This is a genomic window from Brucella sp. NBRC 14130 (genome assembly GCF_040371715.1).
In the GTDB taxonomy this organism is placed as follows: Bacteria; Pseudomonadota; Alphaproteobacteria; order Rhizobiales; family Rhizobiaceae; genus Brucella; species Brucella intermedia.
Genome location: NZ_BAABTE010000006.1, coordinates 54,884 through 169,727 on the forward strand (window position 1 = coordinate 54,884; position 114,844 = coordinate 169,727).

The following is a 114,844-nucleotide window of genomic DNA, read 5'->3' on the forward strand; positions in this document are numbered from 1 at the left end:
CTGATGGAGAGCCTGTTCGACTTCGACGCCATCCGCGCCATGATCAAGGGCGGGTTCCGCATGAAGTTCGACGCGATGCATGCGGTGACCGGCCCTTACGCCACGGAAATCTTCGAGAAGCGACTTGGCGCACCAAAGGGCAGCGTCGTCAATTTCGTGCCGCTGCCGGATTTCGGCGGCCATCATCCGGACCCGAATCTCGTCTACGCAAAGGATCTCTACGATCTTCTGATGTCCGATCACGCGCCGGATTTCGGCGCGGCTTCCGATGGCGACGGCGACCGCAATCTCATTATCGGGCGCGGCATCTTCGTGACCCCGTCCGATTCGCTTGCCATGCTCGCCGCCAATGCGCATCTGGCGCCCGGCTACAAGGACGGCATCAAGGGCATTGCCCGGTCCATGCCGACCAGCGCCGCCGCCGACCGCGTGGCGGAAAAGCTCGGGCTCGGCATGTTCGAAACGCCGACCGGCTGGAAGTTCTTCGGCAATCTGCTCGACAACGGCAAGGTGACGATCTGCGGCGAGGAAAGCTCCGGCACCGGCTCCGACCATGTGCGCGAGAAGGACGGCCTGTGGGCGGTGCTGCTGTGGCTCAACATTCTGGCGGTGCGCAAGCAGAGCGTGAAGGAAATCGTCGAGGAGCACTGGGCGCGTTTCGGACGCAATTATTACACCCGCCACGACTATGAAGCGGTCGATTCCGACATCGCCAGACAGTTGGTGGCCGACCTGCGCGGCAAGCTGGCCTCCCTGCCCGGCACGACGGTCAACGGCCTCACGATCGAGAAGGCCGACGACTTCGCCTATCGCGATCCGGTCGACGGCTCGATCAGCGAACATCAGGGCATCCGCATCTATTTCCCGGAAGGCGGCCGCGTGGTGCTGCGCCTGTCCGGCACCGGCACGTCGGGCGCCACCATCCGCATCTATGTCGAGCGCTATGAGGCCGACACCGCCCGGCACAATCTCGACACGCAGGAAACGCTGGCTCCCTACATCGAAGCGGCAGAACAGATCGCGGAAGTGAAGAAGCGCAGCGGACGGACGGAGCCGTCGGTGGTTACTTGAGTAGGGCAGTAGGGCAGTAGGGCAGTAGGGCAGTAGGGCAGTAGGGCAGTAGGGCAGTAGGGCAGTAGGGCAGTAGGGCAGTAGGGCAGTAGGGCAGTAGGGCAGTAGGGCAGAGAAGGATATGTGCGTTGCGGTCGTCCGCAACCAAAACATATTCCCCTACTCCCTTACTCCCCTATTCCCTTAACATACTGCCTTACTGCCCTACTGCCTTAATCCCTTAATCCCTTAATCCCTTAATCAAACACAATCGCCGGCGCTGGCTTTCCAGCCCCCTTGCCGCCCTTCATGTTGTCCCAGACCTTGGCTGCGATATCGCGATAGATTTTCGCGTGTTCGCTCTCCGGCTCCTTGACCGTGATCGGGGTTCCGGCGTCTGAATAGGCGCGCACGTCCATATGCAGCGGCACTTCGCCGAGGAACGGCACGTCGAGGCGTTCGGCCTCCCTGCGTGCGCCGCCATTGCCGAAAATATCGTAGCGCGCGCCGGTGTCGGGCGCGATGAAGTAGCTCATGTTCTCCACGATGCCGAGAAGCGGCACATCCACCTTGCGGAACATGTTCAGCCCCTTGCGCGCATCGATCAGCGCCAGGTCCTGCGGCGTCGAAACAACCACGGCACCCGCAAGCGGCACCTGCTGCGCCATGGTGAGCTGCGCGTCGCCAGTGCCGGGCGGCATGTCGACCACCAGCACATCAAGCTCGCCCCAGGCCACTTCGCGCAGCATCTGCGTCAGCGCCGACATGACCATCGGCCCGCGCCAGATCATCGGCGTTTCCTCATCGACCATGAAGCCCATGGACATGACCTTGATGCCGTAATTTTCCATCGGCTTCAGAATGCGGCCCTCCACCGTTTCCGGGCGACCGGAAAGGCCGAGCAGGCGCGGCATGGACGGCCCGTAAATATCGGCATCGAGAATGCCGACCTTCAGCCCGTTGGCGGCAAGGCCAAGCGCCAGATTGACCGCCGTGGTGGATTTGCCGACGCCGCCCTTGCCCGATGCAACCGCGATGATCGCGCCGACGCCCGGAATGCCCGGCTTCGTCGCCGCGCGCTGCGGCGGCGCGGGATGACGGTGCTGCGCCGGTGCGGCTGCTGGTCTAGCTTGGGGTTTGGGCGGTGGGGGTGCGTCGTCGCTGGTGCGTCCGCCCTTCTTTTCGGCGGTGAGCGTGACCAGCGCGCCGGTGACGCCCGGAATTTCCTTCACCGCCTTCTCGGCGGCAAGCCGCATCGGCTCCAGCGCGTCGGCGCGCTCGGCAGGAACCGTGATGGAGAAGAAGACCTTGCCGTCGGCAATAAAGATATCCGACACCAGACCGAGCGACACGACATCGCTTTCGAAATCCGGTCCCGTCACGGCCCGCAGCCGCTCCTGAACCTGTTCGCGTGTTACGCTTGCCATTTCGATTCCTTTAACGAAGGCAGTAAGGGAATAGGGGAGTAAGGAGTATGTTTGAGAACATATTGCCTTACTGCCTATTCCCATACTCCCCTACTCCCCTATTCCCATTTCACCAAGAGGCCAATATTCATTCAGGCCGCTTCCTCACAAACGGCCGCCTCGGGACGGTGGCCCATGAGATAAAGCGCGCAGGTCGTGCGCAGCATGGAGGCGAAGTTGGGGATCGCGCCATTGGCCTCCAGCGCTTCATCGTAAAGCGTCGATATGAAGCGGGGCGTGGTCAGGTTCTGGCTGGCCGCGATCTCGTCCAGCAGGCGCCAGAAGGTGGCCTCCAGCTGAATGCTGGTGGAATGGCCGCCTATGCGCACGGAGCGGTTGATCTGCCGGTAGCCTTCCGGGTCCTGCTCGGCGAAAACCTTGCACATGGGTTCCTCCATTCATTAAGAGCACGAAACTGGCTGTGGTAGCCGATTGCCACCACGCCGTGGTTTTTTCTTCCATAATCGACAACCAGCAACACAATCGCAAGCCGCATTTGACGAAGCGGCGAAAGAAACAGGAGTAGCATGTGGCCAAAGCCATTCATTCGATGATCCGTGTTCTCGACGAGGAAAAATCCGTTTCCTTCTACAAACAGGCTTTTGGCCTCGATATTGCCGAGCGCATCGATTTCGAAACCTTCACGCTGATCTATCTGCGCAATGCCGAAGCCGATTTCGAAGTCGAACTGACGGTCAACAAGGGCCGCACCGAGCCTTACAATCTGGGCGACGGCTATGGCCATCTCGCCGTCGTGGTCGATGATGTCGATGCCGAACATGCCCGCTTCAGCGAACTTGGCTTCAAGGTCGGCAAGCTCGTCGATTTCAAGAACAATGGCGTGCAGCTTGCCCGCTTCTTCTTCGCGGAAGACCCGGACGGCTACAAGATCGAAGTTCTGCAACGCGGGGGCCGTTACCAGTAGGCCCGCCCATCGTCCTTCATGGCCGGGAGGAGCGGCCCTGAAGGATGCGAATGCCAGCGCTCCCGGTGGTGGAAATCTCCGGGAATGCACAGCCAGCCCGCCCATTCCGGACGGGCAAGCAATGGAGGAGAACCGAATGACAACCGTTTTCGACGGTCTTTCCACCCGGGAGAAAAGGACGCTGTCGCGCCGCGACATTCTCAAGCGCGGCGCGGGCCTCAGCCTCGGCGCCATGCTGGTCATCAGCGGCAACGCCGTGATCTGCCCGCAATTCGCATGGGCGCTCGAGACCGCCACGCTCAAGCCCGAAACCATGGCGACCCTGATCCAGCTCGCACGCGACATCTACCCGCACGACAAGCTGCCCGACCGTTTCTACGCCATCGCCGTCAAGCCCTATGACGCGGATTCCGCCAAGGACGAGACGCTGAAGAAGCTGATCGAGGACGGTGTCGCCGATCTGGACAAGCGGGCCGGAGCCGGAGGCTATCTCGGTCTGGGCTGGGAGGAAGAGCGCGTCGCGATCCTGCGCGATATCGAGAAGAGCCCTTTCTTCCAGAAGGTGCGCAGCGGGCTTGTGACCGGCCTCTACAACCAGAAGGAAATCTGGCCGCTCTTCGGCTACGAGGGCGAGGCCTATTCCAAGGGCGGCTATATCCAGCGCGGCTTCGACGATATCGAATGGCTGTAAGCGCCCCGGCGCCGGAACACACCAATTTCAAAGCGGCATCCCCGTCCTGCAAGCGCCTTGCCTGCGGAAACGGGAGAGCATTGGGAGGAAACAATGGCTGCTCCATATGATCTCAAGAACGACAAGGTCGTCGTCATCATCGGCTCGGGCGCAGGCGGCGGCACGCTCGGCAACGAACTGGCCCAGAAAGGCATCGACGTCGTCATTCTGGAAGCGGGAAAACGCCACGAATTCGAAGACTTCATCAATGACGAATGGGACAGTTTCGACCAGCTCGCCTGGCTCGACAAGCGCACCACATCGGGCAGCTGGCGCGTGTCGCACGATTTCCCGAACCTGCCCGCATGGATCGTCAAGGCCGTCGGCGGCACCACCACGCACTGGGCGGGCGCATCGCTGCGCTTTCAGGATTACGAGTTCCAGACGCTTACCCATTACGGCAAGGTCGAAGGGGCGAACCTGCTCGACTGGCCGATCACGCTCGCCGAACTGGAGCCCTATTACGTCAAGGCCGAGGACAAGATGGGCGTCACCCGCACCAACGGGATCGAGGGCCTGCCGGGCAACAATAACTTCAAGGTTCTGAAGGCGGGCGCCGACAAGCTCGGCTACAAGGAATGCCATACGGGCCGCATGGCGATCAACTCCGCGCTGCGCGACGACCGCATGGGCTGCCAGCAGACCGGCTTCTGCTTCCAGGGCTGCAAATGGGGCGCGAAATGGTCGACGCTCTATACGGAAATCCGGAAGGGCGAGGAAACCGGCAGGCTGGAAGTTCGCCCGGAATGCACGGCGCTCAAGATCGAGCACAATGCGGCAGGCAAGGTGACGGGCGTGCTCTATGCCGACAAGGACGGCAAGCAGCATTTCCAGAAAGCGCGCGTCGTCTGCGTGGCCGGCAATTCGATCGAAAGCCCCCGCCTCCTGCTGAACTCGGCCTCATCGAAATTCCCGGACGGCCTTGCCAATTCCTCGGGACAGGTGGGGCGCAACTATATGCGGCACACCACCGGCTCGGTCTATGCCTCATTCGAAAAGCCGGTGCACATGTATCGCGGCACGACCATGGCGGGCATCATCCGCGACGAGGCCGCGCATAATCCGAAACGCGGGTTCGTCGGCGGCTATGAGATGGAAACCATCTCGCTCGGCCTGCCCTTCATGGCGGCCTTCCTCAATCCGGGCGGCTGGGGACGCGGCTTCACCTCGGCGCTCGACGATTATGTCAACATGGCGGGCCTGTGGATCGTCGGCGAAGACATGCCGCAGGAGAAAAACCGCATCACGCTCAGCAAGGATGTGAAGGACGAACACGGCCTGCCGGTTCCCGATGTCTATTATGACGACCATCCGAACGACATTGCCATGCGCAACCATGCCTATGCGCAGGGCAAGGCGCTTTACGAGGCCGTCGGCGCGATCCGCACCTTCCCGACGCCGCCCTATCCGTCAACGCATAATCTGGGCACCAACCGGATGAGCGAAAAGCCGCAGGATGGCGTGGTGAACAAGCACGGTCAGACGCATGACATCAAGAACCTGTTCGTTTCCGACGGCAGCCAGTTCACCACCGGCGGGGCGGAAAATCCGACCCTGACCATCGTGGCGCTCGCCATCCGTCAGGCGGATTATATTGCCGAACAGATGAAGAAGCGGGCGATCTGATCCAATCGGATCGAAACGCGCTCTAAAGGATGGCCCGGAACTGTCGAACACAAGGCTACTTGCTCTCTGTCAGGGGCGCGGTGCGTTAACATCCTAGCCGCCAGCCATAAGTTGTCGCCGGATAAAGAGTTCGGCGACAACTCGTAAACGGCCCCGGTCGCGCTTCTTGCTTTCCGGAAACACTCAGTTCTTTTCTGGGATTTCAGCTTTGCCGTTGGTCAAGCGCCCATTGATGAAGTGAGCGACAGCGCCGAAAGCAGCCGTGCTCAGCAGCAACGTCGCCAGCAGATTATTGTGAAACATACCAGCAATAAAGGCCAGCAGGACGAGAAGTACCAGCCCGGCAAAACCATAATTCATCCCGCGCCGCGCATCGTTTATTTGATGATCGACGATCTTTTCTTCCATCCGCCGGTTATGGTCCTGCGCTTTTTCGGCCATGCTTATTATGCGTTCAGCCGAACCCGGTACAATATCTTCATATTCGCGAAGATGCTTCGGGTGGGCGATTGGACCTGAAAACTGCTCGTTGGACATGACGGAGACTATTCTGGTCAGAACAGCCTCTCGTTGTTGCTGTGGCAGAAGCGGACCGATCTGCCTAAAAATTTCTTCAGCGAGCGTCGTTATTTCAGGCGGCGCTTTTGTGGCCACGCCTTTTTGTTCTTGCTTTTCTGGTTTCGGATTCAATTAGAGAGCCCTGTTTTTCAGTGGCTCGCGAAAGAAACATCCCTGCATCCGCCCAAGCCTTGTAAACATTGACGCTATACTGGCGTGGACGCTCTATTCGTGTTTTTGCAAAGAAGGAGAAGGGCGCTCCAAAACCGGACGCGAACCCTTCTTTGAAGGATTTCGAGAACATCGGATTAGTCCCTTTGCGTTTCTTTATCATCACTACCAATTATGCCCCCGCCATCGGCAATTCAATTCTTCAAATGTGAAATTTATGCAATCTTTTCGTATCCCCCGCCTGTTCTACCCCAAAAGTGAGCCTAATTGATCCTGACAGAAACAGCAAGGATCAGAGGCCATCTTATAGTACCTGCCCGCCTGCGGGATAATTTTAAGGCAAGTCTGGAGAAAACCGCTGGCGCGACCAATTCGCGCCGTTTCTGTTTGATGCTTGGCAAAGACGGCCTGCATGGGATACGTAATCTCGGCTTGCATGGAGAAGCTTTGAGTTGAAGACGAGCATCGGCCAATATCGGATGTCTCTGGCGATACGCATCCTCAGCGTATTCGCCCTGATGTTCGTCGCCTTTGCGCACAAGCCCGTCGACCTCAATGCGCCAGACAGCTACCTGCTGGCCCAATACCAGTTGCCGGATGGCAGCTATCCGGTGCTCTGCATCGGCGATCATGGCTCCGATCCGGACCAGAAGGGCCATGACAAGCACTTCAGCAACAATGGTTGCGAAGCCTGCCGGATTTCCTCCGCCTTCCTGTGCCCCGCGCCAGCCGGTTCCACCGGCGCCGCCCCGCACATTGCCATGGCCGACGGCATCGTGCCGCCGCAGCCCATCCTGCGGCACAGCACCTACCCGCCATCGGCACCGCCGCAAGCGCCGCCTCTCGCCTGAATATGATCTTTTGAACGAATGCCCCGCATTCGGAATGAACGCGCCCGAACCCTGTTTCGGCGTGCCTACCAATGATTATTCAGGTTTGAAACAATGAAGAACCATCGTCTTTTCGCCTCCGCAATCTCGCTTGCCGCGCTGTGCGCTTCCGCAGGTCTGGCACAGGCCCATTCCTCGCTCGACCAGGGCGAAGCCAAGGCGGGCAGCTTCTACAAGGCGACCTTCCGCGTGCCGCATGGCTGCGACGGCATGGCCACGACCGAAGTGAAGATCGAGCTTCCCGAGGGCTTCGTTTCCGCCCAGCCGCAGGCCAAGGCCGGCTGGAAGATCGAGACCGCCAAGGGCGACTATGCCCGGAGCTACAAGGTGCACGGCAAGGACGTGACCTCCGGCGTTCGCGAAGTGCGTTTCACCGATGGCAGCCTGCCAGGCGATTTCTATGACGAATTCACCGTCGTCGGCCAGCTCGCCAAGTTCGACAAGGACACCACCCTCTCCTTCCCCGTGACGCAGCTTTGCGGAAGCGCCGCATCGGTTGCCTGGACGGAAATTCCCAAGGAAGGCCAGAACCCGCACGATCTCGAACATCCCGCGCCGCAGCTTCTGGTGAAGGTCGCCGGCGCCGATGACGGACACGGCGAACATGGCGGCGGTCACGGCGATCATGGCCAGATGGGCAAGATGGACCATGCCTCCATGCAGGCGGCGGCCCCGACCAGGATCGGCGAACTGGAAATCACGGCTCCCTCGGTGCGGGCCATGGTTCCCGGCGCCAAGGTTGCTGGCGGTTTTCTCACCATCGCCAATGACGGCAAGGAGGCCGACAAGCTGGTTTCGGTGACCACCAAAGACGTCAAGCGCGTCGAAATCCACGAAATGTCGATGCAGAACGACGTGATGAAGATGCGCCAGCTTGAAGGCGGCCTGGAGATTCCGGCAGGCGGAAAGGTCGAGCTGAAATCCGGCGGTTACCACCTCATGTTCATCCAGCCGGAGAAGCCCTACAAGGAAGGCGAGACCGTTTCCGTCACGCTGGAATTCGAAAAGGCCGGCAAGGTGACGATCGACTTCCCCGTCACCGCGAAAAGCGGCCAGAAGGACGAAGACCATTCGGGTCACTAGAGCATGGTTCGACCCGAGTGCACCCGGCCGGCGCGTCTCCAGAGCGTAATCCGGCCGGAGTGAAACGAGGATCGATCAAGATCATGCTTGAAGAAGTCAGAGCGCCGGTCTGATCCATACAGGTCGAAAAGCTCTGATGCGCATCCCGACACCGTTTCAAGGTTCGGGATGCCCCCGGCACTGCGGTCGCATATTCGTCAGGCCGTGGCGGAAGAGTGATTTTCGCGTACCGCGCGGAGCGTATTTCCGGACATGATCCCGAAAGGCCGCAGGCTTTTCGCAAATGATCATGCGGCGGAGAAAGCGACGCGAGCAGGATGCGCAGACCGATTGCTCTTTGCAGCCCGGCGTCCCGGAGAATGCGACTGTGGTGAGCAAAGGGGCGGATGATCCGCGTCGTCTCTCCCTCGCGCATTATGCGCCCGTTTGCCGCAACCGCTGAACCCCCGCAGCGGTTGCGTTCCTTCCTGAATGCTGTAAACATGACTATTAGAGTCTAGAATAATTCCAAACAATTGAAATCCAACAAGATTTTAAACTTGAGTAATTGACTCCAGATGAATTTTCAGGCTTTTATGCATGGTGCAAATTCACAACCTTTGATGTCTGGGCCTTGAACCCTTTCGATTGGAGGACCCTATGATTGGTCTCGGCGAATGCCGGTCCGCAAATGTCGACGGACTGCCCTGGCAGCTTCGTCTCCTGCCGACCGGATATTGCAATGTGCGAGGGGAAACGGAACGTTTCCGGGCGGGCGGGCATGGCTCCGCATCCGCAGCCTCGTGTTCGTTCCGCTCCTTCTTCGGGAGGCGGACATGAATATGCGCATATCCCAACTGAACGGTGCCAACACCGCAGGCTATTTCGACCGCCTGCCGGAAAAGCTGGTGCTGGAAGGCTATCGCCGCTGGACCGCGGGTTTCGAGACGGGCTCGATCATCCCGTGGGAAATGACCTGGGGCCTCTATTCGGAAGTGCTTGGGGCCTCCGAGGCCAGGCGCGCGGTGGGCGAACTGTCGCATTTCATCCGCGTTCTGCGTCATTGCGCCAGCTGTCCGTTGCGGGCCTTCCCCTTCGATTCGCACCATGTCTGCCGCGAGGAATGCCTGACGCTGGGGCTGATTTCCGGCATCCAGAACCAGGACGCGCTGTTGCTCGATACCTGCCTTGAAGCCATTGCCTGTCATCGCCGCTGCGACGATGTGGCAGGGGCTGCGCGCAATTTTGCCGACACGCTGGCTGATTTCGGCCAGACTTTGTTGCCAATACCGATCCATGCCATCGACAGCGCCTTGAATTTTACGCCGCGCGCGACTTTTCACTAAACGGCCCCTGACGGGCTCCCGACTGAAAAGTCCCAGCGTCTGCGAATGAACGTGATTCGATATTTTAAGCCGCCGTCCATCGGCGCAAGGAGATAGAAATGCAGGCCAGAACCGAACGACGCCTCGGCATTGCCGCCGCCCTCGTCCTGACCGCAGGAGCGTTTGTCATGCCGGGCGTATCCACCCAGGTCGTGCAGAACCAGGTCGCGCCGCAGAGCCATATCCATATGGCTTCGGCGGAAAATCTGCGCGCCGAACTGCGCCATTTCGTCAAGCTTGGCGAAGCCCTGCCGAAGTCGGTGCGCTTCGAATAAGCTTTTCAAACTGAAATGAAAAAGGCCGCGCCTGATCTGGCGCGGCCTTTTTGTTTAACCCGAAACGGTCGGTTTCACTCCAGCGACATCCGGCCCTGGAGCATTTTCAGCAAAAGTGTGAAACGTCTGTGCAGGGAAATCAGTTCACTGGACTGATTTCTTATCCCGCTTCGAGGCGTTGGATAATGCGATAAAACAAATAGTTAGAGCGGTTCCGGCGATTCCGTTAGAACAGGAACCGCTCTAGCCGACGATGATCGGCGCCTTGCCCTGCACGCGATTATAGAGATCGATGATGTCCTGATTCATCAGGCGGATACAGCCCGAGGACATGGACTGGCCGATCGACCACCATTCCGGCGAACCGTGGATGCGATAGCCGGTGTCGCGGCCGTTCTGATAGATATAGAGCGCGCGGGCGCCGAGCGGGTTTTGCGGGCCGGGTTCCTGTCCGTTGCGGTACTTTTCCAGTTCCGGCTTGCGCTGGATCATTTCCGGCGGCGGCGTCCAGCGCGGCCATTGCTTCTTGTACTGGACATTGGCGGTGCCCTGCCACTCGAAACCGGCCTTGCCGATGCCGACGCCATAGCGCAGCGCCTCGCCGCCCGGCAGGACGTAGTAGAGATAGTGGTCCTTGAGGCTGACCACGATGGTGCCCGGCGCCTGCCCGGTCGGGTCCGGCACGATCTGGCGGCGGAACTGCTTCGGCACCTTGTCATAAGGAATGGCCGGGAGATCATAGGGGCCTTCCTTCACCGACGCATACATGACGTCCGGCGTGGTGATGGCCCTGTCGACGCTGATCTGCGGGCGCATCGGCGTGATCCCGCCCGTCGACATCGGATCGACATTCATCTGGAAGGCCGACATATCCATCGTCTGCGAACAGCCGGCAGCACCGGTGAGGAGGATGGCTCCGGTGCCGAAAAGGAAATGGCGGCGGCTTAGATCATCACGCGACTTCGACATGCAACTGACCCTGAAACAAGGGATGAAACGACGGTTGAAAAACAGCCGCAACGCGACCGCCATACTGAACAGCAATTTGCGTTCTTATGGTTGAAGAACGGTTAAACAACTCGCGCAAACGTGTCTGAAAATTGCAGTTTAAAGCTTAAATTGCAGCGATCACCGCCATTCAATCGATTTAAACATCAAGGCAAATACGGCGAAGGCGTGTCTGAAATGGTTTTTTGATGGCGAAATTATGGCTTTTTCGCCTTTTCGCTATTTACAGTTGTGTCCGGATGGCAAAAGGCCGGGTCGCAAAACCCGGCCCCATGTGACCATTGTCTGCGGCGATCAATAATCTTTTTCGTAGAAGATGCCGCCGCTGGAATCGCCTTCCGCACCCAGTGCGCCCTTGGCCTTGAGGTTGCGGGTGATGTCGAGATTGATCGTGCCCTTGGTCGAGCCGCCCGAGCCTGCTTCGACGCCGAGATAGATGTTGTCGCGGATATAACGTCCGGCGCGAACCGCCGTCTGGCCCTTCTCATCCGTCACCACGTCGAGATCGTCGAGACCTGTCCCGGCGCGCAGCTTGTTCATCAGCGAGTTGTTGGAACCGCCCGCAAGTTCGGCTGCGGCAGCGGCAAGCTGTGCGATCTGGAACGCCGACAATTCGCCGATGGAGCGCTTGAAGATCAGCTGCGCCAGCACTTCGTCCTGCGGCAGTTCCGGCGTGGAAGAGAACTTGATGTCGAGATTGTCGACAGTACCCGTCACCGTCACGATTGCCGTGATTTCATTGCCTTCCGAGCGGGCCACGAAGTTGAGCTGCGGATTGAGATCGCCCACCAGCGTGACATGGCCTTCGTCGAAGGTGATGCGCTGGCCGAGAATGCCGATGCGCCCACGGATCATGTCGAAGGAGCCGACCGGCTTGATATCGGTCACCGGCCCGGTCAGGCGAAGGCGTCCGCCCAGTTCCGTATCGAGACCGCGACCGCGCACGAAAATCTGGTTCGGCGCATTGATGAGAACGTCGAGGCGCGGCACGGTCGGGCGCGCTGTCGGGGTCGGCACCCGGCTGCGGCGCGTTTCGACCCGGGCGCGGTCGAGCGTCACCTGAACATTCTTCGGCGTGTTCTTGTGGCGGACCGGGACATAGGCCGCGCCGCCGCCGAGATTTTCCGGCACCGAGATTTCAGCCCTGTCGACGTCGATACGGCCTGAAATCAGCGGATCGCGCATCAGCGGCCCATTGATCGTAATCCCGCCATTGACGGTCGCCACGACCAGCTTGCCGTCGGCATAGCGGGCGCGATCGAGCTTGATCTCGATATTGGCCGGGAAGTTTGCTTCGGCATTGGTCGAGATCGTGCCGCTTGCGGAAACCGATCCGCCGCTGCCGAGCGCGGCATTGACCTGGCGCAGCGTGATGGTTTCGCCATCCATGCTGCCCATGACATTGATATTGTTGAGGCGGACATTGGTATCGGGATCGATGAACGTCGCGCCATTGGTGGAGAACATACCGCGCAATTGCGGACGGTTGAAGCCGCCCGAAACGCTGGCCGTCAGCGTCAGCGTCCCGTTTGCCTGTGCGCCGCGATCCGCGAGGAAGCGATTGGCAAGCGCCAGCGGAACGCTGCCATTGACATTGACGCCGAGCCCCTGCCCCGAGAACGGCACCTTGCCGCTGGCGGTGACATTGAGGCCGCGCGGACCGTCGACGGTGACCGACGAAAAGTCGATGGCCATGGCCGCATAGCTGCCCGCAGCCTGCAAGGTGAGCGGCGCAAGTCCGTTTTCGCGCAGCGGCCGGGCCGCAAGGCCGGTGCCGCGCAGGTTGAAGGTCGCGGCAGGGTTGGTGAGCGGGCCGGTGACCCGCGCCGTGCCGGTGACATTGCCCGCGAGATCCTGTCCCTTGACCGCACCGTTCAGCGCCGTCAGCGGAAGATTGGCGAGATTGACGTCGAGAGCGAGATCACCTTTTCCAAGCGGCACGCCGCCATTGGCGCGCACATCGATGCCGCCGCCTCCGGTGACATGCGCATCGACATTGAGCCGGTTATTGGCCGAGGTGCCCTTGGCGTCGGCATTGAGAGCAGCGATGCCCTGCTTTTTGAGTTCGGCTGCCGTCACGCCGCGTGCCGCCATGTCGAAGGCGACATTGGGCGCTTCCTTGGTACCGGTGATGCGGGCCGTGCCGTTGACCGTGCCGCCAAGCCCCAGTTCCGGCTTGAACGTATTGGCGAGCGCCAGCGGCAGATTGGAAAGCGCCACCGAAAGATCGAGACGGCCATCGACGACGCCGTTGACCTTGACCTGACCGGCGCTGGCATCCGCGCCCGTATTGATGACGATATCTCCGAAGGAGATTTCCTCGCCCTTCATGGAAATAGTGGCGGGCGCGGCCAGATTGGCGCTGAGCGTGCCCTGCTTCACATTGGCCGAGGCGAGCCCCAGTTCAAAACCGCCATCCTTCGGCTCAAGCGAACCGGCGGCGCTGGCAACCGTGCCGATCTTCAGTCTGGTATTGGCAGTGAAATCGGTTTTCGACCCGGTCGCATTGGCCTTGGCGTCAAAGCTGTCGATGCCGAAGGTGCCGACCATGATGTCGCGCGCCGCAGCATTGCCATCGACCACCGGTACACCGAACAGGTCCCGCGCCGTCAACGCAATATCAGCCGAGGTGATACGGTTGCCATTGACCTTGATGTCCTTGGCGTTTGCGGTGACGGATGCATTCTGGCGACCGTCACTGGCGTCCAGCGTAATGTCGGCATTGGCGGCGCCGGTCGCTTCGGCAAGCGCCAGGGCTGCGGCGGTGGAAATATCCGGGGCGTCGAGCTTCAGCGCGCCCGTCAGGAGACCTTTCGCGTTCTGGGTCACATTGCCGGAAAGATGCGCGCCGCCCGCGTTGAAGACGAGATCGGTCAGGCGCTTTTCGTCATTGACGATATCGATCAGCGTTCCCAGATCGACGCGCTGGCCGTTGAGGAAGGCGCTGCCCGCAAGCTTGCCGGACAAGGCGGCACCCGTCGTGGCGTTGCCGTCGAGCATGGCGTTGAAATCGAGGCCGCCTTCGGAAAGCTTGCGTCCGGCCAGAGTGCCTTGCGGCGCGTCGGCGCGCAATGCGAGCGCGATCAGCTTGTCGTCGCCGCGCGCGCTGCCCTTGACCGTCATCCGGCCCGATGCCTGATCGGAAAGAAGCTTGAGATCGGACAGCATGACGCCGAAATCGAAATTGGCCTTGTCGGAGGCAAAGGAGCCGTTGGCGGTAATTTCGCTCAACTCGTTGCCGATGCGGAAATCGCGCGCCGAAAAGCCTTCCGCGCTGCGGCCAAGAGCCCCGCCCAGCGTAACCGCGCCATCGAGAATGCGGTCGACGGCTTGCGTGCCGGTGCGCATGTTCTGCGCCGTGCCGTTGAGGTCGAGTTGGAAAGCGCCGCTGATCGGACGGACGATGCCCCTGGCGTTGACATCGATGCTGCCCGCAAGGTCACGATCGGCCAGAGCGCCGAAAGGCGCGAGGCTTGCCACCTTGGCGGCGATATCGCCATTGAAGGCGAAGTCGTCGATATTGCCCTTGAGATCAAGGCTGAGACCGTTGCCGGAGATGTTGGCCTGCGCCAGATCGACCGGGGAACCGGCGCGCCATGCGCCGTCGACGGCGAGCGCGATCCGGTTGCCGAGCGCCTCGGCAATTTCGGCGCGTTCCGCCGAAATGCCGTCCACCCCGCCATTGACCTTGAAGGTGATGTGGCGATTGGTGGCGTCATTCAGGTTTTCGGCAACACCGCCCATGTCGAGCGCGATGCTTTCAGCAGAAATCGTGGCGTTCCTGAGACCGGCAATGGCAAGCGTTCCCGTCCAGTCATTGGTCGGGCGATCCCCAAAGGCGACCTGGAATTTCGCATTGTCGATATAGGTTTCAGCGCCCTTGACCGGCAGGAGAACGCGGCCCTTGCCTTCATCGGCAATGGAAGCATCGATGTGCAGCTTGTTCAGGAAGCGGTCATTGCCGGTTTCGGCGGAAGCCTTCAGCTTCAGGGCCGCGCTGTTCAGCGCCAGATCGTCGAGACGGAAACCGCCTGCATCCTTGAGGAAGCCATCGGCGGAGAGCACCGTTTCGGCACCGAAGAAATCGCGGAATACCGGCGGCACCAGAACCGCGATCGGACCGTTGAAACGGGCGGAGAAAACCCGGCCGCCATCGGGCGCCTGACCTTGCCGGACGAGCGTGAACTGGCCCGTCAGCGTGCGGCTGCCATTGGTATCGAGCGCCAGATCGACCTTCAACCCGTCGAGCGGACCGGCGCCCGTCAAGGTGAGATCGACCGGGGGACGGCCATCGATGTTCAGCAGATTGGCGACGATGCCATTGGCCGGTTCCGAGACTTTCAGGTCGAGATCGACCTTCTGGTCGGCATTGGCATAGGCGGCGCGAAGAGCGAAAGTGCCGCCCGGGCCGTCGAGGCGCTTGATATCGAAACTGGAATCCAGCGAGCCATCGGCAAGCGACAGGCGGCCATTGGCCGAGACTTCCGATTCGAGACCGAAAATGTCGGGCCCGAAATGCAGGCGCGCAATGGCGAGCTGGTCGAGATTGATCGAGATCGGCAGTTCCGGCAGGCTGAAGCTGGAGGATTCCGGCGACGGCAGGCTGTTGTCCGGCAATGGCTTGCGGATGACGTCGATGCGTTCGGCGGCAAGCGACTGGATGCTGAGACGCCCGACCAGAAGCGCGGTGCGGCTCCAGTTCAGCTTGGCGTTCTCGATGCGCAGCCACACGCCTTCGCGGTCGGCGATGGTGATCGAGCCGACGGTGGCTTCCGAAGACAGAACGCCGCTGATGCCGGAAATGGAAATGCGGCGGTTGGGCGCGGAAAGCTGGCTTTCCACGAAGGACAGGAAATAGGATTTCTCTTCTTCTGCTGGTGCTTCTGCCTGTTCCTGTCCAGAACCCTGATCTTGAGCCTGAGCGGGAACCTGAGCTTGAGCCTGCGACTGCTTCTGCTGTTCCGGCCAGCCGAAGATGACTGCCGTGACGGCGAAGGCGATGAAGGCGATGATTGCGAGAAATCTGGTCAAAACGCCTGTCCTATACCTACGTACAAGCCATAGCTCGGATCGCCCGAGCGGCGGTTGAGCGGAACGGCGACATCAAGGCGGATCGGCCCGAGGCCGGTCAGGTAGCGCAGACCGCCACCGACGCCGACACGCATCTGTTCCGAGAAATCGGGGAACGACTTTTCGCCGACATAGCCGGCATCGACGAATGCCACCGCCCCGATCGAATCGGTGATGCGGGCGCGCACTTCGCCATTGGCCTCGACGAGTGAACGCCCGCCGACGATCTCGCCATTGCCTGCGCTGACGCCGATATTGCGATAGCCGTAACCGCGCACCGAGCCGCCGCCGCCCGCCAGGAAGAGCTGGCTTGGCGGCAGGTCCGCAGCGGATGCGCCGACTATCGAACCGACCTTCAGGCGACCCGCCAGAATCACCCGGTCCTTCGCGCCGAAACCGTAATAGGTGCGGCCTTCGGCGGTGAAGCGGGTGGCGAAATTGCCATACTGGAATTCATAGAAAGGCTGGATATTGCCTTCCAGATAGAAGCCCGAACTCGGGTCCGGCTTGTTGTTGCGGCTGTCATAGAGGAGATTGCCCTCCAGACCCGCCGTCGTGAAGGTGCGGTCGCCATACACATCGTCGTTGAAGCGGCCATGGCTCGCCTTGGCATAGAGCGCGCCCGACAGTTCATCGCTGAATATCTGCGTGAAACCGGTCTTCGCATTGACCGAGGTTTCGGTATAGGCGTCCAGCACTTCGCGCTTGGCGTCGAGCGATGCGACGAAATCCGTGTCCGGCGTATAGACGCCCGGTTTGGTAAAAGTTGTCCCCAGAAGATAGGTGAAGTTCTTCGGGTCGAAGGAATTGTCCTGCGTGCCGCCAATGCCGCTGACCTTGGCGTCGAAGCGCAGGCGCTCGCCGCGCCCGAACAGGTTGCGGTGCATCCAGTATCCGGTGAGGCCGAAGCCGTCGATGGTCGAATATTCGGCACCGAAGCCGAAGCGGCGCGGCTTGCGCTCCTGCACGTTGAGCGTCATCGGCAGGCTGCCGTCCGGCTCGATCTTTTCGGCTTCCTCGAAGCTCATGGCGCGGAAGACTTCCATGCGGCCGAGACGCTTTTTGGCTTTCTCGATATCGTCGGGATCGTATTCCTGGCCTTCTTTCAGCCCCGTCATCCAGGCGACGAATTGCGGGTCCATGCGCGCCGTTCCGACAACGCTGACCGGCCCGTAATGCGCCTTCTGGCCCGGATCGAGCGAAATATCGGCGGAAACCCGGTTGTCAGCATGATCGGCCACGATGTCCTGATCGGTAACCCGCGCCTTGGCGTAGCCCTGCTGGCGCCATGCCTCGACGGCGAGACGCTCGGCCCGGATGACCGTGCCCGAACGGGCCACCTGTCCCGGTGCAAAACCGGCCTCTTCGGGCGATTGCACGTGATCGCGCTTGTCGACCGGCGGCGGCGCTATGTTGGAGATCGCGGTGCGCGCGAACAGGAATTGCGGGCCGGGATCGACGGTGATCGCGATCTTCGGATCGTTTGGAATATCCGCATCGGGCGGAATTTCGTTCGCCTCGCGGCCATCGACAAGGATGGAAATGGTGCCGCCATAGCGGCCCTCGCCATAGAGCGCGGCCAGGATGCGGCGATAGTCGCCGCGCGCCTTGGCGAGCAGTCCGGCGGAACCCGAAGCGGGTCGCTCCGCATCCGCGACGAGGCCCGACGCGCCTTCGATGATGGATTTCAGATCGGCTTCAGTGCCGTCCGCATTCTTGCGGTCGCCCGTGGTCGTGACCTCGACCGTATAGGTCTTCGGGTCGATGATATCCGGGTCTTCCTTCTTGTCCTCGCCCCACAGGCGGATTCCGAACAGCTCGAATGCCAGCGCAGGCGACACCGTGAGCGAGGAAAAATGCGCCGCCAGCAAAAGCATGGCGATGCTCTTTCCCTGTATCGTCCTGTTACTCCAAGTCATACGCGTTACTGTCCGGTTCCTGTCTATGCGGTCGCCTGGCAGCGTCCCGTTCACACCCCCAGCCCAGGACGTTTCAGGGATTACCATGGGGAGAACAGAACTCCAAGCGACAACGCTAGATATGGACCATTTCAGTCAACGGAGTATTAACGTTACCACACCCCTGCAACCGCTCGCGCAGGTTGAGCGGACAGCGCCGCGCATTCGCCGGTGATTATCGAAAATTCCCAAAAAGCGCGGCCCGCCGGCGGGGTGTCGGCGGGCCGCCCATCAGGTCACGGGAGGAGGGAGGAGGATGACCTGACAGAGCCGATTCGATTAGGGGTTGCGATCAGCGGCCAGCATGCATCGGGCGCACATTGCCGAAATGACCGCCGCCGAATCCGCCGAAGCCGTGATTGAATGCGGGCCTGTTGAAACCGGGGCGATTGAAGCCGCCGGCGTTGAAGCGCGGCCTTACCGGACCCGGGCCCCAGTAATGGCCAGCCTGCCGGGTCCGCCATGCGGGGCCGACGCCCCAGCGCGGATCCCAGCGATTATGCCCGCCGCGCCAGGACTGGCAGTTACGGCCAATGCAGCCATTGTAGTAGTTCGGGCCGCCGCGCCAGCCTCGTCCCCAATAGCCGGGGCCCCAATAGCCGCCGGTGGCCCAGCCGACACCGAGGCCAGCGCCGAAGCCCGGCGCCCAGCTGTCATAATAGCCATTATCGACGACCACGGTCGTCGTGGACGGCGCGGCATAGGCCTGGCCTCCATAGGAACCGAAGCGGATATAACGCGCCGACACCCAGCCGGTGCCGTTACCGTTATAAACCTGGCACCAGCCGTTGCGGCAGGAACCGGCATTGACGGCGGCACCGGCGGGAAGCGCCGCCAGCCGGGCATAGTTGGCGCCCGGCCCGGAGCGTATATTGACCGCCGCCGAGACATAGGCCGTCGCCGCGAAAGCAACGGCGGGTGTGATCAGAACAACAGCCGCAACGGCGGCGCCGATAACATGATTTTTATTAAGCACTCTCTTAAATAATGACATCGCATATACTCCAGATTTGCGAGTACGCAGAGACGCAATAAAGTATCAAACAAAATCGATACTAGGCCAATATTGGCACAAATGCAAATATCCGACTCAATAATGGTAAATCAATGCCGTATATTATACTTTTCTACACTTGGATAATTCAGCCATAGACTTTGATTTACCGACAACATAGACAATTTTACATAAATTTTACATAAATTTTACTTTAGTTTTAACCATGCGGCCTTGGCTGTCGATCGCGCAAAAGAAAGGCGCCCCGGAATGAACCGGGGCGCCACGCGGCTTTGGGGGGAGAGAGGGAGGATAAAGCCGCGATCACGGGCCGTCAGGCCAGTTGTTTCGCGAGGTTCGCAGAAGCATTCCCCGCAAGCATTGCCATGCAGGGAATGCCCTTGGCGAAGCTTATGGCAGGTTGCGCACGTCTTCCGGCGACATGTACATCGGCATCATATTGGTATCGAGGTGGTGCATGACCCAGATGGAGCCAGCAAGCACGATGGCCAGAATGATGACCGTGAAGATGAGCGCCAGAATGTTCCAGCCGCCTTCCGACTTCGGATCGAGGTGCAGGAAATAAACCAGATGCACCAGGATCTGCACGACGGCGAGACCGAGCACGATGGCGGCGGTGGTCGCGGGCGTGAAGTAGCCGTTCATGGCCAGCATGAAGGGAACGACGGTGAGGACGACCGCCAGCACGAAGCCGATCAGATAGGACTTCAGGCTGCCGTGAGCGGCGTGGTCATGTGTTTCGTGTGCAGAGCTCATCACAGTACACCCAGCAGGTAGACAAGGGTAAAGACGCCGATCCAGATGATGTCCAGGAAGTGCCAGAAGAGGCTGAGGCACATCACGCGCGTCTGGTTCTTTTCGGTCAGGCCGTCACGCAGGAGCTGGGCGGAAAGCACCAGAATCCAGATCAGGCCGGAGGTGATGTGAAGACCGTGGGTTCCCACCAGCGCGAAGAAGGCGGACAGGAAGGCGCTGCGGCCCGGACCTGCACCTTCATGGATCAGGTGATTGAACTCATAGACTTCCATCGCGAGGAAGGCTGCGCCCAGCAGGAAGGTGATGCCCAGCCAGAACAGAAGGCCGGCACGGTTCTTCTTGAACATCGAAAGCGTTGCCAGACCATAGGTCAGCGACGACACCAGCAGGAGCATGGTTTCGATCAGGACGAAGTTCAGGTCGAACAATTCACGGCCGGTCGGACCGCCCGCGAACTGGTGCGCCAGAACGGCGTAGGTTGCAAAGAGCCCCGAGAACAGGACGCAGTCGCTCATCAGGTAGATCCAGAAGCCGACCAGCGTGGTCGACCCTGCATCATGATGATCCTCGTGGGCGGGGTGCTCGTTTCCGCCCAGGAACGGAGCGGCGGTTGAAATGCTTGCGCTCATCGGAATCAGGCCTCCTGAGCAGTCAGTTGCCGGGTACGGAGGTCTTCGACTTCCTGCACCTCATCGGCCGAGACGTAGAAGTCTCTGTCATTATTGAAGGAGTGAGCGATGGCAACGGCCAGCACAGCGAGGGCGGAGGCGATCACCAGCCACCAGATGTGCCATACCAGGGCAAAGCCGAGCGGAATGTTCAGCATGCCGATGATGAAGCCGGTGCCGGTGTTCTTCGGCATGTGGATGCGCGCGAATTTTTCGGTGCGGCGCACATAGCCGTTCTGCTTCATGTCCCACCAGCCGTCATGATCGCGCACATGCGGAACTTCGGCGAAGTTGTAGAAGGCAGGCGGCGAAGCCAGCGACCATTCGAGCGTGCGGCCCGTACCCCAGCTGTCGCCATTGTTGTCGCGCAGCTTTTCGCGGTCGCGGATCGAAACAGCGATCTGCAGAACCTGGAACACGATGCCGCAAAGGATGATCGCAACGCCGATGGCGGCAACGATGAGATAGATGTGCCATGCCGGGTTTTCGGTATGGTTCAGACGACGGGTCATGCCCATCAGGCCGAGCACGTAGAGCGGCATGAAGGCGAGGATGAAGCCGACGAGCCAGCACCAGAAGGCGTTCTTGCCCAGACGTTCGTTCAGCTTGAAGCCGAAAGCCTTCGGCCACCAGTAGACGAGACCGGCAAAGCAGCCGAACAGAACGCCCGAAATGATCACATTGTGGAAGTGGGCGATCAGGAACACCGAGTTGTGCAGCACGAAGTCCGCCGGTGGAACCGCGAGCAGAACGCCCGTCATGCCGCCGACGACGAAGGTGCACATGAAGCCGATGGTCCACATGATCGGCGTTTCCATGCGCACGCGGCCCTTGTACATGGTGAAGAGCCAGTTGAAGACCTTCGCCCCTGTCGGGATGGAGATGATCATGGTCGCCACGCCGAAGAAGGCGTTGACGTTGGCGCCGCCGCCCATGGTGAAGAAGTGGTGGACCCAGACGAGGAACGACAGGATGGTGATGGCGACGGTGGCGTAAACCATCGACTTGTAGCCGAACAGGCGCTTGCCGGAGAAGGTGGCCACGATTTCCGAGAAGATGCCGAAGCACGGCAGGACCAGAATGTAGACTTCCGGGTGACCCCAGATCCAGATGAGGTTCACATACATCATCGGATTGCCACCGGCATCATTGGTGAAGAAGTGGAAATCCAGATAGCGGTCGAGCGACAGGAGCGCCAGCGTGACGGTGAGGATCGGGAAGGCCGCGACGATCAGCACGTTGGAGCAGAGCGCGGTCCAGGTGAAGACCGGAACCTGCATCATGCCCATGCCGGGCGCACGCATCTTGATGATGGTGGTGATGAGGTTGACGCCGGAAAGCAGCGTGCCCATGCCGGAAATCTGCAAGGCCCAGATATAATAATCCACCCCGACATCCGGACTGAACTCCTTGCCGGAAAGCGGCGGATAGGCCAGCCAGCCGGTCTTGGCGAATTCGCCGACGCCAAGCGAGATGTTGACGAGGATCGCACCGGCAACCGTGAGCCAGAAGCTGAGCGAGTTGAGGTAGGGGAAAGCCACGTCGCGCGCGCCGATCTGAAGCGGCACGGCGAAGTTCATCAGGCCGACGATGAAGGGCATCGCCACGAAGAAGATCATGATCACGCCATGGGCGGTGAAGACCTGATCGTAGTGGTGCGGCGGCAGGAAGCCTTCATTGGCCCCGGAAGCGAGCGCCTGCTGGGCGCGCATCATCACGGCATCCGAGAAGCCGCGGAACAGCATCACGAGTGCGAGGATGATATACATCACGCCAATGCGCTTGTGGTCGACCGACGTCAGCCAGTCGTTCCAGAGCGGCGCCCATTTGCGGTAGTAGGTTATGGCTGCCAGAATAGCGAGCGCCCCGCCAGCCACCGCGGCCAAAGTGACCATGATGATTGGCTCGTGAAAGGGTATCGCTTCGAGCGTAAGTTTTCCGAACATTTTTATCACGCTTCGATTGGAGCAATTCCGGGACGGCGCATGAAGGCCATCGTTCCGGAACCGCGTGAAACAAGGGATTGAATGCGGATGGCCGCGACCTCTTGCGAGGTCACGGGCCTATCGGCACATCAGTTTTCGAGCTGCGAGAGGCGCTGCGGCTGGACTGCACAGATGATGTCGCTCGCCCACTGGCTGAAATCGACGGGCGAAGACTTGCGCAGGTTGGCGCGTGCTTCGCGGATCATCTGTTGACGATGCATCTCATCGTCGAGGCAGACGGACTTGCCGTCCCAGCAGCGGTTCACGATGTTGTGGAACAGCGCCTGGTCACTATAGGTGAAGAACTGCGGCGGAACCTTCTCGCTCGGCTGGACCAGCGAGGCGTAACGGTCGCGGCTCAGCTCTTCGCCATTCGCCTTGGCCTTCACATCGGCCACCCACTTGTCGAAGTCGGCCTGGTTGTAGGCATGCGCCTTGAAGCGCATCTGGGCGAAGCCCTGACCGCTATAGTTGGCGGAGATACCGTCGAACTCACCTGCATGATTGGCAACCAGATGCAGCTTCGTCTGCATGCTTGGCATGGTGTAGACCTGACTGCCGAGCTGCGGGATGAAGAAGGAGTTCATGATGTTGCTGGAGGTCAGCTTGAAATTGACCGGCACATCGACCGGCATTGCCATTTCGTTGACGGTGGCGATGCCCTGGTCGGGATAGATGAAAAGCCATTTCCAGTCGAGCGCGACGACTTCGACATTGATCGGCTTCGCGTTCGATTCCAGCGGACGATACGGGTCGAGCTTGTGGGTGCTGATCCAGGTGACCGTACCCAGAACCACAATGATCGCCATCGGGATGAGCCAGACGGCAAGCTCGATCTTGGTCGAGTGGTGCCAGTCGGGCTGGTAGTCCGCCTTCTCGTTCGAGGCGCGATACTTCCAGGCGAAGTAGAGCGTCATGAAGATGACGGGAAGCACGACAAGCAGCATGATGCCGGTCGCAAAGAAGATAAGATCGCGTTCTGCCATGCCGACTTCCCCTTTCGGGGACAGAAGGACCTGGTTCTCGCAGCCGGCGAGAAACGCCGTGAGGGCCATGACGGCGAACGAAACGATCGTCCGGGGGGTGCCGTGTTTCATTTGTCTTTCCATCCTGCGCGCAGAGTGTCACCTCCGGTGCATGCGTCATTTCCTAGTTTTCGGTAAATTCTGAAATTTCCAAAAGTACCGTTATAACGAATAGTCGCGTTTGTCACGTGTCTGACGAAAATTGTGCTGGATCGTAATGTCGCGCCCAAAAGCGGCCTTTTGCCGGAACAATCCGGCCCGGTGCCGATGCGGCGCTGTCTTGGAGCGGCCAAGGGCCGCCAGCCATCAGGATGCGGCGCAGCGAATAGGCCCAAAGCGCGGGGTTTGCAAGATGAAAACCACCGTTTTTCGCACGAATGAACGGGATCGTGATGGGATTTTACCGAATCCCCCGTGAACCGAATGCCTCGTGTTTCTCACTGGATTCACGAAAATGCCCAATCGCCACGCGGGTTTAGAGCTTAATGCGACCGGAGTGAAACGAGGATCGATAAGATTATGCTCGAAACAGAATAACCTAGAGCGCCGATCTGATCCAATCAGGTCGAAACGCGCTCTAACGGGGCCTCCCAATGCATAATCCCGATCCTCCGGGTTTCACTCCGGTTGGATTATGTTTTATTGGAATTTCACGTGGGAAGCGGGGGAATTGGGGGTAGAGATGATATTTGCCGAAATGCCGCTCGATGAGGCCGAAGGCGCGATCCTCGGCTATGCGACGACTGCCGGTGCGCTCACCTTGCGCAAAGGCACGGTTCTCGATGCGCTCAACCTCGCCCTGCTGCGGGAGGCGGGCGTAGGCTCGGTGCTGGCCGCGCGTCTGGAACAGGGCGACATCGGCGAGGACGAGGCGGCACTTGCCATCGCGCGCCTAATTGCTTCCGCCGATGTGGAAACCGGCAACGCCACGACCGGGCGCGTCAACCTGCATGCCCGGAAGAACGGCATATTTTTGGCAGATGCAGACCGCATCGATGCCATCAACGCACATGATGCGCGCATTTCCATCGCGACGCTGCGCAACCATGTGCGGGTGGAAGCCGGTCAGATGATCGCCACTGTCAAGATCATTCCTTTTGCCGTGCCGGAGACGCTCCTGCGTGAGATAAGCCTCGATGCGCGGCCCGCGCTGCATGTCTGCGCCTTCAATGGTGCGCGGATCGGCCTGATCCAGTCGCGCCTTCCTTCCATACGCGAGACGGTTCTGGAGAAGACCCGCGAGCTGATGGAAAAGCGTGCGGTCCGCAATGGCGGGACGCTTGTTTGCGAAAAGCGCGTCGCGCACGATCAGGCGGCGCTGGCTGCGGCCATCACGGACGTGGGCAGGGCCTGCGACATCATCGTGATTTTCAGCGCTTCGGCGGTTGCCGACGAGGCGGATATCGTGCCGCAATCGATCCGCATGTCAGGCGGCGAAATCCTGCGCATCGGCATGCCGGTCGATCCCGGCAATCTGCTGGTTCTGGGCCGTCACGACGGAAAATATGTCGTCGCCGCGCCCGGATCGGCGCGCAGCGCCCGCGAAAACAGTCTCGACCGGGTACTGGATCGCCTGATGGCGGGGATTGCGCTTACCGCCGACGACCTGTCCTGCATGGGCGTGGGCGGGCTGGTGCTTTAGCCTTGTTCTTGTTCTGACAGAATCGTCAGAACCGTTTTCGCTATTGGCTTTACCGGGCGCAAAACCGCTTCGCGCTTTTGCTGGAATGCTTTTTGTATTCCGCATTTCCGGACGCAAAACCGCTTCGCGCTTTTGCTGGAAATGCTGGGCGCCGTCCGTGCCACGCCGCGTGGCTCGGCAAAACTCAGATCGCGTAGTCGAACACCAATATGCCTTCGATGCCGCCCTCGGCTGCTTCGACCAGGCTTTTGCCGACCTTCGCGTGCTCGGGATGCGGAAGATAGGCATCACGCGCCGCGCCATCCGCGAAATCCACGACGAAGCCGTGGCGAAATCCCTTTTCGAGATTTTCAGGACTGTTGTTTTCGCCAGCCGTGACCGACAGGATGCCGCCGATCTTGTCCTTGAGCGCGACGACCGACTGCAACCTCTCTTCGATCTGCGCGGCTTCGAGTTCGGGCCTGAATTTGATGAGGACGATATGGCGTATCATGAACCGCTTTCCTGACTGAAGAAGATCGCGCCGCCTCCGGAAATGGCGGCAGGCAATGTCTTTCATAAAGCATTTTCAGCAAAAATCCGAAGGCAGCTCCCGCTTGCAGGAGACATGCGCTCGACGCGAAAAAGGCCGGGCTGAACCCGACCTTCCGCTTTCACCTGAGTTGCGCCAGTACATCCGTGGTCACGATCCCAAGTGAATTCCCGATACGCATATGGATATAACCCGTCTGCGTTTCAGGAATATGACATTGCGGGCAGTGGCCAGATTGCTCCAAAACCGGTCCAACCCGGCCCTGCCCCGACAGTTTCGGCCCCAAACCGTGCCGGCAACTGCCGTATTCCCGTGCGAGCGCCGCATCGCGCCCAATTCCGTCGGCATCCATCCCGCTTCGCGGTCCGATGCCTGTCCCGCAGAACTTGCCGTCAGGCCGCCATCGGCGCTTCAGCCAGTTCGGGATGATTGTAGTTCCATACCTCGATCAGGCATTGCCGCATCAAATCGAGATCGACCGGACCGATCCGGCTCAATACGAGATCGAGTTCGTCGGGCTCAACGCCCCGGTTGAGTAACTCAACAATTGCCTCGATCAGAATTCTTTTATCGTCAAATCTGTAGCGCTGCATAAACCTGCTCCGCTAACTGCCCCATCCATGGTCGCAGATTAAACAGACATGGTTAACCGAAGCTTAAGCCACGAAAAACCGCCCGTTCAACCGACACCCCACACCGGCCTACGCTTGTTCCAACAAATTTCCCGCACGAAACTGCGGGACCCTAATTAAAAAATAACTTAAACATAAACATCAAACTCTTGCCTCCAAGGACAAGATTAGGTCAAATTTTTAGTATATTTTCCGCGAAAACCAAAAAGAAAATTTCTACGCGGTTTATTTTATTATATTCTTTCATTCGGATGAGGCCATTATGTCGTTCTTTCGCAGATATATCGATTGGTCCTTTACTTACGTCCGGCTGGCCGGGCTTGGGCTGCTCATCGGCGGAAGCGTCATGGGTGGTTATCTCTATACGCTGCAATATAAGGGCAATATCCACGCCATCGTCGTCGGGCAGGCCTATCGCTCCAACCAGCCCGACCCCGCGCGCATCGCGTCAATGCAGAAGCTTTACGGCATAAAGACGATCATCAATCTGCGCGGGGCCGAACCCGGATCGAAATGGTACGATGAGGAGATCGCCGCCGCGAAGACGCTCGGCATCAGCCACACCGATTTCGCAATGTCATCCAGCAAGCAACTCAATCCTGCACAGACCAGACAGTTGATCGCGCTGATGCAGAATGCGGAAAAGCCGGTGCTCATCCATTGCAAATCAGGCTCCGACCGCACGGGGCTTGCTGCCGCGCTCTATGTGGCGGCAATCGCCAAGGGCAGCGAGAGCAAGGCCGAACGGCAATTGTCCATCGCCTACGGGCATTTCGGTTTTCCGCTGAGCCCAACCTATGCGATGGAAAAGACATTCGAGGCTATCGAAGCCGAACTCGGTTATACCGGCTCCTGACCCTGCCGCTCCACAAACGCAAAACGCCGGGGCGAAACCCCGGCGTTTTCTGTTTATTTGAGCCGCGCATCTTATCCGAAAACCGTTTCACACTTTTCGGGATGCGCTCTCTTTCAGGCAATGACCTTATTCGAGGCCGACGATCTTGCCGCCATCCCACTTGAAGATGTCGAAGCTCGGCGAGCTGAGGTCGCCGCTGGCGCCGTAGGTCAGCGTGCCGATAGCCGTTTCGATCGGCTTGCCGTCATGCAGAGCCTTGGCGACGGCAGCCGAGTCATCGGCGGAGCCGGCGCGTTCGATGCCAGCCTTGATGACTTCCACGGCGGCATAGGCGTTCATGGTGAAGGCTTCAGCCGGGATGTTCTTGGCCTTCAGGGCCTCGATGGCATCCTTGGAGGCCGGGTTCTTGGTGGCGTCCTTGGCGTTGGTGAAGAGCGTGCCCTGTGCGTTGGTGCCGCCGATTGCCCAATATTCGGTGTTGGACAGGCCTTCGCCGCCGAGAACCAGGGCCTGGAGACCGGCGTCGTGCAGCTGGCGCGACAGGAGACCGCCTTCGGCATGGTAGCCGCCGAAATAGACCACTTCGGCACCGGCAGACTTCAGCTTGGTGACGAGCGCGGAGAAATCCTTGTCGCCCGGCGTGACGGAATCATAATGCACTTCCGTGACGCCGCCCTTGTTGATCGCCGCCTTGAAAGCGTCGGCCAGACCCTTGCCATAGGCGCCCTTGTCGTGAATCACGGCGACCTTCTTGTCCTTCAGGTTCTTCAGGACGTAATCAGCCATGACTTCGGCCTGCTGGTCGTCCCGGCCGCAGGTGCGGAACACGTTTTCCAGATTGCGCGCGGTCAGGTCCGGACCGGTGGCGGTCGGGGTGACCATCAGGACGTTGTTTTCCGCGAAAACGTCGGAAACCGGAATGGCGACGCCGGTCGTGACCGGGCCGACAACGAACTTGATGCCGTCGCCGACGATCTGGTTGGCGGCGGAAACACCCTGCTTCGGTTCACCGGCATCGTCGGCAAACTTCAGAACGACTTTCTCGCCCTTGATGCCGCCAGCCTTGTTGATGACTTCGACGGCGGTTTCCGCGCCCTTCTTCACCTGGTCGCCGAAAGCGGCGACAGGACCCGTCAGCGGTGCAACGACGCCGATGGTGATGTCTGCATAGGCGGCGCTGGCAAAGCCGAGTGTAGCTGCGAAAGCCACGCTGGACAGAAGTTTCAGGTTCATTCTTTTTCTCCTTTGGTGGGGCGGCGTCCTCCGACGGCCCCGAGACAACCCTTGCCGGTCAAATCTCAGCGCATCCGCGCTGCCGAATTGCCGGGCCCTCCCTTTTGTTCATCGCATGATCTCAAAGGGGTGATTCAGAGCGCCAGACGCTCCAAATCATATGCATCAACGCGCATCTTGCCCGAAAACCGTTTCACACTTTTCGGGATGCGCTTCAAAAGCACGCCGCACCGCCGCCTCGAAGAGGCCGGAGCCATAATATTATCCGAAACAGCATCCGCCCTTTCGGAATCATGCTCCGGAACGGGAGCGAGCTTTCATGATGTAATAAGAATGCATTTCCGGCTTCCGATTGCAAGGGGCCAAGTACCCGCAAATACAACGAAAAACCGCCTCCTCCTAACTGGCTCCTCCCTCCTTCTTCCATGATGGTGATCTCTTCGCAAAAAAGGCCGCGATCCCTTCCGCGGCCTCCGGTGTCTCCCATGTGTCGGCAAGGCGGGTGAGCGTCATGTCGATCACCGCTTCGTCGATCGGCGCGCCCAGCGCATGGACCAGCCGCTTGGATGCGGCAACGGCTGCGGGCGCGGTGGCGAAATAGGGTTTGATCTCCGCCTCCACCGCCGCATCAAGACGCTCCGCCTCGACCACATCGTGCAACAGCCCGATGCGCCGCCCCTCCTCGGCATCGAACAGCCGCGCCGAGGTGAATGTGCGCAGCGCATTGGCCTGGCCGATACGCGCCACCACATAGGGGCTGATGGTGGCCGGTATCAGGCCAAGCTTCGTTTCCGTCAGCCCGAAGCGCGCGCCGGAAATACTGATTGCCGCATCGCACACGCTGATGAGGCCGACGCCGCCGCCATAGGCCTGCCCGTTGATGCGACCGATCAAGGGCTTCGGCAGGTCGCGCAGCGCTTTCAGCATGAGGGCAAGCTTGCGCGCCTCCTCGGTGCGCTGCGTGCGCGTCGCCTTCACCTGCTCCTGCATCCAGCCAAGGTCGCCGCCCGCGCAAAAGCTCGTGCCCGCGCCGGTCAGGATCACGATGCGCAGGGCTTCATTATCCGCCAGATGAAGCGCTGCCGTCGTCAGCTCATCGATCATAAGGCCGGACAAGGCATTATGCTGGTCGGGCCGGTTGAGCGTCAGCGTCGCGACGCCGCGCTGATCGACAGCGATTTGAAGCGTCTCGAATTCCTTCATGCGGCTCTATCCTGACGCAGGCTTTGCGCGAACAAGGAAGCCTGCTTCAGCTTGTCCAGATCAAGGCCGGTTTCAAACCCTGATCCATGCAGCATTGCGACCACGGCAACCGTATCGACATTGCCCCTGGCGCCCGGCGCAAAGGGACAGCCGCCAAGACCGCCAACCGATGCATCGAACACGCGCAGGCCTTTTTCCAGGCTGACGCGGATATTGTCGAGCGCCTGCCCGCCAGTGTCGTGATAATGACCGGCAAGGCTGTGCGCCGGTGCGATGGCCAGCACCGCATCGAGCATGGCGGCAACCCTGTCCGGCGTGCCGCGCCCGATGGTGTCACCAAGGCTCACCTCGTGACAGCCGAGCGAAAAGAGCTGCTCGGTCACATCGGCAACCGCCTGCGGGGCCACCGGTCCGTCATAGGGGCATTCGACCACGCAACTCACATAGCCACGAATGGCCAGACCGTCATTGATGGCGGCACCGATCACCGGAGACAGGCGCTCGATGCTTTCAGCGATTGAGCAGTTGATATTGGCCTTTGAAAAACCTTCCGAGGCGGAAATGAAAACCGCAATCTCGTCGACATTGGCGGCAGCAGCACCCTCATAGCCCTTCATGTTGGGCACCAGCGCCGAATAACGCACGCTGTCGGCGCGCCTGATCCCGGCCATCACTTCCGTGCTGTCGGCCAGTTGCGGCACCCATTTGGGGCTGACGAAGCTCGTCGCCTCTATGCGCGAATAGCCGCAATCGGACAGGCGGTCGATCAGCGCGATCTTGTCGGCTGTCGGCACAAACCGCTTCTCATTCTGCAGGCCATCACGCGCAGCCATTTCAACGATTTCCACGTGTTCAGCCATGTTGCTCCTCCAACTCGACCAGCAATGCACCTTCACTGACCTGATCGCCCGCCACAACGGTTACGGATGCAATCTTGCCGTCTCGCGGCGCGGTCAGTGACAGTTCCATCTTCATCGCCTCCATCGTCACCAGCGGATCGCCCTTGGCGACGCTTGCACCTTCCACGACGGAAACCAGCGCTACCCGCCCCGGCATCGGCGACAGGATGCGGCTTTCGCTCGAAGCATCCTCTTCCGCGCCTATCGACTGCACATGATGAAATATGGTGTCCCGGCCCTCGAATTGCACCGTCACATCATGCCTGATGCGCGAGACTGAGGCCTCCCTCATGCGGCCATCGACAGCAAAACGAACCAGCCCGTTTTCATGGGCGCGGATTTCCAGTTCGCCGAAGGCAAAGCCAAAATGCCCGCCGCCTCTGGCCGTAAAGCTGACCATGCGGCGCTCGCCGTGATGATCGAGCAGAACCGAGCGCGATGCCTCGCCCCAAAGCCGGAACCCGCGCAGGCTAACCCATGGATCGCCTTCGGGATCGCCGATCACTGGCGCATCCAGAAGGTCGAGCGCACCAAGCGCGGCCAGCCCAAAGGCAATATCCGAAGGCGGCTCAGCGGTGAAAAGCGCCGCCGCCTCGCGCCCGATCAGGCCCGTATCGACATCGCCGGTGCGGAAAGCTTCGAGCTTGCAAAGCGCCGAGAGGAACTGGCGATTGGTGACGAGGCCCGCAATCCGGGTCTTGTTTAGTGCCGCATCAAGCCGGTTGAGTGCCTCATCACGCGTTGCGCCATGGGCGATGATCTTTGCGATCATCGGATCATAGAACGGCGTGATCGTATCGCCGGTTCGCACACCCGAATCGACCCGCGCATTTTCTGGCGGTGCGAACAGAGCGAGCTTGCCGGTGGCAGGCAGAAAATCACGCGCCGGGTCTTCCGCATAAAGCCGCGCTTCGAAGGCCCAGCCGTTTATGGAAAGTTCGTCCTGACGTTTCGGCAGCGCCTCGCCGGAAGCCACACGCAATTGCCATTCGACCAGATCAAGCCCGGTGATGGCTTCCGTCACCGGATGCTCCACTTGCAGGCGCGTGTTCATTTCCATGAAGAAGAAGCGGTCCGGTCGCAGCCCTTCCGATACATCGGCGATGAACTCCACCGTGCCCGCACCGCAATAACCGATGGCGAGCGCGGCCTTCACCGCCGCCTCGCCCATGGCGGCGCGCATTTCCGGCGTCATGCCGGGGGCAGGCGCTTCCTCGATCACCTTTTGATGGCGGCGTTGCAGCGAGCAATCGCGCTCGAACAGATGCACGGCATTGCCGTGGCTGTCGCCAAAGACCTGCACCTCGATATGGCGCGGCTTCGCCATGTATTTTTCGACCAGCACGGCACTGTCGCCAAACGAGGCTTCCGCCTCGCGCCGCGCACTGTCGAGTGCTGCCGCGAAATCGTCTGGCTGATCGACACGGCGCATGCCCTTGCCGCCGCCGCCCGCGCGCGCCTTGATGAGCACCGGATAGGTGATGCGGTCGGCCTCGCTTTTGAGGAAGGCGCCATCCTGATTGTCGCCGTGATAGCCCGGAACGACCGGCACGCCTGCCTTTTCCATCAGCGCCTTGGCGGCATCCTTCAGCCCCATGGCGCGAATGGCCCTGGCCGAAGGGCCGATGAAAGTGAGGCCCGCCGCCTCGGCCGCATCCACGAAGCCGGCATTTTCGGAAAGAAACCCATAGCCCGGATGGATGGCCTCGGCGCCGGTTTGCCTTGCGGCCTTGATGATCGCCTCGACATTCAGATAGCTCTGCGCGGAAATGGCAGGGCCGACCCGCACCGCCTCGTCGGCCATCTCGACATGCAGTGCACCGGCATCCGCATCGGAATAGATCGCGACCGTTGCAATGCCCAGTTTGCGCGCCGTGCGGATGACCCGACAGGCAATTTCTCCGCGATTGGCAATCAGTATCTTTTTGAACATCACTCTTGCCCTCGCGGAATGCGGGCGGAAAACCGCTTTACACTTTTCCTCATCCCGCGCCTCCTCACATTCTAAACAAGCCGAAACGCGTCGGCTCTACCGGCGCGTTCAGCGTGGCGGAAAGCGACAGGCCCAGCACTTCGCGGCTCTTGCGCGGATCGATAATGCCGTCATCCCAAAGCCGCGCCGAGGCATAGAGCGGGTGGCTCTGGCGCTCGAACATCTCCAGCGTCGGGCGCTTGAATTCCGCTTCCTCCTCCGCCGACCATGTGCCGCCGGTGCGCTCGATCCCGTCGCGCCTGACGGTTGCCAGCACGCCAGCCGCCTGTTCGCCGCCCATCACCGCGATACGGCTGTTCGGCCATGTCCACAGGAAGCGCGGCGAATAGGCCCGCCCCGCCATGCCGTAATTGCCAGCGCCATAGGATGCGCCGATCAGCATGGTGATCTTCGGCACATTGGCGGTTGCCACCGCCGTCACCAGCTTGGCGCCATTCTTCGCGATGCCTTCGGCCTCATATTTGCGCCCGACCATGAAGCCGGTAATGTTCTGCAAGAACATCAGCGGAATATTGCGCTGGCAGCAAAGTTCGATGAAATGCGCGCCCTTCAGCGCTGCTTCCGAAAACAGCACGCCATTATTGGCGATGATACCGACCGGCATGCCGTAGACGCTGGCAAAACCGCACACCAGAGTGGTGCCGTAACGCGCCTTGAACTCATCGAAATCCGAACCGTCGACCAGCCGCGCAATCACCTCGCGCACATCATAGGGAATGCGCGTATCGGCGGAAACGACTCCCAGAAGCTCCTCCGGGTCGTAAAGCGGGGCAGCGCCATCGCCACGCGAAATGAAGCCGCGCTTCTCGCTGTTGAGATTGGCGGCAATGGCGCGCGCGATCTGCAAGGCATGGGCGTCATCATTGGCCAGATGATCGGCGACACCGGAAAGCCGCGTGTGCACATCGCCGCCGCCGAGATCTTCCGCGCTCACCACCTCGCCGGTTGCAGCCTTGACCAGTGGGGGGCCTGCCAGAAAGATCGTGCCCTGACCCCGCACGATCACCGTTTCGTCGCTCATGGCGGGCACGTAGGCACCGCCTGCCGTGCATGAACCCATGACGACAGCGACCTGCGGAATGCCTGCCGCCGACATCTGCGCCTGATTATAGAAGATGCGCCCGAAATGGTCGCGATCCGGGAAAACCTCGTCCTGATTGGGCAGGTTGGCCCCGCCGGAATCGACCAGATAAATGCAGGGCAGGCGGTTTTCGCCCGCGATCTCCTGCGCACGCAGATGCTTTTTCACCGTCACCGGATAATAGGTGCCGCCCTTCACCGTCGCATCGTTGCAGACGATCATGCAGTCCCGGCCCGAGACGCGCCCGATGCCGGTGATGATGCCAGCCGAAGGAGCCGCCCCGTCATACATGCCGTGCGCCGCCGTCAGTCCCACTTCGAGAAAGGGAGAACCCGGATCGAGCAATTGCGCCACGCGCTCACGCGGCAGCAGTTTTCCGCGCGAAACATGGCGTTCGCGGGCTTTCTCGCCGCCGCCGTCGATCGCAATGCGCGAGGCTTCCGCCACCACATCGATTGCCGCAAGCATCGCCTTGCGGTTGGCCTCGAAGCTGGCGCTTCGGGTGGAAATTTCGGATTTGAGAACCGCCATCAACGGGTTTCCTGAAAGAGTTCCCGCCCGATCAGCATGCGCCGGATTTCGGATGTGCCTGCGCCGATTTCATAAAGCTTGGCATCGCGCAGCAGGCGTCCGGTCGGATAATCGTTGATATAGCCATTGCCGCCCAGCGCCTGGATCGCCTGCAATGCCATCTGCGTGGCGTTTTCAGCCGTATAGAGGATACAGCCCGCCGCATCCTTGCGCGAGGTCTCGCCCCGGTCGCAGGCAGCCGCGACCGCATAGGTATAGGCGCGCGAGGCATTGAAGGTCACATACATGTCGGCAAGCTTGCCCTGCATGAGCTGGAATTCGCCGATTGGCTGGTCGAACTGCTTGCGCTCATGCACATAGGGCACCACGACATCGAGACACGCCGCCATGATGCCGAGCGGTCCGCCCGCCAGCACCACGCGCTCATAATCAAGGCCCGACATCAGCACATTGACGCCCTTGCCTTCGGTCCCGAGCAGGTTTTCGGCAGGCACTTCGCAATCCTCGAACACCAGTTCGCAGGTGTTGGAGCCGCGCATGCCGAGCTTGTCGAGCTTTTGCGCGGTCGAAAAGCCCTTGAAGGTTTTTTCGACGATGAAGGCGCTGATCCCGCGCGGGCCTGCCGACGGGTCGGTCTTGGCATAGACCACCAGCACATCGGCATCGGGGCCGTTGGTGATCCACATCTTGTTGCCGTTGAGAATATAGCGCTCGCCCCGCTTTTCGGCGTGAAGCTTCATCGAAACGACGTCGGAACCGGCTCCCGGTTCGGACATGGCCAGCGCGCCGACATGCTCGCCGGAAATGAGCTTCGGCAGATATTTCTCGCGCTGTTCGGGCAAACCGTTGCGGGTGATCTGGTTGACGCAGAGATTGGAATGCGCGCCGTAGCTGAGGCCGATGGAAGCGGAAGCACGGCTGATTTCTTCCATCGCGATGCAATGGGCAACATAGCCCATGCCGGCGCCGCCATAGTCTTCAGGCGCGGTGATGCCAAGCACGCCAAGCTCGCCCAGTTCACGCCACAGATGCATGGGAAATTGATTGTTGCGGTCGGTTTCAGCGGCCAGCGGCGCAATGCGGCTTTCCGCAAAACGGCGCACCGTATCGCGAAGGGCTTCGATCTCCTCGCCAAGACCGAAATTCATGCCCCCCCAATTTTGGCCCGATGCAAACATACTCGTCCTCCACAAGTTCTGCCCGGCGGCCATCCTCTGCAGGATGGCTTATGTTGAAGGCAGAGTGTCCCGTGGCGGTCAAATAGGCAATGGCCTTGCGTGGCGTTCTGTGGCTATTTATTGCCGGATAACGAAATTTTGTTGCGCTCGCTACCCGGCAATTCCAAACAGTTGCAGGATGATCAAATCAGTCCTCATGAAGCTCGGCAATGTCCCGATAGAGCTCCAGGGCTTCCGGATTGGCCAGCGCCTCGCGGTTCTTCACCTCGCGTCCATGCACGATGTCGCGCACGGCCAGTTCCACGATCTTTCCCGACTTGGTGCGCGGAATATCGCGGACGGCGACGATTTTCGCCGGGACATGGCGCGGCGTGGCGCCGGTACGGATTTTCGCCTTGATGCGGGCCTTGAGATCGTCGTCCAGCGCGACACCCCCGGCAAGCCGCACGAACAGCACCACCCGCACATCCTTGTCCCAGTCCTGCCCGATGCAGAGCGCCTCCGCGACTTCCGGCATCTGCTCGACCTGATTGTAGATTTCCGCCGTACCGATGCGCACGCCGCCGGGATTGAGCGTCGCATCCGAACGGCCATGAATGACGATACCGTTATGCGCTGTCCATTCGGCAAAATCGCCGTGGCACCAGATATTGTCGAAACGCTCGAAATAGGCGGCCTGATATTTCGCGCCTTCCGGATCGTTCCAGAATTCCAGCGGCATGCAGGGAAAAGCTTTCGTGCAAACCAGTTCGCCCTTCTCGCCCCGCACCGGCTTGCCATCGTCGTTCCAGACATCGACCGCCATGCCAAGGCCCGGGCCCTGGATTTCGCCGAGCCACACCGGTTCCGTCGGGACGCCGAGCACGAAGCAGGACACGATATCCGTGCCGCCCGAAATGGAGGCAAGATGCACCTCGCTCTTGATCGCGTCATAGACGAAGGCAAAGCCTTCCGGCGACAGTGGCGAACCGGTGGACGAAATGGTGCGCAGCGCCGACAGATCATGCGTCTCACCGGGCTTCAGCCCGGCTTTCAGCACGGCATCGATGAATTTCGCCGACGTGCCGAAATAGGTCATGCCCTCGGCGGCGGCATAATCGAACAGCACATTGCCGTCGGGATAGAAGGGCGAACCGTCATAGAGCAGCAGCGTTGCGCCGGAGGCGATGCCCGAAGCCAGCCAGTTCCACATCATCCAGCCGCAGGTGGTGAAGTAGAAGAAGCGGTCATCCTCGCGCAAATCCGCATGAAGGCGGTGTTCCTTCAGATGCTGCAACAGCACGCCGCCCGCCCGATGCACGATGCATTTCGGAATGCCCGTCGTGCCGGACGAAAACAGGATATAAAGCGGATGATCGAAGGGCAGCCGGGTGAACTCCACGGCCCTGGCCCGGAATGGCTCCAAGGCCGCATCAAGCGCAATACCCTTTTCCGCCTTGTCTGCCACGGCTTCCGCTTCGCCCAGATAGGTGACGATGACGGCCCGCTTCAGCCCCGGCAGTTTTGCTGTTACTTCGGCAATCTTGCCGGCCACGTCGATGCGCTTGCCGTTATACCAGTAGCCGTCGCAAGCGAAGAAAAGCTTCGGCTCGATCTGGCCGAAACGGTCGAGCACGCCCTGCACGCCGAAATCCGGCGAACAGGAAGACCAGACCGCGCCGATGGACGAAGCGGCCAGCATGAGGGCAACCGCCTCCGGCATGTTGGGCATCATGCCCGCCACGCGGTCGCCGGGCTCAACGCCTTCCGCCAGCATGAACTGCTGCAATCTCGACACCAGCGCATGGAGATCGTCCCAGCTCAGGCGCCGTTCGACCTTGTCCTCACCGCGAAAGACGATGGCTTCTCCGTCGCCATCATGGCGCAACAGGTTTTCCGCGAAATTGAGCCGCGCCTGCGGAAAGAACCTTGCCTCGCGCATATGGCCCTTGTCGACAAGGGCCGTATTGCCGCGCTCGCCGACGACCTCGCAGAAATCCCACACAAGCTGCCAGAAACCGGCGCGATCCTCGACAGACCAGCGATGCAGCGCGGCATAATCCGGCAGGCTCTGGCCCGTGCGCTGTTCGGCGCGAATGCGGAACTGCTCCAGATTGCTGGCGGCGATGCGCCCCGCATCCGGCTGCCACAGGGGGCGGTCATGCGAAAGCTGCGTGGGGACTGCGTTGGTGCTCATCATTCCTCCCAGAACCATGCGGAGCAGATCCTCTCCCGATCAACTCCGTCACGGATTTCTAGAAGAGAGTTTCCGATCCGTCCATGCTTTTCCCATGGGCTGGTGGTCAAGGGCGCAAGAAGAGGCATCAGCAACGCATCATTGCCGCATGAGCAGCGACTGTCTTGCCATGCAAAAAAGCGTGGCCTATTTAAAGCCAGCACCGGAGTGCAGTTCCTGCCTTCGGCGCAAGAAAGATATCCAGTTCTCAGGGCGGGGTGAAACTCCCCACCGGCGGTAACGGGTCAAGGACCCGAAGCCCGCGAGCGCCTGTCACGGCAAATGTGTCAGGGTCAGCAGATTCGGTGCAATTCCGAAGCCGACGGTCATAGTCCGGATGAAAGAGAACGAGGTTGGAAGCATGCGCGTGCCGGACGGCTTGCCGTCTTCATTGTGTTGTTTTTCTTCCCGTACCCTGAGGTGACAGGCTTGCCAGGGCAAGTTCCGGCGAAAGCGGAACGCGCCCTATCGTTTTGCCGCATCTTTGCGTCGCCAGATGTTTTCATCTGGCTGCAAAATGCTCCGAAGGAAGAAACCGTTGAGCCAACTTGCCTCTGCCCCAACTTTGAAACCGACCGTGCGCGGCGCAGCGCTGATGGTCGCGGCCTGTTCGGCCTATGCCGCAGTCAACGTCGCCACCCAATGGGCGGGAACGCGTACCGGCATTCCATCCGTCATCATCGCCTTCTGGCAATATGTGATCGCGCTGGTGCTGACACTGCCCATGCTCATTCGCGATGGCGCGGGAGCCCTGCGCACCAGCCGCTTCGGCCTTCATGTCATGCGCGTCGCGCTGGCTGCCGCTGGCGTGCAGGTGTGGATTTACGCGCTGACCCATGTGCCGATCTGGCAGGTGGTCGCCCTGTCCATGACCTCGCCGTTCTTCGTCATCCTTTGCGCACGGCTGTTTCTGCGGGAAAAGGTCACGCCGGCGCGGCTGCTCACCACATTCGCCGGCTTTGTCGGCGCGCTGGTCATCATCGCGCCCTGGTCGGACTCCTATACGGTCTATTCGCTGCTGCCGGTCCTCGCCGCCGCACTGTGGGCGGGCTATTCGGTGATGACCAAATATCTGACCCGTTTTGAAAGGCCCGCCAGCATTTCGGCCTATATGCTGGTGCTGCTCACCCCCATCAATGCAGCGCTTTGGCTGGCATCGGGCCTCAGCATGACGGCAATCGCCGCGCCGAGCGTCGAGATCTGGTCGATATTGATCGTCATCGGGGCCTTCACTGCCCTGGCGCAATATTTCCAGATTGCAGCCTATTCGATCGCGGATGCGGTTTATCTGCAGCCGTTTGACGATCTGAGACTGCCGATCAATGTGATTTTCGGCTGGATCGTTTTTGCCGCCGCGCCGGGCATCAACTTCTGGCCGGGGGCCGCGCTGATCGTCGGCGCATCGCTCTATCTGATGCGGCAGGACAGCGGCACGACGCGCACAGCCTGACCGATCGGGTGGCCCGCCTGCCTATCGGACGACAGGCAGGCAGCCCTGCGTGGCTTCGGCAGAGCCGCGCTCATATACGCCGACCCAAACATCGAGCCTTTTCACCAGCCAGCGGTGGAGCGGATTCTCGAACAGGTGATAGGCAGCAGCAGCCGTCAACACGCTGGCGACAGCAGCCCCACAGATGACCAGAACCGCGCCCGCCGTCGTCTCGCTCCATCGCTCCGGCGCCATTCGGAAAAACATCATCCCGACCAGCGGATGCAGGATGAAGATGCCAAAGCTGTAACGGGAGAGGCTTGCCAGCCGGCGCCATTGCAGCGGCGTAGAAATGCCCTGACTGGATGCGAGATAGAGCACATAGACGCCCGTATAAATGAATGCCAGCCGCAAGGGACCTTCCAGCGTGTGGGGTTCGCCCGGGCCGTTTTCGGGGTGGCAGAACAGAAAGACGGCGAGGCAGGCGGCAAGCAGGCTTTTGACGACCGCCCCCGGCATGGCCGGATGTTCCCTGCGGGCAAGCCACATCCCGAAGAGAAAGGAAGGCAAGGCCCGGAAGACGCCCACATTTGACAGCTGAATGCGGGTAAGCGACAGGACGCCGAGCTTTTGCGCCAGATATTCGCCTGCCACAGTCGCAACAATGACGCCGACAAGCACCCAGCTCCCGAAACGGCGGCACACCATGTCGAACAGCGGGAAAGCCAGATACATGGCCAGAAGCGCGCTCAGCGACCAGCTGACATAATTGTAGGAGGAGGTGTGGCCCAATCCCCAATTGTGGACCAGCAGCAACTGGGCCAGCCCGTCGCGCCAGTTTGTACTGTGCTCGCCCAGAGGGTGCAGGATTCCCGCCGCCGCGAGGGCGGATAGCAGCGCGAAACAGGAAAAGGCAACCACGTGCAGCGGATAAATCCGCGCCAGCCGCTTGCCGACGAAAGCCACATAACGGGGCCAGCTCCAAAGATAATTCCGCCGCCGCGCCAGAAAGAGTCCAGAGACGATAAAGAAGACATCGGTAAAATAAGAAAAGGCTAATATAAATTCATTCAATGTTTCATTCTTCACCGGAATTCGGAAGGAAAAATGAAAGACGGCGATTCCTATACATAATAGAAACCGCAAACCATCGAAATCGGGAAGCCTGTTCATTCACAAAAGCCATGCAAAATTACTTTTACGAAACTCTACTTACCAACTTTTTGGGAGTTGTCGAGCATGGCCGTCCGGGAAATCCGGTCGAATGTCGCGGGGTTTTCCAGCGCGCAGCATTGCTCGTTCGATGACAGCTGTCGCGATGATCGAACTGGTATGTGACTGGCTTGTCGGGAAGGAAAATTTGGTGGAGCCAAGCGGGATCGAACCGCTGACCTCCTGCATGCCATGCAGGCGCTCTCCCAGCTGAGCTATGGCCCCATCAGACCTCTTTCGAGGTGGGCCAGGCAGGACTTGCTGCCCGGTGTGGCGGCTTATTAAATGGCGTTCGCGAGAAGATCAAGAGCTAAATCGCAACTCTTTTCACATCTGCCAAAAATAATTCACAGATCGCGGCGGTCTTCCATGCAAGAGGCGCCCAAACGCAACGAGGCGACCCGATGGCCGCCTCGCAAATGCATCATGTCCGGACCGGCTGAACAGATCAGCCTTCTTCGTCGTCGCCGCCGACGCCGCCACCGAGAATGCCCGACATGTCGTCGTCCTCGTCTTCCTCTTCTTCGAGGAAGGTGTCGTCATCGTCATCGCCCAGATCGACATCGTCGTCGTCGATATCCGGCAGATCGTCGCCGCCGCCCTTGGTTTCGTCGTCGGCATCCTCGAGCGAGACGAAATCCGGCTTTTCCAGTGCCGTATCCAGTTCTTCCTCTTCGGTTTCCTCTTCAACGACACGGCTTTCAAGCGTGGAGTCGAAATAGGACCGCGGATAGGAAATGCCGGTGTAAGGCGAAACGATCGGATCACGATTGAGATCGTAAAATTTCTTGCCCGTTTCCGGGTCGATACGCTTGGTACCAAGTTCAGCTTTTGCCACGTCTAGCCTCGTTAATTTGCACGGGGACACAAATTCATATTATCGCGCCGGGATGCCTGCCTCGAAGCATACAGCCCATCACCATGCTGCTCACTGAACCATATGGCAAGGGGCAAGTCTCAAGCGCGTTTACAGTGTTGTCCGGTGCATAAACGCAATTTGGCGCGTTTGTCAAAGCCAAACGCACGCGCATATGCAGACTCTTCCGCCTCCGTGTCGCCTGCGCCGCGTATTCGCGGATGACCACACAATATTACTATGCTAGGGAAGCCCCGCTTATCTCTCAATCCCGGCGCGAGATCGCGCCAAAATGTGACTGTGAAAAATCCATGTCCCATTCTGCATCCCCGAAACCAGCAACCGCCCGCCGCTCGGAGGCACTCACGGGCGAAATCCGCATTCCGGGCGACAAGTCCATCTCGCATCGCTCCTTCATGTTTGGCGGTCTCGCATCGGGGGAAACCCGCATCACCGGCCTTCTGGAAGGCGAGGACGTCATCAATACAGGCCGCGCCATGCAGGCCATGGGCGCGAAAATCCGTAAGGATGGCGATGTCTGGATCATCAACGGCGTCGGCAATGGCTGCCTGTTGCAGCCCGAAGCAGCGCTCGATTTCGGCAATGCCGGAACCGGCGCGCGCCTCACCATGGGCCTTGTCGGCACCTATGACATGAAAACCTCCTTTATCGGCGACGCCTCGCTGTCGAAGCGCCCGATGGGCCGCGTGCTGAACCCGTTGCGAGAAATGGGCGTTCAGGTGGAAGCAGCCGATGGCGACCGCATGCCGCTGACGCTTATCGGCCCGAAGACGGCCAATCCGATCACCTATCGCGTGCCGATGGCATCCGCGCAGGTAAAATCCGCCGTGCTGCTCGCCGGTCTCAATACGCCGGGCGTCACCACCGTCATCGAGCCGGTCATGACCCGCGACCACACCGAAAAGATGCTGCAGGGCTTTGGCGCCGACCTCGCGGTCGAGACCGACAAGGATGGCGTGCGCCATATCCGTATCACCGGCCAGGGCAAGCTTGTCGGCCAGACCATCGACGTGCCGGGCGATCCGTCATCGACCGCCTTCCCGCTCGTTGCCGCCCTTCTGGTGGAAGGTTCCGACGTCACCATCCGCAACGTGCTGATGAACCCGACCCGTACCGGCCTCATCCTCACCTTGCAGGAAATGGGCGCCGATATCGAAGTGCTCAATGCCCGTCTTGCAGGCGGCGAAGACGTCGCCGATCTGCGCGTCAGGGCTTCGAAGCTCAAGGGCGTCGTCGTTCCGCCGGAACGTGCGCCGTCTATGATCGACGAATATCCGGTCCTGGCGATTGCCGCCTCCTTCGCGGAAGGCGAAACCGTGATGGACGGGCTCGACGAACTGCGCGTCAAGGAATCGGATCGTCTGGCAGCGGTCGCACGCGGCCTTGAAGCCAATGGCGTCGATTGCACCGAAGGCGAGATGTCGCTGACGGTTCGCGGCCGTCCCGACGGCAAGGGGCTGGGCGGCGGCACGGTTGCAACCCATCTCGATCACCGCATCGCGATGAGCTTTCTCGTGATGGGCCTTGCGGCGGAAAAGCCGGTGACGGTTGACGACAGCAACATGATCGCCACGTCCTTCCCCGAATTCATGGACATGATGCCGGGACTGGGCGCGAAGATCGAGCTGAGCAACGCGCAATGACGCCGTTTATCGTCGCTATCGACGGACCGGCCGCTTCGGGCAAGGGAACCCTTGCCCGGCGCATCGCCATTCACTACGGCATGCCGCATCTGGATACGGGGCTGACCTATCGCGCCGTCGCCAAGGCGCTTCTCGACAAGGGCCTGCCGCTCGACGACGAGGCGGTGGCGGCTGAGGCAGCACGCGATCTCGACCTGCGCGAGATGGACAAGGCCGTCCTTTCCGCCCACACCATCGGCGAGGCGGCTTCCAAGGTCGCCGTCATGCCGAAGGTCAGGCGGGCGCTCGTCGAGGCGCAGCGCAATTTCGCCAATGCCCTGCCCTCGAGCGTGCTTGACGGGCGCGACATCGGCACCGTCGTCTGTCCCGATGCGGCAATAAAGCTCTTCGTCACGGCGTCGCCCGAAGTGCGTGCCGAGCGCCGCCATGAGGAAATCGTGGCGCGCGGCGAGAAGGCCGATCTTGCGGAAATCCTCGCCGATCTCAGGAAGCGCGACGAGCGTGACACGAACCGGATCGATTCTCCCTTGAAGCCGGCGGAAGACGCGCACTTGCTTGATACGAGCGAAATGAGTATAGAAGCGGCATTTCTGGCCGCAAAAAAGCTGATTGATCACGCTTTGGCGCAGCATCGGGGATGAAATCCGGCAGGTTTTAAGGCCTTTCGGATATCATTGTGCCTCGAAACGCTGGATTATCCTGAGTTCGGACCTATATAGGCTGCACTCATACTGAAAAGCCTGACTTCGCGTTCCACGCGCCGGTTGTCTGCAAAGACGGGGCCGAGGTCGGGCATAACGCAACACTAACCCCCGGCGCTGCATCCGATGAATTTTCCGGATGCACCAGGAGTATTCATGTCAGAATTCAATCCATCCCTCGCAGACTTCGAGTCGCTGCTGGCGGAATCCTTTGCCACGAACGACCTTGCTGAAGGTTACGTCGTCAAGGGCCGCATCGTGGCCATTGAAAAGGACATGGCGATCATCGACGCCGGTCTGAAGGTCGAAGGCCGCGTGCCGCTGAAGGAATTCGGCGCAAAGGGCAAAGACGGCTCGCTGAAGCCGGGCGACGAAGTGGAAGTCTACGTCGAGCGCATCGAAAACGCTCTGGGCGAAGCTGTCCTGTCGCGCGAAAAGGCACGCCGTGAAGAAAGCTGGGTCAAGCTCGAGCAGAAATTCGCCAATGGCGAGCGCGTCGATGGCGTGATCTTCAATCAGGTCAAGGGTGGTTTCACCGTCGACCTCGACGGCGCTGTTGCCTTCCTGCCGCGTTCGCAGGTCGACATCCGTCCGATCCGCGACGTCACCCCGCTCATGCACGTCCCGCAACCGTTCGAAATCCTCAAGATGGACAAGCGCCGCGGCAACATCGTTGTCTCGCGCCGTACCGTTCTTGAAGAAAGCCGTGCGGAACAGCGTTCGGAAATCGTCCAGAACCTTGAAGAAGGTCAGGTCGTTGAAGGCGTCGTCAAGAACATCACCGATTACGGTGCGTTCGTCGACCTCGGCGGCATCGACGGTCTGCTGCACGTGACCGACATGGCATGGCGCCGCGTCAACCATCCGTCGGAAATCCTCACCATCGGCCAGACGGTCAAGGTGCAGATCATCCGCATCAACCAGGAAACCCATCGTATCTCGCTCGGCATGAAGCAGCTCGAGAACGATCCCTGGGATGGCATCGGCGCGAAGTACCCGATCGGCAAGAAGATCACCGGCACCGTCACGAACATCACCGACTACGGTGCGTTCGTCGAAATCGAGCCGGGCATCGAAGGCCTCATCCACGTTTCCGAAATGTCGTGGACCAAGAAGAATGTCCATCCGGGCAAGATTCTTTCCACCACGCAGGAAGTCGAAGTCGTTGTGCTCGAAGTTGATCCGGTCAAGCGCCGTATCTCGCTCGGCCTCAAGCAGACCCTCGACAATCCGTGGACGACCTTTGCCCAGAAGTACCCTGTCGGCACCGTTGTTGAAGGCGAAGTCAAGAACAAGACCGAATTCGGCCTGTTCATCGGCCTCGACGGCGACGTTGACGGCATGGTTCACCTCTCTGACCTCGACTGGAACCGTCCGGGCGAACAGGTCATCGAAGAGTACAACAAGGGTGAAGTCGTCAAGGCTGTCGTTCTCGACGTTGACGTCGAGAAGGAACGCATCTCGCTCGGCATCAAGCAGCTTTCCGGCGACAAGGTCGGCGAAGCAGCAGCTTCGGGCGAACTGCGCAAGAACGCCGTTGTGACCTGCGAAGTGACCGCCGTTACCGACGGTGGCCTCGAAGTCCGTCTCGTTGACCACGATCTGGAAAGCTTCATCAAGCGTTCAGATCTGTCGCGTGACCGCGACGAACAGCGTCCGGAACGCTTCACGGTCGGTCAGAAGGTTGACGCCCGCGTCATCGCCTTCGACAAGAAGACCCGCAAGCTGCAGGTCTCGATCAAGGCGCTCGAAATCGCCGAAGAAAAGGAAGCTGTCGCTCAGTACGGTTCGTCCGACTCCGGCGCTTCGCTCGGCGACATCCTCGGTGCCGCTCTGAAGAAGCAGGAAAAGAACTAATCTTTTCCTCTTTGACCGAACATGGAAAAGCCCGCCTTACGGCGGGCTTTTTCGTTTGAACGATATGAGCAATCCTGATGTCGTCAAGACTGTTTGCTATCCCTCCAGTAGCAGCAAAGCCGCTTGATGACGGAATCGGCCGGAATTCTGTTGTCAAAACTCTTTGATGCTATTACGTTCACATCAAACTTGTTTGATGTGAGAATAGCCCTCAAAATGATCATCAACCGGTTATGACCTGTCGGGCGCTGCTTATTACCATACCGGCGAATTTCCTCCGGCACGTCTTGATTACGAACGTCTGCTTGGCCCTCTCGAAGAGGCAGCGGCGGCGCTGGCGCGTTATGACGCCAAAAGTCTGGATTGGTGACAGCGAATTATTCCTTGCCCCGCTTCGCCGCCAGGATGCTGTGAGTTCATCGAGAATGGAAGGCACGATTTCGACCATCGAGGAGCTCTATCGGCTTGAAGCCGAGGAAGATGCAGGGGCAGGCGATTATTATCGCGAAGCGCGCAACGACGATATTGAAACCTTCCTGTACGCCCGTGCCTTAAGCAACGCGCAGCAGGCATTGGCCGATGGCGCCCCCTGAATGAACACCTGATACGCACAGCGCATCAACAATTGCTGTTCATCGGACGAGGCGCTCAAAAACGTCCCGGCACTTACAAGACCGAGCAGAACTACATTGGCGACGAGCGTCGGGGCAAAATATACTACGTTCCGATATCGCCCGAGCAATTGGGGCCGGCTATGGCCGCACTGGTTCGCTTCATAAACGAAAATCAAATGCGTCCCCTCATTCGCACAGCGCTGGCCCATGTCGAGTTCGAGGCTCTTCATCCCTTTGAAGATGGCAATGGCAGAATCGGACGCATGCTCATCACCCTGATGCTCTGGAAGCTGGGTATCATCAGTCAGCCAAACTTCTTTGTCTCCGGTTATTTTGAAGAGCATAAGAACGAATATATCGAGAAGATGAGAGGGGTGTCTGCCAGCGGGGACTGGACGGGTTGGCTGGTGTTCTTTCTCCAGGCCATGCGCGAGCAAGCCACGGTGAATATTCGAACTGCGGACAGTATCTTTGCCTTGTATAACGATATGCGGGAACGGTTCCGCGAAGTCCTGAACTCACAATTCCATGACCAAGTGCTTGATTATGTCTTCGCGAGTCCGGTCTTCCGAAATGACCGCTTTGTCGGGCGGTCCGGCATTCCGGCGGCATCAGCACGTGCCCTGTCGCGCCGACTTGTCGAGGCTGGCCTGCTCCGCACGGTCGAACCGGCGGCGGGACGCCGAGCGGCGCTCTACTCCTTTGATCCATTATTGGATCTGCTCAAAATCTGAACTGCTCATGCAACACTGAGCATATGGATCAGGCCAAGGCTGATGGCGCCGAGAGCCACCAGCGAAAGCACTGCCGTCAGCGTGACGCGGCCACCGGCGGAAGCCACCGAACGGATATCCACGCCGAGGCCAAGGGCCGCCATGGAAACGATGGTGAGGATAGTCGAAGCAGACTGGATACCAGGCAGGATCGATTCCGGTATCAGGTGCAGCGAATGCAGCGCCATCATGCCGAGGAAGCCGAGGATGAACCATGGCACAAGCTGGAAGAAGCCAGGCTTGGCATTCGCGTCCTTGTTTCCGGCAAGTAGCGCCAGAGCCAGAATGACCGGTCCCAGCATCAGCACGCGCACGAGCTTCACCAGCGTGCCAAGCTGCACGCTGATCGTGGCGACCGGGGCGGTGGCGGCCAGCACTTGCGGCACGGCATAGACGGTAAGCCCCGCCAGCACGCCATATTGCGTGTGCGACAGCCCCAGCAGCGGCACCAGCAGCGGCAGAAGCAGCACGACCGCCACGCCGAGAATTGCAGTGAAGGCGATGGAAGCCGCCACGTCCTCGCTTTCCGCACCGATGACCGGTGCGGTTGCGGCGATGGCGGAATTGCCGCAAATGGAATTGCCGCAGGCGACCAGCAGGGCCATGCGGTGCGGAAGCTTCAGCAGGCGTCCGATCCCGTAGCTGAGCGTAATCGCCAGCACCACGACGCCGGCAATGCCGAAAATGAGCCCTGACCCCGCGGCCACGACAGCGCTGGCGCTGATGGACGCGCCGAGCATCACCACGGCGATCTCCAGAAGCAGCTTGGCCGAAAAGCCGATACCCTTGTTGAACTGCGGGCCCGGACGCAGGAAGGTCCGCACGAGCGTGCCGAGGAGAATCGCTATCACCAGCGCTTCGAGCCAGGCGCGACCCGCATAATGTTCCTCGACCCTCTCAATTCCGATCGCCGCGATTGCAACCGCGACGCTCAGGCCAAGTCCCGGGAGGATGTTCTGGATCTTTGAGTAGGTCATTTTCTGAATACTGCACTGAAAAGAAATATTTTCCGATCAGATGCCCGATTTTACCTGTTCAATCCATTTCATTATATGTCATATTTCATTCGGAAAAACCGAACGATCATTGCTATGACACTGGAACAACTGCGAATTTTCATTGAAGTTGCCGAGCGCGAACACCTGACGCGAGCCTCGGAAGCCCTGCATCTCACCCCATCGGCGGTCAGTTCGGCCATCCGGACCATGGAGGATCGCTACGGCGCAACGCTTTTCAACCGGATCGGGCGGCGGATCGAACTGACCGGCGACGGACGCCTGTTTCTGGACGAGGCCCGCGCGACGCTGGCCCGCGCCCGTTCCGCCGAGCGGATGCTTTCCGAACTTGGCGGCGGCAAGCGCGGCATTCTTGCCATCCATGCCAGCCAGACCATTGCCAGCTACTGGCTGCCGTCTTTTCTGGCACGGTTTCACAGCGAGTTTCCGCTGATCGATGTGCGGCTGACGCTCGGAAACACGGAAAGTGTGACCCAGGCGACAGAGGAAGGCGTTGCCGATATCGGCCTTGTGGAAGGGGCGGTGCAGGCTCCGTCGCTGTCGATCACCAAGGTTGCAAGCGACCAGCTTATTCTGGTGGCGCGTCCCGACCATGACTGGGCTGCGGGTGGGAAACTGACCTGGGACCGGCTTTTCGAGGGGAAATGGATATTGCGAGAGCAGGGATCGGGAACGCGCAGCGTTTTCGAAGATGCCATGCGCGCTTCCGGCTACAATCCGGCGCGGCTGCATGTGGCGCTGGAACTGCCCTCGAACGAGGCCATCTGTTCGGCGGTGCGCTCCGGCGATTATGTAACCGCCATATCGGAACTTGTCGCCGCCCCGCATCTGAAAGCCGGAACGCTGGTGAAGGCAGACTTTGCCCTGCCGCAACGCCAGTTTCTCATGCTGCAGCACAATGACCGCTACAGGACGAAAGCGCTGCAGTCTTTCGCCAATTTGCTAAGCGGCGGAGATCAGCGGATCTGACGCAACAATTCCGGCTGCGGGAAGCAGGTGGAAGCCATGCCGTTCTTCGCCTGCCACAGGCCAATGGAGCGGCGGGTCTTGAAGCCGGGCAGGCCATCCGGCTTGCCGACATCATAGCCCAGCGCCTGCATGCGCTTCTGCATCGCGCCGATATCGGAGCGATACATGGAGCCGACATCGCCCCATGCGCGACTGAAATCGCCCGCGCCATAGGCGATGCGATCACCGACATGGCCGATGAAGAGCGCATAGAGATCGCTCATATTATAGTCCTTGAGCACGTAGAAGTTCGGGCTCATCACGAAGGCCGGGCCATAGCGACCGGCGGGCATGAGCAGGAAGCCCTCGCCCTTCATTTCATTGGCCGGAAATGGTTTGCCATTCACGCGCGTAATGCCGAGCTTTGCCCATTCGGCAATCGTCTTGCCCTGATCCGGTCCTTCCAGCGAACAGGACACGTTCTGCGGAACGCTGACCTCAAAGCCCCAGTCGCGCCCCTTCTGCCAGCCATGCAGTTTCAGATAATTGGCGATGGAGGCGAGCGTATCGGGGACCGAATTCCAGATGTCGCGCTTGCCGTCGCCGTCGAAATCGACGGCGTGCTTCAGATAGGAAGTTGGCATGAATTGCGGTTGGCCGAGCGCGCCCGCCCATGAGCTTTTCATGGCGCTTTCATCGATATAGCCCCTGGAAGCGATTTCGAGCGCGGCAATCAGTTCCTTGCGGAACATGTCCTTGCGGGTCGCCATAAACGCCTTGGTGCCGAGAACCTCATAGGCATTGTAGGGAATCTTGACCGTGCCGAAGCCGGATTCGCGGCCCCAGACGGCAAGCAGGATCGGTCCCGGAACGCCGTATTTCTGTTCGATGCGCTTCAGGAGGCTGGCATATTGGCCATAGCGCGCCTGTCCGCCGCTTGTGACGGCGCTCATCGTCCTGGCATTGAAATATTTGCCGGGCGCACCGAATTCAGCCTGTTTCTGCTCTTTCGGCGTCGAGGGCTTTTCGCCGGGAATGACGAGATCGGGCAGTTTCCAGTTGATCGAGACACCGGCGAAGGCCTGATCGAACACAGCGCGGGATACGCCTGCCGCCTTCGCTTCCGGCCAGAGATCCCTTTCCAGCCAATTACGATACTGGTTTTCAACCTGCGCTTTGGACGGCGCGGCGATGGCGGGAGAAACGGCAAGGCTGGCAACCAGTGCAAGACCAATCTTCAGGCTATGCTTCCAATTTCCCGCTGCCATGCCTTCTCCATTAGTTCTAAAGGGTGGTTCTTGCCCGCAAGGCGGCAGCAAGCGTGCCTTCATCCAGATAATCGAGTTCGCCGCCGACCGGAACGCCGTGGGCGAGCCGTGTCACGCGCACGTCGAAGCTCGAAAGCTGGTCGGTGATGTAATGCGCGGTGGTCTGGCCTTCGACGGTGGCGTTGACTGCCAGTATCACTTCCCTGATTTCACCGGCGGCGACGCGCTCCACCAGTCCCTTGATGTTGAGATCGTCCGGGCCGATGCCATCAAGCGGCGACAGGCGACCGCCCAGAACATGATAGCGCACATTCATCGTACCGGCGCGCTCCAATGCCCAGAGATCGGACACGTCTTCCACCACGATGAGGGTCGCCGGATCGCGGCGCTCATCGGTGCAGATCGTGCACGGATCGCTTGTGTCGACATTGCCGCAGCACGAACAGATGCGCACCTTTTCGGCGGCCTCCTGCATGGCGCCGCCAAGCGGCACCAGAAGCGCTTCCTTCTTCTTGATGAGATGCAGCGCCGCGCGACGGGCCGAACGCGGCCCAAGCCCCGGCACACGGGCCAGGAGCTGGATGAGACGTTCGATTTCTGGACCGGCTATTCGTTTGGACATTGGCTTAAGGGAGTAAGGGAATAGGGGAATAAGGGAGTAGGGAACGGGATCAAGGGGAGATGCGGCATGGCGGCAGTCAGCCCACCAAAACATACTCCCCTATTCCCTTATTCCCCTACTGCCTTAAAACGGCAGCTTAAACCCCGGAGGGATCGGCAGACCGGCGGTGAGCGACTGCGTCTTTTCGGCCATGGCCGTTTCCAGCTTGGCCTTGGCGTCGTTATGCGCCGCGATGATCAGGTCTTCGAGGATTTCCACCTCTTCTTCCTTCATCAAAGTCGGGTCGATCTTCAGCGCCGACAGGGTGCCCTTGCCGGACAGGGTGATCGTCACCAGCCCGCCGCCGGAAGAGGCCGAGGCCTCCAGATTGGCGATCTCGTCCTGCATGGCCTTCATCTTGGCCTGCAATTCCTTCGCCTGCTTCATCATGCCCATCATGTCACGCATGGGTTTACTCCATCATTCCGTAATTCAGTCGTCTTCAGACAGCGCACCGGGTGTTTCCGGTATTGCATCGAGGTCAATGTCCTCGTCGTCATTCTGTTCCGGCACGGCGATGCGCACGTCGGTGATCTTCGCGCCCGGAAAGGCCGCGAGAATGGCGGCAACATCGGGATCGGCGCGGGCGTCGGTCACCAGATTGTCGCGGCGCTCGGTCTCCGCCTCCGAAATGGTCTGCCCCGCCACGTCGCGGGCGACGGTAACGATCCAGCGAATGCCGGTCCAATTCAGGAGGCGCTGTGAAATGTCGCTCGGCAGCGATTTTGGCGCGTCGTCGGTCAAGCCGATTTCGAGCCGTCCAGGTGCAATGGATGCAAGGCGCACACAGCTCTTGACCAGAATCTTGAACTGCATGTCGCGGTGCTTGTCGGCAAGCGCGACGACATCGTGCAGGCTGTTGACCGGAACGGAGGGTTGCGGCGTCGGCTCCACGAATTGCTGCGGCACGACCGATGGCTCAACCGGCTGCGGCGGCGTTTCCACGATACGCATGGCCGTGGCCGGACCGCCGGAGGCGGGAGCCATCGAGGACGAGCCAACCGCATCGGCGGCAAAGCGCGCTTCAGGCTGACCGCCGCCGCCATTCGGGCGCGGGCTGCCCGGCTGCGGGCGCGGCGCTGCAACCGAACCATTGTCGAGACCGCGGATCGCTTCGTCCAGCGTCGGCAGATCGGCTGCATGAGCAAGCCGGATCAAGAGCATTTCGGCAGCCTGTACCGGCCTCGTCGCCGTGTCGACTTCCGCAATGCCCTTGAGCAGCATCTGCCAGGTGCGCGACAGCACGCGGACGGAAAGCTTCTGCGCGAATTCGCGGCCGCGCACACGCTCGTCTTCCGACAGCGACACGTCTTCCGCCACATCCGGCGTAAAGCGCAGGCGCGTCACCAGATGGTTGAAATCGGCAAGATCGGTCAGCACGACCGACGGATCGGCGCCCACATCATATTGCGCGCGAAACTCGGTCAGCGCGCCAGCGACATCGCCGCGCATCAGCATCTCGAAAAGGTCGATGATACGGGCGCGGTCGGCAAGGCCCAGCATGGAGCGCACGGCTTCCGCTGTGACGGCGCCAGCGCCATGCGCAATGGCCTGATCGAAGATCGACAGCGAATCGCGGGCCGAGCCTTCGCCTGCGCGGGCGATCATGGCGAGCGACGCGTCGTCCACCGCGATCTCTTCCGCTTCCGCGATGCGACGCAGATGTGCGGCTAGCGTGCCCGATTCGATGCGGCGCAGGTCGAAGCGCTGGCAGCGCGACAGGACCGTGATCGGCACTTTTCGGATTTCCGTGGTGGCGAAGATGAACTTGACGTGCGGGGGCGGCTCTTCCAGCGTCTTCAACAAGCCGTTGAAGGCGGCAGTGGAAAGCATGTGCACTTCGTCGATGATATAGACCTTGTAGCGCGCGGAGACCGGGCGGTAACGCACCTGCTCGATGATCTCGCGAATGTCGTCGATGCCGGTATGCGAGGCGGCGTCCATCTCGATCACGTCGACATGGCGGCCTTCCATGATCGCCTGGCAGTTTTCGCCCGGCACGGAAAGGTCGATGGTCGGCTGGTCGATCGTATCGGTCTTGTAGTTGAGCGCGCGCGCCAGAATGCGCGCCGTCGTGGTCTTGCCGACCCCGCGAACGCCGGTGAGCATCCAGGCCTGCGCGATGCGGCCTGTCTCGAACGCGTTCTTGAGCGTGCGGACCATCGGCTCCTGGCCGATGAGATCGTTGAAATTCTGGGGGCGATATTTGCGGGCGAGAACGCGATAGGCCCCATCGGCAGCAAAGCCGGCGGATTTTGTGTCCATGAGCTGCCCTTCCGTTCTTCCTGTTCCGCTTTTTCCCAGTCGCCAGTTTGGACCGGACGCATGAGCGACGTCAACCAAAGAGGCTGCCCATCAACAGTCGTCGGCGTCGTGAGAAAGGGTGGGAGGCTGGCACGATGACCCGTGCCGTGGCTCGTTAGGGCTGCTTCCTTCCGGACCTGACCCGGTTGGCGAGTGGCTCGTCCACCACCAACCTCCCGGCTTGCATATCGTCAATTGTGAAGCAAAATGCAAGAAGGGCACCGTGCAAAAAGCAAGCGCCGGGCGAAAAAAACTGATAGAAACCGCTTATGGAACAATTCGAACTCGATAAGCGGCTCAATGCCGACACGTTTTTTGTCGCCAAGCTAGGCCTGTGCGAGCTTCGGCTGATGAACGACCGGCGCTGGCCGTGGCTGATCCTGGTGCCGCGCCGCCCTGACCTCACTGAAATTCACGACATGACGCCGCTGGACCAGACCATGCTGACCTTCGAGACCGGCATAGTGGCGCAGGCGCTCAAGACCGTGACGGCGTGCCACAAGATCAATACCGGCGCGCTCGGCAATATCGTGCGCCAGCTGCATCTGCATGTGATCGCCCGCAGCGAGGGCGATGCGGGCTGGCCTGGCCCCGTCTGGGGCTACGGCACCCGCGAGACCTATGACGAAAAGGACGCCCACCGGCTGATCGCCGATATTCTCGCGGCGCTGTAGATCTGGTTGAACACGCCGCTGTCCCGAACACCATTCACAGTTTCGGGACAGGCTTCTGATCCCCCTGAACAATATTCGAGAGCACCATGGCTTTCCGTCTCTACGACCTGCCGGAAATAGAACCGAGTCGATCTGTCGGGTTTTCCGGCAACCGGATCGACCGCCAGTCCGAAAAGCGGCAGGATGATTCTGCCTTCACGGCCCTGGAACTTCCAGAAACGCGAATCATGCTGCTGGGCGGCAACAGGCTGCTTCTCGACTATGCCGATGAGCGCGCGCCGCGCGCGCTGTTCCGTCTCGGCGAGGCGAAGGAATTTGCGGCCGATCTTCAAGAGCCTATCCTGCTCGGCCTTCAGGACGGCATGCCCATCGTGGCTCTGACGACCCCGCTTGATCCGGAGACGATGGAAGCGCCGTTCCGGCTGCAGGATTATCGCAGCATCTATACGGAAGGGCTGGTTTCAGCCGACCTGCTGGGCGCGCTGGCGCAGGCGGCGGCGCTCACCGCGTGGCACACCAATCATCGATACTGCGGGCGCTGCGGCACGAAAACCGACATGCGAGGCGGCGGGGCCAAGCGGCAATGCCCGAACTGTGGCGCCGAACATTTTCCACGCACCGATCCGGTGGCAATCATGCTGCCGGTGCGCGGCGAAAAATGCATTCTGGCGCGTGGGCCGCATTTCGCGCCCGGCTCCTATTCCTGTCTTGCAGGCTTTATCGAGCATGGCGAAACGATCGAGGCCGCCGTGCGCCGCGAAAGTGTGGAGGAAATGGGGCTCTCCATCGGCCGCGTCGCCTATCATGCGAGCCAGCCCTGGCCGTTTCCCTATTCGCTGATGATCGGCTGTCATGCCGAGGTATTGAGCGACGATTTCACCATCGACCGCTCGGAGCTGGAAGACGGCCGCTGGTTCTCCAGGGCCGAAGTGCGCACCATGCTGGCGGGTACACATGATAACGGGTTGCGGGTGCCGCCATCCGGCGCCATCGCAACCCATCTGATAAAAGCCTGGGCGGAAAACTGATCCCGCCCGATATTCTCTGAATTACTCGGCGGCGAGCAACTGCGTGCCGCGAATATCGCTGCCCTGATAGACGCCGAGAATGCGTACTTCCTTGGTGAAGAAGCGCAGTTCCTCCAGCGCAAGCTGGAGATTGTGGTCTTCCGGGTGCCCCTCGACATCGGCATAGAACTGCGTGGCGATGAAACGCCCGCCGATCTGGTAGCTTTCGAGCTTGGTCATGTTGATGCCATTGGTGGCAAAGCCGCCCAGCGCCTTATAGAGCGCCGCCGGGACGTTGCGCACGCGGAAGACAAAAGTCGTCACGATGCGCTCGCCGTTTTCCGGACGCGGCGCCCATTGCTTGTTCTTGGACAGGACCACGAAGCGGGTCACATTGTCTTCCGAATCCTCGACATTTTCTTCCAGAATATCGAGGCCGTAGAGATCGGCAGCGAGGCTTGGCGCAAGCGCCGCCATCGAACGGTCCTTCATGTCGGCGACGAGACGCGCGGCCCCTGCCGTATCGCCCGCGATGACGCCCTTCCAGCCATTCTGGCGGATGACGTTGCGGCATTGGCCGAGCGCATGGACGTGGCTGTGAACGGTCTTGATTTCCTCGCGCTTGACGCCCGGAAGCACCATCAGCTGGAAATGGATCGGCAGGAAATATTCGCCAATGATGTGCATGTCGGCAAGCGGCAGCAGATAATGAATATCCGCGACGCGACCGGCCAGCGTGTTCTCGATGGGGATCATCGCAAGGTCGGCGGCGCCGGTTTCAACCGCGTTGAAGGCATCCTCGAAAGTCGGGCACGGCAAAGGCTCCATGTCGGGAAACATGTTGCGGCACGCCGTATCGGAATTTGCGCCCGCTTCACCCTGGAAGGAAATCCTGTTGGTCTTCATCGTGTCCATGCTTTCTCAATTGCCGCTCGACGGCGGTCGTCAGATACCCTTTGCGACAAGAAGGCGCGCTCGGTCAAGATCAGCCTGCGTGTCCACGCCGAGCGGCACGGTCTTCACCAGTTCGACATCGATGCGCATTCCGGCTTCGAGAGCCCGCAATTGTTCCAGTTTCTCCCGCTTTTCCAAAGGCGACGGCCCAAGCTTCACAAAGCGTTCGAGCGCCGGGCGGCGATAGGCGTAAAGGCCGATATGATGATAGAGCGGACCTTCGCCATAGGGCGCGGTTGCGCGGGTGAAATAGAGCGCGCGCAGGCGGCTGTTGCCTGCCAGCGGCGAGCCCACGATCTTCACCACGCTCGGATTGGTCTTTTCCGATTCTTCCTCGATCTCGACGCCAAGCGTCGCAATGTCGGCAGGTCCGTCTTCCAGCGGCAGAAGCGCGCGGCGGATGATGTCCGGATCGATGGTCGGCAGGTCGCCCTGAACATTGACCACCGCATCGACCTCGCCCGCGGGATCGACTTTCAAAAGCGCTTCATAGATGCGGTCGGAACCGGATTCGTGATCCTCGCGCGTCATGATCGCTTCGTGGCCATGCGCGGTCACGACCGAAAAAATCTCCTCGCTGTCGGTAGCAACCACCGTCCGGCCCAGCTTCGCAGCCGCCGCGCGATCGGCCACATGGACGATCATCGGCTTGCCGCAAATATCGGCAAGCGGCTTGTTCGGCAGGCGCGTGGAGGCCATCCGTGCGGGAATCAGCGTGAGGGTCTTTAAGGTCTGCAGCATGATCGCCTCTTGAGAATAATAAGGTCGCGAACGCCTTGTAACGCGCTTCGCCGGTGCTGGAAATGCATCAAAAGTGTCAAAAAGTCACGGGTCCGGTCACCCTTATAGGTGTTGCATCGCCCTGGCAAAAGACCTAGTTTCCGCCCGATGCCGGGGAGAGAATTGTGACCTTTATTAAAGGTTTGCATGCCGGCTAGGAGAGCGTTCTCGGGGAGAGCGTTTTGGTAGAGGGAGCGCTGACCGGCGATGAATTCAACCCGGACTAACAAGTTTATCATGGCTTTTCTGGCAACGGTTTTCGTTGTCATGACGACGGGCATCCTGTCCGATTCGCTGTTTCACTCGCCTGCGCCTGAAAAGCCGGGCTTTGCCATCGAAGCGGCGGAAGCCTCGACCGGCGAAGGGGGAGCTGCACCGGCCAAGGAAGAAGTTTCGATTGCGACCTTGCTGCAGTCTGCCGATCCGGCGCGCGGTGAAACCGTCTTCAAGCGTTGCGCTGCATGCCATACCGGTGAAAAGGGTGGCGCCAACAAGGTGGGTCCGCATCTGTGGGATGTCGTGAACCGTCCGGCTGCCTCCGTTGAAGGTTTCGGCTATTCGGCTGCGATGAAGGAATTCGGCGCTGCGGGCAACAAGTGGGACTTTGAACATCTCAACAAGTTCCTGACCTCGCCGAAGGGCTTCATCAAGGGCACGGCCATGGGCTTTGCTGGCGACAAGAAGGACAATGAACGCGCCGACCTGATCGCTTATCTGCGCACGCTGTCCGACAACCCTGCCCCGCTGCCGACCGCCGATGCCGCACCTGCCGCTGGCGGCGATGCCAAGCCGGCCGAAGGCGAAAAGCCAGCCGAAGGCAGCGCACCGTCTGGCGCACCTTCTGGCGCACCGGCAGGCGGCGAACAGAAGCCTGCGGAACCGGCACCGGCGAATTAAGCCAACGAGACAAAATGATCAAAGCCCGGCTCGCCGGGCTTTTTTCTTGCCCGCATCAAATTTCTTGCCCGCATGCCTTTCTTCCTCCGCAAAATCCCATAAGACTTCTCCTAATATATCCGAAACAGGAACGGAGAGGCTGGATGAGAGCTTTTTGGGCGGGTGCGTTCGCGGTAGCCATGCTTGCGAGCACGGTTTCTATGGTTCACGCAAATGACGCGGAACCCCAATGGCGCTATTCCTCCAGCCTGCTTGGCGAGCCCAAATATCCAGCCAATTTCAAGCATTACGACTATGTGAACCCGGATGCGCCGAAGGGCGGCACGCTCAACATGGTTGCCGTCGGCACCTTCGACAGTCTCAATCCGTTCGTGGTGCAAGGAGTTCCTGCCGCGGGCCTGTCGGACTTCGGCGGCGGCATGCTTTACGATACGCTGATGACGGATTCGGCCGATCAGGCCTCGACCCAATATCCCGTGATCGCCGAAGCCCTGCAATATCCCAACGACTTTTCATGGGTGAAGTTCAAGCTCAATCCCAAGGCGAAATGGCATGACGGCCAGCCGATCACGGTCGATGACGTGATCTGGTCGTTCGATGTGCTGAAGAAGCAGTCGCCGATGTACAACAAATATTATGGCGACGTGGAGAAGGCTGAAAAGTCCGGCGAACATGAGGTGAAATTCACCTTCAGCCAGAAGGGCAACCGCGAATTGCCGCAGATCATGGGGCAGCTTGCCGTTCTGCCCAAGCACTGGTGGGAGGGCAAGGACGCGCAGGGCAAGCAGCGCGACATCACCCGCCCGACGCTCGAAATCCCGCTCGGCTCCGCCGCCTACAAGATCGAGAGCATGACGCCGGGACGCTCCATCACCTGGGCGCGCGTCGACGACTATTGGGGGAAGGATCTGGCCGTCAATGTCGGGCGCAACAATTTCGACCGGCTGCGCTACGAATATTATTTCAACGAGGACGCGACCTGGGAAGCCTTCAAGAAGGGTGGCCAATACGATTATCGCAACGAGAATCGCGCCCAGCGCTGGGCCGAGCAGTATAATTTCCCGGCAGTACAGCGCGGCGATGTCGTGAAGGCCTCTTTCCCCTACCATGCCGTCGGGCGCATGCAGGGCTATTTCCTCAATATGCGCCGCGACAAGTTCAAGGACCCGAAGGTGCGTCAGGCCCTGACCTATGCCTTCGATTTCGAATCGATGAACCGCCTGCTGTTCTTCAACCAGTACCAGCGCATCAACAGCTATTTCGCGGGCAATGAACTGGAACTGAGCGGCCCGCCGACGCCGGCAGAGCAGGCGATACTGGAAACGGTGAAGGATTCGCTTCCCGCCGAGGCGCTGACCAAGGAATTCAAGCTGCCGGTCTATGACACGCCGCAGGCAACGCGCGATAACCTGCGCACCGCCCTGAAACTCTTTTCGGAAGCAGGCTGGACATTGCAGGGCAACAAGCTCGTCGATGCCAAGGGCAATCCGTTCACCATCGAATTTCTCGGCAAGGACCCGACCGACGAGCGCATCTACAACCCGTTCGCCGCAAGCCTGCGCAAGATCGGCATCAACGCGACGGTGCGCATCGTCGATACGGCGCAATTTCAGGCCCGCGTCAACGACTTCGACTATGATGTCATCACATCCGTCATCCCGCAAACCGCCTCGCCCGGCAATGAACAGCGCGACATGTGGGGCTCCAAAGCTGCCGACTTCAAAGGCAGCCGCAATTATGCAGGCATCAAGAATCCGGCGATCGACAAGCTGATCGACCGCGTCATCTATGCCAAGGACCGTGACGAACTCGTCGCCTCGACCCACGCGCTCGACCGGGCTTTGCTGTGGAACTATTACGTCATTCCGCAATGGTATTCCGACAAGATCAAAGTGGCCTATTGGAACAAGTTCGGAATGCCTGAAAAGCAGCCCGATTATATGGGGATTGACCCGTTCTCCTGGTGGATTGACCCTGCGAAGGAAGCCAAGCTCAAGACCGGCAGTGAATGAGGGCCGACGAGAATGACAATCCTTCGCATGAATCGCCGCCATTTTCTGGGGCTTTCGGGAAGTGCCGCTTTTGCGGCGTTCCTGCCACCAAGGGCCTTTGCCGACATACCGACGGGAAAGGCCCTGCACGGACTTTCGGCTTTCGGCGACCTGAAATACGGTCCTGATTTCACCCATTTCGACTATGCCAGCCCCGAAGCGCCGAAGGGCGGCACCTTCAATTTCGCGCCGTCATACTGGGTCTGGAACCAGAACACCGACACGTTCAACACGCTCAACACCTTCACGTTCAAGGGCGATGCGCCGCCGCGCATGGAACTGACCTTCGATACGCTGATGGCTTCGGCGCTGGATGAGCCGGATTCTGTCTATGGCCTCATCGCGGAAAGTGCGACGCTTTCGAAAGACCGCCGCAGTTGCACTTTCAAGCTTCGCAAGGAAGCGCGCTTTCACGATGGCTCGCCGATCACGGCGAAGGACGTGCTGTTCACCTATAAGACTATCAAGCAGAAAGGCCATCCGACGGTGCGCCAGTCTCTGGCCGGCGTGGAAAAGGTGGAGGCAACCGGCAATCGGGAAGTGCGCATGCGCTTCGTCGAAGGGCGCGGACCGAATGCCATCCTCGACGCCGTGACCGTGCCGATCCTGTCGGAAAGCTGGTTCAAGGATCGCGACTTTGAAGCCACGACCATGGAGCCGGTGCTGGGTTCCGGTGCATACAAGGTCGGGAATTTCGCCGCCGGCCAGTTCATCGAATATGAGCGCGTCGAGGATTACTGGGCGAAGGACCTGCCGGTGCAGAAGGGCTTCAACCATTTCGACCGTATTCGCATCGAGTTTTTCCGCGACCGCCAGCCGCAATTCGAAGCCTTCAAGAAAGGCAGCATCGAGTATCGCGAGGAAACCGTCTCCAAGAACTGGGCGACGGCCTATGATTTCCCGGCCATCCAGCAGGGAAAGGTCGTCAAGCGCACCTTTCCGCCGGAAAAGCGCCCGCTTATGCAGGCCTGGGCGCTGAACCAGCGCCGCGAACGCTTCCGCGATCCGCGCGTGCGTGAAGCAATCGCGCTCTGCTTCGACTTCGAATGGACCAACGAGCATCTTTTCTACAATGTCTATGCCCGCTCGCAATCCTGCTTCAACGGATCGGATTTTCAGGCAAGCGGCCTGCCGACGCCCGATGAGGTGAAGGTGCTTGAACGCTATCGCGGCAAACTGCCGGACGCGGTTTTCGGGGAGGCCGTGCTGATGCCGGTTTCCGACGGAACAGGACGGGACCGGAAACAGTTCGCGCAGGCCATCAAGTTGCTGGAGGAAGCCGGTTTCGAGCGCAGGAACGGCCAGTTCCATGACAAGGACGGATCGAAGTTCGCGCTGGAAATCCTGAGTAATTCGGAGGGGTTTTCTCGCGTATACAATCCCTATGTGCAGAAATTGCGCGCCATCGGCATCGATGCAAGCAACCGGCTTGTCGATGCAAGCCAGTATCAAGCGCGGATGCAGAACTTCCAGTTCGACATGGTGGGCATGGCGTTGCAGTTCAGCCCCACGCCGACACAGGAATCGCTTGCCGGCATATTCGGCTCCGAATCGGCCAAGGTGCCGGGCAGCTATAATCTTCCCGGCACGGAAGATCCGTTGATCGATGCGCTGATTGCGGATATCGGCAAGGTTTCGACGCGTGAAGAACTCGTCGCGACGATACGGGTGCTCGATCGGTACTTGCGTATCCGGCGCGACTGGATTCCAAATTGGACGACAGCGAATCATCTCGTGGCCTATTGGGACCGGTTCGGTTTCAAGGAGCCGAAGCCCGATTACGGCTTTCCCGTCGAGACGCTGTGGTGGATAAAGCAATGATTGTGAATGACGAAAAGGCAGAAGCTGTTGGCAAGCCACAAGACTGAATCGAACCTGCGGAGAAAAACGGGCTGATGGGCGCTTACATTCTCCGCCGTCTGCTTCTGATGATCCCGACGATTTTCGGCATCATGGCCATTTCCTTCGCCGTCGTTCAGTTCGCCCCCGGCGGTCCTGTCGAGCGGGTGATCGCGCAGCTTTCCGGACAGGGCGGCGACGCTCTCGACCGCCTTTCGGGCGGTGGCGGCGATTTCGGGCAAAGCGCTGTCGACAGCGGCTCGGTCAATTCCAAATATCGCGGCGCGCAGGGGCTGGACCCGCAATTCATCGCCGATCTGGAAAAGCAGTTCGGTTTCGACAAGCCGCCGCTGGAACGTTTCGGCCAGATGCTGTGGAACTATCTGCGATTCGATTTCGGTCGCAGCTATTTCCGCGATATCAGCGTGATCGACCTCATCAAGGAGAAGATGCCGGTTTCGATCTCGCTCGGCCTGTGGCTGACCTTTCTGTCCTACATGATTTCGATTCCGCTTGGCATCCGCAAGGCGATCAAGGACGGATCGCGCTTCGACACCTGGACAAGCGCCGCCATCATCGTCGGTTATGCAATCCCGAGCTTCCTTTTCGCCATCCTGCTGATCGTGCTTTTTGCGGGCGGCTCTTTCTTCGACTGGTTCCCGCTGCGCGGCCTTACCTCACCGGATTTCGCGCAGATGTCGTTCTGGGGCAAGATCGGCGACTATCTGTGGCACATGGTGCTGCCGGTGACCGCACTCGTGCTTTCCGCCTTCGCCACCACCACGCTTTTGACCAAGAACTCGTTTCTGGAAGAAATCCGCAAGCAATACGTGACCACGGCACGCGCCAAGGGGCTGACCGAGAATCAGGTTCTCTATCGTCACGTCTTCCGCAATGCGATGCTGATCGTGATTGCCGGTTTTCCGGGCGCATTCATATCGGCCTTCTTTACCGGCTCGCTTCTGATCGAAACGATCTTCTCGCTCGACGGCCTTGGTCTGCTTGGCTACCAGTCGGTCATCAACCGCGATTATCCGGTGGTGTTCGCCAATCTCTTCATCTTCTCGCTGATCGGCCTTCTGGTCGGCCTCCTGTCCGACCTCACCTATACGTGGATCGATCCGCGCATCGACTTTGACCGGAGGGACGTCTGATGACCGACACCCCCTTGTCGCCCGCCGTTCCCGTGAAACGCCCGTTTCTGTCGCCGCTCAACAAGCGCCGCTGGCAAAATTTCAAGGCGAACAAGCGCGGTTACTGGTCACTTTGGATATTCCTGTTCCTGCTCATCGCAGCGCTTTGTTCCGAGTTCATCGCCAATGACCGGCCCATCCTCGTTTCCTACAAGGGCGAGCTGCTGATGCCGGTTTTCGTCGATTATCCGGAAGAAAGATTCGGCGGCTTTTACGCCGTCACCGATTATCGAGACCCGGTGATACAGGACGAGATCAACGCCCATGGCTGGGCCATCTGGCCACCAATCCGCTACTCCTACAACACAGTGAACAACGAAATACCGGAAGCGGCTCCGTCAAGGCCGTTCTGGCTCTATTCGGCGGAAGAGCGCTGCCAGCGTTACCCGCAGGGCGTGGAAGACCCGAATTGCCGCTTCGGCAATTTCAACCTGCTCGGCACCGACGATCAGGCGCGTGACGTCTTTGCGCGCGCGCTCTACGGCTTCCGCATTTCCGTGCTTTTCGGCCTGATCCTCACCTTCTTCTCCGCCATTATCGGCGTGACGGCAGGTGCGGTTCAGGGCTATTTCGGCGGCTGGGTCGATCTTCTGTTCCAGCGCTTCATTGAAATCTGGTCCTCGATCCCGGTTCTCTACCTGTTGCTGATCATCGCGGCGATATTGCCGCCCGGCTTCTGGGTGCTGCTCGGCATCATGCTCCTGTTCTCATGGGTCGCCTTCGTCGGCGTGGTGCGCGCGGAATTCCTGCGGGCGCGAAATTTTGAATATGTGAATGCGGCGCGCGCGCTCGGCGTGAAGAACGGCACGATCATGTGGCGGCATCTCCTACCCAACGCCATGGTGGCGACACTGACCTTCCTGCCCTTCATCCTGAACGGCTCGATCACCACGCTCACCTCGCTCGACTTCCTCGGCTTCGGCCTTCCGCCCGGCTCGGCTTCGCTCGGCGAGCTCCTCGCTCAGGGCAAGAACAATCTCCAGGCCCCCTGGCTCGGCATTACCGGCTTCGTGGTCATCTCGCTGATGCTGTCGCTCCTGATCTTCATCGGTGAAGCAACACGCGACGCCTTCGATCCGCGAAAGGCATTTCAATGAGCGAGCCGATGAGCGGATCAATGAACGATTCTGGAAATAAAACGCTGCTGTCCGTCCGCGATCTGTCCGTCGCATTCCGCCAGAATGGCGAGGAACGCATTTCTGTCGACCGGGTATCCTTCGACATTGCCGAAGGCGAAACGGTAGCGCTGGTGGGAGAATCGGGATCGGGCAAGTCCGTCTCGGCCCTGTCGATCCTGAAATTGCTGCCCTATCCGTCCGCGAGCCATCCTTCCGGGGAAATTCTCTTCAACGGTCGGGACCTGATGAAGGCCTCGGAGCCGGAACTGCGCCGTGTGCGCGGCAACGACATCACGATGATCTTTCAGGAGCCTATGACCTCGCTCAATCCGCTGCACAGCGTGGAGCGTCAGATCGGCGAAATCCTGAAAATGCATCAGGGCATGGGTGTCGAGGCAGCGCGGGCGCGAACGCTGGAACTTCTGCACGAAGTCGGCATTCGCGAACCGGAGAAGCGTCTGTCCGCTTTCCCGCACCAGCTTTCCGGCGGGCAGCGCCAGCGCGTCATGATCGCAATGGCGCTTGCCAACAAGCCGAAGCTGCTGATCGCCGACGAGCCCACCACCGCGCTCGATGTTACCGTGCAGGCGCAGATATTGAAGCTGCTTGCCGAACTGAAAGCCGCACAGGGCATGTCGATGCTCTTCATCACCCACGATCTCGGCATCGTTCGCAAGATCGCCGACAGGGTCTGCGTGATGAGCAAAGGCAAGATCGTCGAGACCGGGCCGACCCGGGATATTTTCGAGAACCCGCAGCATCCTTACACCAGGCACCTGCTGGCCGCAGAACCGAAGGGCGAACCGCCCGCCGCCGATCCTGCTGCCAGAACGGTGATGGAAGGCAAGGATATTCGCGTCTGGTTCCCGATCAAGAAGGGGTTTTTGCGCAAGACCGTCGACCATGTGAAAGCGGTGGACGGCATCGACGTGAACCTGCGCGCCGGCCAGACGCTCGGCGTCGTTGGCGAATCGGGTTCCGGCAAGACGACGCTTGGCCTCGCGCTTTCGCGCATGATCTCATCCAGGGGCGAGATCAATTTCGACGGGCGCGACATCGCGAAGTTCAGCTTCAAGGACATGCGCCCGCTGCGCCGCGAAATGCAGATCGTGTTTCAGGACCCGTTCGGGTCGCTGTCTCCGCGCATGACCATCGCCGACATCATCGCCGAAGGGCTTCTGGTGCACGAGCCGAAGCTTTCAGCGGACGACCGCGATGCGCGCGTGGTTGCCGCGCTTAACGAGGTGAACCTCGACCCGGAAACACGCTTCCGCTACCCGCACGAATTTTCCGGCGGACAGCGCCAGCGCATCGCCATTGCACGCGCCATGGTGCTGAACCCGAAATTCGTCATGCTGGACGAACCGACCTCGGCGCTCGATATGAGTGTGCAGGCGCAGGTGGTTGATCTGCTGCGCGCATTGCAGAAGAAACATGATCTCGCCTATCTTTTCATAAGCCACGACCTGAAAGTGGTGCGGGCGCTGGCAAATGACGTGCTGGTGATGCGCAATGGCAAGGCGGTGGAATATGGCGCGGCGAAAGATGTGTTTGCCAATCCGCAGACCGAGTACACCAAGACACTGATGGCAGCAGCTTTCCATATGGAGGCGACCGAAGGGGGAGTGAGGCAATGACCGATACCAAAGGCAATATCCTTCTGGCGATCACAGACTGGGACCCGGAAATCTGGCTGAAGACGTTTCGCGATCACGCGCCGGACCGTCCGGTGGTGACGGATCGTGCGGAAAACGATCCCTCCATCAAATATGCGCTCGTGTGGAAGCAGAAGCCCGGCTCGCTTGCCAACCTGCCCAATCTGAAGGTCATCTTCTCGCTGGGTGCAGGCGTCGATCATGTCTTCCGCGATGACCGGATTCCCGATGTGCCGCTGGTGCGCATCATCTCCGACGATCTCACCATGCGCATGACGGAATATGTCGTCTGGCAGGTGCTGGATCATCATCGTCTCGGACAACGCTATCGCAAGCAGCAGCAGAATCATGTCTGGCACGAAGATCGCCGCCAGCCAGCCGCGCATGAGGTGACGGTCGGAATCATGGGCCTTGGCGTGCTAGGCCGCGATGCGGCTGAAAAGCTCAAAACCCTTGGCTTCAATGTCACCGGCTGGAGCCGCCGTCCGCAGGAAATCGACGGCGTTCAGACCTATCATGGCAAGGACGGCTTTGCGAAATTCCTCAAGACGGCCGACATCTTCGTCTGCCTGCTGCCGCTGACGCCCGACACGAAGGGCATCCTCTCCATGTCGATGTTCGCGCAACTGAAGAGCGACGGGCCGCTCGGCGCTCCGGTGCTGATCAATGCCGGACGCGGCGGATTGCAGAACGAGGCGGATATTCTGGCAGCACTTGATCGCGGACTTCTTTCGGCAGCTTCCCTCGACGTGTTCACGCAGGAACCGTTGCCGGCCAGCAGCCCGCTCTGGGACCATCCGCGCGTGACGATCACCCCGCATGCGGCGGCAAGCTCATCCGCCACCGCCCTTGTGCCGCAGATCATCCGGCAGATCGAAGCCTTCGAGCGCGACGGGACGCTGGAGCACGTCGTGGACCGCAACACGCAATATTAGAGCGGTTCCTGTTCTGACAGAATCGCCGGAACCGCTCTAACTATTTGTCTTATCGCATTATCCAACGCATCGAAACGGGATAGGAAATCAGTCCAGTGAACTGATTTCCCCGCGTAAACGTTTCACACTTTTGCTGGAAATGCTCTAGAGCCGCCTTTGTAGTCTCTTTTCCCTCATCCTGAGGAGCCTCGTGAGCCTGTCGAAGGAGGCGTCTCGAAGGGCTGAGGGAAAACGCACAACGCCTGCCGTCAGCCCTTCGACAGGCTCAGGGTCACGGCGAAAAAAGACGCATAAGCCCTATCTAGTTAAGCAGTAATCCCAATCGTTCCGTCCTCGCCGACCGTCACCCGATGGCCGGCGAGTTGCTTTTGCGCCTCGCGATCGAGTTCAACGGCGACGGGCACGTCATGGCCCATTTCACGGGCAACGATGAGGCCAAGCAGCAGGATTGCATCAGGCTCGTGCAGGACAATGGCTGCGGGCGCGTGGCCGCTATGGACCAGTTCCAGCAGAACGGCAGCGGCTGACGACGAACCGATGGTTCCCGGGAGGCACAGCACGCGCCCGGCGATGCTTTGCCCATGTTCCGGATGGCGCACATCGGCAATCCGCCCGCTTTTCGGATCGACGCCGCCCCAGAAGCTGATCGGCGCGGAGAGAACCAGCGCCTCGGCATCAGCGGCCTTGCCAGTAACGAGTATAGAAGTTTTCCCAATACTCATGCTGCCTGTCTCCCGAAAACCGGCCTGCCAGCGACAGCGCTTTCCACGCATTCCTCCAGCGAACCGTAAAGCACGCCATAGCCGGTATTGCCGGGGGCATAATGGGCGAACTTGCCGGAATTGGTCATCAGGATGGCGTCATCCTTAGCTGGCAAAATAGGTGTGACGACGACGCAAGTATCGGCGACGATGACGACGCCTGCCCTTTCCAGCGCCTGCCTGCGCCCATCCTTCTCCAGCTCGGCCAGCGCATGGCGGCCCGTACAGGCATAGAGCGGGACAGCGAGCTTGCGTTGCGCTATGGCGCGCTCCAGACGGTCGAATTCCGTTATCGAAAGATGCGGACTGCCAATGGCGACCGCATCGATATGATCCACGCGCTCGACAGTCGAAAGCCGCTTGCGCGTCGCCTCGACCATGTCTCGCGTGACGCGGATGACGCCCTCCGGTTCCTGATGCTGCAAGGCCGTTTCAAGGTCGGGGGCTTCCGGCGTCACGCCCGCAATATGGAACAATCCGACCGCGCCCACCGATGCCGAGGCCGCACCAAAAGCCTTGAGATCATCTTCATCGGGGTGGACGGGACTGCCCGCGACGACACCGATATTCGTTCCCACGCTGCGACCGAACAGATTGCCGAGAATCGGCCAGGCCACCTCCGAAAACAGGAAGGCAGGATCGAGCGCCGAAATATCGATCACCACCGTAGCGCGGCGGTTTTCGGTGCGATGAAGACCATAATCGGGGGCGCGTCCTGCAATGGCGCAGGCGATATCCAGAAAATCGCCATAGCGATTGGTGCGCGCGCCCAGAACCGAATTGCAGAACACGACCGCATTGGATTCGCCCCATGCGACATCGGTTCCCTGTGCTGGCCTGTGGCCTGCCTGATAAGGCGCGCAGGTCCATGTCGGCTCGCAGCCGAGCTTGATGTAGGCGCGCATCATGCGCCTGGCCATATCCGCCTCGTGAGCTGGCAAAAGATTATGCGAACAGCCGGTCAGATCGATGGAACCGACATTGAGTGTGGCGCGCACCCTGACCTTCGCGCCGCCCTCTACAAGCTTCTCTGCAAAAAGCGTTCCGCTATCGCCGTGATAGAGCGCACCGTCGATATGCGCTGATGCGACAGGGATAAGACGCGGCGCACCCATCAGCCGCGCAGTTTCGGCCACGATGCGCATCGCCATCGCAGCGCCTTCCCCCTGATCGCCTGCGGCTATCGACCGCTCTTCATCGGTTAATGTCAGTGCCACACGTGATCTCCTTGCGCATGGTTATGGATGTGGGGCGGCTATAGCCCGGATGCGCGGTTTCCGCGATCTTGCGATATCCGAGCTTCTCAAACACCGCCCGATTGCGCGCAAGCTCGATACGCACCTGCAACTCAATCGAGGGCTTGCCTTTTGCAACCGCAACATCTGCCGCCTTTTGCATCAGCAATCGCCCAATGCCTCTTCCCTCAAAAGCGGATGCGACGGCAAGCTTGCCGAGATAAAAGCCCTCGGCCTTTTCCCGTATGAAGACACAGCCGACAAGTCTGCCATCAAGGAAGGCTGCAAAGCCGGTTTCTTCCTCGGCCTTCTGCCGCAAATTTTCTGCCGTCAGCAAACCTGCTGATGAGGCCGGATCGATCACGCCGTCCATATAGGCGAAGCTGTCGCGGATTATGCCAAGCAATTCTTCCCACTGCCCGAAATTCCCGCCAATAACTTCGACACGCAGAGCCGTCATTTCGGTTTGCGCGCCTTGTAGCGGATGGTTTCGAAGCGGACATTCAGCGCATTATAGAGCAGCAGCCGACCGACCAGCGGCTCGCCGATGCCCGTGATGAGCTTGATGACTTCCATTGCCTGCAGGCTGCCGATCACACCCGGCAGGACGCCCAGCACTCCGGCTTCGGCACAGGTCGGCACCGTTCCGGGCGGCGGCGCTTCCGGGAAAAGATCACGATAGGACGGGTTGGGCATGCCATCGGGGCTGTTTGCGTATGGCATCAGCACCGTGACCGTGCCGTCGAAACGGCCCATGGCGCCGGTCACCAGCGGGCGACCGACTTTGGCAGCGGCATCGGCCAGAATATAACGCGTGGTGAAATTGTCCGAACCATCCACCACAATATCGTAATTGCCGATCAGGGCTTCGGCATTGTCCGCATCGAGGCGGAGCTGATGCCCTTCTACCCTCACATGCGGGTTGATGCGGGCAATGGTGGCGAGCGCGCTTTCCACCTTCGGCTGGCCGACGCTTTGCGTATCGTGGATGACCTGCCGCTGCAGGTTGGACAGCGAAACCGTGTCATCGTCGATGATGCCGAGCGTGCCGACACCCGCCGCTGCCAGATATTGCAGCACAGGCGCGCCAAGACCGCCTGCGCCGACGATCAATATGCGGGCGGCCTTCAGCTTCTGCTGGCCCGGCCCGCCGATTTCCGGCAGCACGATATGGCGCGCGTAGCGTTCGAGTTCTTCGGATGAAAAGGGCTTCGATGGTGCGTTCATGGTCGGCAAACATATGCCTCTGCCGACCCGCTGTCAGCGGATATTTTGCCTCAGAGCGGGGTAAGCGTGCCAGCCGCCACATTGAAAAATTGCGCTTCCCCTTCAAGCGCCTCAAAAAGCGCCCGATCCGTGCCGGTCATGAAGGCTTGCCCGCCAAGCTCATTAAGGATGCCGAAGAGTGCGGCGCGGCGTCCCGTATCGAGATGCGCGGCGATTTCATCGAGCAGGAGTATGGGGGCCATGCCGGAAAGCTCCGCCGTCAGCCGCGCATGAGCAAGCACCAGACCGATCAGCAGGGCTTTCTGCTCACCGGTGGAACAAAGTGCGGCAGGCATCGCCTTGGGGCGATGCTGGACGATCAGATCGGTGCGATGCGGACCTTCCAGCGTGCGGCCTGCCGCCCGGTCGCGTGCGCGGCCATCGCGCAGGGTGCGTCGGAAATCCTCTTCAAGATCAAGCGCCGCCTCGACACTGATTCTCTGCTCAAGCGTTCCTTCCAGAAAGCAGTCAGCCTTGGGAAACGGTCCTTCGGCTGGCAGCCGCTCGATCATCGCCGCGATCAGGCGCATGGCTTCGGCACGGGCGGCTGCGATGGCCGTGCCAAGTTCAGCCATCTGGCTTTCTATCGCATCCAGCCATTGGTCGTCACCGTTGCCGTCGCTCAGCAACCGGTTGCGGCTGCGCATTGCCCGTTCATAATCGAGCACGCGCTTGCCGTGCGCGGTATCGATGGCGAGCACCATGCGGTCCAGAAAACGCCGCCGGTCGGAAGCGCCTCCGGTGAACAGCCCATCCATCGACGGCACCACCCAGAGAATGCGCGCATAATCGAGCAGATCGTCGCCGGAAGCGGCAATACCGTTGATGCGGACCTTGCGGCCACCCTCGCCGCCGCCAGCGGTGCCGGTGCCGATCTCGGCCTCGCCATAGATCATGCAATCAAGCGCGGCATGGATGGCAAAGCCATCGAGCGAACTGGTGCGTGCGACATCGTCATAAGCAGCGCGGCGCAGGCCGCGCCCCGGTGACAGAAAGGAAACCGCTTCGATCAGATTGGTCTTGCCGGAGCCGTTTTCGCCGGTCAGCACCACGTGGCCGGGGCCAAGCGGCAACGACAATTCCGCATAGTTGCGGAAATTGACAAGCTTAAGCCGCCGGATCGAAACGCGATCCGGGCGGCTTTGATCAGGCTCGGGCCTATTCACTTTTCTGTTCTTTAAACACGCATAGGCATGAGAACGTACAGCACATCTTCATCGCCCGTATCGCGCACCAGTGTCGGTGAACCGGCATCGGCCAGCATGAAGACCGCATCGGAACCCGAAAGCTGGCTGGTGATATCGAGCAGGTATTTCGAGTTGAAACCGATATCGAGCGGATCGGCATCGTAATCGGCAGCAAGCTCGTCGGTTGCGCTGCCGGAATCGGGATTGTTGACGGTGAGTGTCAACTGACCATCGGCGATGGAGAGCTTCACCGCGCGGCCACGTTCGCTGGAAATGGTCGAGACGCGGTCGACGGAGGCCGCGAATTCCTGGCGGCCAATGGTGAGCTTCTTGTCGTTGCCGGACGGAATCACGCGCTGGTAATCCGGGAAGGTGCCGTCGATCAGTTTCGAGGTGAGCACCACCGAGCCGACCGTGAAGCGGATCTTGGCGTCCGACAGTTCAACCGTAACGACCACTTCCGGCACGTCGACCAGCTTCTGCAGTTCGGCGACCGTCTTGCGCGGAATGATGATGCCGGGCATGCCTTCGGTGCCGGACGGCGCTTCCAGCTCGGCGCGCGCCAGCCGGTGGCCGTCGGTCGCGACAGCACGGAGCTTCAGCGCGCCATCGCTTTCGATGGCGTGGAAGAAAATGCCGTTGAGGTAATAGCGGGTTTCTTCCGTCGAAATCGCAAACTGCGTGCGGTCGATGAGGCGTTTCAGCGCCTGCGCCTCGATCAGGAAGGAGTGGGTGAAGGCGCCAGCGGTCAGTTCCGGGAAATCGGACTGCGGCAGGCACTGCAGACGGAAGGACGACTTGCCGGATATGACCGACATGGAACCGCCATCCGGGTTGGTCGAGAGCATGACTTCGGCGCCATCGGGCAACTTGCGGACGATATCGTAGAGGAGATGCGCCGGAACCGTCGTGGCGCCAGCCTGCTCCACCATGGCGGCCGTCGCTTCATTGACCTCAAGATCAAGATCGGTCGCCTTGAGCGCGAGGCTTGCGCCCTCAGCCTGCAAAAGCACGTTCGACAGAATCGGTATCGTGTTGCGGCGTTCCACGACGCGGTGGACGTGATTGAGAGATTTGAGAAGGTTCGATCGCTCTAGGGTAACACGCATGTTCAAACGCACTCGCTCGCTGGGACAGGGCAACTGCATCTGACGGGCAGGCAGGCGGCCCCTGTCGATAAGGCGCCCCGGGGCGCCAGAAGGTCCGTTAAAGTGGCAGATTTTTAAGGAGAAAAGCAAGCCCGCGCCGTGTCGGAAAGCGACAGGGCCCGGGCTTTTTGTTGATAACCGCCATTGATAGCGGGGAAGGTCGGATCGCCGCATCGACCTTTCCGAAAATCGATTCCGATTTTCGGGTCGATGCCGGGATACATACTAGAGCCGATGCTGAGCCCGTCAGGCTGCCTGATCGTTGATAAGGCGCTTGAGAAGCTCCAGTTCCTGGGCGAGCTTGGTATCGGCGCCGACCAGATCCTCGATCTTGCGCACGGCGTGCAGGACCGTGGTGTGATCGCGACCGCCGAAGCGGCGACCGATTTCCGGCAGGGAACGCGGCGTCATCATCTTGGCAAGATACATTGCCACCTGACGCGGCTTGACGATGGTGCGCGTGCGGCGGTTCGACAGCAGGTCCTGCTTCGAGACATTGTAATGCCGCGCGACGATGCGCTGGATTTCCTCGATGCGGATACGCTTCGGTTCGCCGACGCGGGTCAGGTGACCGAGCAGTTCATCGACGCGGTCGATGGAGATGTTCGGCTCGAAGGACTGGCGGAACAGAAGCTGGTTGAAAGCGCCTTCCAGTTCACGGCCCGATCCGGTGACGGTGCGGGCCACATGGGAGAGAATCTCTTCGCCAATCGTGAGGCTCGGATCTTCCGCCTGCGCTGCGGCCAGTCGGCGGCGCAGCATTTCGACGCGCATTTCATAGTCGGGCGCGGCCACTTCAAGCGCAACGCCGCCCTGAAGACGCGAACGGACACGCACATCAAGCGATTCCAGTTCGGAAGGCGCACGGTCGGCGGCGACAACGACCTGCTTTGCGCTGTCGAGCAACGTGTTCAGGAGATGGCAGAACTCGTGCTGGATCGACTTGCCCTGCAGGAACTGCATGTCGTCGATCACGAGAAGGTCGATATCGCGAAGCTGTTCCTTGAAGGACAGCGCATTGTTGTCGCGGATGGCGGTGGCGAAGCGCCACATGAAATATTCTGCCGTCAGATAGACGACGCGGGCCTTTTCCTGGCGCTGGAGCGCCGCGGCGGCGATCGCCTGCAGAAGGTGAGTCTTGCCGAGACCGACGGAAGCATGGATGAAAAGCGGATTGAAGCGAACGGCGCTGGAACCGGCTTCCGCAATGGTGCGGGCAGCGGCGAGCGCGACGCGATTCGATGCGCCATCGACGAAGCTGTCGAACGTATAGCGGGGATCGAGCGGCGAGCCGAGCACGGCACCCGAAGCCGCCGCCGATTCTGCGACGACGGCGGAACCGCGCTTGTCGCCCACCGGCTGGCCGCCAAAGGACTGGCCGAGCGGGAACACCATCTTTTCGCGCGGGGCGACGACCGGCTTGTTCTCGGAAGCTTCGCAGGCTTCGACCGGAGCGGCGCTGCGCACCACGCGGCTTACGCCACGTACCACGACTTCAACCTTCAGAATCTGCGGGTTTTCTTCCTGCCACAGCTCGGTCAGCAGTTCGGAATAGTGATTGTTGATCCAAGAGCGCAGGAAGGCCGTCGGAACCGACAGGCGGACAATGCTCTTGGAGATGTCGTCGAGCTTCAGACGACCGAACCAGCTGGAATAAATCTCGGTGCCGACGCGGGCTTTCAGCTTTGCCGTAAGGCGCTCGAAAACCTCATCACCAGCGTTGCCGCTCAACTCGACCAGGCTCTTGTCATTTCCGGTAGCAGAAGATCCGTGGATACGGTTCGCATGTGCATCATCACCCATCGTTGCCGTCGATTTGCCGGTCATCATTGCCATCGTCTCGCCTGCCTTCACATTCGTACGCGCCGTTTTCTGGCGCTTGTCATTTTTTCCTGTCCGCGCCGCGGATTATCATCCGTCTGGCCAGCAGGTACTCACTCACAAAGCCCGGCTCGAAAGCTCTGGGCCAAACACAAACTCAAACGGTCCCATCAGGACCAACACCCGGATACTCCTTCCCGGCGACCTTTTTACGACTCACAACACTTTTATCGGAGGCTGATTGCCCGGAAAGAAATCCGCCACAACCATTCAATTGTCGGGGACATGCCTAAAACGGCATTCCGGTTAATGAATGGTAAGCAATCAACCATGAGGATCAGGACCTTACGACCAGAATATAACACCCGCGGGCTGTGACACCCACGCCGACAAACTCGTTATTTGATGCTAACTCCGGGCCGATGGCCCACCCCTCTTATGTCCTGACTTTAGCGAAGCCTCGCAGCAAAGGGCAAGCCTCAGAAAACCACATTTTTTTACTGAAAGCTCTTGCAGGGCCTCCCCACAACAGGGGGGAATCGGATGCCAGCGAAATAACACCTTTGGATTCAATGCGTTTTCATAGGACAATTTTTAGGTGGTCCTGATATGTTCCGTCCGAAAAATAAATTTAAAAAAAATTCTTGACTCAAACCCACTTCCGAGTCCCTAAACCCGCCTGTGGATAACAGTGGATAAGAATCTGCAACCATTTGAAAATACTAATCAAATCAACACTCACAGGATTGACGCCCCTCTCAAAAATTCCAGCTAGTCATTGAAATATCTCTTCAATTGGAGATGGAAAGAAAGAACGCAGGTTGTCCAAAAAACGCTCAAAAAAGAAAACCCGGCTAACAATGAGCCGGGTTTCGAAACTGATCCATAAGAATGGATGAATATTAGGCGTTGAGAGCCTTAACGCGATGGGCAAGGCGCGAGACCTTACGCGAAGCGGTATTCTTGTGCATCACGCCCTTGGAAGCTGCGCGCATCAGCTCAGGCTCAGCAGCCTTGAATGCGAGTTCTGCAGCCTGCTTGTCGCCGCTCAGGAGAGCGTCTTCGAGCTTACGCACAAAGGTGCGAACGCGCGAACGGCGGGACTTGTTGATTTCGGTGCGGGCAGCGATCTTGCGCACTGCCTTCTTGGCCGAAGGAGTATTGGCCATAAATGCCTCTCTTTTTTCTGTCAGCTAGCCAGGGGCAAAAACCGCCGGGCACAAAACCTCTAGGGCAGCCGAGAAAAATCCTTTGGGCCGCCGATCCGTGGGCGGGCTTATAGATCAGCTTTGGGGCGGCGTCAACGTGGATTCTGCCCCAAAGGTCGATCACAGAGCCGCAAATCCGGCCCAAAAGCCCAATAAAAGCCCAATAAAAGCTCAGCGGAAGCAGCCGGAAGACTTCCACGACGCCCTTGTCGGGGCAGCCTGTTGGCCGCCAAACCGATCAATCAGCGATTCTTGAACGATGGCGTGCGCTTGTCGATGAAGGCCGCCATGCCCTCCTTCTGGTCTTCCGTCGCAAACAGGGAGTGGAACTGGCGACGCTCGAAACGAAGCCCTTCGCTCAGCGTCATTTCATAGGTGCGGTTGACCGCTTCCTTGACCATCAGCACGGAGGGACGCGAGAAGGATGCAATGCGTTCGGCAGCCTTCAAAGCCTCTTCCAGAAGTTCTTCCGGCGCGACCACCCGCGAGACCAGGCCGCTGCGTTCGGCTTCCGCCGCATCCATCATGCGTCCGGTCAGGCACATATCCATTGCCTTGGACTTGCCCACATAGCGGGTGAGACGCTGCGAGCCGCCCATGCCGGGCATGACGCCGAGGGTGATTTCGGGCTGGCCAAACTTGGCGTTGCTGCCGGCAATGATGAAATCGCACATCATGGCAAGTTCACAGCCGCCACCGAGCGCATAGCCCGAAACCGCCGCGATGATCGGCTTGCGGACACGGTCCACCTTCTGCCAGTCGGCGAACATGTCCTGAAGATAGGCGTCCACGAAATCGATAGGCTGCATTTCCTTGATGTCGGCACCTGCGGCAAAAGCCTTTTCGGAGCCGGTGAGGACGATTGCGCCGATCTTGCCGTCCGCATCGAAAGCGCCGAGAGCTTCCGTCAATTCCTCAAGCACCTTGCGGTTCAGCGCATTGAGCGCCTGCGGACGATTGAGACGAATGAGGCCCACGCTGCCGCGCGTCTCAACGATGATCGTATCATAGGCCATGAATTTGAACTCCTCCATCAACGGCTGGCTGGTTGGCGGGCAAAGTGGACTGGCAGGACTTCTTTTTCAAGCATTCATTGCTGGCAGGAGGCACAGAAAAAAGTCGAACGTCCCGACTGTACCGCCCGTTCCACAAAGCCGTTGCAGGCGGGATTTCGGCAAGGCTCGCCCTCGCGACCATAGACGGAGAAGGAGTGCTGGAAATAGCCGAGCGCGCCATCTGCCTGAATATAGTCCTTGAGGGTTGAGCCGCCTGCGGCAATGGCTTCCGCAATCACCGTTCGAATGTCGGAAGCAAGCCGCTCCATGGTTTCTGGGTCCTGTGCGACAGAACCGGCGGCACGCATCGGCGACAGGTGGCTGCGCCAGAGTGCCTCGCAGACATAGATATTACCGAGACCAGCTATCAGCCGCTGGTCGAGCAGCGCGGCCTTGAGGGGTGCCTTGCGGCCCGCGAAGAGTTCCGACAGGACAGTGCCCGAAAGCAGATTGCCCGTCGGCTCTATGCCAAGGCCCGCAAGCAGCGGATGACTGTCGAGCGTGCCTTCTTCGGCAAAGAGCATGAAACCGAACCGTCGCGGATCGTTATAGACCACGCGGGCAGCGCCGCCATCGGCACGCTGAAGGTGAAACACCACATGATCATGCGCACTCAGCTTGGAACGCTCGTGATGGAACTGGCCGGGCGTATCGCCACCCTCATCCGTCTCGATGCGAAACGACCCCGACATGCCCAGATGGCTGATGACGGAAAGGCCGTCATCAAGATGGATCGTGAGATATTTTGCGCGGCGCCCGAGCGCCGAAATGCGCCGGCCCGAAAGACGTTGGGCAAAACGGTCTGGAAAGGGAAAGCGCAGGTCCGGGCGGCGCTGTTCGACCTGGCTGACGGTCGCGCCTTCCATGACGGGCTGCAGACCACGGCGAACCGTCTCGACCTCTGGTAATTCGGGCATTGAAAACTGATCCTGAACAAGAGCCGTGCATCGGCTTTGCCCTTATATGTTGAGTTTTGCCCGCAATGCCAAGATGCTCAGCAATTGGTGCAGGGGATCGTGTTCGTATAGCGCGGCGCCAGATAATAGGTTTCGCTCATCGGAATGCTCGTGGAAATCCATGAATTGAGCGGCTTGTAGTCAAGTTCGACATCGACCTTGATGAAATAAGAACCTTCACTCACGAGCGTGGAGGGAATAGTACCGGTGCTACCCTTCTTGACGGCAAAATCCGCCGCATTGGCGTAGGACCAGTCGACTTTCGGCGTCAGGTTGTTGGCGGCGCCATAGATCCTGATCGCGGTGATCCTTATCTTCGGGCTGGTCCGCCCATAGGGCAGAAGCGAAGCCCGGCTGATATTGAACATGTCGTCCAGATCATTCTTCGTGACCGACAACTGGCGGGCGACCAGATCGGCAAGGGCACTCGCCGAGCGCGACACTTTCTTGTTCGTATCCACCCCATCGGCAAGGTCGACGGAACCCAGGTAAATCAGAAGCAGGAGCGGCGCGATGAGCGCGAATTCAACCGCTCCCAGGCCGCGCCGGTCACTCAGAAAATTCCGAAGATAGTTACGCATGACAATGATCGCTCCGGTGATCGCTCTGAGGATCCCTCTGGAATGCATCCCGAAAAGTTTGAACCGGTTTCGGGGCGCGTTGGTTATCTCAGTTCGGGAAAGGCTCGTTCTGCCAGGTAAGCGTTGCAAAAAGCGGCATCGTGCCGCCTGCAGCATGGGGACTTTGCATCAGATAGAGGATGTTCGTCAGCACCGGCCATGCGTAAACAACGTTGAGCTGGTTGATGGTGGAGGTTCCGCTCGTCCCGGTAATGCCCGTCCGCGTGAGCTTGCCCTCTTCATCGAGAATCGTGTCCGTCGGAACCTGGCCGAACCCTTCATAGGTTCCAAGATTGAACGAAAGATTGGGACAGCCGGACGCGACCATGAACTGCATCTGCTGACAAAGTTCATTGCGCAGGGCGTCCACGCTGATCGGTGCGTCTTTGATCTGGATGCCTCCGATCCTGCCCGACGTCTGCAACTTGCGAGCCACGGTCTCCGTCGCATTGGCTATGACCTGGCGTGCCGCAAAACTCACGCCGATCTCGATCGTCGCGAAGACGATGAGGAGGAACGGAACGATGAGCAGCACGAATTCCACCGCTGCCACGCCATTTTGCGCACGAGGGAAACGGCGCAGGCATACGCCCACCCGCGCAAGGCGACGCGCCAAGATCTCCAATGTCATAACCCCACCCAATTCTGCCTGAACTCGATCAAGAATTCGATTGGGCGTATGGTTACAACAGGACAACCTGAAAGAGTATTAACGCAAGCGCGGCCTCACGCACGAATATCGCTATTTGTCGTCGAAGCCGTTCTTCGTTGAGGCTTTTTCGCAATAGGGTGTGCAGGAAAGCGTTTGCACTTCGGCCTGCCGATAAATCCGCGTCGTTCCGCGTGTGTTGCGGGAGACGACCAGTTCACGGTCGAGGATCGGTTCGCCCTGCTTGTCCATGACGACGATATTGGTGACGCCGAAATCCTTGCCGGTCAGGACGATGGTTTGTGCGTCCTGAACGACTGCATCGGCGATCGACGGATTGCCGATCACGACGCTGTCGGCGGGACGCGCCAGCCGCAAAATACGCGCCTGGCTGGTTTCAAGGGCGATATAGTCTTCCGCGGATGCCGGTGCGACCGCAATCACGGCCATGAAAGCCGCGCCCATGGCAGGCACCACGCCGAAGCCACCCAAAGAAAACAAACGACGCCCCACGCGACATTCCCCCGCTGATATAATGGGCCAAGCTCATGAAGCCCCATCAATATAATGAGCAAAGAATGAACGGGATTGGTGAAGGAAGAATTAAGTCGCCACCCATCAGTGCAGACCGTGCCCGCAATTCGCCAAAGATTAACCAATCGCGCGATTGGCGCCGTCTCGCGAGCGCTGCAGCACTTCGTTAACCATACCTGTTAAGAGGGCCACAATTCCTCTCTCCTATGCTTCAGCACATCCGAAATTAAAGCGCACTCCCAAAAACCAGCGCGTTCGGGACAGCGAGGAGCATGCGATGCCGACATTGATGACGCGTTTCATGAAGAACAGGGCCGGTTCGACAGCGATCGAATATGCGCTGATCGGCACGCTCGTTTCCATTGCGATCATAAGCGGCGTCGCGCTCATGGCCGGCAGTGTCGGCGACAAATTCAACGAAACGGCGAGACAGTTCGAACAGGCGACGAACCGCTAGGCATAAGGACAATTCCGTGCAGACGGTGGGGTGACAGTTGACGCGGGGGCGGCAATGACAGCAATGGCCATGACGGCAACAGTTATGACGGCAATCTTCGCTCTGGCAATGGTGACGGCCATCGTCACCGACCTGACGTCGATGACGATCCGCAACCGTGTTTCCATCGGGCTGACGCTCGGTTTTCTCCTGCTCGCGCCACTTTGCGGCAATTCCCTTTCCGATTTCGGCTGGCATCTGGCGGTTGGCGGCATCGCGCTCATCATCACCTTTGCACTCTTCTGCCTTCGCGCCATGGGTGGCGGTGACGCCAAGCTGATCGCGGCGACGGCCTTGTGGTACGGCCCCGATCCCAGCCTCATGGATTATCTCGTGATGGTTTCGATCCTCGGCGGTGTTCTCACGCTCACGATCATCCTCTACCGGATGGTTCCGCGCCCGCTTCTGGCTGACCGCTTTGCATTCATGGGCACGCTCGCCCGCAAGGATGTAGGCATTCCCTACGGCGTTGCGCTTGGCGCTGCCGGTCTCTGGACATTTCCGCTGACGCCGGTCGGAGAATCGATGAAAGCCTTTATGGTTGGAATCTTTTGAACGCTTTGGCGCACAACGCCTACGTGTAATTTCAATCTTTCTTTATGCGAATAAGATTATATTAACCATAATTACACGATTGCCAGTGCAATTTTGGAACACGTCATCAAGGCGTGGGGATTTGCGCGGGGCATATCATGAAATCAGCTCGACTGCTCATTTTAGGAGTAGCCGTTCTTGCGGCTGGTGGCGCTGGCTATATTGCCATGAACCTTGCCACGCCGCCGCCTGCGCCCGTCGTCGCCGCCCCTGAAGCACCGCAGATCAAACTGGAGGACGTGCTCGTCGCCACCGAAAATCTTGGTGTCGGCGCGGAGCTCACATCGCAGATGCGCTGGCAGCCCTGGCCGGCCGAGGCTATCAGCGAAGGCTATATCACACGCGCGAGCGAACCCGATGCCATCAATCAACTGAGCGGCGCCACGGTCCGGCTGCAGTTCTTCACGGGCGAGCCGATCCGCAAGGCCAAGCTCATCGGTCCGGGACAGAGCTTCATGTCGTCGATCCTGCCGCCCGGCATGCGCGCCGTCGCGACGCAGATCAATGCCGAAAGTTCGGCGGGCGGCTTCATTCTTCCCAATGATTTCGTCGATGTCATCATGACCCGCCGCAAGCCGGACAATGGCGACAAGTCGCTCACACCCTTCACCACCGAAACCGTGCTGCAGAATGTGCGGGTTCTGGCAATCGACCAGGCGATCCAGGAAGACGAGCAGGGCCGCAAGGTCATGGTTGGCCAGACCGCGACGCTGGAAGTGACGCCGGAACAGGCCGAAATCATCACCGTTGCCCAGCAGATGGCAGACCGCCTGACATTGGCGCTTCGCTCGACACAGGATGTCGAGGACAGGGACATCAAGCAGGCGGACTATCTGGTTTCTTCGCCCACCCGCAGCGGGACGGTCAAGGTCATCAAATCCGGCAGCGTTACAGAAATAGGACCGCGCTCATGAGAAAGACAAACCGCGTGCGCCCATATTCCGCAAGGATCGCGCTGTTGGCCGGCGCGCTTGCAACCGTTTCCCTGCCTCTCGCCGACATGACCGCAATGGCGGCGGCAGGCATCGTCAAGGTTGGCAGCCAGCAGCGTCCGCAGACGATCAAGCTCGGCCTCAACAAATCGGTTGTCCTCGATCTCCCGCAGGACGCCTATGACGTTCTCGTCTCCAATCCGACGATAGCCGATGCTGTGACGCGCACGTCGCGGCGCATCTATCTTTTCGGCAAGCAGGTCGGACAGACCAATATCTTTGTCTTCGGACAGAATGGCGAGCAGGTCGCATCGATCGATGTCGAGATCGAGCGGGACGTGAGCGGGCTTTCGTCCCAGCTCAAGCGCCTCATCCCGGGTTCCGATATTCGCGTCGAACTCATCAACGACAATGTGGTGCTGACCGGAACCGTGCAGACCCCGCAGGATTCGGCGCAGGCCGCAAAGCTTGCCGGTCTTTTCGTTTCCGGTGGCGAAGCAACAACCGGTCAATATTCAACCACGGCCTCCGCCCCGACCGATGGCGGCGGTGTCGCCATCAACAATCCCGACTGGGGGCGTCGGCAGAGCGCAATCGTCAATATGCTCACCATCGTCGGCGAGGATCAGGTGACGCTGAAAGTCACCGTCGCCGAGGTCAGCCGCTCCGTCATGAAGCAGCTTGGCGTCAACATGACGGGCAGCGGCGTATCAAACGGTATTTCCTACGGCGGGATTTCCGAGAATATCGCAGGCGCCATCGGCAACAACCTTTCCGATACCGGGTTCGGCCTCGCGACGAGCAACTTTTCCGCCTATCTGCGGGCGATGGAATCGGCAGGCGTGATGAAGACCCTCGCCGAACCTACCTTGACCGCAATCTCCGGTGAAAAGGCGGCTTTCAATGTCGGCGGCGAATATAATGTCATCAACAGCGTGACCTATGACGACGACGGAAAACGCACCAATCAGCTGGCCAAGATCAATTATGGCATCGGTCTGGAATTCATGCCGACCGTGCTGGGGCCGGGACGCATCAGCCTGAAAATCAGAACCTCCGTCTCGGAGCCGACAACTGAAGGCGCTGGCACGACAAACAAGATGGAAGGCGTTGGCGCGAGCGTCCTGTCGCTGCGAAAGCGCGTTGCCGACACGACTGTGGAACTGCCGTCCGGCGGTTCCATGATGATCGGCGGCCTGATCCGCGATGAAGTGCGCCAGTCGGTTTCCGGCTTTCCGGGCCTCACCAAGATTCCAGTCCTCGGCGCGCTATTCCGCAGCAAGGATTTCATTCGCAACGAATCCGAACTGGTGGTGATCGTCACGCCTTATCTGGCGCGACCGGTCGCCCGCCAGCAGCTTGCGCGCCCTGACGACAATCTCAACCCGGCCAGCGATGGCGCGGGATACATCCTCGGCAAGGTCAATCGCGTTTACGGCACGATGGAAACCAAATTGCCGCCCGGTCGCTACAACGGCGTCGTCGGTTATATCTACAAGTGAGCGGGGACAGATCATGACCTATTCAGTCAGAGGCTTTTGCAGGATTTCCGCCCGACCAGCGCTCATTGCCCTGTCGCTGGCCCTTCTTGCGGGTTGCGCGAACCGCCAGCACGTCACCGTGGGCGCGCTACCGGACGATTATCGCACCAATCACCCGATCACGATTGCCGAGCGGGAACAGGTTACCGATATTCCGATCGCACAGGCCGACCAGAAGCTGAGCCCGATGCAGCGCGGCATCGTTCAGGGCGCAATCGCCAATTACCGGCGCAGCGGCTCCGGCATGCTTTATGTTCTGGTGCCTTCAGGCGCGTCCAATCAGGCCGCAGCATACCGGCTGAGCACAGAGGTAGCGGCAACGCTGCGGCGCAGCGGCATCAAGGCAAACAATATCGCCATCGAAAACTATCCGGTCGAAAGCCCGGATGCGGCAGCCCCGATCCGCATCAGCTATTACGCGATAACGGCCGGCACGACGCCGTGCGGCCGCTGGCCGGATGACCTCGCCAGCACCCCTGAAAACAAGCATTACGCCAATTTTGGCTGCGCCTCGCAGAACAATCTGGCCGCGCAGGTCGCCAACCCGGCCGATCTTCTTGGGCCGCGCACCATGACGCCTATCGATTCGGATCGCGCGACGGCACGACTCAACGGCAATCAGGGCTATGTGAAAATGTCGCCTGCACAGACGCAAAACTGGCGCGAACCCCGCAGCCAGCAGGCCGAGTATTAAGAGGGCGCCATGAGCAACTTCGCGTTCGAACCGGAGGACGAAGCACCGGAAACAGGCCGTGCGCCGATCATGCTTGAAAATGTGCGCCCTATTCCGCGCATTTCCATCCAGGCTTTCTGCGTGAACGAAAGCGTCGCGATTCCGATCGAGCGCGCAGGCGGCGACCGGCGCATGGCAAAGACCCATCTGAAAGTCATGATGGGCGGCGTTGCGGCTGCAATCGAATTCTATCAGACCGCCTCCACCCCCAACCTGATCATCGTCGAATCGGCGTCCGAACCCAATGTGCTGCTCGAAGAATTGCAGCAGCTGTCGGAAGTCTGCGATCCCGGCTCGAAGGTCATGGTCATCGGCCATTCCAACGAAGTCTGGCTCTATCGCGAATTGCTGCGGCGCGGCGTTTCGGAATATATCGTGGCGCCTGTGTCGCTCGCCGACATTCTGGCCATCGTCTCATCGATCTTTCTCGACCCGGGTGCGGAACCGCTTGGCCGCTCCATCGCCTTCATCGGCGCGAAAGGCGGCGTCGGCGCATCGACCATCGCCCATAATGTCGCCTGGTCGATCTCCAATATGTTCCGTCACGATGTCGTGCTGGCGGACATGGACCTGCCCTTCGGCACGGCAAATATCAACTTCGATCAGGACCCGACGCTCGGCATTGCCGATGCTGTCTTTTCACCGGAACGCATTGACGAGGTCTATCTCGACCGGCTGCTCGTCCAATATGGGGACCATCTGTCGATCCTCGCGGCACCTTCGAGCCTGGAGCGGACATTCGACTTCGCCGAAGACGCCTTTGCCGAACTGATCGACGTCGCCCAGCGCAGTTCTCCGCTGGTCGTGCTGGACGTAGCTCACGGCTGGAGCGGATGGACGCGGACCACCCTGATGCGCGTCGATGAAGTGGTGATCGTCGCAACGCCCGATCTTGCCAATCTTCGCAACACGAAAAACCTCCTCGACACGCTGGCGCAGCTGCGCCCCAATGATGTGAAGCCGCATCTCGTCCTCAACCAGATGGGCATTCCGAAGCGGCCGGAAATCGCAATCGCCGATTTTGCGGAACCGCTCGGCATCGATCCCATCGCCACCATCGACTTCGATCCGCAACTTTTCGGCAATGCCGCCAATAATGGCCGAATGATCGCGGAGACCAATCCGGAAAGCCCGGTTGCCGAAGCCATCAGCCACATTGCGCATGTCGTGACCGGCAGGGCCGATGTGCAACCGCGCAAGAAGAGCGGCATATCGAGCCTGTTGGGCAAGTTTGCACGCAAGACCAAGTAACGGCAGGGAATCATGTTCGGCAGAAGAGGCAACGATACGGGAAACAGGCCGGAAAGCGGAACGCGACCGCCCGCGCCCAAACCTGCCGCGCCAGCCGCCATGCCCGCACCGGCCCAACCGGTCATGCAGCCATCCCGCACGCAGGCGGCCCATCCGGGCACGCTCGCGAAAACATCCGGGCCGACGGGCTCGCATCAGCCCGGCACGCATCAATCCAGCGGTCATGGCCGCGAAAAGACCGAGAGCTATTACGACACCAAATCGCAGGTCTTCTCGGCGCTGATCGATACGATCGACCTGTCGCAATTGTCCCGCATGGCGCCCGATGCCGCGCGCGAGGAAATCCGCGACATCGTCAATGACATCATCGCCATCAAGAACTTCGTCATGTCGATTGCCGAGCAGGAGGAACTGCTCGATGACATCTGCAATGACGTGCTGGGCTATGGTCCGCTGGAGCCGCTTCTTTCCCGCGACGACATCGCCGATATCATGGTGAACGGCTCGCGCCGGACCTATATCGAAGTGGATGGCCTGCTGCAGGAAACCGGCATCCGTTTTCGCGACAACCAGCAGCTTCTCAACATCTGCCAGCGCATCGTGAGTCAGGTCGGACGCCGCGTGGACGAATCGAGCCCGATCTGCGACGCCCGCCTGCCCGACGGTTCGCGCGTCAACGTCATTGCTCCGCCGCTGTCGCTCGACGGTCCCACCCTGACCATCCGCAAATTCCGCAAGGACAAGCTGACGCTCGACCAGCTGGTGCGGTTCGGCGCGATATCGAATGCCGGGGCGGAACTGCTGCAGATCATCAGCCGGGTGCGCTGCAATGTCATCATTTCCGGCGGCACCGGTTCGGGCAAGACCACGCTTCTGAACTGCCTGACACGCTATATCGACACGCACGAACGCATCATCACCTGCGAAGACTCGGCAGAACTGCAACTGCAGCAGCCACATGTGGTGCGTCTGGAAACCCGCCCGCCCAATCTGGAAGGCGAAGGCGAAGTCACCATGCGCGACCTTGTGAAGAACTGCCTGCGCATGCGGCCCGAACGCATCATCGTGGGCGAAGTGCGCGGACCCGAGGTATTCGATCTCCTGCAGGCCATGAATACGGGCCACGATGGTTCGATGGGCACGATACACGCCAACAGCCCGCGTGAATGCCTCAACCGCATGGAAGCCATGATCGCCATGGGCGGCTATGTGCTGCCGCAAAAGACCGTGCGCGAGATCATCGTCGGTTCGGTCGATATCATCATCCAGGCCGCACGCCTGCGCGACGGTTCCCGCCGCATCACCCACATTACGGAAGTGGTTGGGCTGGAAGGTGACGTCATCACGACCCAGGATCTCGTTCTCTACGATATCAAGGGGGAGGACGCTTCGGGACGCATTCTCGGCAGCCATAGCTCGACCGGCATCGGACGCCCCGCCTTCTGGGAGCGCGCCCGCTACTATAATGAGGATAGCCGCCTTGCCTCCGTGCTCGACGGCATGGAAAGGGCTGGTGCATGACAGGGTCCGCCAGCATTGTGATGTTCGTGGTGCTTGCCGTCATCGCCTGCGCGGCTTTGTTCTATGCGCTCTTTTATGAAAAGCTCGGCAAGAAGGATCATGCGGCGCGCCGCTTCGAAACCGTGCGCAACAGCGGTTCGGAACGGGCGATAACGCGCAGCGAGCGCGACAGAAATGCCGACATCCAGAAGCGCCGCAAGCAGCTGCAGGACAATATCAAGGATCTGGAAGCCCGGCAAAAGCAGCGCGAGAAGAACCAGAAATATCCACCCCTGCGCATTCTGCTGACCCAGGCCGGGCTCACGCTCACCTTGCAGAAATTCTATCTTTATTCCGGTGCGGCTGCGTTTTTCGCCACATTCGTCGCACTGCTCTTCGGTGCACCGCTGCTTTTCCTGCCCGGTATAGCGATTGCCGGTTTCTTCGGCCTGCCGCGCTGGTTTGTGCTGCACAGGCGCAAGCAGCGACTGAAAAAATTCCTCGAGGAATTTCCCAATGCGCTCGATGTCATCGTGCGCGCGACCCGCGCCGGGCTCCCGCTCAATGACGGCTTGCGGCTCATTGCGAGCGAGGCGGTTGAACCGGTCAAGAGCGAGTTCAAGAAGGTCGTCGAGGCGCAACAGATCGGGCTTTCCATCCCCGAGGCGGTCGGCAAGATGCCCGATTCCATGCCCTGCCCCGAAACCAATTTCTTCGCCATCGTCATCCAGATACAGGCACAGGCGGGCGGCAATCTTTCCGAGGCGCTCAACAATCTTTCAAAGGTTCTGCGCGACCGGAAGAAGATGAAGGCCAAGGTCAATGCGCTTTCCATGGAAGCCAAGGCTTCGGCTGCAATTATCGGCGCCTTGCCCTTCATCGTCATGGTTCTCGTCTACCTGACAAGCCCGCTCTATATGACGCTGCTTTTCACGTCTTCGACCGGCCATATGCTCCTGGGCATTGCAGCCGTGCTGATGCTGACAGGCATCTTCATCATGAAGAACATGATCAACTTCGATATGTGAGGCACCGGATATGTTTTCTCTCCTCACACAGAAATTGTCCGATCCCCAGTTTCTGATCGGCGCGCTGATCATGGTCGCGGTCTTTGCTACCGTGGTGACCATTCTCCTGCCGGTACTGAGCGGCAGCGCGCTCAAATCGCGCATGAAATCGGTCGCCACCGAACGCGAAGCCATTCGCTCACGCGAGCGGGCCCGTCTGGCAGCCGAAAGCGACCGGCGCGGCAGCCTGCGTCATCAGCAGAAGCCCGGCATCCGGGAATTCGTCGAAAAGCTGGATCTCAAACGGGCTCTGGCCGACGAAAAGACGGTCGCTTCGCTCCGGCAGGCTGGCTTCCGGGGGCAAAACCCACTCAACATCTTCCTGTTTTTGCGTTTCGTGCTGCCGTTCGGGGCAATGGCCGTTGCGGCAATCTACATTTTCGTACTGGGGGTGCTTGCCGATCAGACGTTCTTCGTTCGCCTTCTCGTCTGCATTTTTGCAGGCTATGCCGGTTTTTACGCGCCCAACCTCTACGTCTCGAACCGCGCAACCAAACGCAAGCAATCCATCCGGCGGGCCTGGCCGGATGCACTCGACCTGATGCTGATCTGCGTTGAATCGGGCATGTCCACCGAAGCTGCCTTTCGCCGGGTGGCTGACGAAATCGGCATCCAGTCCGTCGAGCTTGCCGAAGAACTGATGCTGACCAATGCCGAGCTTTCCTTCCTGCCGGAACGTCGTCAGGCCTATGAAAATCTCGCCAATCGCACCGGTCTGGAACCGGTGAAATCGGTCACGCAGGCGCTGATTCAGGCGGAGCGTTACGGCACGCCGGTCGCGCAGGCGCTGCGCACGCTTTCTCAGGAAAGCCGCGACCTGCGTCTGCTGGAAGCGGAAAAGAAGGCGGCGGCCCTGCCGCCGAAACTTACCGTTCCGATGATTGTTTTCTTCCTGCCGGTGCTCTTTATCGTCATCCTCGGTCCGGCCTTCATCCAGATATCGGCGCAGGGCGGATTGTTCGGCGGAAACTGATAGGGGGGTCAGCCTTTCGGCTTGTCCTTGAGCATGTTCCAGGAGTTCTGCTGCGCGAGCATTGATCGGAGATAATCCGTATTGGCCTTTGCCTGTTGCGGAGAAATCTCTTGCGCGGCAATCGCCTCGGCTTCCTGAAAGCGGCCTTGCAGACCGACCGACAGGGCGAGGTTCTGGCGCACGCGGCTATCGGCACCGGGCGCGGCTGCGGCCTGTTTGAAATAGGTTTCTGCCGTTCGGGCATCACCGGCCAGAAGATAGGACATTCCCATATTGGAGATGATCGACGGTTCATTCGGCTGAAGCTGCAGCGCCTTCTGATAAGTCGCGCGGGCTTCTTCCTTCCTGCCCATCTGGTCGAGGATGGCACCCTCCGCGGAAACCAGCTTCCAGTCGGGATAGGCCGGGTTCTGAGCGCGGCGAATGGCGTCGAGCGCGCCGTCAAACTGGCCCGCTCCCGCAAGCGCCTTGCCATAGGCTGCAAGAACAGCCTGATCCTTCGGGTAGACGATGGCGAGCGCCCGCATGACCGCCAACGCCTGATCGTTGCGGCCAAGGCGGCCCAGCACATTGGCATAGTTGAGCGCGGTCTGGCGATCCTTCGGATTGCGTTCATATTGTGCGCCAAGCCGCCCGGCCATTGCAGCAAGCTGCGCGTCGTTCATGTGATCGAAAGTCGCAACCGTTGCCGCGCGGCGCACCGAGCCTGTCGTCGTCCGGTCAACCGATGTGCAGCCGGAAAGAACCAATGCTGAAAGAATGCAGGCGAAACCGAGACGTGTTGCGATAGCGTCTTTTCGAGCGATGTTCAGCATCCCGCCTCTCCTGCCGAAGCGCGTCGTGACCCGACATGCTTCAGTCTCTCGTTTCATGCATGTCTCATCCCGAAACCGGTTCGGGATTCGGAGACATGATCAAGGCCGGACGATGCGCCCATGCCCCCTCAAGCCCAATTCCTGATAAATCAATAATCCGTTAACCCTAATGATTGGTTAACAAAGCGATTGCGGTTTTGGTTTCCGCGCGGCAATAATCGCGCTATCTGTTTGTTTTGGCGCGCATCTTGTCCGGAAACCGCTTCACACTTTTCGGCGTGCGCCATCTGCTTGTTTTTATGAACTTCCGACAAAATCCCAGCGCTTTTGCCGGACATCGCTTACTGGCCAGAAAGAGCATCATGTCTGTCGAACTTCTTTCCCGAAAATCCGAACAAAGCCGCCCTATCTGGTTTACGCCGAAGGGCGGTCTGGAAACTTCCGGCCTTCCCGCCGCAGCAGTTGCATGGGCCAAGGCCAATGGCTTTGATGGCGAAGCCGGACGTGTGCTCGCCCTCCCCGGCGCGGACGGATCGGTATCGGGTGCACTGTTTGGGACCGGCGATGAAAAGACCGGCCAGTCGCAGCTTCTGGCCGGAAAGCTCGCGCGCAGCCTCCCGGAGGGCGACTGGCATATCGACGGCACGGTCGATGATGCAGCGCTTGCAGTTCTGGGCTTCCTGATGGGCGGCTATGATTTCACGCGTTATCGCAAGGCCAATGGCAAGGCGGTCCGACTGGCCTTGCCGGACGGCCTGGACGAAGCCGAACTCCGCCGCATCGCCGGCGCGGTGACGCTGGTGCGCGACCTCATCAACACGCCGACCAACGACATGGGGCCGGATGCCCTCGAAAACGCCGCCCGTGAACTGGCGAAAAAATACAAGGCCGACATTGCCGTCACGGAAGGCGATGCGCTTCTGGAAAAGAATTTTCCGATGGTCCACGCGGTCGGTCGCGCTGGCGCCATTGCCCCGCGCCTGATCGATCTTGGCTGGGGCAAGGCGGGCGACCCGAAAATCACGCTGGTGGGCAAGGGCGTCTGCTTCGATACCGGCGGTCTCGACATCAAACCGGCAAGCGGCATGCTCCTGATGAAAAAGGACATGGGCGGAGCCGCCAATGTGCTGGGTCTCGCCTCCATGGTCATGGATGCGCAATTGCCGGTGCGGCTGCGGGTGCTCATCCCGGCCGTGGAGAACTCGATTGCCGGCAATGCCTTCCGGCCGGGCGACGTGCTGCAAAGTCGAAAAGGACTGACCGTCGAAATCGGCAATACCGATGCGGAAGGCCGACTGGTCCTTGCCGACGCCCTGACGCTGGCCGACGAGGAAGAGCCTGAACTCGTGATCGACATGGCGACGCTGACGGGGGCTGCGCGTGTCGCGCTTGGCCCCGACCTGCCGCCATTCTATACGCATGATGACAGGCTTGCCGCTTCCATCGCTCAATGCGCGGAAGCGACAGCGGACCCGCTATGGCGCATGCCGCTCTGGAAGCCCTATGCGCAAAAACTTTCCTCGCGAATCGCCGACATCAACAATGTCACTACCGACGGGTTCGCCGGATCCGTGACGGCAGCGCTTTTCCTCAGCAAATTTATCGAAAAGGCTCGAAGCTGGGCCCATTTCGACATTTTCGGCTGGGTGCCGGTTGAAAAGCCCGCCTCTCCGGTCGGCGGCGAAGCGCAGGCAATACGCGCTCTTTACCAGCTTTTGAAGGAACGCTATCCGGCGCGCTGAATCCGCTTGCCTGAAACGCCGAAAGTAGATTGAATAAAACGGTTCCGAAACAATCCCCGTTTGGGTGGGACCGGATGCCAATTGAGCTGAAGCCGTTGCAGGCGCTGACATTGCTGAGAACCCTGTCGCTGGAACAGGTGCGTGATGAGATGCCCGATCTCACCACGCGGCAGACAGCCATTCTCCTGACCATCTATCTGGAGCCCCCGCCGCATACAGTGCGGGGACTTGCAGCGAAACTGAACGTCACCAAGCCGGTTATCACCCGCGCGCTCGACACGATGGGCGCGCTTGAGTTCGTCTCCCGGCATCGTGATGAAAAAGACCGGCGAAATGTGCTAGTAAAGAGGACGGTCGCCGGTGCACTTTATGTCGAAAAACTGGGCGATCTGGTGATCGCCAAAGCCAGGGAGTTACCACTTTGACCATGCTCGACCGCCGTCTCAACGCCTACCGTCCCGACCTCGCCGATGAAAGGCTGACCGGTCAGGTGGAAGCTGCGCGTTTTGCCGCCGGAACGCCGATGCAGGTTTCCGCCCCGGTTGTCGATCTGCGGGGCGAACCGCGCATGGACAGCGGACCGCAGACCCAGATGATCTTTGGCGATTCCGTCCGCGTCTTCGAGGAAATGGACGGCTGGTCGTGGGTGCAGGCCGAACGCGACGGTTATACCGGTTACGTCTCCTCTGCCGCGCTGGAACGTCCGGCAGGCGAGGCCACGCATATGGTGGTGGTGCCGCGCACCTTTGTTTATCCCGGCTCCGATCTCCGTTTCCCGCACACCAAGGCGCTGTCGCTCGGTTCACGCCTGCGCATCGTCGGGGCTGCCGAGACGCGCGGCACGAAATATGCGCTGCTGGAAAGCGGCGAGGCACTGATTGCAAGCCATCTTGCCCCGGTGAGCGAACATGCGGCGGATTATGTGACCGTTGCCGAAACGCTCCTCCACACGCCCTATCTGTGGGGCGGCACGTCGGGTTTCGGCATCGATTGTTCCGGCCTCGTGCAACTCTCCATGTGGGTGGCGGGCAGAAAGGTTCTGCGCGATTCCGACATGCAGCAGGATGCGCTCGGTGAAATCGTCGAGCCCGATGCGACCTATTCAAATCTGCAGCGCGGCGATCTCGTCTTCTGGAAGGGCCATGTCGCCATCTGCGCATCGCCCGATATGCTGATCCATGCGAGCGGCCATACGATGACGGTTACGCTGGAACCGCTGCAGGACGCGATCAAGCGCATCGCCTATCTCTACAATCTGCCGACGCTTATCCGCAGACCCTGAAAATAAGACAGGGAATTCATGAAGGGGAAGACGACATCGACGATAGCCGCCTTGCTGATCGGCCTCGTCTTGTCTTTTCCTTCCCCCGTTTCGACTGAGAAGGTTGCGCGCATGGCCATTCCCGCCTCGCCTCCCACCTTTGCCGAGGTCAACGGCATCGAAATGTATTACCGGATCGTTGGAAAGGGATCGCCAATCCTGCTCATTCCCGGCGGTCTGTCCGACCAGCACGTGTGGGATGCCCAACTGCCGATTCTCGCGCGTCATCACATGGTGATCGTTGCGGACAGTCGCGGACAGGGGCGTTCCACCCGCACCAAAGATCCCATCACCTACGGGTTGATGGCTGACGATTATGTGGCGCTGCTCGACTTTCTCCGCATCGACAAGGTTGATCTCGTCGGCTGGAGCGATGGGGGCATTATCGGTCTCGACATCGCCATGCGCTACCCCGAACGGCTGAAAAGCCTGTTCGCGCAGGCGGCGAACGTGACGCCTGATGGCAATACCGGCTATGCCGAAGCCCGCGCAGAGGGAAAGCCGATACCGGAACTGCGCCACTATGAGAGCATCGACAGGGAAATCCATGCGCTGTGGGCAAACGAGCCGAACTATACCGGCGAGGAACTCTCGGACATTCGCGTGCGCACGGCGATTGTCATCGGCGACCATGATACGGCCATCTCGCGCGAACATACGGAATTCATCGCCAGCCAGATACCGGGCGCGCAACTGATTATCCTGCCCGATGCCGGACATGGCGTGCCGGTCGAAAATCCGCGCCTTTATGCGCAGACGGTGCTGCGCTTCATTGACGGCAAGAACGCCGACCAAATGAAGACCGCGAACCGGAAAAGCTAAACCCGGTTCGGCAATACGCGGTCGGGCGGGCGATGCCCGTCGACAAAAGCCTTGATATTGATGATGACCTTGTCGCCCATGTCGATGCGCCCCTCCATGGTGGCCGACCCCATATGCGGCAGCAGGACGACCTTGCCTTTTTCCGCAAGGGCCAGCAAACGCGGATTGACCGCAGGTTCGTTCTCGAACACATCCAGACCGGCGCCGGCCAGCTTGCCCTGCTCGATCAGGTCGATCAGCGCATTCTCGTCGATGATCTGGCCGCGGGCCGTGTTGACCATATAGGCGGTCGGCTGCATCAGCGCGATGCGACGGGCAGAGAGCAGATGGAAGGTGGCAGGCGTGGACGGGCAGTTGACCGAGATGATGTCCATCCGGGCCAGCATCTGGTCGAGACTATCCCAATAGGTCGCCTCCAGTTCCTCCTCCACCTGCGGATTGACGCGCTTGCGGTTGTGATAGTGAATGGAAAGCCCGAAAGCCTTGGCGCGGCGGGCGACGGCCGTGCCAATACGCCCCATGCCGACAATGCCGAGGCGCTTGCCCCAGATGCGCCGTCCGAGCATCCAGGTCGGCGACCAGCCCGGCCACTGCCCGTGGCGCTCACCGAGCACATTGGCGCCTTCCACCAGACGTCTTGGCACCGAGAGCAGAAGCGCCAAGGTCATGTCCGCGGTGTCCTCGGTGAGGACATTCGGCGTATTGGTGACGGTTATGCCCCGCTTTGCAGCGGCGGTGACGTCGATATTGTCCACGCCGTTGCCGAAATTCGCGATCAGCTTGAGATTGGGCCCAGCCTGCTCGATTGCCGCGGCGTCGATGACATCCGTGATGCAGGGCACCAGAACGTCCGCCTCTTTCATCGCAGCGATGATTTCCGGCTGATTCATGCGGTGGTCGTCTATATTCAGACGCGCATCAAACAGTTCCCGCATCCGGGTTTCCACTGGGTCCGGCAATTTTCGCGTAAGAACGACCAGCGGTTTCTTCTTGTTCGACATCTCCACCCCATTGTTGAGCAAAGCCCCTGGAACGGCCTGTATTGTAACCAACCGACAGGGCGCGCTCCAAGAAATTTCCTGCACATTTCCAAGGGAAACCTACTCCCACATTTCCCGAAAATGCGTTAACCGAAGCTTCATGTTGAGACCTCCTTAACCAAGGCGGTGCAATATGGGATATTGCTTCGGCTGAACATCTCTATCAAGGCGAAGCGGCAAAGACAAAGAAAAACCGGAAACTTCAGGCGCCTCCTGGAAAACCTGCAATGGCTTTCCGAAGACAGGCGTTAAAAATCAAATAATTCGGTCGGATATCGATCTGTAACGCACAGATGGATGCACGATCTGAAAACAGGACGGCACCGTCGCCTCGCAGCCCCCGTAAACTGCCGAAGCCGCTACCGTTCTGTCGTGACAGGACGGCGAGAGGTCGCAGTTTGTACAGAGTACTTTCGCAACGCTTCATGATGGCCATGCTTGGCTTTCTGGCATTTTTTCTCTTTCTGGCGCCGCTTGGCGCCTCCCAAAACCATGGCGCACAGGCTGCGGAACCCGCCGGCACCTCCGTGGGCGCCAGCGGGCTTCCCGTACCGCGTTTCGTCAGCCTTAAACCGGCCCGCGTCAATCTGCGCGTCGGACCCGGGCGTGACTATGCGGTTTCATGGCTTTTCATGAAGGCTGGATTGCCGGTCGAGATCATCCAGGAATACGATAACTGGCGCCGTATCCGCGATGCGGACGGCACGGAAGGCTGGGTTTACCAGTCGCTGCTCTCCGGCAAGCGAACCGCCATCACCGCTCCGTGGCTCAAGAACAATCAGGGTTCGATGATCAATATGCGCCGCGATGCCAGCGAAACATCGGCGCTTGCCGCCGAGATCGAGCCGGGCGTGGTCGGGACCGTGCGCGAGTGCACCGGTCAATGGTGCCGCCTGGACATGGGCGGGGTCCGTGGCTGGATAAAGCAATCGGACCTGTGGGGCGTTTATCCTGGCGAGGTTTTCGACTGATCCCACTCCTGCGGAACTGACCGAGTTGGACTTCGCGCGGCGGGGCGAAAACCGCCCCGCTAAACAACGCAAATGTCACCAGGCCGGGATCACCGACCCCTTGAATGTCGTGGCAATGAATTCCTTCACTTCGTCGCTGTGATAGGAGGAAATCAGGGTTTTCACCCAGTCGGCATCCTTGTCTGCGGTACGAACGACAAGGATATTGATGTAGGGCGCCTTCTCGCCTTCCCGCACCAGCGGATCGGTTGCCGGATTGAGGCCTGCTTCCATGGCATAGTTGGTGTTGATGACGGCGGCATCGACATCTTCCATCGAACGCGGAAGCTGCGCGGCATCGAGCTCAACGAATTTGAGGTTCTTCGGGTTCTCCACGATATCGAGAGCGCTAACCTTCAGCCCCTTGGACGGATCGAGCTTGATGATTCCGTTTTCGGCAAGCACGAGCAGAGCGCGTCCGCCATTGGTCGGATCATTGGGGATCGCAATCGTCGCGCCGTCGGCCAGCTCCGAAATATTCTTCAGTTTCTTCGAATAAAGCCCCATCGGAAAGTTGACGGTTTCGGCAACGCTCACAATGTCGAAGCCGCGATCGGCCACCTGATTGTCGAGATAGGGCTTGTGCTGGAACGAATTGGCTTCCAGCGCGCCATCCGCAAGCGCCATGTTTGGAATGACGTAGTCAGAGAATTCCTGAATATCGAGTTCCAGGCCGTTCTTCCCGGCGACTTCCTTGACCTTTTCCATGATCTGGGCGTGCGGCCCCGGCGTGACCCCGATCCGGACGGTCTTTGCGAAGGCGCTGCCGGCGGTGAACACGGCAAGAATGGTTGCCGCAACGAGTAGTTTGCGCATGATATCTCCTTGGTACAGGCCCGACTTTAACGTGGGAGGCGATTCAATCGGGACATCAGAATTTCTTTCCTTTTCAGCCCCAAGCGCGCCAATAGGCAACAAAAAAAGCGGCCATGGCCGCTTTCTTTCATTCCCCATCGAAAAAAGACGCCGTTACTGGCCCTTGCGGCGCAGGCGAACGATGATGTCGACATTGACGATTTCCATGCCATCCGGTGCGTCGGGCATATTGGCAACCGTAGGCTGGCCTTTTTCACCGTGTGGAATATCGAACACGACATTTTCCCCTTCGAGGAAGAAATGCTGGTGATCCGAGATATTCGTATCGAAATAGGTCTTCGAGCCCTCGACTGCGATAATGCGCAGCATACCGGCTTCCGTGAACTGGTGCAGCGTGTTGTAAACCGTTGCCAGCGACACCGGCACGTCGGCCATGACGGCCTCTTCGTGCAGGTCTTCCGCAGACAGATGGCGATCGCCCTGCGCGAAGATCAGGCTCGCAAGCGCAACGCGCTGGCGCGTCGGACGCAGGCCCGCGCGGCGGAGCTGCTCTTCCATCGAGACCGTCGAGTGGGTATGTGAAGACTGCATATTCACCGTTGGTACCGTCACAAGCTTGTTGCAAAATCATCAATCGTCAAACGGGCTGTTGCCCATTGCATACTGACATTGATATATGCCGTTGCGAAATAACTATCAATAGCCTTGGGAAATGCGCGGTTTTTCGGATAAACCCCGGATTAATCCAATGCATGATTTTACTGCCGGAAACAGTCTGTGGTAGGGATGTTCCGGTGAAACCTACAATCGGGCCGGATTGCCGGTCGATACAGAATGAACCTCAAGGGAGGCGTAATGGCAGAACAGAAATCAAGCTACGGGTATGAAGAACTCCTGGCCTGCGCGCGCGGCGAGATGTTCGGCCCCGGCAATGCTCAGCTTCCCCTGCCTCCGATGCTGATGGTCCATCGCATCACAGATATTTCCGAAACCGGCGGCGAGTTCGACAAGGGCTATATCCGCGCCGAATATGACGTGCGCCCCGACGACTGGTATTTCCCATGCCATTTCATGGGCAATCCGATCATGCCGGGCTGCCTCGGCCTTGACGGCATGTGGCAGCTGACCGGCTTCTTCCTCGGCTGGCTGGGCGAACCGGGCCGCGGCATGGCCCTCTCCACCGGTGAAGTCAAGTTCAAGGGCATGGTGCGCCCGCATACCAAGCTTCTTGAATATGGCATTGATTTCAAACGCGTCATGCGCGGCCGCCTCGTGCTCGGCACGGCTGACGGCTGGCTGAAAGCCGATGGCGAAACCATCTACCGGGCAACCGACCTGCGCGTCGGCCTGTCGAAGGACAGCGAGGGCCAGTAAGGCGCCCCAATCATCATCATTCACGAGCGCGACTGCAAAAAAGTGAACAGTTTTCATGCGGCCGCGCTCAAAACATGCGAAGATCGCACCTATGTAACCGCGAACAGGCGGCAGTCCGCATGACGGCACGTCGCTCACGGATCAGGTGTAAAGGAGAACGCGATGCGGCGTGTGGTCGTAACGGGTATGGGGATCGTATCCTCGATTGGTAACAACACCGAAGAAGTCACGGCTTCGCTGCGTGAAGCGAAGTCCGGTATCTCCCGCGCTGAGGAATATGCCGAACTCGGCTTCCGCTGCCAGGTGCACGGTGCCCCGAATATCGACGTCGAAGCGCTCGTCGACCGGCGCGCGATGCGCTTCCACGGCCGCGGCACGGCCTGGAACCACATTGCCATGGATCAGGCGATTGCCGATGCGGGGCTTTCCGACGAGGAAGTTTCCAACGACCGCACCGGCATCATCATGGGTTCCGGCGGCCCCTCGACACGCACCATAGTCGATTCTGCCGACATCACCCGCGAAAAGGGCCCCAAGCGCGTCGGTCCGTTTGCCGTGCCGAAAGCCATGAGCTCGACGGCTTCGGCAACGCTTGCGACCTTCTTCAAGATCAAGGGCATCAACTACTCGATCTCCTCTGCCTGCGCGACGTCGAACCATTGCATCGGCAATGCGTTCGAGATGATCCAGTATGGCAAGCAGGACCGCATGTTCGCGGGCGGCTGCGAAGACCTCGACTGGACGCTTTCGGTCCTGTTTGACGCCATGGGCGCCATGTCGTCCAAATATAACGACACGCCGTCGACCGCATCGCGCGCCTATGACAAGAACCGCGACGGCTTCGTGATCGCAGGCGGCGCCGGTGTTCTGGTGCTGGAAGACCTGGAAACCGCACTGGCTCGCGGCGCCAAGATCTATGGCGAAATCGTCGGCTATGGCGCAACATCCGACGGCTACGACATGGTCGCTCCGTCTGGTGAAGGCGCGATCCGCTGCATGAAGATGGCGCTTTCGACCGTCAAGACCAAGATCGACTATATCAACCCGCACGCAACCTCGACCCCTGCCGGCGACGCACCGGAAATCGAAGCGATCCGCCAGGTCTTTGGTTCGGGCGATGCATGCCCGCCAATTGCCGCAACCAAATCGCTGACCGGCCACTCGCTGGGTGCCACAGGCGTGCAGGAAGCGATCTATTCGCTCCTAATGATGCAGAACAATTTCATTTGCGAAAGCGCACATATCGAAGAACTGGACCCTGCCTTCGCGGACATGCCTATCGTTCGCAAGCGCATTGACAACGCTCAGCTCAATACCGTGCTCTCCAATTCCTTCGGATTTGGCGGCACCAATGCAACGCTGGTTTTCCAGCGTTACCAGGGCTGAGGGAGAGGGAAAATATGGAAGGTCTGATGAAAGGCAAACGCGGCCTCATCATGGGGGTCGCGAATAATCACTCACTCGCCTGGGGAATTTCAAAACAACTCGCAGCACAGGGTGCAGAACTCGCCTTCACCTATCAGGGCGATGCGCTGGGCAAGCGCGTGAAGCCGCTTGCCGAACAGGTCGGTTCGGATTTCGTGCTGCCTTGCGATGTTGAAGATATAGCATCGGTCGATGCGGTCTTTGCCGAAATCGAAAAGAAGTGGGGCAAGCTCGATTTCATCGTTCACGCTATCGGCTTTTCCGACAAGAACGAATTGAAGGGTCGCTACGCAGACGTCACCACGCGCGAAAACTTCAGCCGCACCATGGTGATTTCCGCCTACTCCTTCACGGAAATGGCACAACGCGCCGAAAAGCTCATGAAGGACGGCGGCTCGATCCTGACGCTGACCTATGGCGGATCGACCCGCACCATCCCGAACTACAACGTCATGGGCGTTGCCAAGGCAGCACTTGAAGCCATGGTTCGTTATCTTGCCGCCGATTACGGCCCGCAGGGCATCCGCGTCAACGCGATTTCGGCGGGCCCGGTGCGCACCCTGGCCGGTGCCGGCATCGGCGATGCACGCGCGATCTTCAGCTATCAGCGCCGTAACTCTCCGCTGCGCCGCACCGTCGATATCGATGATGTTGGCAAATCGGCAGTCTATCTGCTGTCAGATCTTTCGAGCGGCGTTACCGGCGAAATCCACTATGTGGATTCCGGTTACAACATCGTCTCCATGCCCACACTGGAAGAGCTGAAAAGCTCCGACGCCGAACGCGGCGACTAAGCCCGCTTCACTCAATAAAAAAACCCGGCAGAAACGCCGGGTTTTTTGTTTTATTTCTTCGCATCGAAGATTTTAAAACCGTTTGCCTCCTCAAGAAGGGTCACATTCTTGAACAGCCCTTTGAGGGTCGTCTCATAAGGCAGTTGACGATTTGCGACCATCAGCAGACGCCCGCCGGTTTTCAACCGTGAAGCTGCCGCGGCAATGAATGCCTGTCCAAGCGACACATCCGTCGCCCGCCCCTCGTGGAAAGGCGGGTTCATGACCACGGTGTCATAGATGCCCGTCAGTTTCTCGCTCGTCACATCGAACCAGTTGAAGCTGATCGGCACCGATGGGCCCAGCCGTTCCAGATTGCCGCGTGCGGCTTCCAGCGCCTCAAAATCAGCCTCATAAAGGTCTATTGCCTTGATGCGATCAGCATACTTCAGGCATTGCGCAGCCAGATAGCCCCAGCCAGCGCCCAGATCGGCGACATTGCCGAAAACGATCTTTTCCATATGCGGCACGAGCAAGGCCGAGCCCTTGTCGATGACGCCGTGCGAAAACATGCCGGGTTCGGTCTGGAACACGTCGTCGATATTGGCGGTAAGCGGCTTCAGGGCGGCGATGAAATCGTCGGTAAGGTCGGCAGGCCTCCTGAGCCAGAACACCACGGCATGGTTCTTCGACATGCGGTCGCTGATTTCGGCAATATTGCCCACCCATTTGCGAAAACTGTCGATGCCGAGCTTCTTGTCGCCCGATACGGCGATCCATCCGCCCGGCTCAACACGCGCCAGAAGCTCCGCAAACCACGCCTCGTTGCGTCCGCGATGTTTTCCGAGCAACAGTAGTCCGCCGGCGAAACGGCGCTCCTCGTCCAATCTGGCGCCTAATCTGGGTACTGCCTTGAAACCTTCCTTTTCCAAGGCCAGCCAGTCAGGGCGCCAGGGTTGCAGGAAAGTGAGCGCCTGTTTCCATTCATCTTCAAGGCGCCGATCCGCAGAAAGACCGCAGCCAAGAAAGGACTGGCCTTCTGCAGGCATATCCAGAATGCCCTGAACGAAGGGGAGAAAGAGAGTTTGTTGTGCCGGTATAATCATGGGCATCATCCATGGTCTTGAAATGAATCCCATGCAACAAAAAAGCGCGCCTCGCGGCGCGCTTTCCGATTTCACAGAAGATGCGACGCTTATTCAGCGTCGGCTTCTTCCTTCTTCTTTTCCTGGGCAATTTCCTTGCCGGTTTCCTGATCGACAACCTTCATCGACAGGCGAACCTTGCCGCGCTCGTCAAAGCCCATGAGCTTGACCCAGACCTTCTGGCCTTCCTTGACCACATCGGTGGTCTTGGCAACGCGGTCGGAAGCCAGCTGCGAAATGTGAACCAGACCGTCACGCGGGCCGAAGAAGTTCACGAAAGCGCCGAAGTCAGCGGTCTTGACGACCGTGCCTTCGTAGATTTCGCCGACTTCCGGTTCGGCAACGATCGAATGAATCCACTTCTTGGCGGCTTCGATTTCCTTGCCGTTCGACGAAGCGATCTTCACCGTGCCGTCGTCTTCGATGTTGATCTTGGCGCCGGTCTTTTCCACGATTTCGCGGATGACCTTGCCGCCAGAACCGATAACATCGCGGATCTTGTCGGTCGGGATGTTCATCACTTCGATGCGCGGAGCAAATTCGCCGAGCTCTTCACGCGAGGTCGACAGAGCCTTGGCCATTTCGCCGAGGATGTGAACGCGACCGCCCTTGGCCTGTTCCAGAGCGACCTTCATGATCTCTTCGGTGATACCGTCGATCTTGATGTCCATCTGCAGCGAGGTGATGCCGTTTTCCGTACCGGCAACCTTGAAATCCATGTCGCCGAGGTGATCTTCATCACCCAGAATGTCCGACAGAACGGCGAAGCGTTCGCCTTCCTTGATCAGGCCCATGGCGATGCCGGCAACCGGACGTGCAAGCGGAACACCTGCATCCATGAGAGCCAGCGACGTGCCGCAAACGGTTGCCATCGAGGACGAGCCGTTCGATTCCGTGATCTCGGAAACGGCGCGGATCGTGTAAGGGAACTGTTCAGCGGAAGGCAGCATCGGATGGATTGCGCGCCAGGCAAGCTTGCCATGGCCGATTTCGCGACGGCCCGGCGAACCCATGCGGCCGGTTTCACCAACCGAGTAAGGCGGGAAGTTGTAGTGCAGCATGAAAGGCTGCTTGTAGGTGCCGGTCAGGGCGTCGATCATCTGTTCGTCTTCGCCGGTGCCGAGCGTGGCAACAACGATAGCCTGCGTTTCACCGCGGGTGAACAGGGCCGAACCGTGGGTGCGTGGCAGGAGGCCGACTTCCGATACAATCGGACGAACGGTCTTCAGATCGCGGCCATCGATGCGGCTGCCGGTGTCGAGAATGTTCCAGCGAACGATCTTGGCCTGCAAATGCTTGAAAATGGTCGCGAACTGTTCCGGCGACATTTCGGTTTCTTCCACGCCTTCGGGGAAGAAATGTTCCTTCGCCTTTGCCTTGGCGGCATCGACGGCGGCATAACGGGCCTGCTTTTCGGTGATCTTGTAAGCGTCGCGCAGATCGTTTTCGACAACGGCCAGCATCTTGGCTTCGAGAGCCGACAGGTCTTCCGGCTGGAAGTCGCGCGGTTCCTTGGCGGCAACTTCAGCGAGCTTGATGATCGCATCGATGACCGGCTGGAAGCCCTTCTGGCCGAAAACAACGGCGCCGAGCATGATTTCTTCGGAGAGTTCCTGTGCTTCGGATTCGACCATCAGCACGGCTTCCGACGTACCCGCGACGACCAGATCGAGCTTCGATTCTGGCATTTCGTCGATATTAGGGTTCAGAACATATTCGCCGTTGATGTAGCCGACGCGTGCGCCGCCAATCGGGCCCATGAAAGGCACGCCCGAAATGGTGAGCGCTGCGGAAGCGGCAACCATCGAAAGGACGTCAGGATCGTTTTCCAGATCGTGCTGGACAACGGTGACGACAACCTGCGTGTCGTTCTTATAGCCATCGACGAAAAGCGGACGGATCGGACGGTCGATCAGGCGCGAAACCAGCGTTTCGTTTTCGCTCGGACGGCCTTCACGCTTGAAGTAGCCACCAGGAATCTTGCCGGCGGCATAGGTCTTTTCCTGATAGTTGACGGTCAGCGGGAAGAAATCCTGGCCTGGCTTCGGCTCCTTGGCAGAAACGACAGTCGCCAGAACGACGGTTTCGCCATAGGTTGCGAGAACGGCGCCGTCAGCCTGACGGGCGATCTTGCCGGTTTCGAGCGTGAGCGGACGACCGCCCCATTCGATTTCTACTTTATGGGTATTGAACATATCTTGTCCTCATGTGGTGATGCCGCGCAAAAGCGCCTGAAGGCATCGCCTCGGTTGGCGGACGGGCCACGGGCAAGACAACGGGAAGTTCGTAAGTGTCAGAACATTCAATTCCGAATACGCTCTGACACGAACTGCCTGCAATCCTGCCCCATGACTGGTCCAGGTCATGAGCCTTGTGGGCTCTGCATAGGCATGACGGAATGCACCCTGTGCGTCGTTTCATGCCAGCGGGCGTTCGCCCGATAGAGCGGATGCGCTCACATATGTTCGCGCTTCAGCTCAATCTGTTGTTTCCAGGCATGTCTTCGTCCCAAAACCGGTTCCCGCTCTTGGGAGACATGCTCACAGTCGCATTTGATCGGTTCGCGGCTATCCGCACGACCAAATGCCCGATAAATCAAACGGGCGACGTTTTGAGGCGTCGCCCGATTTCAACCTTAGCGGCGCAGGCCGAGACGGCCGATCAGCGCCTGATAACGCGCTTCGTCAATGCCCTTGACATAGTCGAGAAGGCGACGACGCTGCGAAACCAGCTTCAGGAGGCCGCGACGCGAATGATTGTCATTCTTGTGGCCCTTGAAGTGTTCGGTGAGGTTGGCGATACGCTCGGAAAGAACGGCAACCTGTACTTCAGGAGAACCGGTGTCGCCTTCCTTGGTGGCGTATTCCTTGATAAGTGCTTGCTTGCGCTCAGCAGTAATCGACATCGTAACACCCTTTCTAGATGAGAGGAAAACCAGACGCCCGGGCCGGGATGTCGTCCAGCGCGGGCCATTTACACGATCTGACATGCTGTTACGCATGATCGATGAGGGGCATATAGTGCAAAATTGGCAGGAATGCCAGTCTCAATTCAATTTGCCGCCTCACCGCCATCTTCCGACGAAACGTCAGCCGGTTGTGAAAACCCGCTTCGGCTTGAACTGTCCATGTTCGATATAGCCGATGGCGAGCAGTTTTCCGCGTGTGGTGACACAGGCTTCATCTGCCTCCAGAGGTGCATCGCGTCCGCGCAGGATCACCGGATTGCCGAGACGCACACGCTGCGCCTGATCGTCGGAAAGCGCCACCTGCGGCAGGCAGTCGAGGGCAGCACCCGTATCGATGACCAATGCGTCGATCGCCGAAAAATCCCGGCGAGGAGCCGGCTCCGCGATATTGCCGTCCTCATCCTTCGGCGGGAGCGGCGGCCATGCCTGTTCCAATTCTGCCAGCGTCACGGAATCCTCTTCCGTGAACGGGGCAACTTCGATGCGGCGCAGCTCCGAAATATGGCCGTAGCAGCCAAGGTCACGCCCCATGTCGCGCGCCAGCGAGCGCACATAGGTGCCCTTGGAGCATTCGACTTCGAACTCGGTGCAGTCGGCATCCGGAATGCCCACGATTTCCAGACGGTCGATCTCGACTTCGCGGGAAGGGATTTCGACCGTTTCGCCTTCACGGGCGAGGTCGTAGGCGCGCTCGCCGTCGATCTTGATAGCCGAGAACTGCGGCGGAACCTGTGAAATGACGCCCGTATAATTGGGCAGCAGCGCTTCGATATCCGCGCGCGACGGGCGCTTGTCCGCTGTCTTGGTCGGCTGGCCTTCCAGATCGTCGGTGGAACGTTCCTCGCCCCAGGTCACCGTAAAACGGTAGATCTTGGTTCCATCCATGACATAAGGCACGGTCTTGGTCGCTTCGCCAAGCGCTATGGGCAGCATGCCGGAAGCAAGCGGATCGAGTGTACCGGCATGGCCGGCCTTTTCGGCATTGAACAGCCACTTGATCTTCGAGACCGCCTCGGTCGATCCCATCCCTTTCGGCTTGTCGAAAATAACCCAGCCGGATATCGGGCGACCTTTTTTCTTGCCCCGTCTTGCCATGCTTTACTCGTCTCCATTGCCGGAAGCCTTGTCTGCCCCCCGGTCTTCTTCATCGTGATGCCCAAGGTCGCGGGCGACTTCCGGCGAGCGGAGCAGCGCATCGATCTTGGAAAAATTGTCAAAGCTGGTATCGGCCCGGAAGCGGAATTCGGGCATGTACTTCATCTGGCTGAGGCTGGGCGCCATGCGTCCGCGAATGAACTTTGCATTTGCGGCGAGCGCCTTGATAACGGCCTGCGTGTCGGCATCCCCGAGCGGGGTGATGAAGCAGGTCGCGATCTTGAGGTCGGGCGACATACGCACTTCCGAAACGGAAATCACGGTGCGGGCAATGAGATCGTCGCGGATTTCCCCGCGCTGCAGCACCTGCGCCAATGCGTGGCGCACCTGCTCGCCGACGCGGAGCTGGCGCTGGGAAAGGCCGCCCGAGCCTTTTGGATCTGGAGAACGTGCCATGGCTATATCCTCGATAAACAGCCGCCAATCGGCATCCAGCCGCGAAGGACTGTCCGACAACATGACTACAAATTGGCAGGCGTAATAATACGCAACTTACCACAATCCAGCCGGGAGTCAGACCCTCTGGACCGGATAATGAAAAGCCGGGCCGCCTTACGGCAGCCCGGCGAGACAGTAATCAGAGTGTGCGCGAAACGTGTTCGACGCGGAAGGCTTCGATGACGTCGCCTGCGCGAATGTCGTCGTAGTTCTCGAACGCCATGCCGCACTCCTGACCGGCCGGGACTTCCGACACTTCGTCCTTGAAGCGCTTGAGCGTCTTGAGCTTGCCTTCGTGGATAACCACGTTGTCGCGAATGAGGCGGACGCCTGCACCACGCTCGACCTTGCCTTCGGTGACACGGCAACCGGCAACCTTGCCGACCTTGGTGATGTTGAAGACTTCGAGAATCTCGGCATTGCCAAGGAAGGTTTCGCGACGCTCCGGCGACAGAAGACCCGACATAGCTGCCTTAACGTCATCGATGAGATCATAGATGATGTTGTAGTAGCGGATTTCGATGCCCTGCTGATCGGCCGCGTCGCGTGCCTGCTTGTTGGCGCGGACGTTGAAGCCAATGATCGCGGCGTTGGAGGCTTCGGCCAGCGACACGTCGCTTTCCGTGATGCCGCCTGCGCCCGAATGGACGATGCGGGCGCGAACTTCGTCGGTGCCGAGCTTGTCCAGCGCATTGGTGATGGCTTCGATGGAACCCTGCACGTCACCCTTGATGACGAGCGGGAATTCCTTCGTGCCTGAAACCTGAAGCTGGTTCATCATCTGCTCGAGCGAACCGCGTGCACCGGACTGGCGAGCGACGGCCTTGTCGCGCGCCAGGCGCTGGCGGTACTCGGCGATTTCACGCGCCTTGGCTTCGCTGGCAACGACTGCGAAACGGTCACCCGCCTGCGGCGTACCCTGAAGGCCGAGGATTTCGACCGGCATTGCCGGACCGGCTTCCTTGACATGCTCGCCACGGTCATTGACCAGAGCGCGCACGCGGCCCCATTCGCTGCCCGCGACCAGAATGTCGCCGGGATGCAGCGTACCGGTCTGAACCAGAACGGTTGCAACCGAACCACGGCCACGATCAAGCTGGGCTTCAACGACGACGCCTTCAGCCGTACGCGTGGGATCGGACTTGAGGTCAAGAATTTCAGCCTGCAACAGAATTGCTTCAAGCAACTTGTCGAGGTTGATCTTGTTCTTCGCCGACACTTCCACGTCGAGCACTTCACCGCCCATCGATTCCACGAAGACTTCGTGCTGCAGCAGGGCAGTGCGAACCTTCTGCGGATCGGCAGCAGGCTTGTCGATCTTGTTGATCGCCACGATGATCGGGACACCAGCCGCCTTGGCATGGTTGATCGATTCAATCGTCTGCGGCATCACGCTGTCGTCGGCGGCAACCACCAGAATGGCAATGTCGGTCGCCTGCGCACCACGGGCACGCATCGCGGTGAATGCGGCGTGGCCCGGCGTATCGATGAAGGTGATCTTCTGGCCGTTCTGTTCGACCTGATAGGCACCGATATGCTGGGTGATGCCACCGGCTTCGCCGGACACGACGTTGGCATGACGAATGGCGTCGAGCAGCGAGGTCTTACCGTGATCGACGTGGCCCATGATGGTCACGACCGGAGGACGGGAAACCAGTGCGGCTTCGTTGTCGGCAACGCCAAAGATGCCTTCTTCGACGTCCGATTCCGCAACGCGCTTGACGGTGTGGCCAAACTCTTCAGCGATCAGCTGCGCCATATCGGCGTCGATCACGTCGCCCGGCTTCATCATCTGGCCCTGCTTCATCAGGTACTTGATGATGTCGACGGAGCGCTCGGTCATACGCTGGGCAAGTTCCTGCAACGTGATGGTTTCAGGAATGGTCACTTCACGCGAAATCTTTTCGCGGGTTTCCTGCATCTGCGAACGCTTGAACTTTTCCTGACGGCGGCGCATCGCCGAAAGCGAACGCGAACGGCCCTCCTCCTCAAGATTGCTCGTGAGAGTGAGCTTGCCGCGACGGCGGTCATCTTCGCCCTTCACAACCTTCGGTGCACGCACTTCCGGCTTGGCAGGGGTGCCACGACGGACTGCGCCGCGACGGTCATCATCGTCATCCGACTGACCGGGCTTGCGAAGCTGGCTCTGCGGAAGCGGCTTGCCCGGAATCGGAGCCGCATCGGCAAGGCTTGGCGCCATCGGACGCGGCCCGCCCTGTTGCGGACGGCCACCTTGCGGTGGGCGACTGCCCTGAGGACGACCGGCCTCACGCGGACGATTGCCTTGCGGCGCCGGGCGCGCGTCATCGCGACGCTCGGTGCGGGCTTCGGGCTGCGGCATACGCTTGGCGGCTTCTTCCTCGGCCTTGCGGCGGGCATCAGCCTCGGCCTTGAGACGAGCTTCCTCTTCCGCCTGGCGACGGGCAGATTCTTCACGTTCCTTGGCGCGGCGTGCTTCTTCCTCGGCGCGACGCTTGGCTTCCTCGACAGCGCGGGCGCGTTCTTCGACTTCGCGTACCTGTGCTTCCTCGAGTGCGCGGCGACGCGCATCCATTTCTGAGCGCGACAGCGTGTTGAGAACCATGCCGGAGCGGTCGGACGGACGCGGGCGCTGTGCCTGCTGTCCACCGGGGCGCTGCTGCATCGGGCGCTGCTGCGCGACATGCGGCTTCGTTACCGAAGCAGCAGGTGCCGCCGGCTTGGGTGCCGGAGTTGCAGGTGCTGGCGCACGCACTGCCGGAGCGGGCTGTGCAGCCTGGGCAGGCTGCGCGGCTTGAGCCGGTGCAGGGGCTGCAGGCGCAGGAGCCGCCGGGGCAGGAGCAGCAGGCCGTGGGGCCGCCGCTTCGACTTCCGGCTTCTCGTCAGGCCGCGAGAATTTGCGCTTCTTCGTTTCAACGACGACAGCCTTCGTGCGGCCGTGGCTGAAATTCTGGCGCACGGTGCTCTGCTCGACGCCTGGCCGCTTCATGGTCAGCGTCTTCTTCGTATTAACGCTCAGCGTCTTGTCGTCGTTCGTTTTATCGCTCATTACGTTTCCGTTTCCTTCGCGGCTCCGGCCGCTCTACTCGAGCATTATCCAACGCGACCCGGTCATGTTGGATAAAGCTCCAGTCATCCGCTTCAACGTGCAATCCCATCCGGGGCCTGCCAACCCCCTCCAGAGCTGCACTCTACTCCGAGTCCGATGCGCTTTCACCGCGATAGCGATGCAATATAAGCGCCCGCTTTACGAACCCGGCTGCCGCCTTTCCTTCAAGTACGGCTGCATGTATCACATTTCCGCCCCCAAATGCCAAATCCATTTCTTCTCCCGTAAAAAGAGAGAACGAAGGGATTTCCGGACCATCCAGATGCACCACGGCACGGCGAGCCTGATCAAGCTTGCGTACGCCGTCGGCAGCGGCTTCCCTTGCGTGCAACACCATGGCGGCTGCCCCAGTACGGATTGCCTGATCCACCTTGGTCGAGCCCGACACCACAGCACCGGCCTTGCGGGCCAGAGCGAGACTGCCGAGAGCAGATTTCGTCAGCAGCTGGTCAACCAGCGCGCCAAGATCCGCCTGCGGCGTTACACCTTCTTTCAGCGCCCGCGCAAAAAGCTTGCGCTTGACCGCTTCATCCACCAGACGGCGCTCGGCCTTGACCCAGCATCCCCTGCCCGGCAGATTTCGTTTCAGATCCGGCACGACGGAACCATCGGGACCAGCCACGAACCGGATCAAATCATCGGCAGAACCGCTTTCGCGCGTTACGATACAGGTTCTGTCATTCATATCCTGCTCCACGCGTACTCCAGTCTTGCCACATCGCGGTCTGCCCGCACATCGGACCCAACGCGGGCGCTGTACCAGAGCGAAAGCCCCACCACAACCCGTTAGAGCGCCATGGGTCCTCATAAACGCACAAAGGACGCTCCAAACCGATGAATCCAAGCATCGCGCTTTCCGAAAATCCCAACCGATTTTTCGGGTGGATGCTCAGGACGGCCACCACCGCCCTCGAAAGCCGGACTGGCCGATCAATCCGGATGAACGACGGCCATTTTCAGAACTCAATTGCGAGAGCCGCACAGCTTACGCCTGAAATGAACCAGACGTAAGAGCCACGCGGCCCTCCTGTTCCAGCAGGCTTCTTAAGAAGCTGCTTCCTCTTCGCCAGCTTCGGCTTCTTCTTCCTGAGCCGATGCCAGTTCTTCTTCCGTGATCCATCCTGCCTTCAAACGCGCAGTCAGCACCATCTGTTCCGCATCGACGCGCGAAACGTCAAACGGGGAGAAGATGCCGCTATGGGCGACGGTTTCGCCGTCCTTGCGTTCACGCCAGCCGACCAGATCATCAACAGCATAACCGGCAAAGTCCTCGATCGTCTTCACGCCGTCTTCACCGACAGCCACCAGCATCGCCGTGGTGATGCCCGGCAGTTCGCGCAGTTCATCCGCGACGCCCAGTTCCTTGCGGCGATTATCCTGTTCGCTTTCGATGCGATCCAGATATTCGCGGGCGCGTTCCTGGATTTCGCCAGCCGTATCGTCGTCGAAGCCATCGATGGAGGCGATTTCGCCCGGCTCGACATAGGCCAGTTCCTCGATCGAGGCAAAGCCCTCGGAAGCCAGAACCTGACCGACCATCTCGTCGACGTCGAGCGCTTCCATGAAAAGGGTCGAACGTTCGGCGAATTCCTTCTGGCGACGTTCGGATTCTTCGTCTTCCGTCAGGATGTCGATGTCCCAGCCGGTGAGTTGGGAAGCCAGACGCACGTTCTGACCGCGACGACCGATTGCAAGTGATAGTTGGTCATTCGGGACGACAACTTCAATACGTTCGGCATCTTCATCGAGAACAACCTTGGCAACTTCAGCAGGCTGAAGCGCATTGACGATGAAGGAAGCCGCATCCGGCGACCACGGAATGATGTCGATCTTCTCGCCCTGCAGTTCGCCGACGACGGCCTGAACGCGGGAGCCGCGCATGCCGACGCAGGCGCCGACCGGATCGATGGAAGCGTCACGCGAGACGACCGCGATCTTGGCGCGGGAACCCGGATCGCGGGCAACCGACTTGATTTCGATGATGCCGTCGTAGATTTCCGGCACTTCCATGGTGAAAAGCTTCGCCATGAAGGACGGATGGGTACGCGACAGGAAAATCTGCGGACCGCGCTGTTCGCGACGCACGTCGTAGACATAGGCGCGGATGCGGTCGCCGTAACGGAAAGCTTCACGCGGGATCAGTTCGTCACGACGCACGATGGCTTCGCCACGGCCCAGATCAACGATCACATTGCCGTATTCGACGCGCTTCACAGTACCGTTGACGATTTCGCCGACACGGTCCTTGTATTCGTCATACTGGCGGTCACGCTCGGCTTCGCGCACTTTCTGCACGATGACCTGCTTTGCCGACTGCGCGGCGATACGGCCGAAATCCATCGGCGGAAGCTGGTCAGCGATGAAATCACCAATCTGTGCGTCCGGGTTGCGATCACGGGCGGTGAAGAGCGAAATCTGCGTCGCGTAATCCTCGACGTGTTCAACGACTTCGAGCAGGCGCTGCAGCTTGATCTCACCGGACTTCGCATTGATGTCCGCGCGAATGTTGCTTTCCTGGCCGTAACGTGAACGCGCCGCCTTCTGGATCGCATCGGCCATGGCCGCAAGAACGATCTCGCGGTCGATCGACTTCTCGCGTGCGACCGCATCGGCGATCTGCAGAAGCTCCAGCCTGTTAGCACTGACTGCCATTGGACTCTCCTTGGTGTCGCATCCGGCTCCTCAAGATGCCGGACGCCTGAAACTTATTCTTTATCTTCTGCTTCGTCCGATGCGGCTGCGTCGGACTGCCCGTCCGCTTCATCGCTACCGAGATCGTCACCCGGAATGCGGCCTTCGCGCAGGGCCTTGTCCTTGCGCAACGCATCGCGGATCAGGTCATCGGTCAGAACGAGGCGCGCATCCGAGATCAGATCGAATGGAATGCGCACGACAGGTTCGCTGCCATAGGAAATCTGATCGCTTTCGATCACGACGGATTCCGCATCGCCCAGAACGATACGGCCACGAAACTTCTTGCGGCCTTCATGAACGATGGAAGTTTCCACCTTTGCAATGTGACCGGCCCAGTCGGCGAAGTCCGACTTGCGGACCAGAGGGCGGTCGATACCGGGAGAGGAAATCTCCAGATGGTATTTTCCATTGATCGGATCTTCCACGTCGAGAACCGGCGCAACGGTGCGGCTGACCAACTCGCAATCGTCGACCGTCATCGTGCCGTCGGGACGCTCGGCCATGATCTGCAAGGTCTGGCCGTTGAGGCCGGAAAGGCGCACACGCACAAGGCGGAAACCCAGCGTATTGAGCACCGGCTCCACAATGCCTGCTACTTTTGCATCGATGCCTGTTTCGCGAATGATACGCTCATCCGGGCCTGCGGCTTCAATTGCCTGTTCCTGTTCCGTCACTCGATAAACCTTTTTACAGAGCCGTAAGTAACAAAAAAGAGCGGGTCCGGGAGGGCCCACTCTTGTTCAAACGACCAAGAATTTGAAACCTATATACCAGCGGAAGCGGATTTTTTCAAGACCGCTTCTGCTGTTCGATTCATTCCGTTTACGCCCAGCTGCTTCAACGGCGGATAAAGGTCAGATAGGCGGCGCGGCGTCCCTCGCGAAAAGCCTTTGCTTCATAGCGCGTGCCCGGCCAGCCTTCATAGGCATCATTCCAGTCGGACGGACCGTCCGCCTGCCAGTCGAACGCCAGATGGCGGCGACAATGCTGGAGCGTCCAGTTGACGTAATGTTCGATATCCGAAGCAAAACGGAATTTCGCGCCGGGCTTCAACACGCGAGCGAAGCGGTCCAGATTGGCGTCGCTCACGAAACGGCGTTTCCAGTGGCGGCGCTTGTGCCATGGATCGGGATAGAAAAGATCGATGCCCGTCAGGGAAGCATCCGGCAGCCAGTCCAATACCGCCGTCGCATCCTCATCATAGAGGCGCAGGTTTTGCCGCGGCTCTGCATCCAGTGCCGCCAGCATCTTGGCCATGCCGTTGATGAACGGTTCGACGCCAATGAAGCCTGTCTGCGGATAGCGGCCGGTTTCGTGGTGCAGATGCTCACCGCCGCCGAAGCCAATCTCCAGACGCACGGCATCAACCTCTGCGTCAAAGAGCGTGCGCAAATCCTGCGGTGCCGGATTTTCGACATCGATCTTCAGGCGCGGCAGAAGATCCTCGAACAGGTTCTTCTGGTGGCTCCGCAAAGGCTTGCCGTGGCGACGGCCGAAGAAATTTCCGGCACCGCGCAGAGGATGAGATTCTTCAGTCATACTTTATCCGTGGGCATCATATCTGGTGCTCTATCCATCTATTTTGACGCGCATCTAGTCCGAAAACCGTTTCACACTTTTCGGGATGTGCTCCAATAGCAGAAGAGCGCGATCCAAGACCGCGCTCCTCGAAAATCGTCGGCACACATAATGCCAAGCGGCTTTAGATGCAACTTCCCGCCGGAACTTACGCCACCGCAGCCTTCAGAGCCTTGGTCAGGTCCGTCTTCTCCCAGGAGAAGGAACCGTCACGGCCCGGCTTGCGGCCGAAATGACCATAAGACGAGGTCTTGGCATAGATCGGCTTGTTAAGGTCTAGATGCTTGCGGATGCCCGTCGGCGACAGGTCCATGACTTCACGCAGCGCTTCCTCGACCGCAGATTCGGCCACCTTGCCGGTGCCATGCAGGTCGACATAGACCGACAGCGGCTGTGCAACGCCGATGGCATAGGAAAGCTGGATCGTGCAGCGGTCGGCAAGTCCGGCGGCAACCACGTTCTTGGCGAGATAACGGGCAGCATAAGCGGCGGAACGGTCAACCTTGGTCGTGTCCTTGCCGGAGAATGCACCGCCGCCATGCGGAGCGGCACCACCGTAAGTGTCCACGATGATCTTGCGGCCGGTCAGCCCGGCATCGCCGTCCGGTCCGCCAATGACGAACTTGCCGGTCGGATTGATGTACCAGTTGCAGTTGGCGGCTATCGGAAGGTCGCCGAGCGCTTCGCGGATATAGGGTTCGACAACCGAACGGACCTTTTTCGAATCCCAGCTTGCATCCAGATGCTGCGTGGAAAGAACGATCTGCGTAACCTCGGCGGCCTTGCCGTTCTCGTAGCGCACCGTGACCTGGCTCTTGGCGTCAGGACCGAGCTTGCCCGCGTCGCCCTCGCCCTTGTGGCGGGCTTCGGACAGCTTTTCCAGAATCTTGTGCGAATAATAGATCGGCGCCGGCATGAGATCGGGGGTTTCACGGCAGGCATAGCCGAACATGATGCCCTGATCGCCCGCACCTTCTTCGCCCTGACGGTCAGCAGCGTTGTCCACGCCCTGCGCGATGTCGGCGGATTGCGGATGCAGAAGCACGTCGATCTTCACGGTCTTCCAGTTGAAGCCGTTCTGTTCGTAACCGATTTCGCGGATCGCCTTGCGGGCCGCCGAACGGAACCGCGAAGGATTGATGAGCGGATGCCCGGCAGCATCATGGGCGATGGTGCCGTCCTTATTCTTCTTCAGGAAAGTATCCGGCACGCGCACTTCGCCGGCGATGACGACGCGATTGGTGGTCGCAAGCGTTTCACAGGCAACACGGACAGACCACGGATCGACGCCGGTGCGGCGCGCTTCCTTGTAGATCATGTCCACGATTTCATCGGAGATGCGGTCGCAAACCTTGTCCGGATGGCCTTCGGACACAGATTCGCTGGTGAAGAGATAAGAACTGCGCGACACGGGTAACCCCTCTTGAAAATCCAACGGAGAATATCTCCGCCATGGAAACACAGTAGCGCCCGGAACAGGTTCCAGCGTTCCGGGCACGGTAATGTGTTAGCGAAGTTGGGATTAAACCGTCAATGCATATTCTTGTTGCGACAGCGCCTCGGCACGAAAATTCGTTCCGCACGGCATTTTCCGACTGTTCCGGCGCCATGAAGCGCCAAGTCCGGCGGGGCACGGCCATGCCCCGCACCTATCGCCTTTTCAGGATATGCAGTCAGTCAGCGTCCGCAGCGAGCGACTTCACGAGATCGATGATCTTGCGGCGCACTTTCGGATCTGAAATTTTCGTGAAGGCGCGGGTCAGCTGAACGCCTTCATTGGAATTCAGGAAGTCGACAACGTAGGTCGCTTCATTATCTTCTGCAAAACCGGCCTGGTTCGAGGAACCTGGTGCGTCTTCAAAAAAGAAGGAGACCGGGACATTCAGAATTGCCGAGATCGCCTGAAGGCGGCTTGCACCGACGCGGTTGGTGCCTTTCTCGTATTTCTGGATCTGCTGAAAGGTAATGCCGAGATTTTCGCCTAGTTTTTCCTGACTGAGGCCCAGCATGTTACGACGAAGACGGATGCGGCTGCCGACATGCACGTCAATGGGGTTGGGCTTCTTTTTATTCTCAATCATACAACTGTCACTCCTCGCAGCTGCGAGCTTTCATTCATGCTCTGTTCATCTGAACAGCGATAACAATAAGTTTTGGGAGGTAGTCTGACGATTTTCCGCAAAAACCGTCGCCGCCGAGCCATAACATCGTAACAATATTAGTCTGTCAATGAAAACGCCTGCCGATTGGCAGTCGGAGAGCCACGCTCACCGCGAGTAAGGTTAACAGTGCTACCAGAGATTGTCGCGAGCCGGGCGGCGTGCTCCAAAATGGTGCACGAGTTGACGGTAGGTAAGCGTCAATGACCCCGACGGCATCATGCGCAAGGCCGTCAGTGATTCGACCATAAGCATCCACCACCGCTGAAAGACCATTATTGGCTGCGCGAATGAGGGGCAGCCCCTGCTCCACGGCCCGCACCTGTGCCTGTCGAAAATGCTGGTATGGTCCCGGCGTATCGCCATACCACGCGTCATTCGTCACATTTATGATGGCGCCTGCCGCCTGTCCGGAATAGCCGAGTTCGTCCGGGAAAATCGCCTCATAGCAGATCAGCGGCAGAAAGCTTGTGCCATCTTTCACGGTCAGCGCCCGGCGCGTGGTGCCGGCGGTAAACCCGCCGGGCATTTCCACCACTTCCTGAAGCCCAAGCTTGCGAAGAAAATTCTCATAAGGCAGATATTCGCCGAAGGGGACGAGATGCACCTTGTCGGCGGCATCAACGATGACGCCCCGGTCATCGATCGTGTAAATGGAATTATAATAGCGCGGCTCGCCGCCACCGGATGCCTTTTCTTCACGAACGGCACCGGTAAGCAGCACCTGACCGTCCTGCAGAACTTCGCCGATCCGCGAAAGAGCCTCGGGCGTTGAGGTGAGGATATAAGGAACTGCCGTTTCGGGCCATATGATCACATCGGGCTTCGGCTTGCCTTCGGCGGGTGCTTCCGCCGTCAGGGATACCAGCTTGTCGAAAATGGACCGGCGTTCGGCATTATCCCACTTCATGGTCTGGGCGATGGATGGCT

General features: G+C 59.6%; 103 protein-coding genes, 1 tRNA gene, 1 other RNA gene and 1 riboswitch (2 of these 106 cut by a window edge). Of the genes, 43 read left to right on the top strand and 62 right to left on the bottom strand.

Annotated features, from left to right (window positions below; all coding sequences use genetic code 11):
- Positions 1-1,071 carry the 3' portion of an alpha-D-glucose phosphate-specific phosphoglucomutase gene (locus tag ABWW28_RS13795; protein WP_063881799.1) on the top strand. Its footprint begins 561 nt before the window's first position, so 1,071 of the gene's 1,632 nt are visible here — the last part of the coding sequence; the start codon falls outside the window, past its left edge; its stop codon occupies positions 1,069-1,071.
- 236 nt (positions 1,072-1,307) lie between these two features.
- On the opposite strand, the gene apbC is transcribed toward ABWW28_RS13795, so the two are convergent.
- Positions 1,308-2,477, bottom strand: a complete 1,170-nt coding sequence (gene apbC, locus ABWW28_RS13800; protein WP_006465780.1) for an iron-sulfur cluster carrier protein ApbC — start codon at positions 2,475-2,477, stop codon at positions 1,308-1,310.
- Positions 2,478-2,608: 131 nt separating this feature from the next.
- Positions 2,609-2,902, bottom strand: a complete 294-nt coding sequence (locus ABWW28_RS13805) for a ribbon-helix-helix domain-containing protein (protein WP_006471202.1) — start codon at positions 2,900-2,902, stop codon at positions 2,609-2,611.
- Between the two features lie 143 nt (positions 2,903-3,045).
- On the opposite strand from ABWW28_RS13805, the gene ABWW28_RS13810 reads away from it, so the two are divergent.
- From ABWW28_RS13810 to ABWW28_RS13820, 3 genes are all read left to right on the top strand, one after another.
- Entirely contained in the window at positions 3,046-3,441 is a 396-nt protein-coding gene (locus tag ABWW28_RS13810; protein ID WP_021587705.1) for a VOC family protein, read from the top strand.
- 136 nt (positions 3,442-3,577) lie between these two features.
- A complete protein-coding gene (locus tag ABWW28_RS13815; RefSeq protein WP_025090699.1) occupies positions 3,578-4,132 on the top strand; it encodes a hypothetical protein in 555 nt (184 codons plus the stop codon).
- Between the two features lie 93 nt (positions 4,133-4,225).
- Positions 4,226-5,797 (top strand): GMC family oxidoreductase, encoded by a 1,572-nt coding sequence (locus tag ABWW28_RS13820; protein ID WP_353391180.1) that lies wholly within the window; start codon positions 4,226-4,228, stop codon positions 5,795-5,797.
- Positions 5,798-5,980: 183 nt separating this feature from the next.
- Here the strand turns inward: ABWW28_RS13820 and ABWW28_RS13825 are convergent, their stop codons facing one another.
- A complete protein-coding gene (locus tag ABWW28_RS13825; RefSeq protein ID WP_063619908.1) occupies positions 5,981-6,487 on the bottom strand; it encodes a DUF2335 domain-containing protein in 507 nt (168 codons plus the stop codon).
- Positions 6,488-6,978: 491 nt separating this feature from the next.
- Between ABWW28_RS13825 and ABWW28_RS13830 the strand changes: the two genes are divergently transcribed.
- The 4 genes from ABWW28_RS13830 to ABWW28_RS13845 all read left to right on the top strand — a co-directional run bounded on the left by ABWW28_RS13830 (position 6,979) and on the right by ABWW28_RS13845 (position 10,138).
- On the top strand, positions 6,979-7,377 hold the full coding sequence (locus ABWW28_RS13830; RefSeq protein ID WP_021587702.1) for a hypothetical protein: 399 nt from the start codon (positions 6,979-6,981) through the stop codon (positions 7,375-7,377).
- Between the two features lie 93 nt (positions 7,378-7,470).
- Positions 7,471-8,499, top strand: a complete 1,029-nt coding sequence (locus ABWW28_RS13835) for a DUF1775 domain-containing protein (protein ID WP_063619907.1) — start codon at positions 7,471-7,473, stop codon at positions 8,497-8,499.
- 815 nt (positions 8,500-9,314) lie between these two features.
- A complete protein-coding gene (locus ABWW28_RS13840) occupies positions 9,315-9,824 on the top strand; it encodes a hypothetical protein (RefSeq protein ID WP_025090696.1) in 510 nt (169 codons plus the stop codon).
- A gap of 98 nt (positions 9,825-9,922) precedes the next feature.
- Entirely contained in the window at positions 9,923-10,138 is a 216-nt protein-coding gene (locus ABWW28_RS13845) for a hypothetical protein (protein ID WP_063619906.1), read from the top strand.
- Between the two features lie 243 nt (positions 10,139-10,381).
- On the opposite strand, the gene ABWW28_RS13850 is transcribed toward ABWW28_RS13845, so the two are convergent.
- The 8 genes from ABWW28_RS13850 to cyoA all read right to left on the bottom strand — a co-directional run bounded on the left by ABWW28_RS13850 (position 10,382) and on the right by cyoA (position 23,695).
- Positions 10,382-11,107, bottom strand: a complete 726-nt coding sequence (locus ABWW28_RS13850) for a L,D-transpeptidase (protein ID WP_006471206.1) — start codon at positions 11,105-11,107, stop codon at positions 10,382-10,384.
- 333 nt (positions 11,108-11,440) lie between these two features.
- On the bottom strand, positions 11,441-16,177 hold the full coding sequence (locus ABWW28_RS13855) for a translocation/assembly module TamB domain-containing protein (protein ID WP_113341756.1): 4,737 nt from the start codon (positions 16,175-16,177) through the stop codon (positions 11,441-11,443).
- A complete protein-coding gene (locus ABWW28_RS13860; protein ID WP_425393938.1) occupies positions 16,174-18,135 on the bottom strand; it encodes an autotransporter assembly complex protein TamA in 1,962 nt (653 codons plus the stop codon). Before ABWW28_RS13860 ends, ABWW28_RS13855 begins: the two co-directional genes overlap by 4 nt.
- A 331-nt stretch (positions 18,136-18,466) precedes the next feature.
- Complete coding sequence (locus ABWW28_RS13865; protein WP_353391183.1) at positions 18,467-19,168, bottom strand: SH3 domain-containing protein; 702 nt, start codon at positions 19,166-19,168, stop codon at positions 18,467-18,469.
- A gap of 411 nt (positions 19,169-19,579) precedes the next feature.
- Positions 19,580-19,945 (bottom strand): cytochrome o ubiquinol oxidase subunit IV, encoded by a 366-nt coding sequence (gene cyoD / locus ABWW28_RS13870; protein ID WP_006471211.1) that lies wholly within the window; start codon positions 19,943-19,945, stop codon positions 19,580-19,582.
- Complete coding sequence (cyoC, locus tag ABWW28_RS13875; protein WP_006465767.1) at positions 19,945-20,574, bottom strand: cytochrome o ubiquinol oxidase subunit III; 630 nt, start codon at positions 20,572-20,574, stop codon at positions 19,945-19,947. Before cyoC ends, cyoD begins: the two co-directional genes overlap by 1 nt.
- Before the next feature lie 5 nt (positions 20,575-20,579).
- The gene (gene cyoB / locus ABWW28_RS13880) at positions 20,580-22,559 is read right to left on the bottom strand and encodes a cytochrome o ubiquinol oxidase subunit I (RefSeq protein WP_006471212.1); all 1,980 of its coding nucleotides are present in this window, start codon (positions 22,557-22,559) and stop codon (positions 20,580-20,582) included.
- Positions 22,560-22,687: 128 nt separating this feature from the next.
- Positions 22,688-23,695: a ubiquinol oxidase subunit II gene (gene cyoA / locus ABWW28_RS13885; RefSeq protein WP_006471213.1), complete on the bottom strand. Its 1,008-nt coding sequence runs from the start codon at positions 23,693-23,695 to the stop codon at positions 22,688-22,690.
- Positions 23,696-24,305: 610 nt separating this feature from the next.
- Here cyoA and ABWW28_RS13890 point away from each other — a divergent pair.
- Positions 24,306-25,265 carry a molybdopterin-binding protein gene (locus ABWW28_RS13890; protein WP_063619902.1) on the top strand — a complete coding sequence of 320 codons (960 nt, stop codon included), beginning with the start codon at positions 24,306-24,308 and terminating at the stop codon, positions 25,263-25,265.
- A gap of 184 nt (positions 25,266-25,449) precedes the next feature.
- On the opposite strand, the gene ABWW28_RS13895 is transcribed toward ABWW28_RS13890, so the two are convergent.
- Together ABWW28_RS13895 and ABWW28_RS13900 are read right to left on the bottom strand one after the other, a co-directional pair.
- The gene (locus tag ABWW28_RS13895; protein WP_025090690.1) at positions 25,450-25,758 is read right to left on the bottom strand and encodes a Dabb family protein; all 309 of its coding nucleotides are present in this window, start codon (positions 25,756-25,758) and stop codon (positions 25,450-25,452) included.
- Between the two features lie 431 nt (positions 25,759-26,189).
- The gene (locus ABWW28_RS13900; protein ID WP_006465760.1) at positions 26,190-26,390 is read right to left on the bottom strand and encodes a hypothetical protein; all 201 of its coding nucleotides are present in this window, start codon (positions 26,388-26,390) and stop codon (positions 26,190-26,192) included.
- A 301-nt stretch (positions 26,391-26,691) separates the two neighbouring features.
- Here ABWW28_RS13900 and ABWW28_RS13905 point away from each other — a divergent pair, with 301 nt between their 5' ends.
- Positions 26,692-27,285, top strand: coding sequence for a tyrosine-protein phosphatase (locus ABWW28_RS13905; protein ID WP_006471215.1), 594 nt, complete (start codon positions 26,692-26,694; stop codon positions 27,283-27,285).
- A gap of 126 nt (positions 27,286-27,411) precedes the next feature.
- On the opposite strand, the gene ABWW28_RS13910 is transcribed toward ABWW28_RS13905, so the two are convergent.
- The 7 genes from ABWW28_RS13910 to ABWW28_RS13940 all read right to left on the bottom strand — a co-directional run bounded on the left by ABWW28_RS13910 (position 27,412) and on the right by ABWW28_RS13940 (position 37,579).
- Positions 27,412-28,518: a branched-chain amino acid ABC transporter substrate-binding protein gene (locus ABWW28_RS13910; protein WP_021587691.1), complete on the bottom strand. Its 1,107-nt coding sequence runs from the start codon at positions 28,516-28,518 to the stop codon at positions 27,412-27,414.
- Between the two features lie 399 nt (positions 28,519-28,917).
- The gene (locus tag ABWW28_RS13915; protein ID WP_112672490.1) at positions 28,918-29,721 is read right to left on the bottom strand and encodes a crotonase/enoyl-CoA hydratase family protein; all 804 of its coding nucleotides are present in this window, start codon (positions 29,719-29,721) and stop codon (positions 28,918-28,920) included.
- Positions 29,718-30,581, bottom strand: coding sequence for a hydroxymethylglutaryl-CoA lyase (locus ABWW28_RS13920; protein ID WP_112672488.1), 864 nt, complete (start codon positions 30,579-30,581; stop codon positions 29,718-29,720). Before ABWW28_RS13920 ends, ABWW28_RS13915 begins: the two co-directional genes overlap by 4 nt.
- A complete protein-coding gene (locus ABWW28_RS13925; RefSeq protein ID WP_112672486.1) occupies positions 30,574-32,553 on the bottom strand; it encodes an acetyl/propionyl/methylcrotonyl-CoA carboxylase subunit alpha in 1,980 nt (659 codons plus the stop codon). Before ABWW28_RS13925 ends, ABWW28_RS13920 begins: the two co-directional genes overlap by 8 nt.
- 64 nt (positions 32,554-32,617) lie before the next feature.
- The gene (locus ABWW28_RS13930) at positions 32,618-34,225 is read right to left on the bottom strand and encodes a carboxyl transferase domain-containing protein (protein ID WP_265975003.1); all 1,608 of its coding nucleotides are present in this window, start codon (positions 34,223-34,225) and stop codon (positions 32,618-32,620) included.
- On the bottom strand, positions 34,225-35,373 hold the full coding sequence (locus ABWW28_RS13935) for an isovaleryl-CoA dehydrogenase (RefSeq protein WP_476375493.1): 1,149 nt from the start codon (positions 35,371-35,373) through the stop codon (positions 34,225-34,227). The genes ABWW28_RS13930 and ABWW28_RS13935 overlap by 1 nt, the downstream gene beginning before the upstream one ends.
- Before the next feature lie 217 nt (positions 35,374-35,590).
- Positions 35,591-37,579, bottom strand: a complete 1,989-nt coding sequence (locus ABWW28_RS13940; RefSeq protein WP_112672542.1) for an acetoacetate--CoA ligase — start codon at positions 37,577-37,579, stop codon at positions 35,591-35,593.
- A gap of 239 nt (positions 37,580-37,818) precedes the next feature.
- Positions 37,819-37,971: riboswitch (FMN riboswitch) on the top strand.
- A gap of 185 nt (positions 37,972-38,156) precedes the next feature.
- On the opposite strand from ABWW28_RS13940, the gene ABWW28_RS13945 reads away from it, so the two are divergent.
- Positions 38,157-39,068 carry a DMT family transporter gene (locus ABWW28_RS13945; RefSeq protein ID WP_006471222.1) on the top strand — a complete coding sequence of 304 codons (912 nt, stop codon included), beginning with the start codon at positions 38,157-38,159 and terminating at the stop codon, positions 39,066-39,068.
- 21 nt (positions 39,069-39,089) lie between these two features.
- On the opposite strand, the gene ABWW28_RS13950 is transcribed toward ABWW28_RS13945, so the two are convergent.
- The 3 genes from ABWW28_RS13950 to ABWW28_RS13960 all read right to left on the bottom strand — a co-directional run bounded on the left by ABWW28_RS13950 (position 39,090) and on the right by ABWW28_RS13960 (position 41,097).
- On the bottom strand, positions 39,090-40,220 hold the full coding sequence (locus ABWW28_RS13950) for an acyltransferase family protein (protein WP_112672480.1): 1,131 nt from the start codon (positions 40,218-40,220) through the stop codon (positions 39,090-39,092).
- A 188-nt stretch (positions 40,221-40,408) separates the two neighbouring features.
- Positions 40,409-40,484: transfer RNA gene (locus ABWW28_RS13955), tRNA-Ala, on the bottom strand.
- 223 nt (positions 40,485-40,707) lie between these two features.
- Positions 40,708-41,097 carry a TIGR02300 family protein gene (locus ABWW28_RS13960; RefSeq protein ID WP_006471224.1) on the bottom strand — a complete coding sequence of 130 codons (390 nt, stop codon included), beginning with the start codon at positions 41,095-41,097 and terminating at the stop codon, positions 40,708-40,710.
- A 329-nt stretch (positions 41,098-41,426) separates the two neighbouring features.
- On the opposite strand from ABWW28_RS13960, the gene aroA reads away from it, so the two are divergent.
- The 5 genes from aroA (at position 41,427) to ABWW28_RS13985 (ending at position 46,685) form a co-directional block, all read left to right on the top strand.
- A complete protein-coding gene (aroA, locus tag ABWW28_RS13965; protein WP_112672478.1) occupies positions 41,427-42,779 on the top strand; it encodes a 3-phosphoshikimate 1-carboxyvinyltransferase in 1,353 nt (450 codons plus the stop codon).
- Positions 42,776-43,420, top strand: coding sequence for a (d)CMP kinase (gene cmk / locus ABWW28_RS13970; protein WP_112672476.1), 645 nt, complete (start codon positions 42,776-42,778; stop codon positions 43,418-43,420). Before aroA ends, cmk begins: the two co-directional genes overlap by 4 nt.
- A 216-nt stretch (positions 43,421-43,636) precedes the next feature.
- On the top strand, positions 43,637-45,337 hold the full coding sequence (gene rpsA, locus ABWW28_RS13975) for a 30S ribosomal protein S1 (protein ID WP_006471225.1): 1,701 nt from the start codon (positions 43,637-43,639) through the stop codon (positions 45,335-45,337).
- Positions 45,338-45,681: 344 nt separating this feature from the next.
- Positions 45,682-45,930, top strand: a complete 249-nt coding sequence (locus tag ABWW28_RS13980; RefSeq protein ID WP_253176150.1) for a Fic/DOC family N-terminal domain-containing protein — start codon at positions 45,682-45,684, stop codon at positions 45,928-45,930.
- 32 nt (positions 45,931-45,962) lie between these two features.
- Positions 45,963-46,685, top strand: a complete 723-nt coding sequence (locus ABWW28_RS13985; protein ID WP_353391191.1) for a Fic family protein — start codon at positions 45,963-45,965, stop codon at positions 46,683-46,685.
- 5 nt (positions 46,686-46,690) lie between these two features.
- Here the strand turns inward: ABWW28_RS13985 and ABWW28_RS13990 are convergent, their stop codons facing one another.
- On the bottom strand, positions 46,691-47,701 hold the full coding sequence (locus tag ABWW28_RS13990; RefSeq protein WP_112672474.1) for a YeiH family protein: 1,011 nt from the start codon (positions 47,699-47,701) through the stop codon (positions 46,691-46,693).
- Between the two features lie 114 nt (positions 47,702-47,815).
- Between ABWW28_RS13990 and ABWW28_RS13995 the strand changes: the two genes are divergently transcribed.
- On the top strand, positions 47,816-48,709 hold the full coding sequence (locus tag ABWW28_RS13995) for a LysR family transcriptional regulator (RefSeq protein WP_036564938.1): 894 nt from the start codon (positions 47,816-47,818) through the stop codon (positions 48,707-48,709).
- On the opposite strand, the gene ABWW28_RS14000 is transcribed toward ABWW28_RS13995, so the two are convergent.
- From ABWW28_RS14000 to ffs, 5 genes are all read right to left on the bottom strand, one after another.
- Positions 48,697-49,956, bottom strand: a complete 1,260-nt coding sequence (locus tag ABWW28_RS14000) for a lytic murein transglycosylase (RefSeq protein ID WP_112672472.1) — start codon at positions 49,954-49,956, stop codon at positions 48,697-48,699. The two genes, ABWW28_RS13995 and ABWW28_RS14000, sit on opposite strands and share 13 nt — an antisense overlap.
- Before the next feature lie 16 nt (positions 49,957-49,972).
- Positions 49,973-50,578, bottom strand: coding sequence for a recombination mediator RecR (gene recR, locus ABWW28_RS14005; RefSeq protein ID WP_021587673.1), 606 nt, complete (start codon positions 50,576-50,578; stop codon positions 49,973-49,975).
- A gap of 123 nt (positions 50,579-50,701) precedes the next feature.
- Positions 50,702-51,025 carry a YbaB/EbfC family nucleoid-associated protein gene (locus ABWW28_RS14010; protein ID WP_112672470.1) on the bottom strand — a complete coding sequence of 108 codons (324 nt, stop codon included), beginning with the start codon at positions 51,023-51,025 and terminating at the stop codon, positions 50,702-50,704.
- A gap of 24 nt (positions 51,026-51,049) precedes the next feature.
- Complete coding sequence (locus ABWW28_RS14015) at positions 51,050-52,882, bottom strand: DNA polymerase III subunit gamma/tau (protein WP_112672468.1); 1,833 nt, start codon at positions 52,880-52,882, stop codon at positions 51,050-51,052.
- A 118-nt stretch (positions 52,883-53,000) separates the two neighbouring features.
- An RNA gene (gene ffs, locus ABWW28_RS14020) (signal recognition particle sRNA small type) lies at positions 53,001-53,098 on the bottom strand.
- Between the two features lie 92 nt (positions 53,099-53,190).
- Between ffs and ABWW28_RS14025 the strand changes: the two genes are divergently transcribed.
- Both ABWW28_RS14025 and nudC read left to right on the top strand, forming a co-directional pair.
- Positions 53,191-53,595 carry an HIT domain-containing protein gene (locus ABWW28_RS14025; RefSeq protein ID WP_112672466.1) on the top strand — a complete coding sequence of 135 codons (405 nt, stop codon included), beginning with the start codon at positions 53,191-53,193 and terminating at the stop codon, positions 53,593-53,595.
- 86 nt (positions 53,596-53,681) lie between these two features.
- On the top strand, positions 53,682-54,623 hold the full coding sequence (gene nudC, locus ABWW28_RS14030; RefSeq protein ID WP_112672464.1) for an NAD(+) diphosphatase: 942 nt from the start codon (positions 53,682-53,684) through the stop codon (positions 54,621-54,623).
- Between the two features lie 21 nt (positions 54,624-54,644).
- Here nudC and ABWW28_RS14035 read toward each other — a convergent pair whose 3' ends face one another.
- Both ABWW28_RS14035 and ABWW28_RS14040 read right to left on the bottom strand, forming a co-directional pair.
- Complete coding sequence (locus tag ABWW28_RS14035) at positions 54,645-55,508, bottom strand: prephenate dehydratase (protein ID WP_036593082.1); 864 nt, start codon at positions 55,506-55,508, stop codon at positions 54,645-54,647.
- Positions 55,509-55,547: 39 nt separating this feature from the next.
- Positions 55,548-56,297 carry a 3-deoxy-manno-octulosonate cytidylyltransferase gene (locus tag ABWW28_RS14040; RefSeq protein ID WP_025090672.1) on the bottom strand — a complete coding sequence of 250 codons (750 nt, stop codon included), beginning with the start codon at positions 56,295-56,297 and terminating at the stop codon, positions 55,548-55,550.
- Between the two features lie 246 nt (positions 56,298-56,543).
- Between ABWW28_RS14040 and ABWW28_RS14045 the strand changes: the two genes are divergently transcribed.
- The 7 genes from ABWW28_RS14045 to ABWW28_RS14075 all read left to right on the top strand — a co-directional run bounded on the left by ABWW28_RS14045 (position 56,544) and on the right by ABWW28_RS14075 (position 66,024).
- Entirely contained in the window at positions 56,544-57,233 is a 690-nt protein-coding gene (locus tag ABWW28_RS14045) for a c-type cytochrome (RefSeq protein ID WP_112672462.1), read from the top strand.
- Between the two features lie 143 nt (positions 57,234-57,376).
- A complete protein-coding gene (locus ABWW28_RS14050) occupies positions 57,377-59,245 on the top strand; it encodes an extracellular solute-binding protein (protein WP_112672460.1) in 1,869 nt (622 codons plus the stop codon).
- A gap of 12 nt (positions 59,246-59,257) precedes the next feature.
- Complete coding sequence (locus ABWW28_RS14055) at positions 59,258-61,105, top strand: extracellular solute-binding protein (RefSeq protein ID WP_112672458.1); 1,848 nt, start codon at positions 59,258-59,260, stop codon at positions 61,103-61,105.
- A 74-nt stretch (positions 61,106-61,179) separates the two neighbouring features.
- Positions 61,180-62,277, top strand: a complete 1,098-nt coding sequence (locus tag ABWW28_RS14060) for a microcin C ABC transporter permease YejB (protein ID WP_353391196.1) — start codon at positions 61,180-61,182, stop codon at positions 62,275-62,277.
- The gene (locus ABWW28_RS14065; protein ID WP_006465728.1) at positions 62,277-63,413 is read left to right on the top strand and encodes an ABC transporter permease; all 1,137 of its coding nucleotides are present in this window, start codon (positions 62,277-62,279) and stop codon (positions 63,411-63,413) included. The genes ABWW28_RS14060 and ABWW28_RS14065 overlap by 1 nt, the downstream gene beginning before the upstream one ends.
- 8 nt (positions 63,414-63,421) lie before the next feature.
- Entirely contained in the window at positions 63,422-65,071 is a 1,650-nt protein-coding gene (locus tag ABWW28_RS14070; protein WP_192798276.1) for an ABC transporter ATP-binding protein, read from the top strand.
- Positions 65,068-66,024, top strand: a complete 957-nt coding sequence (locus tag ABWW28_RS14075) for a 2-hydroxyacid dehydrogenase (RefSeq protein ID WP_021587662.1) — start codon at positions 65,068-65,070, stop codon at positions 66,022-66,024. Before ABWW28_RS14070 ends, ABWW28_RS14075 begins: the two co-directional genes overlap by 4 nt.
- 305 nt (positions 66,025-66,329) lie before the next feature.
- Here ABWW28_RS14075 and ABWW28_RS14080 read toward each other — a convergent pair whose 3' ends face one another.
- From ABWW28_RS14080 to ABWW28_RS14140, 13 genes are all read right to left on the bottom strand, one after another.
- Entirely contained in the window at positions 66,330-66,746 is a 417-nt protein-coding gene (locus ABWW28_RS14080; protein WP_265974941.1) for an aconitase X swivel domain-containing protein, read from the bottom strand.
- On the bottom strand, positions 66,743-68,002 hold the full coding sequence (locus tag ABWW28_RS14085) for an aconitase X (RefSeq protein ID WP_253176155.1): 1,260 nt from the start codon (positions 68,000-68,002) through the stop codon (positions 66,743-66,745). Before ABWW28_RS14085 ends, ABWW28_RS14080 begins: the two co-directional genes overlap by 4 nt.
- Positions 67,980-68,480, bottom strand: a complete 501-nt coding sequence (locus ABWW28_RS14090; RefSeq protein ID WP_112672454.1) for a GNAT family N-acetyltransferase — start codon at positions 68,478-68,480, stop codon at positions 67,980-67,982. The genes ABWW28_RS14085 and ABWW28_RS14090 overlap by 23 nt, the downstream gene beginning before the upstream one ends.
- Positions 68,477-69,247, bottom strand: a complete 771-nt coding sequence (locus ABWW28_RS14095; RefSeq protein WP_112672452.1) for a molybdopterin-synthase adenylyltransferase MoeB — start codon at positions 69,245-69,247, stop codon at positions 68,477-68,479. The genes ABWW28_RS14090 and ABWW28_RS14095 overlap by 4 nt, the downstream gene beginning before the upstream one ends.
- A gap of 50 nt (positions 69,248-69,297) precedes the next feature.
- On the bottom strand, positions 69,298-70,452 hold the full coding sequence (gene recF / locus ABWW28_RS14100) for a DNA replication/repair protein RecF (protein ID WP_006465721.1): 1,155 nt from the start codon (positions 70,450-70,452) through the stop codon (positions 69,298-69,300).
- Positions 70,453-70,463: 11 nt separating this feature from the next.
- The gene (gene dnaN / locus ABWW28_RS14105; protein ID WP_112672450.1) at positions 70,464-71,582 is read right to left on the bottom strand and encodes a DNA polymerase III subunit beta; all 1,119 of its coding nucleotides are present in this window, start codon (positions 71,580-71,582) and stop codon (positions 70,464-70,466) included.
- Between the two features lie 285 nt (positions 71,583-71,867).
- On the bottom strand, positions 71,868-73,451 hold the full coding sequence (dnaA, locus tag ABWW28_RS14110) for a chromosomal replication initiator protein DnaA (RefSeq protein ID WP_025090663.1): 1,584 nt from the start codon (positions 73,449-73,451) through the stop codon (positions 71,868-71,870).
- A gap of 893 nt (positions 73,452-74,344) precedes the next feature.
- Positions 74,345-74,611: a 30S ribosomal protein S20 gene (gene rpsT, locus ABWW28_RS14115; protein ID WP_006465717.1), complete on the bottom strand. Its 267-nt coding sequence runs from the start codon at positions 74,609-74,611 to the stop codon at positions 74,345-74,347.
- Positions 74,612-74,892: 281 nt separating this feature from the next.
- The gene (locus ABWW28_RS14120) at positions 74,893-75,666 is read right to left on the bottom strand and encodes an enoyl-CoA hydratase (protein WP_112672446.1); all 774 of its coding nucleotides are present in this window, start codon (positions 75,664-75,666) and stop codon (positions 74,893-74,895) included.
- Positions 75,667-75,740: 74 nt separating this feature from the next.
- A complete protein-coding gene (gene mutM, locus ABWW28_RS14125) occupies positions 75,741-76,622 on the bottom strand; it encodes a bifunctional DNA-formamidopyrimidine glycosylase/DNA-(apurinic or apyrimidinic site) lyase (protein WP_112672444.1) in 882 nt (293 codons plus the stop codon).
- A 77-nt stretch (positions 76,623-76,699) separates the two neighbouring features.
- On the bottom strand, positions 76,700-77,242 hold the full coding sequence (locus ABWW28_RS14130; RefSeq protein WP_112672442.1) for a TadE/TadG family type IV pilus assembly protein: 543 nt from the start codon (positions 77,240-77,242) through the stop codon (positions 76,700-76,702).
- 88 nt (positions 77,243-77,330) lie between these two features.
- Positions 77,331-77,912: a TadE/TadG family type IV pilus assembly protein gene (locus ABWW28_RS14135; RefSeq protein ID WP_100647724.1), complete on the bottom strand. Its 582-nt coding sequence runs from the start codon at positions 77,910-77,912 to the stop codon at positions 77,331-77,333.
- A 111-nt stretch (positions 77,913-78,023) separates the two neighbouring features.
- Positions 78,024-78,443 carry a pilus assembly protein N-terminal domain-containing protein gene (locus ABWW28_RS14140; RefSeq protein ID WP_112672440.1) on the bottom strand — a complete coding sequence of 140 codons (420 nt, stop codon included), beginning with the start codon at positions 78,441-78,443 and terminating at the stop codon, positions 78,024-78,026.
- A gap of 298 nt (positions 78,444-78,741) precedes the next feature.
- On the opposite strand from ABWW28_RS14140, the gene ABWW28_RS14145 reads away from it, so the two are divergent.
- The 9 genes from ABWW28_RS14145 (at position 78,742) to ABWW28_RS14185 (ending at position 87,551) form a co-directional block, all read left to right on the top strand.
- Positions 78,742-78,921 (top strand): Flp family type IVb pilin, encoded by a 180-nt coding sequence (locus tag ABWW28_RS14145; RefSeq protein ID WP_006473080.1) that lies wholly within the window; start codon positions 78,742-78,744, stop codon positions 78,919-78,921.
- Positions 78,922-78,975: 54 nt separating this feature from the next.
- Complete coding sequence (locus tag ABWW28_RS14150; protein WP_410171000.1) at positions 78,976-79,515, top strand: A24 family peptidase; 540 nt, start codon at positions 78,976-78,978, stop codon at positions 79,513-79,515.
- Positions 79,516-79,652: 137 nt separating this feature from the next.
- On the top strand, positions 79,653-80,468 hold the full coding sequence (cpaB, locus tag ABWW28_RS14155) for a Flp pilus assembly protein CpaB (RefSeq protein ID WP_006473082.1): 816 nt from the start codon (positions 79,653-79,655) through the stop codon (positions 80,466-80,468).
- Positions 80,465-81,988 (top strand): type II and III secretion system protein family protein, encoded by a 1,524-nt coding sequence (locus ABWW28_RS14160; RefSeq protein ID WP_112672436.1) that lies wholly within the window; start codon positions 80,465-80,467, stop codon positions 81,986-81,988. The genes cpaB and ABWW28_RS14160 overlap by 4 nt, the downstream gene beginning before the upstream one ends.
- A 13-nt stretch (positions 81,989-82,001) precedes the next feature.
- Positions 82,002-82,721: a CpaD family pilus assembly protein gene (locus ABWW28_RS14165; protein WP_063619871.1), complete on the top strand. Its 720-nt coding sequence runs from the start codon at positions 82,002-82,004 to the stop codon at positions 82,719-82,721.
- 9 nt (positions 82,722-82,730) lie between these two features.
- Positions 82,731-84,011 carry a CpaE/TadZ family protein gene (locus ABWW28_RS14170; RefSeq protein WP_063619870.1) on the top strand — a complete coding sequence of 427 codons (1,281 nt, stop codon included), beginning with the start codon at positions 82,731-82,733 and terminating at the stop codon, positions 84,009-84,011.
- 12 nt (positions 84,012-84,023) lie between these two features.
- On the top strand, positions 84,024-85,532 hold the full coding sequence (locus tag ABWW28_RS14175; RefSeq protein WP_112672434.1) for a TadA family conjugal transfer-associated ATPase: 1,509 nt from the start codon (positions 84,024-84,026) through the stop codon (positions 85,530-85,532).
- A complete protein-coding gene (locus ABWW28_RS14180; RefSeq protein WP_063619868.1) occupies positions 85,529-86,539 on the top strand; it encodes a type II secretion system F family protein in 1,011 nt (336 codons plus the stop codon). Before ABWW28_RS14175 ends, ABWW28_RS14180 begins: the two co-directional genes overlap by 4 nt.
- Positions 86,540-86,549: 10 nt before the next feature.
- Positions 86,550-87,551, top strand: coding sequence for a type II secretion system F family protein (locus ABWW28_RS14185; protein WP_183515826.1), 1,002 nt, complete (start codon positions 86,550-86,552; stop codon positions 87,549-87,551).
- Between the two features lie 8 nt (positions 87,552-87,559).
- Here the strand turns inward: ABWW28_RS14185 and ABWW28_RS14190 are convergent, their stop codons facing one another.
- Both ABWW28_RS14190 and ABWW28_RS14195 read right to left on the bottom strand, forming a co-directional pair.
- Positions 87,560-88,366: a tetratricopeptide repeat protein gene (locus ABWW28_RS14190; protein ID WP_021587642.1), complete on the bottom strand. Its 807-nt coding sequence runs from the start codon at positions 88,364-88,366 to the stop codon at positions 87,560-87,562.
- Positions 88,367-88,515: 149 nt separating this feature from the next.
- Positions 88,516-88,704 carry a hypothetical protein gene (locus ABWW28_RS14195; protein ID WP_162713534.1) on the bottom strand — a complete coding sequence of 63 codons (189 nt, stop codon included), beginning with the start codon at positions 88,702-88,704 and terminating at the stop codon, positions 88,516-88,518.
- Between the two features lie 24 nt (positions 88,705-88,728).
- Between ABWW28_RS14195 and ABWW28_RS14200 the strand changes: the two genes are divergently transcribed.
- From ABWW28_RS14200 to ABWW28_RS14215, 4 genes are all read left to right on the top strand, one after another.
- Positions 88,729-90,108, top strand: coding sequence for a leucyl aminopeptidase family protein (locus ABWW28_RS14200; protein ID WP_353391206.1), 1,380 nt, complete (start codon positions 88,729-88,731; stop codon positions 90,106-90,108).
- A 74-nt stretch (positions 90,109-90,182) separates the two neighbouring features.
- On the top strand, positions 90,183-90,533 hold the full coding sequence (locus tag ABWW28_RS14205; protein WP_006473086.1) for a MarR family transcriptional regulator: 351 nt from the start codon (positions 90,183-90,185) through the stop codon (positions 90,531-90,533).
- A 2-nt stretch (positions 90,534-90,535) separates the two neighbouring features.
- Positions 90,536-91,390 (top strand): C40 family peptidase, encoded by an 855-nt coding sequence (locus ABWW28_RS14210; protein WP_031347147.1) that lies wholly within the window; start codon positions 90,536-90,538, stop codon positions 91,388-91,390.
- 18 nt (positions 91,391-91,408) lie between these two features.
- On the top strand, positions 91,409-92,251 hold the full coding sequence (locus ABWW28_RS14215) for an alpha/beta fold hydrolase (protein ID WP_021587639.1): 843 nt from the start codon (positions 91,409-91,411) through the stop codon (positions 92,249-92,251).
- On the opposite strand, the gene ABWW28_RS14220 is transcribed toward ABWW28_RS14215, so the two are convergent.
- Complete coding sequence (locus tag ABWW28_RS14220; RefSeq protein WP_006473087.1) at positions 92,248-93,252, bottom strand: 2-hydroxyacid dehydrogenase; 1,005 nt, start codon at positions 93,250-93,252, stop codon at positions 92,248-92,250. The genes ABWW28_RS14215 and ABWW28_RS14220 overlap by 4 nt on opposite strands.
- Positions 93,253-93,716: 464 nt before the next feature.
- Between ABWW28_RS14220 and ABWW28_RS14225 the strand changes: the two genes are divergently transcribed.
- Positions 93,717-94,262: an SH3 domain-containing protein gene (locus tag ABWW28_RS14225; RefSeq protein ID WP_021587637.1), complete on the top strand. Its 546-nt coding sequence runs from the start codon at positions 93,717-93,719 to the stop codon at positions 94,260-94,262.
- A 75-nt stretch (positions 94,263-94,337) separates the two neighbouring features.
- Here the strand turns inward: ABWW28_RS14225 and ABWW28_RS14230 are convergent, their stop codons facing one another.
- Positions 94,338-95,117, bottom strand: coding sequence for a MetQ/NlpA family ABC transporter substrate-binding protein (locus ABWW28_RS14230; protein WP_021587636.1), 780 nt, complete (start codon positions 95,115-95,117; stop codon positions 94,338-94,340).
- 153 nt (positions 95,118-95,270) lie between these two features.
- Positions 95,271-95,708 carry an iron response transcriptional regulator IrrA gene (irrA, locus tag ABWW28_RS14235; RefSeq protein WP_025090646.1) on the bottom strand — a complete coding sequence of 146 codons (438 nt, stop codon included), beginning with the start codon at positions 95,706-95,708 and terminating at the stop codon, positions 95,271-95,273.
- A gap of 264 nt (positions 95,709-95,972) precedes the next feature.
- On the opposite strand from irrA, the gene fabA reads away from it, so the two are divergent.
- From fabA to fabI, 3 genes are all read left to right on the top strand, one after another.
- Complete coding sequence (gene fabA / locus ABWW28_RS14240) at positions 95,973-96,491, top strand: 3-hydroxyacyl-[acyl-carrier-protein] dehydratase FabA (RefSeq protein WP_006473091.1); 519 nt, start codon at positions 95,973-95,975, stop codon at positions 96,489-96,491.
- A 162-nt stretch (positions 96,492-96,653) separates the two neighbouring features.
- Positions 96,654-97,877, top strand: coding sequence for a beta-ketoacyl-ACP synthase I (gene fabB / locus ABWW28_RS14245; protein WP_021587634.1), 1,224 nt, complete (start codon positions 96,654-96,656; stop codon positions 97,875-97,877).
- 14 nt (positions 97,878-97,891) lie between these two features.
- Positions 97,892-98,710 carry an enoyl-ACP reductase FabI gene (fabI, locus tag ABWW28_RS14250; RefSeq protein WP_151658426.1) on the top strand — a complete coding sequence of 273 codons (819 nt, stop codon included), beginning with the start codon at positions 97,892-97,894 and terminating at the stop codon, positions 98,708-98,710.
- A gap of 50 nt (positions 98,711-98,760) precedes the next feature.
- Here fabI and ABWW28_RS14255 read toward each other — a convergent pair whose 3' ends face one another.
- The 13 genes from ABWW28_RS14255 to lnt all read right to left on the bottom strand — a co-directional run.
- Positions 98,761-99,795 carry a class I SAM-dependent methyltransferase gene (locus ABWW28_RS14255; RefSeq protein WP_031347145.1) on the bottom strand — a complete coding sequence of 345 codons (1,035 nt, stop codon included), beginning with the start codon at positions 99,793-99,795 and terminating at the stop codon, positions 98,761-98,763.
- 89 nt (positions 99,796-99,884) lie between these two features.
- Positions 99,885-102,029, bottom strand: a complete 2,145-nt coding sequence (pnp, locus tag ABWW28_RS14260; protein ID WP_021587631.1) for a polyribonucleotide nucleotidyltransferase — start codon at positions 102,027-102,029, stop codon at positions 99,885-99,887.
- Positions 102,030-102,469: 440 nt separating this feature from the next.
- Positions 102,470-102,739: a 30S ribosomal protein S15 gene (gene rpsO / locus ABWW28_RS14265; protein ID WP_006473093.1), complete on the bottom strand. Its 270-nt coding sequence runs from the start codon at positions 102,737-102,739 to the stop codon at positions 102,470-102,472.
- Positions 102,740-102,922: 183 nt separating this feature from the next.
- Positions 102,923-103,897: a tRNA pseudouridine(55) synthase TruB gene (truB, locus tag ABWW28_RS14270; protein WP_021587630.1), complete on the bottom strand. Its 975-nt coding sequence runs from the start codon at positions 103,895-103,897 to the stop codon at positions 102,923-102,925.
- Positions 103,898-103,900: 3 nt separating this feature from the next.
- The gene (gene rbfA / locus ABWW28_RS14275) at positions 103,901-104,353 is read right to left on the bottom strand and encodes a 30S ribosome-binding factor RbfA (protein WP_031347144.1); all 453 of its coding nucleotides are present in this window, start codon (positions 104,351-104,353) and stop codon (positions 103,901-103,903) included.
- A 181-nt stretch (positions 104,354-104,534) separates the two neighbouring features.
- Entirely contained in the window at positions 104,535-107,423 is a 2,889-nt protein-coding gene (gene infB / locus ABWW28_RS14280) for a translation initiation factor IF-2 (RefSeq protein WP_353391211.1), read from the bottom strand.
- Between the two features lie 142 nt (positions 107,424-107,565).
- Complete coding sequence (locus ABWW28_RS14285) at positions 107,566-108,180, bottom strand: RNA-binding protein (RefSeq protein WP_312352258.1); 615 nt, start codon at positions 108,178-108,180, stop codon at positions 107,566-107,568.
- A gap of 347 nt (positions 108,181-108,527) precedes the next feature.
- On the bottom strand, positions 108,528-110,135 hold the full coding sequence (gene nusA / locus ABWW28_RS14290; RefSeq protein WP_006468151.1) for a transcription termination factor NusA: 1,608 nt from the start codon (positions 110,133-110,135) through the stop codon (positions 108,528-108,530).
- 53 nt (positions 110,136-110,188) lie between these two features.
- Positions 110,189-110,851 carry a ribosome maturation factor RimP gene (gene rimP / locus ABWW28_RS14295; RefSeq protein WP_021587626.1) on the bottom strand — a complete coding sequence of 221 codons (663 nt, stop codon included), beginning with the start codon at positions 110,849-110,851 and terminating at the stop codon, positions 110,189-110,191.
- A 163-nt stretch (positions 110,852-111,014) separates the two neighbouring features.
- On the bottom strand, positions 111,015-111,716 hold the full coding sequence (gene trmB / locus ABWW28_RS14300; protein WP_176588069.1) for a tRNA (guanine(46)-N(7))-methyltransferase TrmB: 702 nt from the start codon (positions 111,714-111,716) through the stop codon (positions 111,015-111,017).
- Positions 111,717-111,903: 187 nt separating this feature from the next.
- Complete coding sequence (metK, locus tag ABWW28_RS14305) at positions 111,904-113,166, bottom strand: methionine adenosyltransferase (RefSeq protein WP_006473099.1); 1,263 nt, start codon at positions 113,164-113,166, stop codon at positions 111,904-111,906.
- A 262-nt stretch (positions 113,167-113,428) separates the two neighbouring features.
- On the bottom strand, positions 113,429-113,836 hold the full coding sequence (locus ABWW28_RS14310; protein ID WP_006468145.1) for a helix-turn-helix domain-containing protein: 408 nt from the start codon (positions 113,834-113,836) through the stop codon (positions 113,429-113,431).
- A gap of 145 nt (positions 113,837-113,981) precedes the next feature.
- Positions 113,982-114,844, bottom strand: partial view of an apolipoprotein N-acyltransferase gene (lnt, locus tag ABWW28_RS14315; protein ID WP_021587624.1) — the 3' portion only. 736 nt of this gene lie beyond the right edge of the window; the window shows 863 of its 1,599 coding nt (coding positions 737-1,599); its start codon lies off the right edge, out of view — the gene reads right to left on this strand; it ends in the stop codon at positions 113,982-113,984.

Excerpts from the sequence above, each read along its gene's own strand:
- ABWW28_RS14000 (WP_112672472.1), bottom strand. The coding sequence starts at position 49,956 with ATGGCAGCGGGAAATTGGAAGCATAGCCTGAAGATTGGTCTTGCACTG.
- ABWW28_RS13845 (WP_063619906.1), top strand. The coding sequence starts at position 9,923 with ATGCAGGCCAGAACCGAACGACGCCTCGGCATTGCCGCCGCCCTCGTC.
- ABWW28_RS13815 (WP_025090699.1), top strand. The coding sequence starts at position 3,578 with ATGACAACCGTTTTCGACGGTCTTTCCACCCGGGAGAAAAGGACGCTG.
- ABWW28_RS13820 (WP_353391180.1), top strand. The coding sequence starts at position 4,226 with ATGGCTGCTCCATATGATCTCAAGAACGACAAGGTCGTCGTCATCATC.
- ABWW28_RS14055 (WP_112672458.1), top strand. The coding sequence starts at position 59,258 with ATGACAATCCTTCGCATGAATCGCCGCCATTTTCTGGGGCTTTCGGGA.
- ABWW28_RS14180 (WP_063619868.1), top strand. The coding sequence starts at position 85,529 with ATGACAGGGTCCGCCAGCATTGTGATGTTCGTGGTGCTTGCCGTCATC.
- ABWW28_RS14170 (WP_063619870.1), top strand. The coding sequence starts at position 82,731 with ATGAGCAACTTCGCGTTCGAACCGGAGGACGAAGCACCGGAAACAGGC.
- rpsT (WP_006465717.1), bottom strand. The coding sequence starts at position 74,611 with ATGGCCAATACTCCTTCGGCCAAGAAGGCAGTGCGCAAGATCGCTGCC.
- aroA (WP_112672478.1), top strand. The coding sequence starts at position 41,427 with ATGTCCCATTCTGCATCCCCGAAACCAGCAACCGCCCGCCGCTCGGAG.
- ABWW28_RS14010 (WP_112672470.1), bottom strand. The coding sequence starts at position 51,025 with ATGCGTGACATGATGGGCATGATGAAGCAGGCGAAGGAATTGCAGGCC.
- ABWW28_RS13905 (WP_006471215.1), top strand. The coding sequence starts at position 26,692 with ATGTCGTTCTTTCGCAGATATATCGATTGGTCCTTTACTTACGTCCGG.
- pnp (WP_021587631.1), bottom strand. The coding sequence starts at position 102,029 with ATGTTCAATACCCATAAAGTAGAAATCGAATGGGGCGGTCGTCCGCTC.
- ABWW28_RS14025 (WP_112672466.1), top strand. The coding sequence starts at position 53,191 with ATGGAACAATTCGAACTCGATAAGCGGCTCAATGCCGACACGTTTTTT.
- ABWW28_RS14185 (WP_183515826.1), top strand. The coding sequence starts at position 86,550 with ATGTTTTCTCTCCTCACACAGAAATTGTCCGATCCCCAGTTTCTGATC.
- ABWW28_RS14160 (WP_112672436.1), top strand. The coding sequence starts at position 80,465 with ATGAGAAAGACAAACCGCGTGCGCCCATATTCCGCAAGGATCGCGCTG.
- ABWW28_RS14045 (WP_112672462.1), top strand. The coding sequence starts at position 56,544 with ATGAATTCAACCCGGACTAACAAGTTTATCATGGCTTTTCTGGCAACG.
- ABWW28_RS14205 (WP_006473086.1), top strand. The coding sequence starts at position 90,183 with ATGCCAATTGAGCTGAAGCCGTTGCAGGCGCTGACATTGCTGAGAACC.
- ABWW28_RS13995 (WP_036564938.1), top strand. The coding sequence starts at position 47,816 with ATGACACTGGAACAACTGCGAATTTTCATTGAAGTTGCCGAGCGCGAA.
- ABWW28_RS14120 (WP_112672446.1), bottom strand. The coding sequence starts at position 75,666 with ATGGCCTATGATACGATCATCGTTGAGACGCGCGGCAGCGTGGGCCTC.
- ABWW28_RS14165 (WP_063619871.1), top strand. The coding sequence starts at position 82,002 with ATGACCTATTCAGTCAGAGGCTTTTGCAGGATTTCCGCCCGACCAGCG.
- ABWW28_RS14015 (WP_112672468.1), bottom strand. The coding sequence starts at position 52,882 with ATGGACACAAAATCCGCCGGCTTTGCTGCCGATGGGGCCTATCGCGTT.
- ABWW28_RS14220 (WP_006473087.1), bottom strand. The coding sequence starts at position 93,252 with ATGTCGAACAAGAAGAAACCGCTGGTCGTTCTTACGCGAAAATTGCCG.
- ABWW28_RS14150 (WP_410171000.1), top strand. The coding sequence starts at position 78,976 with ATGACAGCAATGGCCATGACGGCAACAGTTATGACGGCAATCTTCGCT.
- ABWW28_RS13835 (WP_063619907.1), top strand. The coding sequence starts at position 7,471 with ATGAAGAACCATCGTCTTTTCGCCTCCGCAATCTCGCTTGCCGCGCTG.
- nusA (WP_006468151.1), bottom strand. The coding sequence starts at position 110,135 with ATGGCAGTCAGTGCTAACAGGCTGGAGCTTCTGCAGATCGCCGATGCG.
- ABWW28_RS14035 (WP_036593082.1), bottom strand. The coding sequence starts at position 55,508 with ATGAAGACCAACAGGATTTCCTTCCAGGGTGAAGCGGGCGCAAATTCC.
- ABWW28_RS13920 (WP_112672488.1), bottom strand. The coding sequence starts at position 30,581 with ATGGCTGAACACGTGGAAATCGTTGAAATGGCTGCGCGTGATGGCCTG.
- trmB (WP_176588069.1), bottom strand. The coding sequence starts at position 111,716 with ATGACTGAAGAATCTCATCCTCTGCGCGGTGCCGGAAATTTCTTCGGC.
- ABWW28_RS14215 (WP_021587639.1), top strand. The coding sequence starts at position 91,409 with ATGAAGGGGAAGACGACATCGACGATAGCCGCCTTGCTGATCGGCCTC.
- truB (WP_021587630.1), bottom strand. The coding sequence starts at position 103,897 with ATGGCAAGACGGGGCAAGAAAAAAGGTCGCCCGATATCCGGCTGGGTT.
- ABWW28_RS14190 (WP_021587642.1), bottom strand. The coding sequence starts at position 88,366 with ATGCTGAACATCGCTCGAAAAGACGCTATCGCAACACGTCTCGGTTTC.
- ABWW28_RS13890 (WP_063619902.1), top strand. The coding sequence starts at position 24,306 with ATGATATTTGCCGAAATGCCGCTCGATGAGGCCGAAGGCGCGATCCTC.
- ABWW28_RS13805 (WP_006471202.1), bottom strand. The coding sequence starts at position 2,902 with ATGTGCAAGGTTTTCGCCGAGCAGGACCCGGAAGGCTACCGGCAGATC.
- cyoD (WP_006471211.1), bottom strand. The coding sequence starts at position 19,945 with ATGAGCTCTGCACACGAAACACATGACCACGCCGCTCACGGCAGCCTG.
- ABWW28_RS14255 (WP_031347145.1), bottom strand. The coding sequence starts at position 99,795 with ATGATTATACCGGCACAACAAACTCTCTTTCTCCCCTTCGTTCAGGGC.
- irrA (WP_025090646.1), bottom strand. The coding sequence starts at position 95,708 with ATGCAGTCTTCACATACCCACTCGACGGTCTCGATGGAAGAGCAGCTC.
- ABWW28_RS13900 (WP_006465760.1), bottom strand. The coding sequence starts at position 26,390 with ATGCAGCGCTACAGATTTGACGATAAAAGAATTCTGATCGAGGCAATT.
- ABWW28_RS13915 (WP_112672490.1), bottom strand. The coding sequence starts at position 29,721 with ATGAAGGAATTCGAGACGCTTCAAATCGCTGTCGATCAGCGCGGCGTC.
- ABWW28_RS14225 (WP_021587637.1), top strand. The coding sequence starts at position 93,717 with ATGATGGCCATGCTTGGCTTTCTGGCATTTTTTCTCTTTCTGGCGCCG.
- dnaN (WP_112672450.1), bottom strand. The coding sequence starts at position 71,582 with ATGCGTGTTACCCTAGAGCGATCGAACCTTCTCAAATCTCTCAATCAC.
- ABWW28_RS13895 (WP_025090690.1), bottom strand. The coding sequence starts at position 25,758 with ATGATACGCCATATCGTCCTCATCAAATTCAGGCCCGAACTCGAAGCC.
- ABWW28_RS14175 (WP_112672434.1), top strand. The coding sequence starts at position 84,024 with ATGTTCGGCAGAAGAGGCAACGATACGGGAAACAGGCCGGAAAGCGGA.
- ABWW28_RS13910 (WP_021587691.1), bottom strand. The coding sequence starts at position 28,518 with ATGAACCTGAAACTTCTGTCCAGCGTGGCTTTCGCAGCTACACTCGGC.
- ABWW28_RS14195 (WP_162713534.1), bottom strand. The coding sequence starts at position 88,704 with ATGTCCGGCAAAAGCGCTGGGATTTTGTCGGAAGTTCATAAAAACAAG.
- ABWW28_RS14060 (WP_353391196.1), top strand. The coding sequence starts at position 61,180 with ATGGGCGCTTACATTCTCCGCCGTCTGCTTCTGATGATCCCGACGATT.
- ABWW28_RS14065 (WP_006465728.1), top strand. The coding sequence starts at position 62,277 with ATGACCGACACCCCCTTGTCGCCCGCCGTTCCCGTGAAACGCCCGTTT.
- cpaB (WP_006473082.1), top strand. The coding sequence starts at position 79,653 with ATGAAATCAGCTCGACTGCTCATTTTAGGAGTAGCCGTTCTTGCGGCT.
- ABWW28_RS14210 (WP_031347147.1), top strand. The coding sequence starts at position 90,536 with ATGCTCGACCGCCGTCTCAACGCCTACCGTCCCGACCTCGCCGATGAA.
- ABWW28_RS14080 (WP_265974941.1), bottom strand. The coding sequence starts at position 66,746 with ATGAGTATTGGGAAAACTTCTATACTCGTTACTGGCAAGGCCGCTGAT.
- fabB (WP_021587634.1), top strand. The coding sequence starts at position 96,654 with ATGCGGCGTGTGGTCGTAACGGGTATGGGGATCGTATCCTCGATTGGT.
- recR (WP_021587673.1), bottom strand. The coding sequence starts at position 50,578 with ATGTCCAAACGAATAGCCGGTCCAGAAATCGAACGTCTCATCCAGCTC.
- ABWW28_RS14050 (WP_112672460.1), top strand. The coding sequence starts at position 57,377 with ATGAGAGCTTTTTGGGCGGGTGCGTTCGCGGTAGCCATGCTTGCGAGC.
- ABWW28_RS13850 (WP_006471206.1), bottom strand. The coding sequence starts at position 11,107 with ATGTCGAAGTCGCGTGATGATCTAAGCCGCCGCCATTTCCTTTTCGGC.
- ABWW28_RS13860 (WP_425393938.1), bottom strand. The coding sequence starts at position 18,135 with ATGACTTGGAGTAACAGGACGATACAGGGAAAGAGCATCGCCATGCTT.
- ABWW28_RS14090 (WP_112672454.1), bottom strand. The coding sequence starts at position 68,480 with ATGACGGCTCTGCGTGTCGAAGTTATTGGCGGGAATTTCGGGCAGTGG.
- ABWW28_RS13840 (WP_025090696.1), top strand. The coding sequence starts at position 9,315 with ATGAATATGCGCATATCCCAACTGAACGGTGCCAACACCGCAGGCTAT.
- ABWW28_RS13935 (WP_476375493.1), bottom strand. The coding sequence starts at position 35,373 with ATGAATTTCGGTCTTGGCGAGGAGATCGAAGCCCTTCGCGATACGGTG.
- rpsO (WP_006473093.1), bottom strand. The coding sequence starts at position 102,739 with ATGTCGATTACTGCTGAGCGCAAGCAAGCACTTATCAAGGAATACGCC.
- ABWW28_RS14040 (WP_025090672.1), bottom strand. The coding sequence starts at position 56,297 with ATGCTGCAGACCTTAAAGACCCTCACGCTGATTCCCGCACGGATGGCC.
- ABWW28_RS13865 (WP_353391183.1), bottom strand. The coding sequence starts at position 19,168 with ATGTCATTATTTAAGAGAGTGCTTAATAAAAATCATGTTATCGGCGCC.
- ABWW28_RS13925 (WP_112672486.1), bottom strand. The coding sequence starts at position 32,553 with ATGTTCAAAAAGATACTGATTGCCAATCGCGGAGAAATTGCCTGTCGG.
- ABWW28_RS13940 (WP_112672542.1), bottom strand. The coding sequence starts at position 37,579 with ATGAGCACCAACGCAGTCCCCACGCAGCTTTCGCATGACCGCCCCCTG.
- apbC (WP_006465780.1), bottom strand. The coding sequence starts at position 2,477 with ATGGCAAGCGTAACACGCGAACAGGTTCAGGAGCGGCTGCGGGCCGTG.
- cyoB (WP_006471212.1), bottom strand. The coding sequence starts at position 22,559 with ATGTTCGGAAAACTTACGCTCGAAGCGATACCCTTTCACGAGCCAATC.
- cyoA (WP_006471213.1), bottom strand. The coding sequence starts at position 23,695 with ATGAAACACGGCACCCCCCGGACGATCGTTTCGTTCGCCGTCATGGCC.
- infB (WP_353391211.1), bottom strand. The coding sequence starts at position 107,423 with ATGAGCGATAAAACGAACGACGACAAGACGCTGAGCGTTAATACGAAG.
- fabA (WP_006473091.1), top strand. The coding sequence starts at position 95,973 with ATGGCAGAACAGAAATCAAGCTACGGGTATGAAGAACTCCTGGCCTGC.
- ABWW28_RS14310 (WP_006468145.1), bottom strand. The coding sequence starts at position 113,836 with ATGATTGAGAATAAAAAGAAGCCCAACCCCATTGACGTGCATGTCGGC.
- ABWW28_RS14130 (WP_112672442.1), bottom strand. The coding sequence starts at position 77,242 with ATGCGTAACTATCTTCGGAATTTTCTGAGTGACCGGCGCGGCCTGGGA.
- ABWW28_RS14070 (WP_192798276.1), top strand. The coding sequence starts at position 63,422 with ATGAGCGGATCAATGAACGATTCTGGAAATAAAACGCTGCTGTCCGTC.
- ABWW28_RS13930 (WP_265975003.1), bottom strand. The coding sequence starts at position 34,225 with ATGGCGGTTCTCAAATCCGAAATTTCCACCCGAAGCGCCAGCTTCGAG.
- cmk (WP_112672476.1), top strand. The coding sequence starts at position 42,776 with ATGACGCCGTTTATCGTCGCTATCGACGGACCGGCCGCTTCGGGCAAG.
- dnaA (WP_025090663.1), bottom strand. The coding sequence starts at position 73,451 with ATGATGACCGGCAAATCGACGGCAACGATGGGTGATGATGCACATGCG.
- mutM (WP_112672444.1), bottom strand. The coding sequence starts at position 76,622 with ATGCCCGAATTACCAGAGGTCGAGACGGTTCGCCGTGGTCTGCAGCCC.
- nudC (WP_112672464.1), top strand. The coding sequence starts at position 53,682 with ATGGCTTTCCGTCTCTACGACCTGCCGGAAATAGAACCGAGTCGATCT.
- ABWW28_RS14075 (WP_021587662.1), top strand. The coding sequence starts at position 65,068 with ATGACCGATACCAAAGGCAATATCCTTCTGGCGATCACAGACTGGGAC.
- ABWW28_RS14135 (WP_100647724.1), bottom strand. The coding sequence starts at position 77,912 with ATGACATTGGAGATCTTGGCGCGTCGCCTTGCGCGGGTGGGCGTATGC.
- cyoC (WP_006465767.1), bottom strand. The coding sequence starts at position 20,574 with ATGAGCGCAAGCATTTCAACCGCCGCTCCGTTCCTGGGCGGAAACGAG.
- ABWW28_RS13950 (WP_112672480.1), bottom strand. The coding sequence starts at position 40,220 with ATGAACAGGCTTCCCGATTTCGATGGTTTGCGGTTTCTATTATGTATA.
- ABWW28_RS13990 (WP_112672474.1), bottom strand. The coding sequence starts at position 47,701 with ATGACCTACTCAAAGATCCAGAACATCCTCCCGGGACTTGGCCTGAGC.
- ABWW28_RS13980 (WP_253176150.1), top strand. The coding sequence starts at position 45,682 with ATGACGCCAAAAGTCTGGATTGGTGACAGCGAATTATTCCTTGCCCCG.
- ABWW28_RS14230 (WP_021587636.1), bottom strand. The coding sequence starts at position 95,117 with ATGCGCAAACTACTCGTTGCGGCAACCATTCTTGCCGTGTTCACCGCC.
- ABWW28_RS14145 (WP_006473080.1), top strand. The coding sequence starts at position 78,742 with ATGCCGACATTGATGACGCGTTTCATGAAGAACAGGGCCGGTTCGACA.
- ABWW28_RS14200 (WP_353391206.1), top strand. The coding sequence starts at position 88,729 with ATGTCTGTCGAACTTCTTTCCCGAAAATCCGAACAAAGCCGCCCTATC.
- ABWW28_RS14095 (WP_112672452.1), bottom strand. The coding sequence starts at position 69,247 with ATGAACGCACCATCGAAGCCCTTTTCATCCGAAGAACTCGAACGCTAC.
- rbfA (WP_031347144.1), bottom strand. The coding sequence starts at position 104,353 with ATGGCACGTTCTCCAGATCCAAAAGGCTCGGGCGGCCTTTCCCAGCGC.
- fabI (WP_151658426.1), top strand. The coding sequence starts at position 97,892 with ATGGAAGGTCTGATGAAAGGCAAACGCGGCCTCATCATGGGGGTCGCG.
- rpsA (WP_006471225.1), top strand. The coding sequence starts at position 43,637 with ATGTCAGAATTCAATCCATCCCTCGCAGACTTCGAGTCGCTGCTGGCG.